Annotated in this window: 111 protein-coding genes, 3 tRNA genes, 1 other RNA gene and 1 pseudogene (2 of these 116 running past the window's edge); 44 read left to right on the forward strand and 72 right to left on the reverse strand. The window is 59.1% G+C overall.

Annotation, left to right across the window (positions count from 1 at the left end):
• The 3 genes in view from D1224_RS09375 to D1224_RS09385 are tightly spaced (at most 43 nt apart) and all read left to right on the forward strand, a layout consistent with a single transcriptional unit that may run on beyond the window.
• Positions 1–736: the 3' portion of an IS1595 family transposase gene (locus tag D1224_RS09375; protein ID WP_119379616.1), read on the forward strand. Its footprint begins 218 nt before the window's first position; only the last 736 of its 954 coding nucleotides appear in the window; its start codon lies off the left edge, out of view; its stop codon occupies positions 734–736.
• Between the two features lie 43 nt (positions 737–779).
• Positions 780–1,055 carry a hypothetical protein gene (locus tag D1224_RS09380; protein WP_119379617.1) on the forward strand — a complete coding sequence of 92 codons (276 nt, stop codon included), beginning with the start codon at positions 780–782 and terminating at the stop codon, positions 1,053–1,055.
• The gene (locus D1224_RS09385; RefSeq protein WP_119379618.1) at positions 1,052–1,615 is read left to right on the forward strand and encodes a hypothetical protein; all 564 of its coding nucleotides are present in this window, start codon (positions 1,052–1,054) and stop codon (positions 1,613–1,615) included. Before D1224_RS09380 ends, D1224_RS09385 begins: the two co-directional genes overlap by 4 nt.
• A gap of 15 nt (positions 1,616–1,630) precedes the next feature.
• On the opposite strand, the gene D1224_RS09390 is transcribed toward D1224_RS09385, so the two are convergent.
• Positions 1,631–1,987: a hypothetical protein gene (locus tag D1224_RS09390; RefSeq protein ID WP_119379619.1), complete on the reverse strand. Its 357-nt coding sequence runs from the start codon at positions 1,985–1,987 to the stop codon at positions 1,631–1,633.
• Positions 1,988–2,150: 163 nt separating this feature from the next.
• Between D1224_RS09390 and D1224_RS09395 the strand changes: the two genes are divergently transcribed.
• The 4 genes and pseudogenes from D1224_RS09395 to D1224_RS09410 all read left to right on the forward strand — a co-directional run bounded on the left by D1224_RS09395 (position 2,151) and on the right by D1224_RS09410 (position 5,175).
• Positions 2,151–2,618 (forward strand): phage tail protein, encoded by a 468-nt coding sequence (locus D1224_RS09395; protein ID WP_119379620.1) that lies wholly within the window; start codon positions 2,151–2,153, stop codon positions 2,616–2,618.
• A gap of 121 nt (positions 2,619–2,739) precedes the next feature.
• Positions 2,740–2,959 (forward strand): annotated as a pseudogene (locus D1224_RS09400) (hypothetical protein).
• A 125-nt stretch (positions 2,960–3,084) separates the two neighbouring features.
• A complete protein-coding gene (locus tag D1224_RS09405; protein ID WP_119379622.1) occupies positions 3,085–4,761 on the forward strand; it encodes a formate--tetrahydrofolate ligase in 1,677 nt (558 codons plus the stop codon).
• A gap of 51 nt (positions 4,762–4,812) precedes the next feature.
• Positions 4,813–5,175, forward strand: a complete 363-nt coding sequence (locus D1224_RS09410) for a hypothetical protein (RefSeq protein WP_119379623.1) — start codon at positions 4,813–4,815, stop codon at positions 5,173–5,175.
• Between the two features lie 3 nt (positions 5,176–5,178).
• Here the strand turns inward: D1224_RS09410 and D1224_RS09415 are convergent, their stop codons facing one another.
• Complete coding sequence (locus D1224_RS09415) at positions 5,179–6,987, reverse strand: ArnT family glycosyltransferase (RefSeq protein ID WP_119379624.1); 1,809 nt, start codon at positions 6,985–6,987, stop codon at positions 5,179–5,181.
• Positions 6,988–7,116: 129 nt separating this feature from the next.
• Between D1224_RS09415 and D1224_RS09420 the strand changes: the two genes are divergently transcribed.
• Positions 7,117–8,487, forward strand: coding sequence for a dicarboxylate/amino acid:cation symporter (locus D1224_RS09420; RefSeq protein ID WP_119379625.1), 1,371 nt, complete (start codon positions 7,117–7,119; stop codon positions 8,485–8,487).
• Here the strand turns inward: D1224_RS09420 and D1224_RS09425 are convergent.
• Positions 8,484–9,407, reverse strand: coding sequence for a hydrogen peroxide-inducible genes activator (locus D1224_RS09425; protein ID WP_119379626.1), 924 nt, complete (start codon positions 9,405–9,407; stop codon positions 8,484–8,486). The genes D1224_RS09420 and D1224_RS09425 overlap by 4 nt on opposite strands.
• Before the next feature lie 219 nt (positions 9,408–9,626).
• On the opposite strand from D1224_RS09425, the gene D1224_RS09430 reads away from it, so the two are divergent.
• From D1224_RS09430 to D1224_RS09450, 5 genes are all read left to right on the forward strand, one after another.
• On the forward strand, positions 9,627–10,226 hold the full coding sequence (locus D1224_RS09430; RefSeq protein WP_119379627.1) for a GNAT family N-acetyltransferase: 600 nt from the start codon (positions 9,627–9,629) through the stop codon (positions 10,224–10,226).
• Between the two features lie 203 nt (positions 10,227–10,429).
• Positions 10,430–11,890 carry a signal recognition particle protein gene (ffh, locus tag D1224_RS09435; RefSeq protein WP_119379628.1) on the forward strand — a complete coding sequence of 487 codons (1,461 nt, stop codon included), beginning with the start codon at positions 10,430–10,432 and terminating at the stop codon, positions 11,888–11,890.
• On the forward strand, positions 11,887–12,177 hold the full coding sequence (locus D1224_RS09440; protein WP_119379629.1) for a chorismate mutase: 291 nt from the start codon (positions 11,887–11,889) through the stop codon (positions 12,175–12,177). Before ffh ends, D1224_RS09440 begins: the two co-directional genes overlap by 4 nt.
• 244 nt (positions 12,178–12,421) lie before the next feature.
• Positions 12,422–12,913, forward strand: coding sequence for a 30S ribosomal protein S16 (gene rpsP, locus D1224_RS16845; protein ID WP_119379630.1), 492 nt, complete (start codon positions 12,422–12,424; stop codon positions 12,911–12,913).
• Positions 12,914–13,146: 233 nt separating this feature from the next.
• Positions 13,147–14,076: a hypothetical protein gene (locus tag D1224_RS09450; RefSeq protein ID WP_119379631.1), complete on the forward strand. Its 930-nt coding sequence runs from the start codon at positions 13,147–13,149 to the stop codon at positions 14,074–14,076.
• 21 nt (positions 14,077–14,097) lie between these two features.
• On the opposite strand, the gene lpdA is transcribed toward D1224_RS09450, so the two are convergent.
• The 3 genes from lpdA to D1224_RS09465 all read right to left on the reverse strand — a co-directional run bounded on the left by lpdA (position 14,098) and on the right by D1224_RS09465 (position 16,690).
• Positions 14,098–15,501 (reverse strand): dihydrolipoyl dehydrogenase, encoded by a 1,404-nt coding sequence (gene lpdA / locus D1224_RS09455; RefSeq protein WP_119379632.1) that lies wholly within the window; start codon positions 15,499–15,501, stop codon positions 14,098–14,100.
• An 89-nt stretch (positions 15,502–15,590) separates the two neighbouring features.
• Positions 15,591–15,956, reverse strand: coding sequence for a hypothetical protein (locus D1224_RS09460; RefSeq protein WP_119379633.1), 366 nt, complete (start codon positions 15,954–15,956; stop codon positions 15,591–15,593).
• A gap of 92 nt (positions 15,957–16,048) precedes the next feature.
• Positions 16,049–16,690 (reverse strand): hypothetical protein, encoded by a 642-nt coding sequence (locus tag D1224_RS09465; protein WP_119379634.1) that lies wholly within the window; start codon positions 16,688–16,690, stop codon positions 16,049–16,051.
• 135 nt (positions 16,691–16,825) lie between these two features.
• Here D1224_RS09465 and D1224_RS09470 point away from each other — a divergent pair, with 135 nt between their 5' ends.
• Positions 16,826–17,284 (forward strand): DUF3429 domain-containing protein, encoded by a 459-nt coding sequence (locus D1224_RS09470; protein ID WP_119379635.1) that lies wholly within the window; start codon positions 16,826–16,828, stop codon positions 17,282–17,284.
• On the opposite strand, the gene D1224_RS09475 is transcribed toward D1224_RS09470, so the two are convergent.
• Both D1224_RS09475 and D1224_RS09480 read right to left on the reverse strand, forming a co-directional pair.
• Positions 17,281–17,817 carry a disulfide bond formation protein B gene (locus tag D1224_RS09475; protein ID WP_119379636.1) on the reverse strand — a complete coding sequence of 179 codons (537 nt, stop codon included), beginning with the start codon at positions 17,815–17,817 and terminating at the stop codon, positions 17,281–17,283. The two genes, D1224_RS09470 and D1224_RS09475, sit on opposite strands and share 4 nt — an antisense overlap.
• A gap of 101 nt (positions 17,818–17,918) precedes the next feature.
• Entirely contained in the window at positions 17,919–18,470 is a 552-nt protein-coding gene (locus D1224_RS09480) for an exopolysaccharide biosynthesis protein (RefSeq protein WP_233350468.1), read from the reverse strand.
• A 138-nt stretch (positions 18,471–18,608) separates the two neighbouring features.
• Between D1224_RS09480 and D1224_RS09485 the strand changes: the two genes are divergently transcribed.
• Both D1224_RS09485 and D1224_RS09490 read left to right on the forward strand, forming a co-directional pair.
• Positions 18,609–18,695, forward strand: a tRNA-Leu gene (locus D1224_RS09485).
• A 279-nt stretch (positions 18,696–18,974) separates the two neighbouring features.
• Positions 18,975–19,691, forward strand: coding sequence for an SDR family NAD(P)-dependent oxidoreductase (locus D1224_RS09490; protein WP_119379637.1), 717 nt, complete (start codon positions 18,975–18,977; stop codon positions 19,689–19,691).
• Positions 19,692–19,706: 15 nt separating this feature from the next.
• Here D1224_RS09490 and D1224_RS09495 read toward each other — a convergent pair whose 3' ends face one another.
• The 3 genes from D1224_RS09495 to hisC all read right to left on the reverse strand — a co-directional run bounded on the left by D1224_RS09495 (position 19,707) and on the right by hisC (position 22,302).
• On the reverse strand, positions 19,707–20,189 hold the full coding sequence (locus tag D1224_RS09495) for a CC0125/CC1285 family lipoprotein (RefSeq protein WP_119379638.1): 483 nt from the start codon (positions 20,187–20,189) through the stop codon (positions 19,707–19,709).
• Between the two features lie 94 nt (positions 20,190–20,283).
• Positions 20,284–21,222: a prephenate/arogenate dehydrogenase family protein gene (locus D1224_RS09500; RefSeq protein ID WP_119379639.1), complete on the reverse strand. Its 939-nt coding sequence runs from the start codon at positions 21,220–21,222 to the stop codon at positions 20,284–20,286.
• A 3-nt stretch (positions 21,223–21,225) separates the two neighbouring features.
• On the reverse strand, positions 21,226–22,302 hold the full coding sequence (gene hisC, locus D1224_RS09505) for a histidinol-phosphate transaminase (RefSeq protein WP_119379640.1): 1,077 nt from the start codon (positions 22,300–22,302) through the stop codon (positions 21,226–21,228).
• Positions 22,303–22,427: 125 nt separating this feature from the next.
• On the opposite strand from hisC, the gene metX reads away from it, so the two are divergent.
• Positions 22,428–23,564 (forward strand): homoserine O-acetyltransferase MetX, encoded by a 1,137-nt coding sequence (gene metX, locus D1224_RS09510; protein ID WP_119379958.1) that lies wholly within the window; start codon positions 22,428–22,430, stop codon positions 23,562–23,564.
• Positions 23,565–23,566: 2 nt separating this feature from the next.
• A complete protein-coding gene (locus D1224_RS09515) occupies positions 23,567–24,169 on the forward strand; it encodes a methionine biosynthesis protein MetW (RefSeq protein WP_119379641.1) in 603 nt (200 codons plus the stop codon).
• A 58-nt stretch (positions 24,170–24,227) separates the two neighbouring features.
• On the opposite strand, the gene D1224_RS09520 is transcribed toward D1224_RS09515, so the two are convergent.
• Both D1224_RS09520 and D1224_RS09525 read right to left on the reverse strand, forming a co-directional pair.
• Positions 24,228–24,572: a P-II family nitrogen regulator gene (locus D1224_RS09520; RefSeq protein ID WP_119379642.1), complete on the reverse strand. Its 345-nt coding sequence runs from the start codon at positions 24,570–24,572 to the stop codon at positions 24,228–24,230.
• 21 nt (positions 24,573–24,593) lie between these two features.
• A complete protein-coding gene (locus tag D1224_RS09525; protein WP_119379643.1) occupies positions 24,594–25,412 on the reverse strand; it encodes a class I SAM-dependent methyltransferase in 819 nt (272 codons plus the stop codon).
• 43 nt (positions 25,413–25,455) lie between these two features.
• Here D1224_RS09525 and gloB point away from each other — a divergent pair, with 43 nt between their 5' ends.
• Entirely contained in the window at positions 25,456–26,217 is a 762-nt protein-coding gene (gene gloB, locus D1224_RS09530) for a hydroxyacylglutathione hydrolase (protein ID WP_119379644.1), read from the forward strand.
• Positions 26,218–26,219: 2 nt separating this feature from the next.
• On the forward strand, positions 26,220–26,660 hold the full coding sequence (locus D1224_RS09535; protein ID WP_119379645.1) for a cupin domain-containing protein: 441 nt from the start codon (positions 26,220–26,222) through the stop codon (positions 26,658–26,660).
• A 3-nt stretch (positions 26,661–26,663) separates the two neighbouring features.
• Here the strand turns inward: D1224_RS09535 and D1224_RS09540 are convergent, their stop codons facing one another.
• The 4 genes from D1224_RS09540 to D1224_RS09555 form a co-directional block, all read right to left on the reverse strand.
• Positions 26,664–27,458 carry an SDR family NAD(P)-dependent oxidoreductase gene (locus D1224_RS09540; protein ID WP_119379646.1) on the reverse strand — a complete coding sequence of 265 codons (795 nt, stop codon included), beginning with the start codon at positions 27,456–27,458 and terminating at the stop codon, positions 26,664–26,666.
• Positions 27,459–27,709: 251 nt separating this feature from the next.
• Positions 27,710–28,606 carry a hydroxymethylglutaryl-CoA lyase gene (locus D1224_RS09545; protein WP_119379647.1) on the reverse strand — a complete coding sequence of 299 codons (897 nt, stop codon included), beginning with the start codon at positions 28,604–28,606 and terminating at the stop codon, positions 27,710–27,712.
• Positions 28,607–28,621: 15 nt separating this feature from the next.
• Complete coding sequence (locus D1224_RS09550) at positions 28,622–29,443, reverse strand: enoyl-CoA hydratase (protein WP_119379648.1); 822 nt, start codon at positions 29,441–29,443, stop codon at positions 28,622–28,624.
• 57 nt (positions 29,444–29,500) lie between these two features.
• Positions 29,501–30,052 (reverse strand): DUF421 domain-containing protein, encoded by a 552-nt coding sequence (locus D1224_RS09555; RefSeq protein ID WP_119379649.1) that lies wholly within the window; start codon positions 30,050–30,052, stop codon positions 29,501–29,503.
• A gap of 38 nt (positions 30,053–30,090) precedes the next feature.
• On the opposite strand from D1224_RS09555, the gene D1224_RS09560 reads away from it, so the two are divergent.
• The 3 genes from D1224_RS09560 to D1224_RS09570 are packed head-to-tail and all read left to right on the forward strand — an operon-like array spanning position 30,091 to position 32,678.
• The gene (locus tag D1224_RS09560) at positions 30,091–31,290 is read left to right on the forward strand and encodes a CaiB/BaiF CoA transferase family protein (protein ID WP_119379650.1); all 1,200 of its coding nucleotides are present in this window, start codon (positions 30,091–30,093) and stop codon (positions 31,288–31,290) included.
• On the forward strand, positions 31,290–31,688 hold the full coding sequence (hisI, locus tag D1224_RS09565; RefSeq protein ID WP_119379651.1) for a phosphoribosyl-AMP cyclohydrolase: 399 nt from the start codon (positions 31,290–31,292) through the stop codon (positions 31,686–31,688). Before D1224_RS09560 ends, hisI begins: the two co-directional genes overlap by 1 nt.
• A 36-nt stretch (positions 31,689–31,724) precedes the next feature.
• Entirely contained in the window at positions 31,725–32,678 is a 954-nt protein-coding gene (locus D1224_RS09570) for an N-acyl homoserine lactonase family protein (RefSeq protein ID WP_119379652.1), read from the forward strand.
• 24 nt (positions 32,679–32,702) lie between these two features.
• Here the strand turns inward: D1224_RS09570 and D1224_RS09575 are convergent, their stop codons facing one another.
• A complete protein-coding gene (locus D1224_RS09575) occupies positions 32,703–33,605 on the reverse strand; it encodes an alpha/beta hydrolase family protein (RefSeq protein WP_233350469.1) in 903 nt (300 codons plus the stop codon).
• 176 nt (positions 33,606–33,781) lie between these two features.
• On the opposite strand from D1224_RS09575, the gene D1224_RS09580 reads away from it, so the two are divergent.
• Positions 33,782–35,017: an aminotransferase class V-fold PLP-dependent enzyme gene (locus tag D1224_RS09580; RefSeq protein WP_119379654.1), complete on the forward strand. Its 1,236-nt coding sequence runs from the start codon at positions 33,782–33,784 to the stop codon at positions 35,015–35,017.
• A gap of 44 nt (positions 35,018–35,061) precedes the next feature.
• Here D1224_RS09580 and D1224_RS09585 read toward each other — a convergent pair.
• Positions 35,062–35,125: transfer RNA gene (locus D1224_RS09585), tRNA-Ser, on the reverse strand.
• A gap of 129 nt (positions 35,126–35,254) precedes the next feature.
• Here D1224_RS09585 and D1224_RS09590 point away from each other — a divergent pair.
• Complete coding sequence (locus D1224_RS09590) at positions 35,255–36,451, forward strand: tyrosine-type recombinase/integrase (protein WP_119379655.1); 1,197 nt, start codon at positions 35,255–35,257, stop codon at positions 36,449–36,451.
• A 410-nt stretch (positions 36,452–36,861) separates the two neighbouring features.
• Here the strand turns inward: D1224_RS09590 and D1224_RS09595 are convergent, their stop codons facing one another.
• The 12 genes from D1224_RS09595 to D1224_RS09645 all read right to left on the reverse strand — a co-directional run bounded on the left by D1224_RS09595 (position 36,862) and on the right by D1224_RS09645 (position 50,707).
• The gene (locus tag D1224_RS09595) at positions 36,862–37,266 is read right to left on the reverse strand and encodes a helix-turn-helix domain-containing protein (RefSeq protein WP_119379656.1); all 405 of its coding nucleotides are present in this window, start codon (positions 37,264–37,266) and stop codon (positions 36,862–36,864) included.
• Positions 37,267–37,575: 309 nt separating this feature from the next.
• Entirely contained in the window at positions 37,576–37,857 is a 282-nt protein-coding gene (locus tag D1224_RS16480; RefSeq protein WP_182482225.1) for a hypothetical protein, read from the reverse strand.
• A 358-nt stretch (positions 37,858–38,215) separates the two neighbouring features.
• Positions 38,216–38,800, reverse strand: a complete 585-nt coding sequence (locus D1224_RS09600) for a hypothetical protein (protein ID WP_119379657.1) — start codon at positions 38,798–38,800, stop codon at positions 38,216–38,218.
• A gap of 231 nt (positions 38,801–39,031) precedes the next feature.
• The gene (locus D1224_RS09605; RefSeq protein ID WP_119379658.1) at positions 39,032–40,105 is read right to left on the reverse strand and encodes a zinc-binding dehydrogenase; all 1,074 of its coding nucleotides are present in this window, start codon (positions 40,103–40,105) and stop codon (positions 39,032–39,034) included.
• Between the two features lie 478 nt (positions 40,106–40,583).
• Positions 40,584–41,099, reverse strand: a complete 516-nt coding sequence (locus D1224_RS09610; protein WP_119379659.1) for a CC0125/CC1285 family lipoprotein — start codon at positions 41,097–41,099, stop codon at positions 40,584–40,586.
• Positions 41,100–41,500: 401 nt separating this feature from the next.
• Positions 41,501–41,860 carry a hypothetical protein gene (locus D1224_RS09615; protein ID WP_119379660.1) on the reverse strand — a complete coding sequence of 120 codons (360 nt, stop codon included), beginning with the start codon at positions 41,858–41,860 and terminating at the stop codon, positions 41,501–41,503.
• 318 nt (positions 41,861–42,178) lie between these two features.
• Positions 42,179–43,105 carry a hypothetical protein gene (locus tag D1224_RS09620; RefSeq protein WP_147372358.1) on the reverse strand — a complete coding sequence of 309 codons (927 nt, stop codon included), beginning with the start codon at positions 43,103–43,105 and terminating at the stop codon, positions 42,179–42,181.
• 136 nt (positions 43,106–43,241) lie between these two features.
• Positions 43,242–44,486 (reverse strand): TadE/TadG family type IV pilus assembly protein, encoded by a 1,245-nt coding sequence (locus tag D1224_RS09625; RefSeq protein WP_119379662.1) that lies wholly within the window; start codon positions 44,484–44,486, stop codon positions 43,242–43,244.
• Between the two features lie 43 nt (positions 44,487–44,529).
• On the reverse strand, positions 44,530–45,777 hold the full coding sequence (locus D1224_RS09630; RefSeq protein WP_119379663.1) for a TadE/TadG family type IV pilus assembly protein: 1,248 nt from the start codon (positions 45,775–45,777) through the stop codon (positions 44,530–44,532).
• Positions 45,778–45,844: 67 nt separating this feature from the next.
• Positions 45,845–47,254 (reverse strand): GGDEF domain-containing protein, encoded by a 1,410-nt coding sequence (locus D1224_RS09635; RefSeq protein ID WP_147372359.1) that lies wholly within the window; start codon positions 47,252–47,254, stop codon positions 45,845–45,847.
• Positions 47,255–48,645: 1,391 nt separating this feature from the next.
• Positions 48,646–49,746 carry a hypothetical protein gene (locus tag D1224_RS09640; RefSeq protein WP_119379665.1) on the reverse strand — a complete coding sequence of 367 codons (1,101 nt, stop codon included), beginning with the start codon at positions 49,744–49,746 and terminating at the stop codon, positions 48,646–48,648.
• A 280-nt stretch (positions 49,747–50,026) separates the two neighbouring features.
• A complete protein-coding gene (locus D1224_RS09645) occupies positions 50,027–50,707 on the reverse strand; it encodes a hypothetical protein (RefSeq protein ID WP_119379666.1) in 681 nt (226 codons plus the stop codon).
• A 124-nt stretch (positions 50,708–50,831) separates the two neighbouring features.
• Here D1224_RS09645 and D1224_RS16850 point away from each other — a divergent pair, with 124 nt between their 5' ends.
• Positions 50,832–51,008, forward strand: coding sequence for a helix-turn-helix transcriptional regulator (locus D1224_RS16850; RefSeq protein ID WP_119379667.1), 177 nt, complete (start codon positions 50,832–50,834; stop codon positions 51,006–51,008).
• Positions 51,009–51,129: 121 nt separating this feature from the next.
• Here D1224_RS16850 and D1224_RS09655 read toward each other — a convergent pair.
• A tRNA-Arg gene (locus D1224_RS09655) sits at positions 51,130–51,206 on the reverse strand.
• Between the two features lie 50 nt (positions 51,207–51,256).
• Here D1224_RS09655 and D1224_RS09660 point away from each other — a divergent pair.
• A complete protein-coding gene (locus tag D1224_RS09660; RefSeq protein ID WP_119379668.1) occupies positions 51,257–52,036 on the forward strand; it encodes a thermonuclease family protein in 780 nt (259 codons plus the stop codon).
• Here the strand turns inward: D1224_RS09660 and phbB are convergent.
• On the reverse strand, positions 52,033–52,758 hold the full coding sequence (phbB, locus tag D1224_RS09665) for an acetoacetyl-CoA reductase (protein WP_119379669.1): 726 nt from the start codon (positions 52,756–52,758) through the stop codon (positions 52,033–52,035). The genes D1224_RS09660 and phbB overlap by 4 nt on opposite strands.
• Before the next feature lie 174 nt (positions 52,759–52,932).
• Between phbB and phaR the strand changes: the two genes are divergently transcribed.
• A complete protein-coding gene (gene phaR / locus D1224_RS09670; protein ID WP_119379670.1) occupies positions 52,933–53,547 on the forward strand; it encodes a polyhydroxyalkanoate synthesis repressor PhaR in 615 nt (204 codons plus the stop codon).
• A gap of 31 nt (positions 53,548–53,578) precedes the next feature.
• Here the strand turns inward: phaR and D1224_RS09675 are convergent, their stop codons facing one another.
• Positions 53,579–54,253, reverse strand: a complete 675-nt coding sequence (locus D1224_RS09675; protein ID WP_119379671.1) for a DUF1223 domain-containing protein — start codon at positions 54,251–54,253, stop codon at positions 53,579–53,581.
• 115 nt (positions 54,254–54,368) lie between these two features.
• Positions 54,369–57,137 (reverse strand): aconitate hydratase AcnA, encoded by a 2,769-nt coding sequence (gene acnA / locus D1224_RS09680; RefSeq protein ID WP_119379672.1) that lies wholly within the window; start codon positions 57,135–57,137, stop codon positions 54,369–54,371.
• A gap of 117 nt (positions 57,138–57,254) precedes the next feature.
• On the opposite strand from acnA, the gene ccmA reads away from it, so the two are divergent.
• The 5 genes from ccmA to D1224_RS09705 are packed head-to-tail and all read left to right on the forward strand — an operon-like array spanning position 57,255 to position 59,941.
• Positions 57,255–57,848 (forward strand): heme ABC exporter ATP-binding protein CcmA, encoded by a 594-nt coding sequence (gene ccmA, locus D1224_RS09685; RefSeq protein WP_233350470.1) that lies wholly within the window; start codon positions 57,255–57,257, stop codon positions 57,846–57,848.
• Entirely contained in the window at positions 57,845–58,507 is a 663-nt protein-coding gene (locus tag D1224_RS09690; RefSeq protein WP_119379673.1) for a heme exporter protein CcmB, read from the forward strand. The genes ccmA and D1224_RS09690 overlap by 4 nt, the downstream gene beginning before the upstream one ends.
• Positions 58,508–58,529: 22 nt before the next feature.
• Positions 58,530–59,261: a heme ABC transporter permease CcmC gene (ccmC, locus tag D1224_RS09695; protein ID WP_119379674.1), complete on the forward strand. Its 732-nt coding sequence runs from the start codon at positions 58,530–58,532 to the stop codon at positions 59,259–59,261.
• Between the two features lie 3 nt (positions 59,262–59,264).
• A complete protein-coding gene (locus tag D1224_RS09700; RefSeq protein ID WP_119379675.1) occupies positions 59,265–59,423 on the forward strand; it encodes a heme exporter protein CcmD in 159 nt (52 codons plus the stop codon).
• Positions 59,420–59,941, forward strand: coding sequence for a redoxin family protein (locus tag D1224_RS09705; protein WP_119379676.1), 522 nt, complete (start codon positions 59,420–59,422; stop codon positions 59,939–59,941). The genes D1224_RS09700 and D1224_RS09705 overlap by 4 nt, the downstream gene beginning before the upstream one ends.
• A 6-nt stretch (positions 59,942–59,947) precedes the next feature.
• Here D1224_RS09705 and D1224_RS09710 read toward each other — a convergent pair whose 3' ends face one another.
• The gene (locus tag D1224_RS09710; protein WP_119379677.1) at positions 59,948–60,544 is read right to left on the reverse strand and encodes a MarR family winged helix-turn-helix transcriptional regulator; all 597 of its coding nucleotides are present in this window, start codon (positions 60,542–60,544) and stop codon (positions 59,948–59,950) included.
• Positions 60,545–60,656: 112 nt separating this feature from the next.
• On the opposite strand from D1224_RS09710, the gene D1224_RS09715 reads away from it, so the two are divergent.
• Positions 60,657–61,193, forward strand: coding sequence for an NUDIX hydrolase (locus D1224_RS09715; RefSeq protein WP_119379678.1), 537 nt, complete (start codon positions 60,657–60,659; stop codon positions 61,191–61,193).
• Here D1224_RS09715 and D1224_RS09720 read toward each other — a convergent pair.
• The 4 genes from D1224_RS09720 to ssrS form a co-directional block, all read right to left on the reverse strand.
• The gene (locus D1224_RS09720; RefSeq protein WP_119379679.1) at positions 61,183–61,956 is read right to left on the reverse strand and encodes an inner membrane-spanning protein YciB; all 774 of its coding nucleotides are present in this window, start codon (positions 61,954–61,956) and stop codon (positions 61,183–61,185) included. The genes D1224_RS09715 and D1224_RS09720 overlap by 11 nt on opposite strands.
• A gap of 8 nt (positions 61,957–61,964) precedes the next feature.
• Positions 61,965–63,425: a lipopolysaccharide biosynthesis protein gene (locus D1224_RS09725; RefSeq protein WP_119379680.1), complete on the reverse strand. Its 1,461-nt coding sequence runs from the start codon at positions 63,423–63,425 to the stop codon at positions 61,965–61,967.
• 35 nt (positions 63,426–63,460) lie between these two features.
• Positions 63,461–64,321, reverse strand: a complete 861-nt coding sequence (locus tag D1224_RS09730; protein ID WP_119379681.1) for a DMT family transporter — start codon at positions 64,319–64,321, stop codon at positions 63,461–63,463.
• A gap of 62 nt (positions 64,322–64,383) precedes the next feature.
• A non-coding RNA gene (gene ssrS / locus D1224_RS09735) (6S RNA) lies at positions 64,384–64,540 on the reverse strand.
• Between the two features lie 207 nt (positions 64,541–64,747).
• Between ssrS and D1224_RS09740 the strand changes: the two genes are divergently transcribed.
• Both D1224_RS09740 and D1224_RS09745 read left to right on the forward strand, forming a co-directional pair.
• Positions 64,748–65,140 (forward strand): DUF4168 domain-containing protein, encoded by a 393-nt coding sequence (locus D1224_RS09740; RefSeq protein ID WP_119379682.1) that lies wholly within the window; start codon positions 64,748–64,750, stop codon positions 65,138–65,140.
• Positions 65,141–65,314: 174 nt separating this feature from the next.
• Positions 65,315–65,839 carry a hypothetical protein gene (locus tag D1224_RS09745; RefSeq protein ID WP_147372360.1) on the forward strand — a complete coding sequence of 175 codons (525 nt, stop codon included), beginning with the start codon at positions 65,315–65,317 and terminating at the stop codon, positions 65,837–65,839.
• Between the two features lie 74 nt (positions 65,840–65,913).
• On the opposite strand, the gene D1224_RS09750 is transcribed toward D1224_RS09745, so the two are convergent.
• The 10 genes from D1224_RS09750 to rpsT all read right to left on the reverse strand — a co-directional run bounded on the left by D1224_RS09750 (position 65,914) and on the right by rpsT (position 77,518).
• Entirely contained in the window at positions 65,914–66,300 is a 387-nt protein-coding gene (locus tag D1224_RS09750; RefSeq protein ID WP_182482226.1) for an RcnB family protein, read from the reverse strand.
• 96 nt (positions 66,301–66,396) lie between these two features.
• Positions 66,397–66,807, reverse strand: a complete 411-nt coding sequence (locus tag D1224_RS09755) for a VOC family protein (protein ID WP_119379685.1) — start codon at positions 66,805–66,807, stop codon at positions 66,397–66,399.
• Between the two features lie 315 nt (positions 66,808–67,122).
• Positions 67,123–67,479 carry an endonuclease domain-containing protein gene (locus D1224_RS09760; RefSeq protein ID WP_119379686.1) on the reverse strand — a complete coding sequence of 119 codons (357 nt, stop codon included), beginning with the start codon at positions 67,477–67,479 and terminating at the stop codon, positions 67,123–67,125.
• Between the two features lie 683 nt (positions 67,480–68,162).
• Positions 68,163–70,586, reverse strand: coding sequence for a DNA topoisomerase (ATP-hydrolyzing) subunit B (gyrB, locus tag D1224_RS09765; protein ID WP_119379687.1), 2,424 nt, complete (start codon positions 70,584–70,586; stop codon positions 68,163–68,165).
• A 195-nt stretch (positions 70,587–70,781) separates the two neighbouring features.
• Positions 70,782–71,546: an enoyl-CoA hydratase-related protein gene (locus tag D1224_RS09770; protein ID WP_119379688.1), complete on the reverse strand. Its 765-nt coding sequence runs from the start codon at positions 71,544–71,546 to the stop codon at positions 70,782–70,784.
• Between the two features lie 102 nt (positions 71,547–71,648).
• Entirely contained in the window at positions 71,649–72,749 is a 1,101-nt protein-coding gene (locus D1224_RS16755; protein WP_119379689.1) for a sensor histidine kinase, read from the reverse strand.
• A gap of 142 nt (positions 72,750–72,891) precedes the next feature.
• Positions 72,892–74,004 (reverse strand): DNA replication/repair protein RecF, encoded by a 1,113-nt coding sequence (recF, locus tag D1224_RS09780; protein WP_119379690.1) that lies wholly within the window; start codon positions 74,002–74,004, stop codon positions 72,892–72,894.
• A gap of 9 nt (positions 74,005–74,013) precedes the next feature.
• Complete coding sequence (gene dnaN, locus D1224_RS09785; protein WP_119379691.1) at positions 74,014–75,132, reverse strand: DNA polymerase III subunit beta; 1,119 nt, start codon at positions 75,130–75,132, stop codon at positions 74,014–74,016.
• Positions 75,133–75,317: 185 nt separating this feature from the next.
• Positions 75,318–76,787, reverse strand: a complete 1,470-nt coding sequence (locus D1224_RS09790; protein WP_119379692.1) for a DnaA ATPase domain-containing protein — start codon at positions 76,785–76,787, stop codon at positions 75,318–75,320.
• A 467-nt stretch (positions 76,788–77,254) separates the two neighbouring features.
• Entirely contained in the window at positions 77,255–77,518 is a 264-nt protein-coding gene (rpsT, locus tag D1224_RS09795) for a 30S ribosomal protein S20 (protein WP_119379693.1), read from the reverse strand.
• 185 nt (positions 77,519–77,703) lie between these two features.
• Here rpsT and D1224_RS09800 point away from each other — a divergent pair, with 185 nt between their 5' ends.
• Entirely contained in the window at positions 77,704–78,813 is a 1,110-nt protein-coding gene (locus tag D1224_RS09800) for an NAD(P)-dependent alcohol dehydrogenase (RefSeq protein ID WP_119379694.1), read from the forward strand.
• A gap of 63 nt (positions 78,814–78,876) precedes the next feature.
• Here the strand turns inward: D1224_RS09800 and D1224_RS09805 are convergent, their stop codons facing one another.
• Complete coding sequence (locus D1224_RS09805) at positions 78,877–79,653, reverse strand: enoyl-CoA hydratase (protein ID WP_119379695.1); 777 nt, start codon at positions 79,651–79,653, stop codon at positions 78,877–78,879.
• 108 nt (positions 79,654–79,761) lie between these two features.
• Here D1224_RS09805 and D1224_RS09810 point away from each other — a divergent pair, with 108 nt between their 5' ends.
• On the forward strand, positions 79,762–81,642 hold the full coding sequence (locus D1224_RS09810; RefSeq protein ID WP_407647458.1) for a gamma-glutamyltransferase family protein: 1,881 nt from the start codon (positions 79,762–79,764) through the stop codon (positions 81,640–81,642).
• 59 nt (positions 81,643–81,701) lie between these two features.
• Here D1224_RS09810 and D1224_RS09815 read toward each other — a convergent pair whose 3' ends face one another.
• The gene (locus D1224_RS09815; protein ID WP_119379696.1) at positions 81,702–83,513 is read right to left on the reverse strand and encodes an SLC13 family permease; all 1,812 of its coding nucleotides are present in this window, start codon (positions 83,511–83,513) and stop codon (positions 81,702–81,704) included.
• Positions 83,514–83,643: 130 nt separating this feature from the next.
• Positions 83,644–86,325, reverse strand: a complete 2,682-nt coding sequence (mutS, locus tag D1224_RS09820) for a DNA mismatch repair protein MutS (RefSeq protein WP_233350472.1) — start codon at positions 86,323–86,325, stop codon at positions 83,644–83,646.
• 129 nt (positions 86,326–86,454) lie between these two features.
• Here mutS and D1224_RS09825 point away from each other — a divergent pair, with 129 nt between their 5' ends.
• The gene (locus tag D1224_RS09825; protein ID WP_119379698.1) at positions 86,455–88,743 is read left to right on the forward strand and encodes an NADP-dependent malic enzyme; all 2,289 of its coding nucleotides are present in this window, start codon (positions 86,455–86,457) and stop codon (positions 88,741–88,743) included.
• A gap of 52 nt (positions 88,744–88,795) precedes the next feature.
• Here the strand turns inward: D1224_RS09825 and D1224_RS09830 are convergent, their stop codons facing one another.
• The 6 genes from D1224_RS09830 to D1224_RS09855 form a co-directional block, all read right to left on the reverse strand.
• Positions 88,796–90,262 (reverse strand): AmpG family muropeptide MFS transporter, encoded by a 1,467-nt coding sequence (locus D1224_RS09830; RefSeq protein ID WP_119379699.1) that lies wholly within the window; start codon positions 90,260–90,262, stop codon positions 88,796–88,798.
• Complete coding sequence (locus tag D1224_RS09835) at positions 90,259–91,731, reverse strand: ATP-binding protein (protein ID WP_119379700.1); 1,473 nt, start codon at positions 91,729–91,731, stop codon at positions 90,259–90,261. The genes D1224_RS09830 and D1224_RS09835 overlap by 4 nt, the downstream gene beginning before the upstream one ends.
• Before the next feature lie 52 nt (positions 91,732–91,783).
• Positions 91,784–93,334, reverse strand: coding sequence for a YifB family Mg chelatase-like AAA ATPase (locus D1224_RS09840; RefSeq protein WP_119379701.1), 1,551 nt, complete (start codon positions 93,332–93,334; stop codon positions 91,784–91,786).
• An 86-nt stretch (positions 93,335–93,420) separates the two neighbouring features.
• Positions 93,421–93,843, reverse strand: coding sequence for a hypothetical protein (locus tag D1224_RS09845; protein WP_119379702.1), 423 nt, complete (start codon positions 93,841–93,843; stop codon positions 93,421–93,423).
• A 21-nt stretch (positions 93,844–93,864) separates the two neighbouring features.
• Positions 93,865–94,815 (reverse strand): glutathione synthase, encoded by a 951-nt coding sequence (gshB, locus tag D1224_RS09850; protein ID WP_182482227.1) that lies wholly within the window; start codon positions 94,813–94,815, stop codon positions 93,865–93,867.
• 157 nt (positions 94,816–94,972) lie between these two features.
• Entirely contained in the window at positions 94,973–95,479 is a 507-nt protein-coding gene (locus tag D1224_RS09855) for a fasciclin domain-containing protein (protein WP_119379703.1), read from the reverse strand.
• Positions 95,480–95,738: 259 nt separating this feature from the next.
• On the opposite strand from D1224_RS09855, the gene D1224_RS09860 reads away from it, so the two are divergent.
• Complete coding sequence (locus tag D1224_RS09860) at positions 95,739–96,542, forward strand: META domain-containing protein (protein ID WP_119379704.1); 804 nt, start codon at positions 95,739–95,741, stop codon at positions 96,540–96,542.
• A 12-nt stretch (positions 96,543–96,554) separates the two neighbouring features.
• On the opposite strand, the gene D1224_RS09865 is transcribed toward D1224_RS09860, so the two are convergent.
• The 3 genes from D1224_RS09865 to rsmI are packed head-to-tail and all read right to left on the reverse strand — an operon-like array spanning position 96,555 to position 98,428.
• The gene (locus tag D1224_RS09865; protein WP_119379705.1) at positions 96,555–97,190 is read right to left on the reverse strand and encodes a BON domain-containing protein; all 636 of its coding nucleotides are present in this window, start codon (positions 97,188–97,190) and stop codon (positions 96,555–96,557) included.
• Between the two features lie 43 nt (positions 97,191–97,233).
• Positions 97,234–97,626, reverse strand: a complete 393-nt coding sequence (locus D1224_RS09870; RefSeq protein ID WP_119379962.1) for a YraN family protein — start codon at positions 97,624–97,626, stop codon at positions 97,234–97,236.
• Positions 97,619–98,428: a 16S rRNA (cytidine(1402)-2'-O)-methyltransferase gene (gene rsmI, locus D1224_RS09875; protein ID WP_233350473.1), complete on the reverse strand. Its 810-nt coding sequence runs from the start codon at positions 98,426–98,428 to the stop codon at positions 97,619–97,621. The genes D1224_RS09870 and rsmI overlap by 8 nt, the downstream gene beginning before the upstream one ends.
• A gap of 107 nt (positions 98,429–98,535) precedes the next feature.
• Here rsmI and D1224_RS09880 point away from each other — a divergent pair, with 107 nt between their 5' ends.
• Entirely contained in the window at positions 98,536–99,867 is a 1,332-nt protein-coding gene (locus tag D1224_RS09880) for a penicillin-binding protein activator (RefSeq protein WP_119379706.1), read from the forward strand.
• A gap of 15 nt (positions 99,868–99,882) precedes the next feature.
• Here the strand turns inward: D1224_RS09880 and D1224_RS09885 are convergent, their stop codons facing one another.
• A complete protein-coding gene (locus D1224_RS09885; protein WP_119379707.1) occupies positions 99,883–100,287 on the reverse strand; it encodes a YkvA family protein in 405 nt (134 codons plus the stop codon).
• A 68-nt stretch (positions 100,288–100,355) separates the two neighbouring features.
• Between D1224_RS09885 and D1224_RS09890 the strand changes: the two genes are divergently transcribed.
• Positions 100,356–101,135, forward strand: a complete 780-nt coding sequence (locus D1224_RS09890) for an SDR family NAD(P)-dependent oxidoreductase (protein ID WP_119379708.1) — start codon at positions 100,356–100,358, stop codon at positions 101,133–101,135.
• A 56-nt stretch (positions 101,136–101,191) separates the two neighbouring features.
• Here D1224_RS09890 and D1224_RS09895 read toward each other — a convergent pair whose 3' ends face one another.
• From D1224_RS09895 to D1224_RS09925, 8 genes are all read right to left on the reverse strand, one after another.
• A complete protein-coding gene (locus D1224_RS09895; RefSeq protein ID WP_119379709.1) occupies positions 101,192–101,734 on the reverse strand; it encodes a DUF4199 domain-containing protein in 543 nt (180 codons plus the stop codon).
• A gap of 101 nt (positions 101,735–101,835) precedes the next feature.
• Entirely contained in the window at positions 101,836–102,282 is a 447-nt protein-coding gene (locus tag D1224_RS09900) for a helix-turn-helix transcriptional regulator (RefSeq protein WP_119379710.1), read from the reverse strand.
• A 68-nt stretch (positions 102,283–102,350) separates the two neighbouring features.
• Positions 102,351–102,902 carry a CC0125/CC1285 family lipoprotein gene (locus D1224_RS09905; RefSeq protein WP_119379711.1) on the reverse strand — a complete coding sequence of 184 codons (552 nt, stop codon included), beginning with the start codon at positions 102,900–102,902 and terminating at the stop codon, positions 102,351–102,353.
• 104 nt (positions 102,903–103,006) lie between these two features.
• Positions 103,007–103,525 (reverse strand): redoxin domain-containing protein, encoded by a 519-nt coding sequence (locus D1224_RS09910; RefSeq protein ID WP_119379712.1) that lies wholly within the window; start codon positions 103,523–103,525, stop codon positions 103,007–103,009.
• A gap of 138 nt (positions 103,526–103,663) precedes the next feature.
• Positions 103,664–105,100 carry an aldehyde dehydrogenase family protein gene (locus D1224_RS09915; protein ID WP_119379713.1) on the reverse strand — a complete coding sequence of 479 codons (1,437 nt, stop codon included), beginning with the start codon at positions 105,098–105,100 and terminating at the stop codon, positions 103,664–103,666.
• Between the two features lie 108 nt (positions 105,101–105,208).
• On the reverse strand, positions 105,209–106,351 hold the full coding sequence (locus D1224_RS09920) for a DUF2891 domain-containing protein (RefSeq protein WP_233350474.1): 1,143 nt from the start codon (positions 106,349–106,351) through the stop codon (positions 105,209–105,211).
• A gap of 120 nt (positions 106,352–106,471) precedes the next feature.
• A complete protein-coding gene (locus tag D1224_RS16485; RefSeq protein WP_182482228.1) occupies positions 106,472–106,621 on the reverse strand; it encodes a hypothetical protein in 150 nt (49 codons plus the stop codon).
• A 92-nt stretch (positions 106,622–106,713) separates the two neighbouring features.
• Positions 106,714–108,219: a helicase HerA-like domain-containing protein gene (locus D1224_RS09925; RefSeq protein WP_119379715.1), complete on the reverse strand. Its 1,506-nt coding sequence runs from the start codon at positions 108,217–108,219 to the stop codon at positions 106,714–106,716.
• A 162-nt stretch (positions 108,220–108,381) separates the two neighbouring features.
• Here D1224_RS09925 and D1224_RS09930 point away from each other — a divergent pair, with 162 nt between their 5' ends.
• Positions 108,382–108,660 carry a YrhK family protein gene (locus D1224_RS09930; protein ID WP_119379716.1) on the forward strand — a complete coding sequence of 93 codons (279 nt, stop codon included), beginning with the start codon at positions 108,382–108,384 and terminating at the stop codon, positions 108,658–108,660.
• A gap of 6 nt (positions 108,661–108,666) precedes the next feature.
• The gene (locus D1224_RS09935) at positions 108,667–109,788 is read left to right on the forward strand and encodes an AI-2E family transporter (protein WP_119379717.1); all 1,122 of its coding nucleotides are present in this window, start codon (positions 108,667–108,669) and stop codon (positions 109,786–109,788) included.
• Positions 109,789–109,966: 178 nt separating this feature from the next.
• On the opposite strand, the gene D1224_RS09940 is transcribed toward D1224_RS09935, so the two are convergent.
• Positions 109,967–111,780 carry the final stretch of an NAD-glutamate dehydrogenase gene (locus D1224_RS09940; RefSeq protein WP_119379718.1) on the reverse strand. It continues 2,941 nt past the right edge of the window, so 1,814 of the gene's 4,755 nt are visible here — the last part of the coding sequence; its start codon lies beyond the right edge, outside the window; its stop codon occupies positions 109,967–109,969.

Consider the following 111,780-nt stretch of genomic DNA (forward strand, 5'->3'; position numbering starts at 1 on the left):
GACCTCCGGCACCATCTTCGCCAGCCGCAAGCTCGCCTTCATGGACGTTCTGGCTGCAATCTTCCTTTTCGTGAATGGCGCTAAGGGCAAGTCAGCGGTTCAAATGAGCCGCGAACTGGACGTGCAGTACAAGACCGCTTGGGTGCTCTGCCACAAGATGCGCGAAGCCATGCAGGACGAGTACGAAACCGCCAAGGTTTCCGGCGACGTTGAAGTCGATGGAGCTTACTTCGGCGGCCATATCCGCCCCGCCAACAAGGCAGAGGATCGCATCGACCGCCGCCGCCTTCGCTACCAGACGGGCACGCGCCGCGTTGTTGTCGCTATCCGCGCCCGCAAGGGCCGCACGCTAACCTTCGTGACCAAGACCGAAGCGCAAGGCGTCGATATTGTCGCGCGCCGCGTCATGCCGGGTTCGATCATTTTCGCTGACGAGGCCCGCCACTGGGACCACCTCGCACGCGGTTACGCCATGGGCCGCATCGACCACAGCGAAGCCTACAGCCTCAACGGCGCGCACACGAATGGCGCTGAGAGCTTCTTTTCACGCCTTCGCAAGATGGTTGCTGGCCAGCATCACTTCGTTTCCCCGAAGTATCTTCACCAGTACGCCAATCACTGCGCATGGCTGGAAGATCATCGCCGCATGGATAACGGTTCGCTGGTTCGCCGGGTTGTGCGGAACGCGATGGCCGCGCCTGTCAGCCGTGAATTTGCCGGGTATTGGCAGCGATAAGATCAGGTTGACTAAAATGGCGGATTAAGATTGCCATTAAGTAATGGACGTCAACTTCACATTCATCACGAAAGCGCTGCGCAACCATCCAGAAAAGCTTCTGCTTTTGGGGTGCGGGATCTTGATCACAATCCTTTTCAAGCTTGGCATTAATCAATGGTTATCTTGTTTGACGCCAATGGGTTTGTATATATTGTATCTGATTTCAAGATATCTGGACGGCAAGAACAAGGTATCGCTTAAAGAGTTAGATATTAAACGCTTAGAAACCCAAGCGAAGTTGGCTCAACAAAAACGAAGAAAACGACGCAAACCATGATCGAAGCAATTCAGTCTATAGGGCCGGTATCGACGCTGTTGATCAGCGGACTTTCGACTGCGGTAGTCGCGATCTTGATGGCCTTTGCGCGCATGCGGAATGAGCTGCGGAGCCGAGAACTTGAAAAAGTCGCCGTTGCTTATGAGAAATTCCTGAGCGCACTAGACCGTCTGCCGGACGATGACACCTACATGTCAGAAGATATGCGAGACTTCATCAATTTGCTTGCCGAGAATATTCAATGCGAGTCTTTTGCTGACACCTACGCAGAGCGTCTCTGCGTCCATCTGGACGCCAAACCAAAGCAGCGATCAGCCTCTATGTTTGCGGAAGAGCTTGATCGCCTAGAAAAGCTGAGGCCCGAGCTGGCGCGTAACTTCGAGGACCTCGTTAGCTCTGCAGGTTTTATTCTGGCGTTTCGATTTGAGGGACCAGCTAAAAAGGTACGCTTGAAGCTCACAGACCTATATTTGAGAGAACAAGAGCAACCTGATTTTCAGGCGCTAACCGACTTTAAAGGTTCCGACTGGCATCATGGTGACAATCACGCCGTGGCATAAATTCCAAAGCCCGCCCTAACCGGCGGGCTTTTTCCATACCCGCTTCGGCTTCCTACAGTCCTTCACGCTATCCCTGACGCGCTGGTATAGCTCTGGCTGCATATCCCGCTCTTTCATGATCCAAGCGGCGACACTGGCGTTGTCTGCGCATCCTGCGCGCTCTGCCTCACCTACCAGCGCCATAAGCTTTCCGGCCTTGAACAGCGGCGGCCTGCGCCGTGTGCGCTTTGGCTGTATCTGCTTCACGTCATGATAACCGAAGGCGATGAGCGCCCCGTCTATAGCGGCCAGGTCTTTCCTGACGCGCTCTAGCTGGCCTGCCAGTTCAGCGCGCTTTTGCTTCAACCCGTTGATGATTGTCTCGTCCTGCATGGACGGTAGAGTCGCAAATTCAGGCGCTATCCGGTAGCCGTGTTGATGGTGCGCTTGCTACATAAGTCCGGTTGATTGACGCGTCGGCAAATCCCCGCCCAGCCCCCTTGCGGCGACTTACAGCCTGCATAAACTCGCCCAGATCAGACCACAGGGGACACACATGCTGAAAACAACCATCGCCGCCGCCGCGCTCACGACGCTCGCCATGACCGCTGCACCCACCGCCCATGCCGGGCCGGACGAGTATCTGGGGGAAATTATCACGGTCGGCTTCAATTTCTGCCCGCGCGGGACGATGGAGGCGGATGGGAGCCTGCTTCCGATCTATGAAAATACCGCGCTCTTCTCTCTCATTGGCACCTACTATGGCGGTGACGGGCGCACCACGTTCGCCCTGCCAGACCTGCGCGGACGCACCATGATCGGGGCGGGCCAGGGCGCCGGGCTCTCGCTTCGCCAGATCGGGCAGACGGGCGGCATGGAAAACCACTCCACCAACAATCCGGTCCCGGTCGATCAGGGCGGCGGCGATGTCATGGGTGACAGCACGACGGGCGAAAACATGCCGCCTTACCTTGCTGTCAAACACTGCGTGGTGACCCAGGGCATCTTTCCCTCGCGTCCATAGGCATGGCGGCCCCTCTGCATGATCGAGGTTAAATTGCGGGCGCTATCAACGGTGGAGGCCGCAACCAAAACGCGCGCTGTTGTGTTGAACCTTGATTGCTGAACGAAAGCGCAAGAGACCCATGTTCACGCAGCTCAATCCCCCCCATCCCCATGACGGTGACCGACAAGGGCGACGGCTTCGCTATCGGCGTCATCGATTATGGTCAGGAGCATAACCTCATCTGGGTGACGATGATCACCGCGACTGGCGAAATCTGGTGCGCCCCGAACCCCAAGGTGCGCGGCCAGTCGAACTGGACGATGGGCCGCGCCCGGCCGAAAATGGAAACGCCTCACTAGAGGCCCGCATCTGCCCTTTCCCTCGGCGAAGCTTCTGATAGGAGAGCAAAAACAGTCCAGCGCATCGCCGCGGCGCCCCTGCGCCCTAATTCCGAGGCGCGAGCCGGGGAGGGCGTTGAAAGCGTATGAGCCACAAGAGCGATATCGAAATTGCGCGCGCCGCAAAGAAGCGGCCCATTCAGGAAATTGGCGAAAAGCTCGCCATCCCGCCGGGTGACCTCATCCCCTATGGCCATGACAAGGCCAAGGTCTCGCGGGAGTTTATCCGCTCTCTCGAGGGCCGCCCGGATGGCAAGCTGATCCTCGTCACCGCGATCAATCCGACCCCCGCAGGCGAAGGCAAGACGACGACGACTGTTGGGCTTGGCGACGGTCTCAATGCGATTGGCAGGAAAGCCGCGATCTGTATCCGTGAAGCCTCGCTCGGCCCGTGTTTCGGGATGAAGGGCGGGGCTGCCGGCGGCGGCTATGCGCAAGTCGTCCCGATGGAGGAAATGAACCTCCACTTTACCGGCGATTTCCACGCCATCACCGCGGCACACAACCTTCTGTCGGCCATGATCGACAACCATATCCACTGGGGCAATGAGCTCGGCATCGACACCCGCCGCATCACCTGGCGCCGGGCCCTCGACGTGAATGACCGGGCGCTTCGCTCGGTCGTGACCTCTCTGGGTGGGCCGGGCAATGGCTTTCCGGCAGAGGCTGGGTTCGACATTACAGCCGCCTCAGAAGTCATGGCGATCCTTTGCCTAGCGGAAGACCTCGCAGACCTCGAAAAGCGCCTCGGCAATATAATCGTCGCCTATCGCCGCGACCGCTCTCCGGTCTTTTGCCGCGACATCAAGGCGGACCGGCCGATGACGGCGCTGCTTCGCGATGCGCTGCAGCCCAATCTCGTCCAGACGCTGGAGAACAACCCCGCCTTCGTCCATGGCGGGCCGTTCGCCAATATCGCCCATGGCTGCAACTCGGTCATCGCAACGAAGACCGCGCTGAAGCTTGCCGACTATGTCGTGACCGAAGCGGGCTTTGGCGCAGACCTCGGCGCGGAGAAATTCCTCAACATCAAGTGCCGCAAGGCCGGACTCTCGCCGTCTGCCATCGTCGTCGTCGCGACCTGCCGCGCGCTGAAGCTGAATGGCGGCGTGACGCTGGCGGACCTGCCGATTGAGAACCCGGACGCTATCGTTGAGGGATGCGCCAACCTTGGCCGCCATATCGACAATATGCGTAAGTTCGGCGTGCCCGTGATTGTCGCCATCAACCATTTCCACGGCGATACAGATGCCGAAATTGATGCGATCCGGGCATACGTGGCGGGCAAAGGCGCCGAAGCTGTCGTCTGCACGCATTGGGCTGACGGCAGCAAGGGCACGCTCGAGCTCGCTGAGAAAGTCGCCGCCCTCGCTGATTCAAGCGAGGCGAATTTCGCGCCGATCTACCGCGACGAGCTAGGCCTGATGGACAAGATCGAAACGATTGCCACAGAGATCTACGGTGCAGGCGCGGTCTCCGCCGATCCGTCGGTTCATGCGCGGCTGAAGCGGTGGGAGGCCGATGGCTATGGCCACCTGCCGGTCTGTATGGCGAAAACGCAGAACAGCTTTTCTGCTGACCCAAACCTGCGCGGCGCACCGAGCAGCTTTGTCCTGCCGGTTCGAGATGTGCGTCTTTCGGCGGGCGCAGGTTTCGTCGTCGCCCTCTGCGGAGAGATAATGACCATGCCCGGCCTGCCGCGCGTGCCGGCTGCGGAATCGATCGGGCTTGATGCGGATGGCAATATTGAAGGGCTGTCCTGACGGCTGAGGCCGCCTTGACGGATCGGCCTCCCGCGCCCAAGTGGCCAATCCATGTCTTCCAAGGATTATCCCCAGACGCCCGATGGGCGCTATTTCGTTGCCGCCGGAAAGCTCTGGCGCCGCTCTGACCCCCGCCTGACGCCTGCGGGCCTGAAAGCGCTCACCGCAAATCTCATGGCGGCCCGCCGCAAGGTGAAGGAAGTCCAGAACAATGAGGCCAAGCTGAAAGCGGCCCGCAGGCAGGTGAACGCCGCCAAGGAAGCCCTTGGTGAGCGCGGCCCGGTCTGGTGGGATGACGGCGCGCCGGACGAGACGATGAAGGCGCCGCAGGAGTCGAGCTATTCCGACTGGTGGGCGAGCTTAAGCGACGATGAGCGCAAGAGAGGCTATGCCGGACCGAAGAAGAAAGGCTGAGCCTCATTCTCCGGCAGGAGCGCCGTCGCAGCTCGCCTCGAACCTCACCGCAATGAACGCCACCGGGTCATTGTTCGAGTAATTGAGCGCGTAATATGGCTCAGACTGCGTCTCGCACCGACCCCTGTCTTCGGCGGATTTCTGTACAGCCTTGAAGTCTGCAGCTGCGCCTTCATCCTCGAAATTGATGAGGTAGACGACCGGATAGGCAGCGTCGTCGGCGGGCAATTCGGTAGGCGTTTCCGGTGGATGCAAATTCTGCGTGCCGAGGGTCAGCACATAAGACGGCTCTGCATAACCAAGCGCCAGTACGCGGTCCGGCGCTTCGGTGTCGCCGCAATCGCTGCGGGGGATGCCGCAGACTTCGGCGAGGGCGAGCTTGCCGGTTTCAGTTGCCTGTATCCAGGTCTGTGTCGGTAGAACAAAAATTCGCGCCTGCCAGCCAAGGAGCAGGGCGGCGAGAACCCCGCCCGCAATCGCAATTCCGACCTTGCGGAAGATCATCGCGCCCGCTGCCAAGAGGACAAGCAATGCGCCCGGTGCCCATAGCCAGAGCGGGAAGTCGCTTGCGCCCTTCCACTGCGCCATGACGGTCTCTTCGCTTACAGTGCGAAAGTCGCCCGCCTTGTCGGCCTGAAGAAGTTCAACTGCCCATGGTGAGGTGAACAGCACGAGCGCGACGCCGCCGATCAGGAAGAGCGCGGTGGAGAGATAGCGCGAGACCGGCGCGCGGGCGTCTTCCATCAGTTTCACCGCTGCCCAGCCGCAAAGAAGGCCAAACGCCGGATAGGCGGGCAGGATGTAATGGCTGAGCTTGGTCAGCAGGAGCTCAAAGAAGAGCCAGGTCGTGAACGCCCAGGCGACGATGAATTTCAGCGCGTCGCGGTCCACGTCGCCAAAGGATTCAAGCGTGCGGTGGCGCAGGTAACGCCAGCAGAGAACGATGGCGGGGACAAAGAGCAGGATGCCCGGGAAGAACCAGGCGGGAAGGTGCATGAGGTGATAGCCCGGCAGGCCGCCATGCCCTTCGGATGCCGAGACGAGCTTGTCCTTCAAATCCTTGCCGACAGCGCCTTCGACATAGGTGCCCTGCGTCGCGATCTGGATCATGATCAGCCATGGCAAAACCATGAGCACGCTGATCAGCGGACCCGGCCACCAGGCCAGCGACTTCATCCACTGATAGTCGCGCCGGTCCCAGAGCCAGAGAACGAGGATGGCCATGCCGGCCACGAGCGAGATGACAGGGCCCTTGATGAGAAAGCCGGCGCCGTGGATGATCCAGAAGGCGAGCGCCAGTCGCTTGTCATTATCCTTGCGCAGGTAAAGCCGGATGAGACATCCCATCGCCAGCGTGATCAGGAAGACAAGGACACCGTCGGTCTTTGAGATGTGCGCTTCAGACGTCAGGAGCAGGCTGGAGCCAAAGAGCGCGGACCCGATAAAGGCCGCTCGCCGTCCGATTGCAGGTATCCCCAACCAGAAACACGCAAGCACCGACAGGCCTGCGCCAATCCAGCTTGGCACGCGGTAGGTCCAGATATCGAGGTTCTCGCCCTCGCCAAAAGCGGCGGTAGAGCCTGCCTGAAGCCAGTGGATGCCAGCCGGTTTCTTGTTGCGGAACTCATCCTGATAGCGGATCGCGATATAGTCGCCGGTCTCAAGATATTGTTTGGAGGCCTGCGCAAAGCGGCTCTCATCGCGGTCGAGTGCGGGCAGGTTAAACACACCCGGCGCAGCCGCCGTCATGGTCAGCGCGAACAGCATAAGCCAGGCTTTCCAGCCGGTCGAAAGGCGATCAATCCAAGTCATGTCGCGTGCTTGTAGCGCCAATTGGACAGGCTTGAAACGGGCAAGTGCTGTCTGCTCGAAAGCGGGCTTTGCTTCCGTATCGGCGCGGTCTAGGGTTGCCGCCTGCTGTTGAGGAAGAGGGGCCTGCCCATGAAAGCCTGGTTTCGGATTGATCTCTGGAAACGCGTAATGATCGGCCTTGCCATTGGCCTCGCGATCGGCGCGGCGGTCCGTTACGGCATGATCTCCTCCATGGGCACCGAAGACGGCATCGCGCAATCGAGAGAAATCGCTGCGATCTTCAAGCCGTTAGGCGATCTGTTCCTCAATCTGATCCGCATGCTGGTCGTTCCGCTTATCTTCCTGACGCTGGTGTCCGGCGTGCTGGCGCTCGGCGATCCGAAGAAGCTTGGCAGCCTCGGTGGGCGCACCATCGGCATTTACATGTTCACGACGCTGGTCGCGGTGACGCTCGGTCTGCTCATGGGCACGATCTTCCAGCCGGGTGTGGGCTATGACCTTTCCTCCATTTCACCAGAGCAGATTGCCCAGACGCAGGAGCGACTTGAGGGTGGCGGCGCGCTTGAAACTGTCGGTGTCTACGAGTCGATCATGCGCACCATCCTGTCCATTGTTCCGACGAATATCGTCGCCTCGATGGCGGCGGGCGATGTGCTGCCGATCATCTTCTTTGCGATCATGTTCGGCATCGGCATCCTGATGGCGGGTGAGGCTGGCCGGCCTGTCGCAAAGGTCTTCGATGCGGGCGCAGAAGCCATCCTGAAGCTGACCCTGATCGTTATGGAGACGGCGCCTTTCGGTGTTGCCGCGCTTATGGCGTGGGTCATGGCGGACCAGGGTTTCAGCGTGGTCTCTTCGCTCGCGCTCATGACGCTCGCGCTCTACATCGCCTGCGCCCTTCACATGCTTCTGACGCATGGCTTCCTGATCAAGGTCGTTGGCAAGCTGCCGCTGATCCCGTTCTTCCGCGGGATCACGGATGCGCAGCTGGTTGCTTTTTCCACTTCATCTTCGAGTGCGACCCTGCCGGTCACGTTGAGTGTCGCCGAGAAGAACCTCGGTGTCGGTAAGCCAGTTGCCTCATCGGTGCTTCCGCTTGGGTCGACCATCAATATGGACGGGACCGCGCTCTATCAGGGCCTGATCGCGCTTTTTGCAGCGCAAGCGCTCGGGATCGATGTATCGATCGGCATGTACTTTACGGTGGCGGTGATGGCGACGCTGGTCTCGATCGGCACGGCGGGCATTCCATCGGTCAGCCTTTTCCTCGCTACGACGACGCTTGGCGTTGTCGGCGCGACGCCGGACCAGATGTTCGTCATTCTCGCGCCGCTCTTTGCCTTCGACCGCCTGCTCGACATGATGCGCACAGTGACCAACATCACGGGCGATCTCGCCGTGTCCACGCTTGTCGCAAAGTGGGAAGGCGAGCTCGATGAAGAGGTCTTCCGCGCTGAGGACAACACGACGGCAGAAATCGATCAGACGATGCTGAATTAGCGGGCTGACGTCTCGCCCTGGCAACCGGCGAGGACACGTCGGGCGACGTCGCCGATCAGCCGGGCATCGACCTCTCGCGAACTGCCAGCGCGCCATGCAATACCGATCTGACGACCGATCACAGGCGTTTCAAATGGCCGGATGGTGACGTCTGCGCCAGCTGCGACACCTGCCTCCGCCGCTATTCTCGGCACGAGCGAGATGCCGAGCCCACCGGCGACCATCTGCACCAGGGTTGCGAGCGATGTGGCACCAATATCGGAGCCCGACCGCGGCGAATTCAGTGCACAGATCGAAACGGCATGGTCGCGCAGGCAATGGCCGTCTTCGAGAAGGAGCAGGTCTTCGCTGGCAAGATCTTCGGGGCGCAGATGCTCGGCCCTGGAAAGCTTGTGATCCTTCGGCCCGATGAAGAGGAATTCGTCCTCGCCCAGTATCTCGGTTTCGATGCCTGGTGTCGGCCAGGGCAGGGCGATCAGCGCCGCGTCCAGCTGGCGTTTGCGAAGGCCATCAAGGAGCCGGTCGGTCTGATCTTCGCGCAGGTAGAGCTTCAATTCGGGATGATCATCGCGCAGCGAAGCGAGGGTGCGCGGCAGCAGATAGGGGGCGAGCGTCGGGATGGCCCCAAGGTGGAAGGGGCCGCTTAGTGGGGCCCCCGCTTGCTGGGCAGCTGTGACGAGGTCGGCCGCACTTGAGATAATGACCCGCGCGCGTTCCACGGCTTCTTCCCCTGCCGGGGTCAGGCTCGCACCTCGTGCCTCACGCTCGACGAGCTGGACGCCGAGCAAAGTCTCGACTTCCTTGATGGCGGACGACAGCGTCGGCTGAGTGACATTGCAGACATCAGCCGCACGCGAGAAGGAGCGCTCATCGGCGAGCGCACAGAGGAACTGAAGTTGTCTCAGCGTCGGTAGCTGCATCTTTCTACACCTCGGCCTGACTGAAATGGATCGAAAAGCGCCGGCGCGCAATCTCGTCTAACCTGCGCAATTCCAGGTCCCCTGTAGTTTCCGGTCGTCGACACAGAGTAGAGACACGGCTCGCTTTCCACTGTACGATAGGGGAAGAAGATAACATGTTCAGTCCTAGGCGTTCTGGCCTGATTGTCCACGTCCGGCGACAAGTACTGAAGGCTTATCATGGAACTTGGTGCACCAGGTTTACACACAGCGACGCTCCGGCTCGAGCCGCTCAATGAGAGCCATCGCGCGGCGCTCAGTCGCAGCAATGCGGTCGAGCATATGTGGAGTTCGATGCCAGTGATTTCGACCGGCACGAACATCGATGCCTATTTCGACCATTCCCTGAAGATGGCGACGCTTGGCACGGGGCAGGTCATGGCAGCGATCCGCCAGGAAGATGATCGCCTTATAGGCCTGTCGGCCTTTCTTAATCCCAACAGGATGAACCGGCGCACGCGTATCGGATATAACTGGGTCGAGCCCGCCCTCCGCGGCAGCGCCGTTGTCGAGCATATTCACTATCTCATGCTGAAGAGGGCGTATCAGTGGCGCGCGCGACGGGTTGCCTGGTGGCTGTCCCTCAAGAATGAGCGGGCGATAGCCGCGGTCGAGAAGATTGGCGCAAAACGCGAAGGTGTCCTGCGCCAGCATACGCGGTTTGCCGATGGAAGCTGGGCAGACCTTGTCGTTCTCTCGCTTGTTAGCGATGAAATCCGCGACTCGATGGCGATGCTTGGCGAGCAGATCGAAAAGCGCGACGCCGACTCTGATACTTGATTTCCACAGCCGGTCGTGGTTTAGCGAGCGCTGAAATTCCAGCGCACAACATGAAGCGCACTTTTCCGGGACCGTACCTGCTTGCAGGTCAGAGCCCGGCGAAGACTCCGCCCGGCGACTTTTCGCTCAGCGGAGAGCTCATGCTTTGCGCGAAATCAATGAGCGCTTACCTGTGAGGTCACAGGCAAGCAGGGAGTGACGCGATGTTTGACGCGCTGACAGATCGCCTAGGCGGTATATTCGACGGACTTACGGGGCGCGGTGCGCTGTCCGAGAAGGACGTGTCCGCTGCGCTGCGGGAAATCCGCGTTGCCTTGCTGGAGGCGGACGTTGCGCTTCCAGTGGTCAAGGACTTCATCAGCAAGGTCAAAGAACGCGCGGTTGGCGAAGAAGTCATCCGTTCGGTGAAGCCGGGCCAGCAGGTCATCAAGATCGTCCATGACGGTCTTGTCGAAATGCTGGGCGGCGAGGATGCCGAAACCCGCCTTCGCGTCGACAATCCACCATCTGTCATCATGATGGCGGGCCTTCAGGGTTCTGGTAAGACGACGACGACCGCGAAGATCGCCAAGCGCCTTTCAGAGCGCGACAAGAAGAAAGTCCTGCTCGCCTCGCTCGACGTTCGCCGTCCGGCAGCCATGGAGCAGCTTGCGGTTCTGGCAGACCAGCTCGGCGCGAATGTCACCTCGCTCCCGATCGTTCAGGGCCAGATGCCGGCAGAGATTGCCCGCCGCGCCCTGCAGGCGGCCAAGCTTGGTGGTCACGACGTTGTCTTCCTCGATACGGCAGGCCGGACCTCCATCGATGAACAGATGATGGCTGAGGCAGCCGAGATTGCAAAGATCGCCGAGCCGAAGGAAACCCTGCTCGTTGCCGACGCGCTGACGGGTCAGGACGCTGTCGAAACCGCTCGCCGCTTCCATGAGCGCCTGCCGCTGACCGGTCTTGTGCTGACGCGTATGGACGGCGATGGCCGCGGCGGCGCCGCGCTCTCCATGCGCGCGGTCACGGGTCTACCGATCAAATTCCTCGGTACGGGTGAGAAGCTCGATGGCCTCGATGCCTTCGATGCCAAGCGCGTCGCGGGTCGCATCCTCGGCCAGGGCGATATCGTCTCCCTCGTTGAGCGCGCCGGCGACCAGCTCGACCAGGAAAAGGCCGAGCGCATGGCCAAGCGCATGCGCAAGGGGGAGTTCGACCTCAATGACCTCGCCGAGCAGCTGAAGCAGATGCAGAAGATGGGCGGCCTTGGCGGCATCATGGGCATGCTGCCGGGCGCCAAGAAGGCCAAACAGGCCATGGCTGCGGCCAATGTCGATGACAATGTCATCAAGCGTCAGGAGGCGATCATCTCCTCCATGACGAGGAAAGAGCGCGAGAAGCCAGCCCTTCTCAACGCATCGCGCCGCAAGCGGGTCGCTGCAGGTGCGGGTGTCGAAGTGTCCGACGTCAACAAGGTGCTGAAGATGCACCGCCAGATGGCCGACATGATGAAGAAGATGTCGAAGGGCGGCATGAAGGGCATGATGAACGCGCTTGGCGGCGCAGGCGTCAGCCCGAAAGACATCGCCAAGATGGGGCAGGGCGCAGGCATGCCGGGCGGCCTTCCCGGCCTTGGCGGCGGCCAGCTGCCTCCGGGCCTCGGTGGGGGTAAGAAAAAGTGACCTCTCCGCTCGACGACCTTGAGCGCCTGCGCGCCAGTATCGACAATATGGACGCGATCCTGCTGCACACGCTGGCGGAACGCTTCAAGCTGACCCAGCAGGTGGGTGTGCTGAAGGCGCAGAACGACATGCCGCCGGCCGACAAGGCCCGCGAGGCGCGTCAGATCGAGCGGCTGCAGAGCCTTGCTGCTGAAAGCGGTCTCGACCCGGCCTTCGCCGAAAAATTCCTCAATTTCATCGTGGCCGAAGTTATTCGCCACCACGAGAAAATCCGGTCCTCGTCATGATGATGACCGCATCCTATCCGCAGACACCTGCGCAGGCAGGTGTCCAAAGACCCCCTTTTCGCCGGGGTGCTGCACGTGATGTTGCACCATGGGTCCCTGCCTTCGCAGGGACTGGCGGAAAAGAGACACGCCCGCGTTTTGCCTCTCACGAGCAAGGCGAAGGCGCAGCGGCTGCTGGCCAAGGCCAGCAAATAGTCGCGAGCACTATCCAGAAGACGCCATAAGATACTTAAGGAGATACACCATGGCTCTGAAAATTCGCCTTTCGCGCGGCGGTTCCAAAAAGCGCCCATTCTACCGGGTCGTTGTCGCTGACGCACGTGCCCCACGTGACGGCCGCTACATCGAGAAGCTGGGCACCTATAACCCACGTCTTCCGAAAGACTCCGAAGAGCGCGTCAACATCGACGGTGAGAAGGCCGCTGACTGGATCCGCAAGGGTGCACAGCCGACCGAGCGCGTCGCTCGCTTCCTGAGCCAGATTGAAGTCGACGGCAAGCCGATCGTCGAGTGGAAGCACGGCAACAACCCGAACAAGGGCGAGCCAGGCACCAAGGCGAAAGAGCGCCTTGAAGAGAAAGCCGAGAAAGAAGCTGCCCGCAAGGAAGCTGAAGAAGAAGCAAAGCGCGCGGCTGAAGAAGCCAAGAACGCACCTGCTGAAGAAGAAGCCCCTGCCGAAGCCGAAGCTGAAGAAGCACCGGCCGAAGAAGCTTCTGAAGAAGAGAAAACCAGCTAGTCTCCCAGACCAGCCAGTTATTCAGGCCGGGCAAAGATGCCCGGCCTTTTTTTTGCAGCCCACGTCAGTAGTTATTCGCCATCCCAAAGCATTGAATTTGCCGACAAGTCTTTACCGGACCTTTGAGACGGAGTGGTACAGAGCGAGGGCGCAGACGCCTTGGCGGGCGCTGTGCCAACGAATTGGTCAGCGACAGCTGCGTCGTCGCATGAGGAAATTTGACGGGGGAAAATATGGCTGCACAGGTCTTCTGCGAAGGTGCGTTTGCCGGTGAGAATGGTGCCAGGTTCGGCCGCGTAACGACGGTCCACCAACACAATGCTCACAAGCTGCAGCTATTTTCGGACGCCGGTCTGGAAGCCCTGCTGACCCGTTATCCTCGAGAGGATATTGGCGTCTACGCGATGGGCGATACGCCAGACACGTGGCGCCGTGGGCGACTTGGAGATCTTCCGGCAGGCGAGCTGCTTTCGATGGTCAAGGAAGGGCGCGTCTGGCTGAATCTCAGAGCCGCCAATTCGAAGGATGATGAAATTGGTCAATTAAGCCAATCCATCCTGTCAGAAATGAAGACGGCCATGCGCGGATTCCGTCCCATCAAGCCCGACCTTGGCCTGATTATCTCTTCGCCTAACGCGCGAGTATTTTACCATCTGGATGTGGCCCAGGTGATGCTCTTCCACGTGCGCGGACACAAGCGCATCTATGTCTATCCTCGAACGGAAAAGTATGTGCGCGCCGTAGATCTTGAAGGGGTCGTCACGCACGAGACCGAAGAAGAGATCCCGTACGCAGCAGACCTTGATGCCGGAGCTTCGGTCGTAGACCTGGAGCCGGGTCAGATGGTGAGCTGGGAGCAGAATGCACCACATCGCGTCGAAAATGGCGACGACATGAACGTTTCCCTCTCGTTTGAATACATGACGCCGGTTGGGATTGCCCGAGCGAATACCATTTTTGCCAACGCCTGGTTGCGAAAGCGTTTCGGATATCAGGCAACACTCGAACCACGGCCAAGCCTCTCATGGCCCGCGAAGGTCGCACTGGCGCGCGTGTTGAAGAAGATCGCCCCCATCGACACCGACGCGCCTTCGGTTTTCCCGCACTGTTTCACGCTGAACAAGAGCGGGATTACCTTCGACACTGCCGAGTACGCTATCTAAGCGGTCAAACCCCGGTTCGCGCTACATCTGCATCGTCCACCCTTCAACGCCCATGGCGGCCTGACGGACGGCTTCGGACATGGTCGGGTGGGCGTGGCAGGTGCGGGCGACGTCTTCGGACGCGGCGCCAAACTCCATGGCGATACAGATTTCATGGATCATTTCACCGACACCGACGCCCATCATGTGCGCACCAAGAATGCGGTCTGTTTTGGCATCGGCGAGGATCTTCACGAAACCGGTCGTCTCATGATTGGTGCGGGCGCGTGAGTTGGCCTGGAAAGGGAATTTGCCCTTCTTGTATTCGATCCCGGCCTCTTTGAGTTGGGCTTCGGTCTTGCCAACCCAGGCGATCTCCGGATTGGTGTAGACGACGCTCGGGACAAGGTCGTAATCGACATGACCGGCCTTGCCAGCGATGAGCTCCGCAACCGCCGCGCCGTCATCTTCGGCCTTGTGGGCCAGCATCGGCCCGTGGATGCAGTCGCCAATCGCCCAGACGCCGTCGGAGACCTTGAAGTGGTCGGTCGTTTCGATGACGCCGCGCTTGTCGGTCTTGCCGCCTACAGCTTCGAGGCCGAGGCCTTCCGTGTAGGGACGGCGCCCGACAGCAACGATGATCGCATTGGCTTCGAGGGTTTCCTGTTCGCCGCCTGAAGCGGGCTCCATGAACAGTTTTACCTGGTCGTCGATACGCTCAACGCCAGTGACCTTCTGGCCGAGGCGGAACTCAAGGCCCTGCTTCTTGAAGACGCGTTGGGCTTCCTTTGCGATCTCATCGTCGGCACCCGGCATGATGCGGTCGAGATATTCAACGACGGTGACGCTCGCCCCGAGACGCGACCAGACCGAGCCAAGCTCCAGCCCGATAATGCCTGCGCCGATCACGATCAGTTTTTCCGGCACTTCTTTCAGCGCAATCGCGCCTTCATTGGTGACGACGCGCTCTTCATCAATCTCGATGTTGGGCAGGGACGACGGCACAGAGCCAGTTGCGATTACGATGTTCTTCGCGTTCAGCGTCTTCTGCTCGCCATCTTCGCCGTCGACCTCGACGACCCCCTTTTCCTTGATGCGGCCAAAGCCTTTGACGTAGTCGACCTTGTTCTTCTTCATCAGGAATTCGACGCCTTGGGTCAGGCCATTCACTGCGTCGGTCTTCTGGCTCATCATCTGGTCGAGATCGAGCTCCAGGCCGGACATCTTGATGCCGAGGCCGGCAAAGTCATTCTTTGCAGCGGCGAAGAGTTCGGAGCCGTGCAGAAGCGCCTTGGAAGGAATGCAGCCGACGTTCAGGCAGGTGCCGCCAAGCACGCCGCGCTTGTCGATAATGGCAGTCTTCAGGCCGAGCTGGCCGCAGCGGATCGCACAGTTATAGCCGCCCGGACCACCGCCGATAATGACTACGTCGTAAGTGTCTGACATGGGAATTTGCCTGTAAGTATGAACAAGGTTTGCCTGCCCGCGAACCTAAGCACTGGTGAGGCGAAATCAATGTGCCCTCAGCGCAAGGCTCACTTGCGCGGGCAGAAAAGAAGAACGCCGCAGATGACGAGCAGGAATGGGGCAAGAATGGCCTCGTCTGCCCAGACGGTATAGTCGGCGCCAAGTCCGATCATTGCGCCTGTCATAAGCGCGAATACCAGGGCGCCAGCCGAAAACACCCACGCTGCACCGCGAACAGCACCGAGGGCGAGCAGACCGCCAATAATGAGGAGGGCTGTCGACACGATGCGCAGCAGGGAAACGGGCGGGTTCAGTAGTTCCGTCGCAAGGTCACTGCCGAGCGATATCTGCCGCATGATCGGGGTAATGGTTTCCCAGAGCATCCAGGCTGAAACAGCCGCACCCGCGAAACCGGCAATCCGTCTGACCAGCATGATCTTCCTCCCCGAAGCCTGCCATCCTGCCTGCCACATAGCGGGCGGGCGGGCCAGCGCCAAGGGCGGTGGCTGATCATCTTGACGGAAGACTAGAGGCGTCCCTGACGGGCGAGCATGCGGCGGCCGTCCGCTGCGAACTGGGCACGCTGGCGCGCAATTGCGGCTGGGACGGGTCCCCGGCGGCGTACTGGTGCGGCGGCTTCGAGCTTTTCAGCGGCACTTCGCTGCGCCACGAGCTGCTCGAATTGTTCACGGGAGAGATGCACACCCTGCTGGCCGTTCTCACCCGCAGCGGCCACGATACGCGGGCCGTTTTGGCGCTCGCTATCCAGCAGGAATACGGCAGCACCGAGCATGAGGAGAATGGCCGCGCCGCCCGCCAAAATGCCTTGCGGTCCGCTTGGGTCCATCCACCATGGGCCGGAGAAGTGTAACATCAGCAGGCTCGGCGAAACCGCCGCGCAGCCCATTCCATACCATAGAAGGCTGCCCTGACGGCGCGCCAGCGAAGCGGCCGACGCATAGAAGCAGAGCGATCCCAGGAAATAGGGCGCACCATAGACAAAACCGAGCTCACGCCAGTTTACGCTTTCCAGCCCCAAGGATGGGTCAGGATGAAAGAACATGATCAGCACCATCATGATGCTGGGCCACCTGATCGCCGTCAGGCAGGCGAAGGCAAAGAAGATTGCTATGAGCGCAATCAGAAAGGAGATGAGGCGGCGTGACATGGGGTTTTGAATAACCCGGGCGCGATTGATGCTGCATGAATTTGGCGTTCGAATTGGCGACAGGTTCGAAAGCTTCTCTTCACAATTTCCGGCGCGCCCCTCGTCACGCGCGCGCGACGTCTCATATTGGCGGGTATGACTGAACAGGCACGCTTTCCGGAAAAGACCGTCTTCCTGCTGACAGCCACGGGCGCTATTCCATTTATAGGCCTGGCAGTCGCCATGGCGCTTCTAGATGCACCGACCAATTCGACCGCAGCGCTTTGGCTGCAGACCTATAGCGCGGTGATCCTGTCGTTCCTTGGCGGCATCAGATGGGGACTGGCGCTCACGAGCCGTGACCCAAAGCCCGGCTCATTCGTGCTGTCTGTCTGCCCGTGTCTTGCAGGTTGGGCCATCCTGCCACCCGCGATTATCTTGGCGCCGGGGCCTATCTGGTTTCTTGCCTATGCCGGGCTGTTCGCGTTGCAGCTGCTCTGGGATTTGCGCTCAGCCGAAGTGCCGTCCAGCTTCAAGCCGTTGCGGCTGGGCGTAAGTCTTGTTGTCATCGCGTCGCTGATCGCTGCGTGGGGCGTCCAGCGCTTCTTGTTCTAGGCAGGCTCCAGCTCGCCATAGCTGCGCGGGAAAGCCAGGCCGGCAGCGACAAAGCTTGTCGCAGCAAGGCCGAGCGAGACGAGGGCGTTCCAGCCGGCCATGGAGAGGCCAAGCATCCGCCAAGGCGCGTCGGTACATGACGCGATGGCTGTCCGATCATTCAGGCCGTCGAGCGAAAGCGCCATGACGTCGACCGCCTCGCCTGTGCAGCCGGATGGGGCGGGCCACCAGCTCCACTCGACGCCAGCATGATAGGCGGCGACGACGGCGCCAGTGGTGAAGACCAGGCCCAGCATAACGTTGAAGGCAACGAGGAAGCGCCGATTGTTGCGGATATTCCAGAGAATGATCCCCGTCACCGCCATGGCGGCGGCAGCCCAGTAAACCTCGCGCTGGCGCAGACAGAGCTGGCACGGCAGCAGGAAAGCAAGACGCTCGAATGCGTGCGCTGTGGCCAGCATGGTGAGCGAGATCACAAGTGCGATGACCGGCCAGCGCCAGGTGCGAAGGAGTGGGGAAAGTGCCGCGTCCATAATCTGTGCCGTTCGCCAGAGGGGTCTTGTGCGAAAACCAGAATGGAGCCCCGTGCACGTGCCCGCAATGCGACATCGCGCGCAGATGCAGTTGAGGTGTCCTAGCCGCTGACCGTTCTGACGCCGAGCGCGACGAGGGCGAACAGCGTTGCGATCCAGGCGGTGCCGATGATCGAGCCCAGAATTACGAGGATTCCGTCACGCGCCATCAGGCCGAAGGCAACGATGGCAACGCCAATGCCAGGCACCGTATTGGTCGAAGGAAGGGGCACGAGGATGGAAGCGCAGAAAAGAACGAGGAAGAAGCCGATGACGCGTTCTCCGACTGGTGCCATCAGGAAAGTGAGGCGAGGGCGGGCAATTTTTTCCAGCCAGCCAAACCATTTGCGACCGCCATTTGCCGTGCGGGTCAGGCCCTTCTTGTCGATCTTCCGGCTCGCGAATTTCTCGGGCAACCAGGGCTCGCGCCGGCCCATCGCCATCTGCGCGGCCAGCACCATCATCGGCAGCGACACGATCTGTGGCACCCCATAGAGAAACGGGATGCAGCAGGGGAGGGCCAGAATGAAGAGCGCAGCCCCGAAAGCGCGCTCATGCAACCGGTCAAAAATCTCACGAAGCGAAAAGCCATCCTCAGGTGCCTCTTGGGACATCGACTCGATCGATTGCAGGAAAGTCCGGGGAGAAAGCGCTTGCGTCATGTGGCGGCTGTTAGCGCGCTTTGTTGCACTGGTCGAGATGATTGACGCCGCGAAGAGCTTGAGGCAGAGCGATGCACGCAATCCAGCCCGGCCCCGGTGGTGGAATTGGTAGACGCGACGGATTCAAAATCCGTTTCTGGCAACAGAGTGCCGGTTCAAGTCCGGCCCGGGGCACCATTCGTAGCCGGTCGCGCCAGCGATCAATCGACCCAGTGGATCGATTTAAGGCGGAGAATGCGGCGGCAGCCGCCGACCCAGTGGACTGATTTTACGTAATGAATGCCCCGGCAGGGGCGTGTTGGTTCTGACCCCGTATCGGTGCTTCGCGCCTTACATGAGCAGGGCTTAAGGCTGCTGGGCTACCCTCAAAGCCGCGTCAGAGGCTGCGACCTCAATTCCCATTTTCTCCCGCGCTGCATGGCCTAGCTCTCCATTTAAATCAGAACGGAGCCGCACATGTCAGCTGTTATCATTGGAGCCACGGGCGGTATCGGCCGCGCGCTCGTCGAGGAGTTGCATGAACGTGGCTGGTTCCAGGCGATCCACGCGCTCTCCCGTTCAGGCGGCGGCGACTGGCCTGACAGTGTCACGCCGGGCAAGATCGACATCCTCGATGAGGAGAGCATCAAGGCGGCGGCTGAGCGCCTGAAGGAAGATGGTCCGGTCGAACTATGCATCATTGCCGCCGGTATCCTGTCGGATGGCGACGCGCTGCAGCCGGAGAAGACCTGGCGCCACCAGTCCATGGAAGCTTATGAGCAGGTCTTCCGGCTCAACACGTTCGGTCCCGGCCTGGTAGCGAAACATTTCCTGCCATTGATGCCGCGCGGGGAACGGGCCGTGTTTGCGGCGCTCTCGGCGCGGGTCGGGTCTATCGGGGACAATGGCTTCGGCGGCTGGCATGCCTATCGGTCATCGAAGGCTGCGCTCAACATGCTGATCCGCAACTTCGCCATTGAGTGGACCCGCAAATCGGAAGAAAGCATTTGCGTTGGCCTGCACCCGGGCACCGTGGACACTGGCCTCTCGAAACCTTTTCAGGGCAATGTGCCCGACAAGCAGCTTTTCACCCCGCAACAGTCTGCGGGGTACTTGCTCGACGTGATCGGCAAGCTCACACCTTCCGACACGGGGAAGGTCTTCGACTGGCAGGGGGAGGCCATCCAGCCCTGACGGGGCTGTCGAGTACTACTGGATAGGCGTGTTTTCCAGAACGGAGCGGGCATTATAGGCCTGCGGTGTGTCTGGGCGCGGCCCCCGCCCAACCAGGATCTCGATGCTTTCAGTTGTTCTGGCGCTTGAGCCACCGAGCGGCACGCCAATGCCAACGCCTACACCGACGCCAGAGCCATAGCGGCCAGATGAGCTGCCGCCGCCAATGGAAAGTGATGAGCGTGAGCGACGGCTCTCATCAGTATCGACATAGCCGCCGACGATGCGGAACCAGTCGGCATTGTTCTCCAGCGTCACTTCTGCGGCCCGGCGCAGCACATAGCTGCGCGCTTCTTGAGGCGACAGGGCGGTGTAGCTGACGCGGTAGCGGTCAGACTCAATCGGCTGGACAGTAAAGCCTTGTGCGCTGGCTGATGTGGCCGGGCCATACGGCTGCGCCGTGGTGCATGCGCCGAGAAAGAGCGCAGCGATACCGGCTGCGACATAAATCGTTTTCATGTGAAATCCTGCCTTTCAGGAGGCCAGTCTAGCTTGGCCCTCTGACAGAATGAACGTCCCGCAAAGCGAAAGTTCCCCGGCGCGTGCTGCAGCGCTAGTGTTTTGGCTTGTCAGACATGTTCCGACCGAAATTGACGTCAGACGTGTCCTGTCCGGCGTCGATGATGGCCTTGCGGATGCCTCGGGCGCGCTCAAACTCCTTCATGAGCGTGTCGCCATCACCCCAACGGATCGCGCGTTGGAGGGCGGCGAGATCCTCACTGAAGCGACCGAGTGTTTCAAGCACCGCCTCACGATTGTTCAGGAAGACGTCACGCCACATGGTTGGGTCCGAGGCGGCAATCCGGGTGAAGTCGCGGAAACCACCTGCGGAATACTTCACGACCTCGCCCTCGCCGACGCTTTCCATGTCATAGGCGGTCGAGACGATATTGTAGGCGATAAGGTGCGGCAGGTGGGAGGTGATAGCCAGGACGCGGTCGTGGCGGCCTGCTTCCATGATTTCCACTTTCGAGCCGAGCATTTCCCAGAACGCGGCGAGGCGGTCGAGCGCGGAGTTGTAGGCTTCTTCCTGCTGCGGCAGCGGGGTCAGGATGTACCAGGCATCCCGGAACAGCGTCGAGAAACCGGCTTCCGGCCCTGATTTTTCCGTACCTGCGATCGGGTGACCAGGAATAAGATGCACGCCTTCGGAACAGTGCGTCTGCATGGCGGCAAGGGCCTTTTCCTTCACAGAGCCGACATCGCTAAGGATGGCACCGGGCTTCATTGACGGGGCGAGCGCCTCACAGGCCGCCTCAATCGCGCCCACCGGTACGCAAAGAATGACGCAGTCAGCGTCGGCGCACGCGTTGGCTGCCGTCTCGCAGACCTCGCCAAGACCGAGCTGGCGCGCACGTCGGCGCACCTCTTCATCCGCGTCGTAGATCGCAATCTTGCCTGCGGCACCGTTCTCGCGGGCAGCCAGAGCGATCGAAGACCCGATCAGTCCGGCCCCGATAATGGCAATCCGGTCGAAGACGGGTCCTATCATTACCTAGCTGGCCTTCGAGAAGTCGTTGAAGGCAGTGAGCACGTCATCATTGGCTTCCTTGGTGCCGATAGAAAGGCGCATGCAGTGCGGCAGGCCGTAAGCCCTCATGTCGCGGATGACGATGCCTTTCGAGCGCAGGAAGATGTCGGCTTCCTCGGCGCGCTTCTCGCTGCCGAAATCGATAAGAAGGAAGTTCGCGACACTCGGGAAAACCCTGAAGCCCAGCTCTTCCAAAGCCGGCTTCAGGCGGTCCAGTTCGCTATTATTGTGCTCGACCGATTTTGCAACGAACGCGTCATCATTGAGCGCGGCAAGACAGGCGGCCTGCGCAACCGACGTCACATTGAATGGCCCACGTACGCGGTGGACCGCATCAATGATGTTTTCCGGGCCATAAGCCCAGCCAAGTCGAAGCCCTGCAAGGCCGTGAATCTTGGAAAAGGTTCGCGTGACCAGCACGTTAGAATAGTCGCGCGCCATCTCCATGCCATCGTCATAGTCGTCCTGCTTGACGTATTCGGCATAGGCGCCGTCCAGCACCAGCAGGATGTCCTCTCGCAGGCCAGCGTGCAGGCGTTTCACTTCGCTATAAGGGATATAGCTGCCCGTCGGATTGTTCGGATTGGCGAGGAAGACGATCTTCGTCTTGTCGGTTACCCGTTCCAGCATGGCGTCGACGTCGGTGCGCAGGTCCTTTTCAGGCGCGCTGACAAGTTTGGCGCCAGCCTGCTGTGCCACGAGGCTGTAGACGAGGAAGCCGTGCGCCGATTGCAGGACCTCATCGCCCGGCTGAAGATAGGCGCGGCCTAGGAGCTGGAAAATCTCATCGGAGCCTGCGCCGCAAACAATGCAGTCCGGGTTGATATCGAATTTCGCACCGATGGCCTGACGAAGCGCAAATGCTGAGCCGTCCGGATAGAGCTCAAGGTGCTGCGCCGCCTTGGTTAGGGCCTCGACAGCCTTATCGCTGCAGCCAAGCGGATTCTCGTTCGAGGACAATTTCCAGCCATGGTCGAGCTTCTGGCCACCCTTGTAAGGCGTAATTGCTAGAATGTTCGAAAGTGGCTTTGGCCCGGTCATGAGAGAGCTCCCTGTTTCAAGCTGAACCTCGTGGCCAAGGATGGGCCGAAAATCAAGTGAAAGCCTGTGAATGACCGCGCCAATCGTGCTTGACAGAGGCGCATCCTGCCGACACCTCAGGCGCCATGCCGGACAACGCCCCGCCACAGACCAGCGCCTTGCGCGTGCTCACTTTGCCAGAGCCCCTGAAGCTCGATTGCGGCGAAACGCTTGATCATGTCGAGATCGCCTATGAAAGCTGGGGGGAGCCGAACGCGAACCGGTCGAATGTCATCCTGATCTGCCACGCGCTGACAGGTGACCAGTTTGCAGCATCGCCCAACCCCCTCACCGGCCGCCCTGCCTGGTGGCCGCGCGTCATCGGGCCAGGTCTGGCTATCGACACAGACCGCTATCATGTCATCGCGACCAATGTGCTGGGTGGCTGCATGGGCACAACAGGGCCTGCTTCAAATGCGCCAGACGGCAAACCTTATGGGACCCGTTTTCCGGTCATCACGATTGGCGACATGGTTCGTGCCCAGCGCGCTTTTATAGCCGCGCTTGGCATCGACAGCCTGTTTTCCGTGATCGGTGGATCGATGGGGGGCATGCAGGCGCTGGAATGGGCCGCGCAGGCGCCCGGCCAGGTCTTTACGTCCGTGCCGATTGCGACCTCGGCCCGCCATTCCGCGCAGAATATTGCCTTCTACGAAGTCGGTCGTCAGGCCATCATGGCCGATCCCGACTGGTGCGAGGGAAACTATCTCGCGCAAGGCAAGCGTCCCTCGCGCGGGCTCGCCATCGCGCGCATGGCAGCGCACATCACCTATGTATCCGAGGGTGCGTTGAAGCGGAAGTTCGACCGCGGCCTGCAGGACCGGGAGAAAACCAGCTTCAGCTTCGACGCCGATTTCCAGGTCGAATCCTATCTGCGTTACCAGGGGCATTCCTTCGTCGACCGGTTCGATGCCAATTCGTACCTCTATGTCACGCGAGCGATGGACTATTTCGACCTGTCATCGCGCAGCGAGGGTCGACTTGCTGATGTCTTCAGGGACACGCCGGTCCGCTTCTGCGTCTTTTCCTTCTCGTCCGACTGGCACTATCCGCCAGAGGCAAACCGCGAGATTACGCGCGCGCTGATCGCGGCGGGTGCTGAGGTCAGCTATCTCGATATCCAGTCCGACAAGGGCCATGACGCCTTCCTGCTCAAGGAGCCGATCTATGAGAGGGCGCTTGCGGGCTTCCTGTCGTCGAGTGCTGAGCTTAGGGGTATCTAGTGGTGGAACAACGAACAGTCCGCCCGGACCATGAGGCGATTGCGCGGCGCGTACGCCAGGGCGCCCGTGTGCTGGACGTCGGCTGCGGTGACGGGGCTCTGCTGGACCTCCTCAAATCAACCCGCAGTGTCGATGCGCGCGGACTGGAGCTTTCCAGCGAGACTGCCGGTATTGCAATGGCGCGCGGCCTGTCCGTCATCCAGGGCGATGCCGACAGTGACCTGGAGCTCTTTCCTGATGACAGTTTCGAGGTGGCGATCCTGTCTCAAGCCGTCCAGCAGATGCGCCGCCCGGCGCGGGTTCTGGGGGAGCTTGCGCGCATTGCCCCGGAGGTCATCGTGTCGTTTCGCAATTACGGATTGTGGAGCCGTCGGCTCACGCTCATTCGTCACGGCCGTATGCCCGCGCCCGGCCTCGCACATGAAGATGGTGTGTTGTTGCCTGTGACAGCTCTGGACATGATCGAGCTGGCCGGTCGCCTCGGTCTCGCCTGCGTGGCGGTGGCGCCTGTGCGGGGCGGGGAAGTTGGTGCGTTCCGCAACAAGGGGCTCAAGCGCCTCAACTGGGGCGCAGACGAGGTCATCCTGCATCTGAGGCGGATGTGAAAAACCGGCAGGCACGTTCTGTGCTGCCGGTCGTTCAACATGGATTGGGAGGTAGACGCTAGCCGCCGAGCGCCTGTTCGTTCTTTTCGCCCGTCCGGATGCGGGTCACGCTGTCCAGGCCGGAGACGAAAATCTTGCCATCACCGATGGTGCCGGTGTTCGCCGCGCTGATTACAGCTTCGACCAGACGGTCGACATCGCCTGTCGCGCAGGCAACTTCGACTTTGACCTTCGGCAGGAGGCGGACTTCGTACTCCGCGCCGCGATAGACTTCGGTCTTGCCTTGTTGGCGTCCGTAGCCACGGACTTCGGAGACTGTCAGACCGGCAACGCCAACTTCGCTCAATGCGTCGATGACGGCATCAAGCCTGCTTGGTTTGAAGATCGCGGTAATAAGTTTCATGGCCCCAGAGCCTCCCATTGTTCAACATTTGTGATGAAAGCGTGACGTGACGGGTCGGTCAACGTGAGAAATTTCGACTTTCTGGCCGTTGGAACGCGCTGCCTCATTTCTAGGCAACTGTGCCACACCTTTGCGCCCGGTTGCCAGTCCTGTGACGGGTGCAGCGGCGCCGCTGCCGGGTTTTGCATAGAGATGCTTGATCGCCTCGACCATGACCGCGCCGCCCAGTCCCGGCACGGCAAGGCCGCCGAAATTCTCAAATCCATCGGCTGCGTGGGTAAGGAAGCGCCAGTCGATTGGCGGCAGGTGAAGCGCCGTCGCACTGGCGGTCACCTGGAACAGATGATCGTTCAGCCACTGTATAAGCTGACGGCGCGTCCAAGGGCGGCCGTGTCCAAAGGGCGTGCCTTCGCTCAACGACCAGAGCCCCTTGCGGTTGGCAACGACGATAAGGGCGCGGCCTTCGGGCGCCAGCACACGCCATGCCTCACGCATGACGGCGCGCGGGCTTTCTGCCTCTTCGACGGCATGCAGCAGGATCACCCTGTCGAAAGACCCATCCGCGAAGGGCAGGCGGTCTTCTTCAGAAATACAGGCTGACACGCCCCGATCCGTCCCGGCCCAGTAGCTTGCCTCGCCGAGGTGTGGGGTTACAGCGACCGTAGATTTTGCCGTAAGCGAAAGTCCTGCCAGCAGGGGATGCGCGTATCCCATGCCGAGAACGGATTGGTTTGCGCAGTCGCCCCACAGGTCATTCAGCCGCCTGAGCAGCAGATAGCAGGCCGTCTCTCCAAGGCTGGAGGCGTAAAAATTCTCAAGGTCGCGCGCGCGCTGTCTCATACAGGCCTTGTTTCACAATCTGCCTTTGGTCTTAAATGGGGGCATGATCGAAATTCACCAGTTTCCATGCCTGAAAGACAATTACGGCTTTCTTGCGCACGACACCAAATCCGGCATGACCGTGGCTATCGACACGCCAGACGGAGAAAAATACCTGGCTGAGGCCGAGACCCTTGGCTGGACGATAAACGAGATCTGGAACACGCACTGGCATCCAGACCACGCTGGCGGCAATGAGCTGATCAAGAAAGCAACGGGCTGCCGCATTCTTGGTCCTGCCGGCGAGGCGGAAAAAATCCCCGGCATCGACCAGCATCTGTCAGGCGGCGACTCGGTCCGCCTCGGTGATATGGAAGTCGATATCGTCGATGTGCCCGGTCACACGCTGGGCCATATCGCCTATCATATCCCTGAGGCGAGAACCGCTTTTGTCGGAGATGCCTTGTTCGCGCTCGGCTGTGGCCGCGTCTTTGAAGGCGATGCGAAGATGATGTGGGCCAGCCTGTCGCGTCTCAAGGAACTTCCGGCTGAAACCGTCATCTATTGCGCGCATGAGTATACGCAGGCCAATGCCCGCTTTGCGCTCAGCGTCGATCCGTCGAACCCGGCGCTCACCTCGTATGCGCAGGAAGTCGAAATGAAGCGCCAGCGCGGCGAGTGGACCGTGCCGACGGTGCTCTCGCGAGAGCTTGAAGCCAATCCATTCCTGCGCGCAGATGATGCTGCATTGCAGGCCGCCATGGGCCATGCGGGTGACCCGGTTGCAACCTTCGCGGAGATTCGAGCCCGCAAGGACAGTTTCTGAGCATGCCTGCAATCTCCGGCGACCTTGGCGCCAATGAAATCATCCGTCTGCTCGGCCTGAAACCGCATCCCGAGGGGGGGCACTATGCGGAGATGTACCGCTCTGAAGGTGATGGCCGCGCCGCCTGCACCACAATCTATTACCTGCTGCAGGCCGACGAAGTTTCAGCCTGGCACCGCGTCGATGCTGATGAGGTGTGGGCATGGCATGCGGGCGGGCCGCTTGCGCTGACGATATCCCCGCCAGATGGCCAAGGCGCCAAAGCCCATATGCTCGGCCCCGATATCCGCACCCGCCAGCGCCCGCAATGCGTCGTCCCAAAGGATCACTGGCAGACGGCCGAAACGCTCGGCGCGTGGACGCTGGTCAGCTGTTTCGTCGCGCCGGGCTTTGATTTTGCAGGCTTCGAAATGGCGCCTGAGAACTGGCGCCCGAAGGTCTAGGGCTTATCCGGCCGTCAGGCCGCCATCAAGGACAAGTTCCGCGCCGTGCATGTAGCTGCTTTCGTCAGAGGCGAGGAACAGCATGCCGTTGACGATTTCCAGGATAGTGCCGGTGCGTCCGAAAGGCACGGCCTCGCCGGTCATGCCAGCCAAGGTCGCATCGCGCGGCATATTGCTGGACGTGCTTTCTTCGGTGCCGATCAGCGTATCCCAGATGGCGGTTGAGATGATGCCGGGATGGATCGAATTGACCCTGATGCCATCCTTGGCTTCGGCGCATTCCAGCGCCACCGATTTGGTGAAGCTCTTCACCGCGGCCTTTGTCGCGCAATAACAGGAGAAGTTTGCTGTCGAGCGAATGCCTGCCACGGAAGAAACATTGATGATGTTGCCGCGGCCAGCATCGCGCATCAGGGGCAGGGCGTGCTTGGTGCCGAGGAAGACCCCATCGACATTCACCGCCATCATCTTGCGCCAGAGGTCATAGTCCATCTCATGGACAAGGCCCGTCATGCCGATCCCTGCATTGTTGATCAGGACGTCGAGTTTGCCGTGCTGGCTGCGGATACTGGCGATGACATCGATCCAGCCGTCTTCGCTGGTCACGTCATGCTCAATGAAGCTCGCCTTGCCGCCAGAGCCTTCCATCTCGGCGACGAGCGCCTTGCCAGCTTCTGCCTCGATATCCGTAGCGACGATAATCGCGCCTTCTTCCGCAAAGCTCAGCGCCGCCTGACGGCCGATCCCCTTGGCGGCTCCGGTCATACAGACCACACGGCCTTCGAACCTGTTTGCCATACTGTTTCTCCCTCGTCTGCCGCTTTGTCCGGCGCGGCTTTGAGGAAAAGTGTGCGACTTCTTTTGCAGCTGAGGCAAGTCTGACGCCGCGACACACACCAGCATTACAGTGGGGCGTCACCCTCGACCGCAAAGCGGTCTTAGGGTCAATCTTCTGGCATTTCGATTGCTGCCACTCAGAGGGCGGGAGATGGGCTCCCAGATCGCCTGACGGCGCTCGGGAGTGACGCACACCTGAGGCCGCGCATGTACTAGGCCGGAAAACCACCCGCCTTGCTCAAGCTGGAACTCACCTCATGGCCGAGCACCGTTTCAAGCCACTTCGCCGTGTCGATCAGTTTGCCGAGGTCGAGACCCGTCTCGAAACCAGCGCGCTCGAGCATGTAGACGACATCCTCGGTGGCAACATTGCCGGTCGCCGCTGGCGCGAATGGACAGCCGCCGATCCCGCCGCAGCTTGCATCGATCACGTCGACCCCGGCATCGACAGCCGCCGCGACGTTGGCAAGTGCAGCGCCGCGCGTGTCATGGAAGTGCATGCGCAGGAAGACGTCCGGGGCTTCCATGCTGACCCGATCAATCAGCGATCTTACCTGCCAGGGTGTCGCCACGCCGATCGTATCGCCAAGCGCGAGCTCACCCACGCCGGCCCGTTGTGCCCGCGCCGCCAGATTGCCGACGACCACGGGGCTGACCTCGCCGTCATACGGGTCACCGAAGGCCACAGAGATGGTCGCCGACAGCGGAATGCCTGCCTCGTGAATGAGTGGCGCGCACTGCATCAGCATGTCTGCGCTCTCGCTCGGGCTCATGCCCTGATTGCGTTTCCCGAAACCTTCACCGGCCACCAGGACGAAGTTTATCTCGTCAGCTTTCGCGTCGATGGCCCGGCGCACGCCTTTCTCATTGAGGGCAAGCGCGATGTGCCGGGTTGGTTTCGACCTGTCGACGCCTGCGAAGACCTCTGTCGAGTCCGCCATCTTGGGCACGGCCTTTGGCGAGACAAAACTACCAGACTCCATCCGGCGCACGCCTGCCTCTTCCAGCCGTGCAATGAATTCCAGTTTTTGCGCCGTCGTCAGATTGCCGGGATCGTTCTGCAGCCCGTCGCGGGGGCCGACCTCCACGATGTCGATACGTCTGCTCATTAAGGGTCCTGTTCCTTATCGCCCCTGAAAGGCGGGGGCGCGCTTTTCAACAAAGCTGGCAACACCTTCCTTGAAGTCAAAGGCCGAGAAGCTGTTCTTCATCTCCTCGTCGGCAATTTCAAGACTGGCAGCGAAGTCCTGAAAATAGGATTCGCGGATCTGGCGCTTCATAATGGCGACCGAGCGGGGCGAGACCTGGGTCGAAAGATGCTGCGCAACGCCGTCGACATGGGCCTTGAGATCACCTGCAGGCAGTGCCGCATTCACCAGCCCCATCTGGGCGGCTTCCCGCCCATCGAACTTGCGCGCGGTGAAAAGAAGGTCCAGCGCGTTGGCCTCACCAATAAGGCGGGGCAATAGCCACGCGATACCATGCTCAGCAATCAGCCCGCGCTGGGCAAAGGCGGTCGTGAATTTTGCGTCCTCATTGGCAAAACGGAGATCGGCATAAAGCGCGAAGATCAAGCCGATGCCCGCGCATGGGCCATTGATTGCGGCGATAATTGGCTTGGGGCAAGCATAGAGATAGCCGAACCGTCCAGGATAGAGCTTCTCGATCTCATCGCTCGGTGCGGGTGCCGCCTCGGCCTCCGGCTCTTGGCCGCCGCCGGACTGTATCCCTTGCAGTCCCTGCATGTCTGCGCCTGCACAGAAGCCGCGCCCTTCGCCTGTGATCACGATAACGCGAACCGCATCATCGTCCCCGGCCTTGCGCACAGCCTGCTCGACCTCGACTGCCATTTTCGGCGTCCAGGCATTCAGCCTGTCTGGCCGGTTCAGCCTGATCGTCAGAACGCCGTTTTCTGTCGTGGACTTGATGTGTTCCTGTGCGCTCATTTCTTGTCTCCCTTATCGTCTTGTTGATGTGATACCGGGCAGACACGAGACCTCAAGTCAATCACCCATCGCGGACTTGAAGCGTTCGGCGCCGATCACCCCGTCCAGAAGGCCAGTCTCAAGCGTCTCATCAGGTGGCCCATGAAGGACAGAAACATCTCCGGTCGTCTCAGCGATTACCGCGTGGATCTGCTCAAAGCGCGTCACATTCGCTTCGCGCAGTTTTGCCAACAGGTCAGCGCGGGTGATCTTCGCTTTCAGCATCTGCTTCTCGTCGATTTCCCCGCCCCACATGATCAGGCGCGGACGATTGTCGACAATCGCTTCGACAAAGCTGAAGCGCTTGCGCAGTTCGGCGACCGCGGCCTGCATGAAGAACAGGATAATCATCGCCAACATGCCTTGTAGCAGGGGCGGATCCTTGGCGATGAAGATCGCTGCGAGGATCGACCCGGTTGCAACCGTGACCGCAAAGTCGAAACCGCTCATTTTCGAAAAGCTGCGCAGCCCGAATACACGCGTCAGCATGATGACTGTCGCATACATGCCAAGGCCGCCCAGAAGCACCATTCCAACCGCCGACCAGCTCGTTGTAATCCAGTCCATCATGGCTTGCGCCCTCCCCATCATTGATCCAAACAGAGCGCATGCCTGACACTTCAGTTCCCGCCCCGCTAGCTGGCCTGCGCGTCATTGAGCTAGGCCAGCTCATTGCCGGGCCTTTCTGTGCGCAGCTGCTTGGCGATTTTGGTGCCGAAATCATCAAGGTCGAGGCCCCCGACGCGCCAGACCCGGCGCGTGGCTGGGGCGCGGCCAAAAAGGATGGCCAGAGCCTTTTCTGGCCGATCATTGCGCGCAACAAGAAGTCCCTGACGCTGAACCTGCGGACCACCGAAGGCCAGGCCATCCTAAAGCAGCTCGTGGAAACCGCAGACGTGCTGGTCGAGAACTTCAGGCCCGGCACGCTGGAACGCTGGGGCCTCGGCCCGGACGTCCTGCATGCGCTCAACCCCCGCCTCGTGATCGCCCGTATCTCCGGCTATGGCCAGACAGGCCCCGAAAGCGCCAAGGCTGGTTATGCCAGCGTCGGTGAGGCCAAGGGCGGCCTGCGCTACATGATCGGCGAGCCGGACCGCCTTCCAGCGCGCGCCGGGGTCTCGCTCGGCGATACGATGACGGGGACGTTTGCGGCGCTCGGCACAATGATGGCGCTCTTTTCCCGTGAGAGAACCGGCAAGGGACAGGTCGTCGATGCCGCCATCTATGAGAGCGTCATGGCCTTCATCGAAAGCATCATTCCTGAATACGCCCTCGCCGGCCATACGCGCGAACGCACAGGGCCGATCCTGCCGCGCGTCGCCCCGTCCGGTGTCTATTCGTGCGCAGACGGTATGGTCATCATCGGGGCCAATCAGGACACGCTTTTCCGGCGGCTCGCAGAGATGATCGGCGCCGACTGGGCCGATGATTCGCGCTACGCCACCCATGATGCACGCGGCGACAATCAGATTGAGCTGGACGAGAAGATCGCCGCCTGGACCGGGGAACGTACCGTGGCGGATGTTTTGAAGCAGTGCCAAACCAATGGTGTCCCCTGCGGCCCGGTCAACACGGCCCGCGACATGCTGGAAGACGCCCACATAAAGGCGCGTGAGGCGATCATCCGCGTTGCCCACCCCATGCTTGGCGAAGTCCCCATGCAGGGTGTCTTCCCGAAGCTTTCTGACACTCCGGGCCGTGTCGATCACGCAGGACCGGTGCTCGGCGCTGACACAACCAGCATCCTCTCTTCCCTCGGCGTTGACGCGTCAGAACAGGCGCGCCTGCGCGACAAAGGAGTCATCTGATGATGGACCTCAAGCCCCCGCTTTCCGGCTCTGATCAGGACGAAGCGAAAGAGCTGCGGCCGAAGTTCAATTCTGACGGCCTGATCCCGGCGGTAGCGCAGGATAGCGCCACCGACGAAGTGCTTATGATGGCCTGGATGAACGAAGACGCGCTTCGCCAGACAATCGAGACAGGCGAAGCGACCTATTTCTCTCGCTCGCGTGGCAAGCTCTGGCGCAAGGGGGAGACGTCCGGCAATACACAGTCCGTCGACGAAATCCTTATCGACTGCGATCAGGACACACTCCTCCTCAAGGTGAGTCAGAAGGGGCCTGCATGTCACACCGACCGGAAATCCTGCTTCTACCGCAAGGTCTCTCCCGATGGGGCGCTATCTTTCGCTGATTTGCCCGTCTAGATTGGCGAAAGGGCTGATCAACGGGGACCTGGATTAATGAAAAACTTGCCACTTATTTCGCTTGGCGTACTCGCTCTGGCCATGAGCGCCTGCTCTCCGGCAGAGCCAAGCGCCGATGAAACCGCGCTGACTCCTCCATCGGAGGGCGAGACGTCCGATGATGCGGGCACTGACGCGGCTACTGGCCAATCGCCTTCCTATGCGATGGCTTCAGAACCTGCCGAAGAGCTTCAGCTCATCAAGCTCGATTGCGGAACGATCTATGTCTCCGATCTCGATATCTTTTCGGTCGAAGGCGACTATGCGGGTCAGACCGACACTTTCACTGACACGTGCTGGCTGGTGCGCCATCCGGACGGCGACCTTCTCTGGGATCTCGGGCTTCCGGGCGAACTGGTCGAGGCCGGTGAGCAGACGCAGGACGTCTTCACCGTATCGCTGGAGAAAACGATTTCCGATCAGCTGATCGAGATGGGCCTCGGCATGTCGGACGTGGAAATGGTTTCCATTTCTCATAGCCATTTTGATCATGTCGGTCAGGCAGGCGATATCGACGCTTCCACCACCTGGCTCGTCAATGAGGCCGAGTTCAACTTCATGTTTCCGGAAGCTGGTGCTGAAAGCCAAGCCGAGGGCCAGTCAGAAAGCCAGTTCCCGGCGTTCGAAAACCTGACGCGCGAGACGATTGGCGAAAATCACGATGTATTCGGCGACGGCGCTGTGATCATCATGGAAACGCCGGGCCACACGCCTGGCCACGCTTCGCTTCTTGTGAACCTGCCGGAGACCGGTCCTGTCTTTCTGACGGGTGATCTCTATCACCGCGAGGAAAGCCGCGAAGGTGAAAGGGTCCCGGCATTCAATACCGATGTCGAAGAGACGCGCGCATCCATCGCAGCGTTCGAAGCGCGGGCAGAAGAGCTTGGCGCCCGTGTCATCATTCAGCATGAGCCGGCAGATACGAACGATCTTCCGGACGTGATGCGCTAGCTTGAAGCCTTCAGCCGGTGGCGCCTATTCGGCGCTTCCGGTATCAAGGCCGAGCAGCCCCTTCAGGATCTGCATCTGACGGTCAAAAGCCGGTGTACCGGGCGCGACAAGTTCGACATGCCCGCCGGGAACTTCAATATATTCCGCATCGTCACCGGCCGCTGTCGCTTTCGCGGCATAATCCTGCCCAAGCTGCGGCGGCGCGATGGGGTCGCGCGCGCTGTTCACAATGATCTGACGTGTACCGAGCGGCAGAAGTGTTGCCGGCGAGGTATCGGAGAAGACATCTGCACGGGCATCGGATGAGGCGCCCGTCAGCAAGTCCATGATGTCGGCAAGGCAGCCAGCCTCTGTGACCGGCGCGGAGGTCTCAAGGTCTGCGAGACCACCGATGTTCATCACCGCCTTCGGTAAAAAGGGCTCGTTTGTGTAAAGGGGGCTTCGCTCAGGAATATTTGGTCGCGCCGCTGCCCAGAGAGCGAGGTGTCCGCCAGCTGAGTGGCCCGTGGCTACAACGTTCGAGGTGTCGAGACCGAGCGCCGGGCCTTGCTCTGCCAGGGCGTCGACGGCCCGCACCACGTCCAGAAATGTCCCCGGATAGCCGCCGCCGTCCTCGTCGACGCCGCGATACTCAATGTTCCAGACCGCCATGCCTTCATCGCGAAGAGCGTTGGCCGCGTAGTTCATAAGTGTCCGGTCCGCGATTTCCTTCTGCCAGCATCCGCCATGGATCATCAGGACCGTCGGGAAGGGTCCCTCGCCAGCTGGCAGCCAGAGATCGATAATGTCTGTTGCGCCGGGGCCCGTCGCGACCGTCGTGTCGGGCTGCGGAAGCGGGCGTCCCAGCAAGTCGCCCCACTTCATGAGCGCTTCTTCGGCCATGGCTTCCTCTGTAACGTCTGCAACGGTGCGTTCAGCAGAAGCCACTTCCTCGCTGTCAGACGGATGAGGGGCGTTAGTGCAAGCAGCGAGCAGGAGCGCAACTGCGCAAAGCTGGGATAGAATACGCAAAGGCTTGCTCCAACAGATGAATCTCCATTGATCTGCCCGCCAAGCCGCGCAATGGCAAGAGAACCGAATGTGCCCACAAGGGTTAATGCCAGATGATCTATAATTGCCCCTCTAGCCGCGATAGCGCGATTGCCAGCGACCGGCACGACATCCTTGCCCATGCGCGCGAAGCTTTCGACGTGGAAGGCGGCCTGATCTATCTGGTGGGGCATTCGCTTGGCCCGGCCACGCACAATGCGCTCGACGCGCTGCACCAGGCGGCCAAGTATGACTGGCGCCGCGGATTGGTGCGGTCATGGAATAGTGCCGGCTGGTTCACGCTCGCCAAGGCGACAGGGGCCCAGCTTGCCCGCCTGGTCGGCGCCCGCCAACAGGAAGTCATGATCGCTGACAGCGTCTCTGCGAATATCTTCAAGCTCGCCTCCGCGGCGCTCTCGGCTGGTCTGCCTGCGTCCAGCACCCTCATCATCGAAGAGGATGAATTCCCGACCGACCAGTATATTACCGAGGCTCTTTCAACGCTTCAGGGCGCTGACTTCCGGCGGGTCGAGGCAGGTCGGGGCATTGCTGCTATGCAGGAAACCGGCGGCATCCTTATCCGCAGTCTCGTCAATTATCGAAACGCTGAGCGCCGTGACATGGCCACAGAGGAAAAGCTCGCTCAGCAAGCAGGCGGTCTCATTATCTGGGACCTCAGCCATGCAACAGGCGTGATTGAAGTCGCGCTGAACAAGGCAAGCGCAAGGCTCGCCACAGGGTGCACCTACAAATATCTGAACGGTGGCCCGGGCGCGCCGTCATTCCTTTATGTCGAAAAAGATCTGATCGAAAAGCTCGAAAGCCCGATGCCAGGCTGGATGGGCCATGCCAGCCCGTTCACCTTCGATCCGGAATACACCCCGGCAGATGATATTACCCGCTTTGCCAACGGGACCCCGCCTATCCTGTCGCTTGCGGCGCTTTCTGGTGCTCTCGAAGCCTTCGAAGCGCTGGATCTATCGCTTGTCGCGGCAAAGGCACGGGCCTTGGGTGACCTTGTGACGACGCGTGCGGGTGATGTCGGCCTCACTGTGGGCTCGCCGGTTCAGGGCAAAGACCGCGGCGGGCATGTCAGCTTCAGTCACCCCCATGCGCACGAAATCGTCCGGGCCCTAGCCGCGCGCAATATTTTCGCGGATTTCCGCGCGCCCGACACCATCCGTTTCGGCCTTTCTCCGCTTTTCCTGCGCTTCATCGATGTCTGGGACGCGATGGACGCGCTGGCAGATATTCTCGAGACCGAAAGCTGGAACAAGGAAGAGTACCGCGAGCGCGCAGCCGTCACCTGAGGCCGCATACCTCGACAGACATTTCAAATAGTAAGCGCTGGAATTGGCGACCCCGACAGGATTCGAACCTGTGACCTACAGATTAGGAATCTGTTTTAGTACATACTCTCACGTACCGGCGCGCACGCTAGTACCCTGAAGACACTGGAAATAATATAAGACGTTTACGAATTTAGCACTCTCACTAACGAGGCGGAGCGAAGTTGCCTGCTTCCATATTGCTTCCATGGAGAGTGTATGCCCAATGCAAAGCGCAGAGAAAAACTTACAAAGACGATGGTTGAGAAACTTCAGCCAGAAGAGAAAGAATTTACGGTTTGGGATATCGAAGTCAAAAGCTTCTTCGTTCGTGTCCTCCCATCCGGCACAAAATCATTCGGAGTGTTTTACCGGGACGAACGCGGACGCCAGCACAAGCGTAGCTTTGGTAGATTCCCGGACATTCGCGTCAGCGATGCTAGGGAAAAGGCTTCATTTGTTCGTTCCGACATCAAGCGCGGTTATGACCAATTTGAAGAACAAAACAAGAAGCGCGGTATTCCTAGCCTGTCGGACTACTGGACTGTCTATTTGAATGATCATGCTAAGCCGAACAAAGCGGCTCGGTCGGTTCAGGAAGACGAGTCGCTTTGGAAGAACAGACTCGCGCCAACCTTTGGCCACCTGTCCCTAGACGAGATATCAAAAGCCAGCGTACGCCGCTGGCACAAAAGCGAACCGAAGCGCTTTACGGCCGCGAACCGTGCTTTGATGTTGCTCTCAAAGATGATGAACATGGCCATTGATGACGAGCTCATAGAAAGGAATCCATGCAAAGGAATCGATCACTTTCCTGAAAAAGCGAGAGAGTACGTTCCTACAAAGGCGGAGCTCCAAAAATTCTATGAGGCGATTGGAGCCGACCAAGACCGCGGTGCAGCGACGATGACCGAGCTGCTTTTCTACACAGGCGGTCGACGTGGCGAAGCGCTAAATGCGACATGGAAAGAATTTGATCTTGATAAGGGTGTCTGGATTGTACCTGCTGAACACATCAAGAACGGGAAGCGCCTCAAGCAAAGGATAAGGAGAAGGCTTCCACCCGCCGCCGTTGAACTACTCCGTGAGTGGCAATACGAAAGTGGATGTTCAAGCGGATACGTATTCCCTAGTCTGACAGATCCAAACAAGCCTCGGTATGATATAAAGGCCTTTTGGAATCGCGTGAGAAAGCGTTCAGGCCTAAGTGAATTCCGAACTCACGATATCCGGCACACATTCGCTTCGCTGGCCTTGGAGCAGGGTTATTCGCTGGCTCAGATTGGTGCGGAACTTGGCCATAGGTCACCCCAAACAACTCTTCGGTATGCCCACCGTGATTTTACTAGCGCCAACAGCCCTGCGTCTGGCGTTGCGGAAGTCTTGGGAATGGCAATCAAAGCTACAGATTCTTAGACTGCTTAATCATGAGAGATTCGAAGCGCTTGTGCTCTGGTAGTTGCTAGGAAGACTCCGGCAATTCGTGCTGTCAGGTCAACGTGTGGTGTATCCAGCCACGATCATCAATTCCGATATCGTCACCCTTATACTTTCCGAACGCACGACGCAGACTGGCAACGGCGTCCACTCGCGCTCGTTCGCTCCGACACAGGTCGCCGTCGGAGTTCTATTTCCGCCGATTTAGACCCAACTAAGTTGCCAGAATATCGACGCGCGAAATCTCCGATCACTATTGGAAAGGACGCTTGACGGTTGTGTAAGGGATCAATTCATCGCCGTGCGTGAGATTTGAAAGAGAAGCTCCCTCATTCGCTTATTCGACGAATTGAGCGAACCTCTCTTACCCCCACCATGTTGCTGGATGATTAGCTAAGGTAATCAGGCTTGTAGTGGTCCCACACCGCCGGGTTGCCATCTATATAGATGCTCCTGGCGATCTCGATCATTGGGTACTCCCATTTAGGCACGGTGTGACTCGCTGCTTCGAAGACTTCTTCCCTGACGTCCGGGTCATCGATCTGCGCATCAACGAACAAGGGGATCAGGACCGCTTGGTCGACGTTTAGGAGTTCCGCTAGCTTCGGAAGGTGTCGCCAGCTGGGTTTGCCTTTCCCGTCGATCCATTGTTGAACCGCATGATGCCGAGTGTAGCCGAGTTCTTTGGCAATTTTCTCGACCGTGAGCTCGCTCTGTTTGTCAATCGTGTGCGCGAACCAGTGACGAAAGCGCTCTCCGGAATACTGTTTGTCCGCGAAATTTAGGTTGGTCATTTTTTACCTCTTCTTTGTGTTGTCGATGAGGTGAGTATGGTCACTGATTACCTGGCGTTCAAATGGCAAATGAAATAAAAACAAGGCATTATTAGTCATCATTGAGCGACGAAACTATAAGGGAGTTTCTATAGATATCGGCAAAATCTGGCGGCAATACCGTCCGCGTTTTCGCTGGATTTCTAAGACTTCGGATAACGGCGCGACGAGGACTTAGCCTGCAGCAAGCCTTTCCCTAGCCATTCAGGTTTTCGCTCGGGTGCAGAGGCGGTAGAGACATGTGTTCTCATCTCCGTCTCCTGGACCGCGTCAGTCGCTGCCAAATTCCTTTAAGATCGCCAGCGCCTGATCGCGAAGGATCTCAAGCTTGCTTTCATGTGTCAGGAAGCGGAGGTTATCGGCAGATGTCGGTTGAGATTGCTGACTGTAAGAGCGCCAGGACACTCTGAGAGAGCGTAGCTCAGAGGTAACGTCCATGATGTAGTGCTCCACCGCTGAACGTGTTGTCAGTCCCGATGGCAGGCCGGAGGCGCTTACAAACTGGCTTCTGATGCGAAAGCCGGGTGTTGTTTTCTGCTTGTTAGGCGTCATGGTTGGAGGCCGTTTTTACTGCTTCGCGTCGTGGCTATTCTTTCAGAGTGCGCAGCCTAGACCTGAGCAATTATCGTCTTCAAGTTGAGATGTGTGTAGTCCGGATTTGGTATCATTTTCCATCGGCGCGAAACGGAAGCGAATGGACGAAACCTGAATACTGGTTCGTGTTGCAGTTGTTGTCGAAGACCAATGAAAAAGGCTGTCAGACCGTAGGGGGTCCGACAGCCTAAGCGTAGGAAGAACCGGGTATCCATCGACGGTTGGTTCTCGCCTACTTTTGCCGACTTATTATGGGTGTATGCTTGGTCAAGTTTTAACGCCGATTTCTGACATCGTGCGCTCGACTGGGAAGCGATCAGACGAAATGAGACGAGCTGCCGGCCCCTTTCCAGAGATGCTGGATCTGCTTTGATGGAAATGACGCCATCTCAGACGAGTAAACCGGATAGAGATGGTTCAGGACCTGTTCAATCGCGCCGTCGTAGCAGCCGAATTCCATGAGATCTTCACAAAGCGCCTCAACTTCAATCAGGTCGGTCGCGAGGTGTTCGAGCTCTTCATCGCTGATGTCGTAGGAGGCGCCGGTCGTCTCAATTCCTAGAGCCTTCGCAAGCCTGCGCCCCAATTGCGTGTTTATCAGCACCTGAACGACCAGGAGATCGTCGTCTGAAATACCGAAGCCGTCATCGGAGAATGTGCCGCCTTCGCAAATCGCATCGGCCTTCCTGAGTATCTTGCGAACAAGTTCGATGACCTGAACGAAACCGACGTTTTGATCACCCTTCCAATCCAAACCCATTACGCACGTCTCAAACGAGGTCTGGTCTTTGAAGAATGTCTTGATGAGTTCATCCTGTTCGCTGACCGTTATGTCGGACCAATTCGTTGATCCCAGATGACGCGTCAGTAGGCTATTCGATGTTGTATACGCCTGAAGCATATCTGTGCTCCCTTGTTCTTGGGGAGCACGATAACTGACAACTCCTAACTATTGGTTCCGGTCGTTGTCAGCTTAGCGGATGCCTTGGAGTTAACGGTGGGTCTCAGCGCAATAAGGGGGTCGAGCAGCAAAAGACTACCAAGATTGCGATGCATTCCAAATTAGTGGCTGGGACGAGATCTCGTTGGCAAGCGCATCAATGACGGATCGATCCCTCGTCTAGGCGCTCTGTCAAAATGATAAGACGACGCGTATCGATTTGCTTTGCCGCATCTCGTCCATGCCTATGTTTATTTCATCGAATGGTCGGATTTTATCGACCATAGGTGCGAGAAGAAGCTGTTTGTTGTCAGCAAGTGACGCGATCTTTTGAAAATCCACGGCTGGGTTCGCCGAGCCATAAATTGAACCGGTCAATGTCTTTTCCTGAAGCAGCATAATCGCTGGGATCTCAAGCATCTCGGTGAAGGCCGGAAGACCAACAACAACGCACCGACCGCCCGATCGAGTTACTCCGAACGCCTCGGCCATGACCGCCGGACTGCCGACGCATTCTATCGCAACATCAACGCCGCCATTAGTTTCACTCATGATCAACTTGCGTGAGTTCTCAGGTGGGATCGCGGCTGTGGCACCCAACTTCAAGGCAGCTGCACGGCGTTCGGCAACAGGATCAATGGCGATGATGTCAGTCGCGCCCGCGACACGAGCGCCTTGAATAGCGGCTAATCCGACGCCGCCGCACCCGTAAACCGCCACCCGCTCTCCCCAGCGGACACTGGCGCTATTTACGGCGGCACCGAACCCGGTCGTTACACCGCACCCGATCAAGCAGCTATGCGTGGCTTCCAGGTCTGACTTGATTGGAACGGCCATATTTTCTGGAACAACAATATGCTCCGCGAAGGCTCCGAGCGCCATGAATCGATCGAGCGAACGGTCGCCTAAGGTCATGGGACCACGGCCTTCGGTTGTCATGGACAAAACCTCGCAAAGGTGCACATCACCACGCCGGCACCCCCGGCAGTTGCCGCAAGCAGGTGTCCAGGACAGAACGACCTTGTCGCCTTCTTTGAGCTTTGTGACGCCAGCGCCGACACCGTCTACATATCCTGCCCCTTCGTGACCGAGTACGACCGGAAACTGAACGGTTTCTTTGCCTTCCAGCGCGCTTAGGTCGCTGCGGCAGATCCCGCACGCCTCCATTTTAATTCGCACTTCACCATGTCCCGGGTCCGACAATCGGACCTCTTCGACGACAAGTGGCTCATTTTCTGAAAATGCGATGGCGGCTCTGGTTTTCATTCAAACAACCTGTTGAGCGAATTAAAGTGCGACTGATGCCCGGATGACTATTCAGGCATTCGCGCCGAGCGGTGTGCTGACCGGGTGGGTCAATAACTGGCCATAGCAAGTGTTCCAGCTTGAGTCTGGCTCGGTCTTATATTTTTTCGACAGTGTGAATTATCTCAAGTTTTCAGATCGCGTGCACGAGCGTATTAGGTCCGAATTCGATTTGATCGGCGAACTCGATATTTGAAAACCGTGCGAAGAGCTGCTCATAGTCGACACACAGCGGCGTCTGCGCAACGCGTGAACTTAGGCGTGTTGAGCCCTTGATAGGTGGTCGCCGATCTCCTTGAGTGCGCAAAGATCGAGCGAAGGTCACAGGTTATCTTCAGCGCGCGTTGCGATGAATTAGCATAATGGTGCCGCTGAGCGAGTGGACTATCAACAGGGTATGCAACTGAGCCTTCAAGGACGCAATGTTGATCGCCGATGCCTACATCCTGGAGCGAATATTGGCGGCAACCTCAGATGCATCGTAATAGGACCCACCTAATGCCGCGTTCCTGTTCGACATCAGTATCTCGATTGTCACCACGGTCTCGTCATCCCTGAGCGTGGTCGACCCAAATCCTGCGCCTACGGTGGTGACAGGCGTTGCACGAGAAGTGCAGCCGAGGAGACCGCAGCTTCTTGAAATGGCATAGTCACGCTCAAACCCTATCCGGGACGCGCGACGTTCGTCAGTGTTTACATCAGCAGTTTGATTTACAACCTCGAAGGTTGTGTAACCTTTTTCCATGGTGAGTTCGGCGGCGCGAAGCAGAGCATAATCTTGTGCTTTGCCGACGTGGTCGTCATCGAGTCGGTACTGAATACGGTAGCGATCTGACTCTAATACCTGCTCACTGTATCCGAAGGATCTTTCACTCGACGCTTCCTTGTAGGGGGTGCTCGATGCGCAGGCCCCGACCATTAGCATGATAGAGGCGATAGCGATCTGTTTCTTCATGGCTTCCTCCTATTGAACGTGTGATAGTCCCGCCAGTAGCTGCACGATTACGAGCGCTGCGAAGCGAGGCATATTTTTATTGATGCTTAAACTCGCAGGCGGTTAGAGGGTTCCTGATTGGTGCGGAAGATTATGCCTCCAAGCGCTCGTCAGCATGCTCCCGAACAGGTCTCCTCGTTTAGATGTATTTCGCCATAATTCAGTTGTCTGCGCGGACCGTGGCAATCTCCGACTGCGATCAAAATGTTCTAGTTATTGGTGCTATTGAGCAGAGCTCACCGCATCCGCAGAAATGCTCATCAACCCGTTTCACGGCTTCTAGTCGACGGCTCCAGTTAGCCGCCACGTAAACATCGATAATAAAAAAGCTGGCGACATATGCCGCCAGCCTGGGTGTCTTTTTAGTTGATGCGGACGGCGTGTAGGTATTCGCTGAATTCCATGTCGCCGTCACTGTCGAGGTCATGGTCGTCGAACCGAATTGCTCGGTTCATGCCACGGCCTTGCCAGTTCGCCCACTCCTGCTTGCTGACCCAACCATCGTTGTTTCCATCGATAGCGGTGAAGACGAATAGAGTGTTCTCTAAACGAACTTGGTTGTCTGCAGTTCGTGACAACTCCACCGAGTGACTTTGAGCCATTTCGGTTTCACTCGAGTAGGCATGATTATTCGTGTTCTGCGTCGCGTGGTTATGCGCTTGCGCCAGGCCAAAAGAAAAGGCCGCAGCCAGCGAAGCGGTTGCAATAAAGCGGTGTGCCATAAAAGCCTCCTTTCTTGTGTACTAGATTAACCCTTAAACAAGGGGAGTCGTTCCCACGGTGACCTCAGACTATACGGTCCAGCATTTGAGTTGAACCTCCGTCGCAATCGAGACAGATAACAAGCACTTCAGGGTGCTTGTAGCCGACGGCATGCTCGCCAACGCAGTCTAGGGATAAGCTGAAAATTCTGAAGACGGCCTTGGTTGAAGCGGGATGCGGCTCTGGAGGTGATCGAAATCCACAACATCTTCTATCGCAGCGCACCGGCCGCCGGCTGACTGGTCAGCGTCGATGCAGAAATCAGCTTCGTGTCGCTTTCAAATGGCGAATTTTTCGGAGTCGAAGACGGGACCGCTTTTGTTCAGGGTGAAGCAGTGTGGGAACACTGAAGGGGTATCCTTATCGATCGGTGCGAGCTTCTTGAGCACGCGCGCAAGTGCAACTTTCGCAGGCCACAAAACTGTTGGCTTCGGCTCTAGGTTTGCGTTGTACTTAAAGGCTTTCCGGAGCCAGGCGTTGGCGTAAACAGCGTTGGCGCGTGCAATAGCCACAGGCGTCATGTATTCGAACGAGAGAGAGACGTTCATGTCATCTGCGTTCTCGACCTTGTGCGGTGCGTTTTGTGCCCAGCTCACCATTTGACCAGGCTGAAGATCTATGATTTGCGCCCCGGCGTCGAAATCCGGTTTATACGGAATTTCCTCTTCCGTCTCATGTGTGACAACACCCTCTAGATCTTTGGCACGGACGAATTCTTCCGTTCGCGGGTAGACGTATATCCGTTTGTTTCCTCGCACGTGAAAGAGCATGACCCGCGCGACATCGAGATGGTAAAAGACGCGCGCATTGGGAGAAGAAATAATCAATCCAAGATCAGGTTTTATGGGACGAAAACTTGGCATTGCAGCGCGCATTTCAGAAAGGATCGACCCTGCAAGATCTCCGACTTCGTTGTCCTTGGTGTTTGCGGCCCGCAAATTGAGCCAGACGCGCCCTTCCTTCACCATGGAGATGAGATCAGAAGGATTGGCGTTACCGAGCCGTCCGCGGCGCCACGTGTCCGGGGTGTCGCCCATGGCATAGACGCCGATATCTTCACGTGGATACCTGTCCAGTAGTGCCTCTAGCCCTTCATCGGTGAATAGCGGCATCTTGTGAGCATTATGCTCATGCACTGTGACTGCGTTTCCAAACTGCTTTGCTTTTTCCCCAGCAAATGCTTGCGCTGTAAACACGTTAGCCATGACTGATCCTCTCGAAATTACGGTGCTCAGGCCGATTGGGTGATTCTCAGGTGCAAAATTGCAAAATCGGTGCCGCTTTAGACCGCCGGAGCAAGTATTGGCTCCGACTTGTGTTCGCACTCGAGCGATCCCATCATCATTCGATTAGTCTAGCGTATCCGACAGCTCGACCGTTTTTGAAAAAGCCATCTGGCACAGGGACCGACGTCGCGTCCTCATCGATGCCAATCGAGAGCGAGCTGCCGCCTGTATATTGAATGATGTCTGCGACGTATGCCGTGAACGGCGAAGGCGTGGTGACCGTGCCACCGCCGGAAATCAGCAACTCCTGTCCGGGAAAATAGAACGCACCTTCGTAGAAGGTGTCACCGCCCCCGGAGATCACCGATTTATCGTCCTTCTCCGCGTCTGGATCGAGATAGACAATAAAGCCAGCGAGAGGCCCTGTCTTCATGGCGGTGAAATTGTACACGCCGCCGCCACTCCAGGTGATTCCAGCTTCTTCGTACCGTCCCGTCAGGTAGAAGGTGACGCCTTCACCTTCCAAGGTTGCCCCGCCAGTAGACTCGAATGTGCCGTCTTTGATGACATAAAGTCCCGGTTCAAAGACGAAGTGATCGTTAGAAACGCGAAGACCGTCACAATAGACCCCGGGACGAAGAACAGTGTCGTCATCCTCATTGAAGCCATAATGGTCACAAGCCCCAACTGATGGTTTTGTGACGGCGGCAAAGGGATCGGGGTAAGGTTCGCAGCTTTCCTCGGCTGCAGGTTTGATACGAGACCTGCCTTGCTTGATGCCGCCAACAAAGCAATTGCCAGAACTCGATAGGGTTGAGCCGCCTGAAAACTCGACAGCTTCTGAGCTGGTTGAGTTTATCTGCGTCGTGCAGCCGTTCAGATCTAGCGAACTCCCACCACTCGCTAGGAAAGCCTTCTTTTCACTGGATGCTAGCGAATGGAGACAAATAGGGGCGCCAGCCTCTTCGCTACCTTTTGGCAAAATCGCCGTTGCGTCTGCGGCAACGTTTAGCGATTCCATTCCGAGCAAGGCGAGGAAGCTCGTCTTGCTTCGGCATGAGGCGCTGCCCCTTACCTCGTTATCTGCGATGACAAATCTCGGTTCATTGTCGCAAGGATTCTGCGCATTCGAATTGAAATGATCTATGCCGAATTGAATGCGATCATTGTGTTTGAGGTCGGTCCGGGTTGCCGTCGCTATAACTGTCGCATCCAGCGCAGATTGAAGACTGTTTTCGAGGTTGGACTGTCGTCTCAGATCGATGGCAGCGCCGACAATTACAAATATCGGCAGAATACATAGTGCGAATATTGGCGCTATGTTGCCGGCTGTGTTTCTGCTAATATTTGCGATGATCATGATCTTGAATTTCCCGAGTTTCACGCTGAGCGAGCAGCCTATCTCACCTGACTAGGCTGACGTTCCCGTGACCGGTTTCCAGCACCGGCGCATAACTTGCCTTCTTGTTGTCATTCTTGACTTCGAGGTATGCTGAACCTCCGATTTTGAGCGCGCGGACAATAATGGTTGTTACGGGAGAGGCGGCTTGCGTATCGGACTCGCCCCAATAGGTAAGGTCGTGCTTCGGCAAGTAGATCACGCCACCAATTTTGAGGTCAGTGCGACCGGACACGATAGAACTCAGCTCTTCATCTGATTCCGGGTCGTGAGCGATCGCGATGCCCGCCATTGGACCAGTTTCCATTGATTGGAGTTCTATTTTGGCCTCGCTCTCAATCGTCACAGAACTGTTTTTTCCCGTCAGGAAAATTCCTACCTTGTCGCCCTCAATCTCTTTCTCGCTCTGGATGGTTAGCGGACCATCACGGATGATATATGTTCCGGAGCGCAGCTTGACTTTGCGCGCTTGAATTTCGAGCCCGCCACAATAAACGCCTGGCGCAAGAACGATGGTACTGTGTCGGTCATGCGTTACATTCTCGAAGTCGCATGCGCCGAACGCGGGACCTGTCCACTGAGTCAGAGGATTATTAACCGGTTGGCAGTTTTCGACGGCTTCAGGTTTAACGTCGTATCTACCGGCACGTCCTGCGCGCCCGACTGTGCAAAGCTGCTCGGTTTCTACCTTTCCATCGCCCTGAAAGCGTATGGATTGAAAGTTGTCCGAGTTGCTCCAGACGACACAATCTTTTGCCTTTACCTTTCCTCTTCCTAGAAACTCGATAGCAACTCTGCTTTCCTCAAGCGCCAGAATGCAAACTGGACGGCTTTCAAGAATTGCCGCGGCAACACTGTTCCTGGCTACCGCAACGTCCGCGTCTCTTGGGAGCACGCGGAAAGTGCCCGATGCCTTAACCGAAGCTTGGCGCTCTTCCTCATCTAATACGACTTCGAAGTGAACATTCTGAAAAAGTTGCGATTCTTTTTGGAAATTTCGCTCTATATCCCTCACGCGTCGCGTAGCTTCTTCCAGCCTTGACTGATCGGTGCCGTCGTAGAGATCTATAAAAACCTGAGCAGCAGAAAGTGCGGCAATGTCTAATTCAGACTGGATCCGCTTTCCAGCAGAAGAAAATTGCTGGACCGCAAAAACACACACAACAACGCCGAATAATGGCGCGATCAAGAGCGCAAAGTTAACTGCGATTGATGCGGTCTGGTTGCTCCAAAACAGCCTAAAATTTGTCATCTGGTCACGCGAGCTGCTTGCTTGTCGCCTAACGCTCAGGGGTTAAAAACACTATAAAGTCTGCCGATCAATTCGACGAGCGAATGCTATCGACTGAGAAAAAGGAATACCTTCCGCGACCACTAGCTTTGGCATCATATAGTGCGATATCGGCCGATTTCGCAATCTGGTCGAATGTTTCGCCATCACGGGGAAATTGAGCCAATCCAAGGCTCGCGCTCGGATGGAGCTCTATATTGTTGTGTGAAAACGGTGCGCTGATTTTGGTTACGACATTGCTCATGAGTTCGCTGATGTCGGACTGTACCTTCTTCGGCGATATGAAAAATGCAAATTCGTCACCACCAAGACGAGCAATTATTCCAGCGTAACCGAGTGTTGATTTCAAACGCTTAGCTGCCTCAATAATGAGCGCATCTCCAACGTCGTGGCCATAAGTATCATTCACTTGCTTAAAGTGGTCGAGATCTAAAAAACCAAAGTAGTAAGTTTGCGGATCCGCCTCTTGCATCATCGCAGAGACCCGCTCGTTGAAATGGCGTCTATTGGCCAATCCCGTCATTCCATCGTGAGAAGCCAGAGTGCGCATCTCAGTTTCTTGCTGTGAGATAGCCGCCGTCAATGATCTCAGCTTCAGCAGACCAAGAATCACAATTGTGATCAGTATTAATGACACCACGAATACGAATGGGAACGCGGCCTCAAACTGTTTCCGGAAGTTGTTGCCAGGACGCCAAGCTGCGTAAATGTGATTGGCCCCAACCCGAGGCCCCGTAATTTTCAGCGTGCTTAATGCGGAATTGCTTTCGGTCGTAAAGCGAACCTCGTCGATACCGTAAAGCTGCTCGAGAACGTTAGAGTACTCCCGGTTCAAGTCAGTCACTGTATAAACGATGTCTAGTTTGCTAGGCGCTGGATTTGGCAAATTAGTTTCAGGTGCCACCACGGCACTCAGGATAAGAAAAACACTATCATCGTACTCCGTGAATAGCTGGTCGAAAGAATACTCAGCGAAGCTAAGACCCGCGTCGACTTGCGCATCGACGAGGTCTTGAAACGTTCCAATCGGGTGAAGCCGCGTGCTAGCTAATATCTCCGCTTGGCTGGCTGGCCGTCCGGCTCTCCCATAATCACAATGAAATATAGGTTCCGCTCCTAGCTGACCGATGCTGAAAGAGCTGGGGAGATTCGAGCGGTTTGTTTGCTCACAGAGTGCTGAAAGTAAACCAAAAGTCCTAGTTTGGACGGCGTTGAAAGTTTCGGTCGATACTGCCAAGTCTTCAAGGCGGCTGATTTCAAGTTGTATTTCCTTCTCCAGAAAAGCGGACATCATCTTGGCAATTTGCAAATCCGTTCGCCGGTCTGATTTTTTTGCGGAGGAATAACCAAACTGCAGAAAGATTATGCAGATGATGACAATGAGTGCCGAAAGAAGGATCGCAATTCGGTCGACGGATCGTTGTCTTAAAGCGGACACGTTTAGCCTGTCTATCGAGAAAAGGTTTGCCTTGGTGGGTCGGATTCCTTTTTTGGTATCCTGTAATTAGGTTACGATTTAATTGTGGGTCTGAAACGGCTACGTTTGACTTGATGGCGGTGCAGTTGTCGCCATCGATGTAGTTTGAGGCTTGGTAGATCAGGACAAGTAAGCTTTTTCTGTCGTTTAGGCCGGACTAATCAGCAACGTAATGCGTTGTGAAATACAGTTTTCGGCTCGCTCAACTCAGAGTGAGCTGAGCTCTATTTTTGTCATTTGTTTTCGTTGAATTTTGCCGCTAGGTAAAAGCTCAGAGAGCATTCCGGGTGCGCCAGATCGATTGGGTCTTGTAGTGAGCGCGCGAGTTCAAAGAATACTGTGGGAAGAGGTTTCTCGAAGTTGATGCGCTGTGCAGTTCGGGTTTTGTTCGGTCGTGGAATTTGACGCAATGGCCGCCTTGGGTGCCGATCCACGTCACGTCGGCCTCATTATCTCTTGTATGGACCAGAGGTGCGCCAGGAGAGCGTGGCTGGAATTTGTGGAGCTACTCCGGCGCAACTGACCCTTCGCGCGCTCAGAGCGCGCTCTGTGTGCTCCTTGTGCGGTTCCTCGCGAGGCTTTGGCGTGCAAGTCGAGCTCTGCTCGGCAACTGTGAGGAAACCCGGTGCAAATGTGCATGATCTTCGCAAGGCCTTCATCAAGGCTATGCCGGTTTTGCTTGCGCCGGTGGAAGAGTTTGATCTGTAGCTCAACAGGAAAAGCGACGATGCTTCAGCTTTACAGGAGCCGGTCGCCGATGACGCGCTTGAGGTTGCTTTCGTGGGTGAGAACCGGGGAGTTCGTGCAAGGCTCAAGGACAGCAGTGCGAATATTTCTAAGCAAGATGAGTCGCCGAAGAGTCGGTCGAGGCTTGGCGCAAAGGTGTAAACATTGCTTAAAAGTAGCAACTGCTAATTGTATTTCACACGTATAAACTGACCACCAATCTAATGGGTAAAGACCGCCGACGGCGTTTCATAAGTTTATCCGACAATGTCAACAAACGGCTTCTCTATTATATTAGTTTATTATCATTATATATTTATCATTATAAAACTTTTAAAAAAAAGGAAGTTCAGAATTTTTTGAGTTCGGATAAACATTTGGTTGGATGTCACGAAAAATTCTGACTTAGCAAATGTAATCTTTATCGATTTTTTCTCCGGCGTAAATTTAGGCATTTTGATATCAGCCTCCGCGGAGACCCAACCCTAATGAAAGAATCCCTCTGTGCGGCTTTCTCGTGCGGCGCCAGACGCCGTAATGCTTCTTTTCTAGGCAGGCCTACCGCAAATAATCTGAAGCGAGCGTGTGGCGCCGAAAATCCCCTATCGTGTCGATCTTGGCTTGCGCTATTCGGAAGGTGTAAAGCTCCATCCGTCTTCCCGGAGTTTTTCGAGCGCTTGTGAACGGCGGCGCAGTTTCGATCTGCTCGCCGTTAGGCTTCCACTCTTCAAGTTGATTGAAGCTTGCGCGGCCTCGATGTCGATACAACCGTAATAACTGAACGACAAAGCAATTTTCTCAATCATTTCCATTCGGCTCTTGTCCGAGCTTACCACTTCGGCGATCTCGGTCTCCATCTCCTCAGCGGCGTCCAGTGCCGAGTTCAGCAGCGCTATCAGACTCAGTTCGTCCACAACCGAGAGTTGTTTGTTCCATTTCCTGCCTGCGCTTTCTGAGCGCATATGCGACTCTATAGACCGAGACACGCGTCGGAATTGGCCAGCATTCACTTTCTCCGCTAGCCTGATCAAGACGTCCTCTTTACCTTGATCAACACGGCGTTCGTGATCTGCTTTGCTTCGTCGCTTTTTCTCAAGCTCCTCAGCAATCCGCGCTTCTCTTTCTCTTCTTCTTTCCGCTCGTTTCTTCGCCTTATGTGCCGCCGTGGCATCTTTCTTCCAATTTCGGTCCGAGAGCCACCAAACGTATGCATAGTGGTGGAACAATTGATCAAGCCGCCTGTCTTTACGCAGTAAAGATGGGATAAGTGGACGTTGCGCAGATTTCAGCTTTTCCTGAACGTCTTTCCGCAAATAGAAGTCTTTGGTTTTCTCGAAGGTGCGTTCTCCTCCCATGAGAACGCGATATAATGATCCTTCGTCGCAATCTGGAGCGTGTTCACATCCTTTGCAGCCGATGCGCACAGCATTCCAAAAAGGAACTGAAAAGCATCCAGGCCGTAGTTCGTCCCCAACGAGGTCGCCTGTATAGTCCATAAATGATGAAACCTGCCTCAGCCGTTCCTTCGCTTCTTGGCTATCCAGCTCAAACCGGACTCTGGGGTCGACGAAACCAGACCAAGCTTTGAGCGATCGAACCGCGGCTGAAAATTTCGACCATTCTATACCTACCTGTACTGTATTGTCCTCCCCTCGATAATCTTCGAGAAGTATATAAGTAAAAGTATCGCTAGACAGCTTTGCAATACGCTTTGGTTCTTCAAACATATTTCCCGCTTCCCTGAGGCCGCCGAAGCTGCAACACCGTGCGTCACACTGGTGTCATAACAATGCACAAAAGTTGCGTCTGACAGAAAAGCGCGTGAGCTTAAACTGGGTAGCTGATATCAACAGATAACAGACTGAAATAAATGGGATTTATTCCGAGTTTTCTTGAGTGGTGATCGCTTTAGTTGAGTCTGGGTAGGTTTTCGCATATCAAGGTCGCCGGTATAGGCGTTAATTCGCTCCGAGCAGTCAGAGCCGTTTCGTTCTTTATTATGGGGTGCTAATGCTTCTCACATTGGAAAAACTCGACACGGCACGGACCACCGGCGATTGCGTCAAGAGCGGTCATTCCAAGACGGCAAAGGTGCACCGTAAGTAAACTATCGGCTCGATCTTGCAGCTTCCGCAAATCAACCTCGATCGGCTTCATCTTGGTCGCCGCTGGGTTCTTACCATCAAGGCCATCGAGTCTCGCGACCGCCATTGCAATGGGTGAGCCGGGACTGACATTGAGTGCGACGTAATAGACAAACGTTCTATTCACGAGCAAAAAGAGTAAGTCGTCGCGGCGCTGAAGTTTCAGGTGAATGCTCTCATCGATCAGGCGCACAGTAGTGCGTCGATATTCTGGCCCCGCTTTCCAATTTAAATCTGGAGCTAAGTGATCCCAAAGGGTTCGCGATGGGATTGTGCGCAATGCTTCGGCGGCTGCTGCAGTGCTTAAGCCAGCAGCATTCGAAAGCTCATTCACGACAGCTACTAGCATCACTTCGCTGGGACCCCATGCCCTGGCCCATGCGCCGGTAAGCTTCTGACAGCGCGACGACTCGATCATCTTCTTTCTTTGCAACAAACGCGCGGTCATTGGCGATCGGCTCTTCGTTGCGACGATCATTTCGTCATCTAGCCAAAAGCGTCTTTCGGCGGGTGGCTCATTCCAATTCGGATTTTCAAATTTCATGTAAGACGTTTTGCCCAATTGTTGATTACCTGTCAATCAGTCAATTGACAGGCGTAAACATGATTGCTAAACAATCAGCCATTGAGCGCAATGTTGTCTGCTCAAAAAATAAAAGGAAACCAACATGAATACCGAACGACTCTTGAGCACCAAAGAACTTGCTCGTAAGCTAAATGTCTCGCATCGGACGCTGGAGAACTATCGACAGTCCGGAAGAGGACCGATTTTTTTTCGACTAGGTCCGAAGGCGGTACGGTATCTTTGGTCCGATGTGATCGATTGGCTTAGGCGGAAAAGTTGACCAGATATTCGAAGAGGGGTCGCATTGGCGGCCCTTTTCTTTTGCGTGTTCTGCTTGCTTCCATATTGCTTCCACGCCGAACGAGCGTTCTTTTCAGAAACACGTAATGCATTGAAAACATTGGCGACCCCGACAGGATTCGAACCTGTGACCTACAGATTAGGAATCTGTTGCTCTATCCTGCTGAGCTACGGGGTCGCGCGAGTTCTGGCGATAACGCGTTTTTGGATGGGTTAGAAGGGGTGGCAATGCGTAAGGGACTGGCACACGCGATAGCTGCGCTTCTCATCGTCACGGCGTGTGGCAGGGCGGGGCCGTTATCGGATATGGAGCCGGGAGAGCGTGGCCGGGTAGTCCGCATTATCGATGGGGATGCTCTGGTCCTCGATACCGGACAAAGCGTGCGTCTCGTTGGTCTTGAAGCGCCCGCCATGAACTGGCGGAACAACGACCCCGATCCTTTCGCAGAAGACGCGTCCCGCATGCTTGAGGACATGGTGATGGGGCGCGAGGTCCGCCTCTTCTATCCGGGCCTGACACGCGACCGGTATGACCGCGCACTGGCGCATGTCGAGACGGCCGATGCCAAAGGGCCGCACGTCTGGGTGAATGAGGAAATGCTGCGTCGGGGTGGCGCCCGCCTTCGTGTCTATCCAGACACCTCTGCAGGCAGCGACACGCTGGTTCAGGCTGAACGCCAGGCGCGCAGCGATCGGTCTGGCCTGTGGAAGGATGCCGCCTACCTGCCTTTGAAGGCGAGCGCGATCAACCTTGATACGCGCGGCTTTCTTATTGTTCTGGCAGAGCTTGGCGGCGAGGAATCCGTCCCGGAAGGAAACTATGGCGCACGCCCGGCCTGCGCCCGATCAACGGCGGATCGAGCGCTTGTCATCGATATTGCCAGAAGTGCTGAAACCCTCTGCAACCTTCCGGTAGGCGTGGTGGGTGAGTTTCGCGGATGGGTGTCGGGTGGACGCCTTGATCTCGTCCACCCGCTGCATTTCAAGTCTCAATCGCCGGAGGATTAGCCTGCGATGTATTGCGCGCCATTTACCGTCATGGTTGCGCCGGTGATGAAGGCGGCTTCGTCCTTGGAAAGGTAGGAGCACATGGACGCGATCTCCTCTGCCTTGCCGAGGCGGCCGACAGGGATGGTTCCGATGATGCTTTCCAGCACTTTTTCTGGCACGGCGCGGACCATGTCAGTGTCGATATAGCCAGGGGCGACGACATTGACGGTAATGCCCTTCTTGGCGCCTTCCTGCGCGAGCGCCTTGGTAAAGCCGATGAGGCCGGCCTTGGCGGCTGAATAGTTCGCCTGACCGAACTGACCCTTCTGGCCATTGATCGACGAAATGTTGATGATGCGGCCCCAATTGCGCTCACGCATGCCATCCCAGACCTGACGGGTCACGTTGAACGCAGAGGTGAGGTCGACACTGATGACCTCATTCCACTGCTCCAGCGTCATCTTGTGAAAGGGTGCGTCGCGCGTGATGCCTGCATTGTTGACGACAACATCCACAGGGCCAAGCTCGCTTTCGATCTGCTTGAGGCCTTCTTGCGTGCTCTCGAAGCTTGCGACGTCGAACTTGTAGCATTTGATGCCGAGCTCTTCCTCGCATTGGCGGGCTGCGTCCACATTGCCAGCAAAGTTTGCTGCAACTGCGAAGCCGTCTGCTTTCAACCGTTCGCTGATCGCGCGTCCGATTCCTCTCGTGCCACCTGTTACCAGTGCGACTTTTGCCATATCTCTCCTCCAGGCGTGTTGCGCAGCAAAAAATTTTGTTGCGTCTGCTCAACTTGTTGTAAGCTGGGCCCTGTATAAGCCGGACGTATGATTTTGAAAGTCTTGCTATTTCATGCCATTCTTGGCTGAAATCACGATAAGAATCGCTCTCGAGGGCGAATTGAAGGGCATGAAATGACCAAGGCAACCGGGACTGACGAAACAGTCATTATCAAGAAGTACGCCAACCGGCGTCTCTATGACACATCAACCTCATCATATGTGACACTTGACCACCTCGCAGATCTTGTGCGGCGCGAAGTGGACTTTGAAGTTCGCGATGCAAAATCGGGAGATGATCTCACCCGATCCGTCCTGACACAGATCATTTTCGAGAAAGAGAACAAGGGTGATGGGGCCCTTCCGCTATCCTTTCTGCGTCAGCTTATTGGCTTCTATGGGGGCGGTGCACAAAATATGCTGCCGGCCTGGCTGGACATGAGCATGAACAGCTTCGCTGAAAGCCAGGAGCGCTGGAAAAAGGCGATCGGCGGCGCTCATCCGATGGCCTTTTTCGAGACCCAGACGCGTCGGAACATGGAAATGTTCGAACAGGCGATGAAGATGTTTGCCGTACCGGGCGCGGGCTCTGCTACAGGCGCGCCGCGTCAGGGCGAGCCGGAAAGGGCACAGCGTTCGAATGCAGGCGCGCAGGGGTCTGCAGAAGCGGGCGACGATGCAATGTCCGCGCTGAAGGCGCAGATGGAGATGATGCAAAAGCAGCTGGATTCGCTGTCTTCCAAATCCTGAGCTGAGGTTGCCGCGAGGGCGGGGGACGGGCCTAGCCCGCATCCTCGTCTAGCGCCTTTGCCGCGTAGACATGTCCGAAATCGGGCGCCTGGACGATCAGGGCGCAATCGCTTTGGCACGAATAGGCGTATGTGACACTCCCCCCTGACCAGAGACCCAGTGAACGCATTTCGATCACCGGGTTGACCATATCGCCGCCACGCGCCTCATCCCGCGCATATTCGACCAGTTGCACCTGCGCCGGCGAAGGAACAGCGCCCGTCAGCGTAAACCTGTTCGTGGAGATTGCCCTGATCTCAATCTCATACGGTGTGTTGCCAGCCTTCTGACTGTCGATATTCGCCTCGACCGTAGATTTGCGTGTCGCCGGACACTCCTTTTCGCCATCGTAGACCGATTGCGGCGTGTAAGGCGCACGCAGGCCAAAACGCTCGGCATAAGCTGTCTGGCGAGCAGCCGCGGCCGGCAGCGCGAGCGGGTCAGGTTCGCCGAGATAGTCCCAATAGTCGACGGCCCAGGTCAGGATAAGGACGTCGTCGCCACGTTCGTTCTCGATCTCGCGCAGCGTATCGTACGCCTTTGGACAAACCTGGCAGTTATGCGAGGCAAACAGCTCCACCAGCACCGGCGTGTCGCCGGAAGCAGTGCCCGCACTGCAGGCGATGACCAGGGCCGGAAGCGCCAGAAGTTTATGGATCGGTCTCATGGAGTGCGCACTTACCGCCAGATGGGATGAAATTGAATTCACTAAGGCGTGAAATGAAGGTGCCGCCCTTCATATGAAGAGCGGCACCTCGTTTTTACTTCGCTTCTAAGTGCCTCTACGCTGCTTCGCGGGCGAGGTTGCGAAGCACATAGTGCAGGATGCCGCCATTGCGGTAGTAGTCGAGCTCGTTCTCGGTATCGATGCGCACCAGTGTGGTAATGGTCTGGGTAGAGCCATCTGCCTTCTTGATGGTGACGTCGATATCCTGACGCGGGCTGACGTCGCCGATAGCGGAAATGCTGACTTCTTCGGACCCGTCAAGGCCCAGCGATTGCCAGGACTGACCGTCCTTGAACTGCAGCGGAAGAACGCCCATGCCGATGAGGTTGGAGCGGTGAATACGCTCGAAGCTCTCTGCGACAACGGCGCGGACACCAAGAAGGATTGTACCCTTGGCAGCCCAGTCACGTGAGGAGCCGGTACCGTATTCCTTGCCGGCGAAAACCACCAGCTGCCTGTCTTCCTTCTGGTACTTCATCGCCGCATCATAGATATCCATCTGCTCGCCAGACGGGTAATGAATGGTCACGCCGCCTTCGACGCCAGGAACCATCTGGTTCTTGATGCGAATGTTGGCGAAAGTGCCGCGCATCATGACTTCGTGGTTACCACGGCGCGAGCCGTAGGAGTTGAAGTCCATAACCTCGACGCCGTGCTCCTGCAGGTAGCGGCCGGCAGGGCTGGACGGCTTGATCGCGCCAGCTGGTGAGATGTGATCGGTCGTGATCGAGTCGGCGAAGAGACCGAGGATACGGGCATCCTTGACGTCTTCTGCCTTATCGAGATCGACCGTCATGCCCTCAAAGTATGGCGGGTTCTGTACATAGGTCGACTCCGGCCAAGTATAGGTCTTGGAGCCCGTAACAGAAATGTTCTGCCAGTGCTCGTCACCCTCGAAAACGTTGCCATAGCGCTCAGCGAACATCTCTGGCGTCACCGATTGGCGCATGACGTCGGCGATCTCTTTCGAGGATGGCCAGATATCTTTCAGAAAGACGTCATTGCCGTCCTTGTCCTTGCCGAGCGGATCCGTGGTCAGGTTGACGTGAAGCGAACCTGCGATCGCATAGGCGACGACCAGTGGCGGCGACGCGAGATAGTTTGCGCGCACATCCTGACTGATACGGCCTTCGAAGTTACGGTTACCCGAAAGGACAGACCCGACAACGAGGTCGTTCTCGTTCACAGCCTTGGAGATGGCTGGCGGCAGAGGACCGGAGTTACCGATACACGTCGTGCAGCCATAGCCAACAAGGTTGAAGCCCATTGCATCAAGGTCGTCCTGCAGGCCGGCGCGCTCGAGATAGTCGGTCACGACTTTTGAGCCCGGTGCGAGCGAAGTCTTCACCCATGGCTTCCGGGTCAGGCCCTTCTCAAGAGCGTTACGGGCCAGCAGGCCAGCGGCGAGCATCACCGATGGGTTGGAGGTGTTCGTACATGAGGTGATGGCCGCGATCACGACAGAGCCGTCATGCACGTGATAATCGGTGCCCTCGACCGAATGCATCGAAACGCCATAGGCTTCCGGGTCGGTATAGACGTTCTGTGCGCCTTCATCGACGAAGCGGGATTCGCCTCTGGAGTCTGGCGTAGTGTCCGGATCCTTCGCGCCGCCACGGATCTCGTTCAGCGCGTCGCGGAACGCGTTGTCGGCTTCAGTCAGCAGGACGCGGTCCTGTGGACGCTTCGGACCAGCCAGCGATGGAACAACGCTGCCAAGGTCAAGCTCGAGCGTCGAGGTATAGACCGGGTCCTTTTGTTCCGGCCGCCAATAGCCCTGCGCCTTTGCATAGGCTTCGACCAGCTTCACGCGCTCCGGGTCGCGGCCCGTGTCGGAGAGGTATTGGATCGTTTCGTCGTCGACCGGGAAGAAGCCACAGGTCGCGCCATATTCTGGCGCCATGTTCGAAATGGTGGCTTCGTCTTCCAGGGTGAGGTTCGCGAGGCCTTCGCCGTAAAACTCGACGAACTTGCCCACAACGCCGTGCTTGCGCAGCATCTGCGTCACGGTCAGCACGAGGTCGGTCGCGGTTGCGCCTTCAGCGAGCTTGCCGGTCAGCTTGAAGCCGACGACTTCCGGGATCAGCATGGAGACCGGCTGGCCGAGCATTGCGGCTTCAGCTTCGATACCGCCAACACCCCAGCCGAGGACGGCGAGGCCGTTGATCATGGTGGTGTGGGAGTCAGTGCCGACGCAGGTGTCGAAATAGGCGACCGTCTCGCCGTCTTCTTCCTTGGTCCAGACCGTCTGGCCGAGATATTCGAGGTTCACCTGGTGGCAGATGCCGGTGCCCGGCGGGACAACGCGAAAGTTGCGGAACGCCTTGGAGCCCCAGCGCAGGAACTCATAACGCTCCAGGTTGCGCTCATATTCGACTTTTACGTTCTTCTCGAAGCTCTCAGGGCCGCCGAAGAAGTCGACCATGACGGAGTGGTCGATGACAAGGTCGACCGGGACGAGCGGGTTGATGGCTTCGGCGTCGGCGCCGAGTTTCTCGGCAGCGTCGCGCATGGCGGCAAGGTCAACCACTGCAGGAACGCCGGTGAAGTCCTGCATCAGGACGCGGGCCGGGCGGTAGGCGATTTCGTGGCTCATGTCGCCTTTGGTTTCGAGCCATTGCTTGAACGCAAGGATGTCGGCTTTGGTGACCGTCTTGCCGTCTTCATTGCGCAGCATGTTTTCAAGCAGCACCTTGAGCGAGGCTGGCAGGCGTGACACATCGCCCAGACCATTTTCGCCGGCGGCGGAAAGCGAGTAGTAGACGTATGACTTGCCGTCGACGTCGAGCGTGCGGCGTGAATTGAAACTGTCGAGGGATGGCATCGTGGGAGTGACCTCTTCTTGCATGTGTCCGGTGGGCGCGCGCCGGTGCGCTGCGCTGGTTTGCCTGTCTCTTATAGTCGATGTGCAGCATACGCAATTGCGCGGGGATGAGACTTCTTGGCAGAAAACGCAGCCATGATGCATGAGTTTCTGATCAAGGCAGCTGGACTTGGCGCGATCAGGGGCGAGCGCGTGCTTTTCTCGGACCTTTCCCTTGAGGTGAAAGCCGGTGAAGCGCTTGTTCTGCGCGGCGCAAATGGCGCGGGCAAGTCCACGCTACTTCGCATGTTAGGGGGCCTGTCGCGCCCCGATGCGGGGGCAGTGGAGCGCCCGGCTCGCCATCACTGGATCGGCCACCGCAACGGGCTCAAGCCGCATGAAACGCCGCGCGCCCACCTTTCACACTGGGGCCGTGTCTGGGGCAGTAACGCTGATGCAAGAGAGATCGCCCGCCAGATGGGGATTGAACGTCCCTTCGATGTGGCCGGACGGCTGCTCTCAGCGGGACAAAAGCGCCGCACTGCGGTTGCACGCCTGTTGCTGGCAGATCGCCCACTCTGGCTGCTGGATGAGCCTTTCTCTGCGCTGGATACGCAAGGCAGGGTGCTTGTGACCGACCTTATAGACGAGCATCGTGCGTCTGGAGGCGCTGTAATTGCGGCACTTCATGGCGATGCGCCTTTCCAAGCGAGCGGCGAGGTTCAGTTGTGAAATCCCCGTCTCCCCTTCGTGCCGCCTTCCGTCAGGCGCTGGGCGAGGCCTGGGCGGGCGGCGCAGGTGTGCTGCTCCCGATTGGTTTCTTTGCAGGCGCGGCGATGCTGGTACCATTCACCGTGGGCAGCGAGGCTAGCCAGCTTTCCTCCATTGGCACGGGCATTCTCTGGGTCGCGCTCGCGCTGGCCTCTCTGGTTTCCATGGAGCGGGTCTTTCAGGCTGACCTTGAAGACGGCGTGCTGGAGCTCTGGGCGCAGGAGGAGACGCCTCTCTTCCTCGTCGCCGCTGCGAAGATCATTGCGCACTGGCTGGTGTCAGGCCTGCCGCTTGTCCTGCTGACCCCGCCTATCGGTATCGCGCTTCAAGTCGACCCGGGCGCGCTCGTGCCTGCCATGCTGGCCTATGGGCTTGGCGGGTTGGCCTTCTTCCTCTGGGGCGGCGTTGCGGGGGCACTGGCGGCCAGTGTCGCGCGTGGCGGGCTACTTATTTCCCTGCTGGCCCTCCCGCTCTTCGTGCCGACCGCGATCTTCGGGGCGCTGGCAACTATTGAGGGGCCGGGCGGGCCAAGCCTACTCTTCCTCTCGGCGACGACACTATTCGCCCTCTCGATTGCACCTTTCGCCGCATCTGCGGCGCTACGCTTGGCGGTCGATTGAGAGACCTTTAACAGGGGACGTGATGATCAGGGCTTTTGCCAATCCACACCGTTTCATGGCGCTGTCGCGCTGGCTAGCGCCGGTATGTCTGGGCGTTGGCGCCTTGCTCATGCTCTGGAGCGTCTGGCAGGGTCTCTGGGTCGTGCCACAGGATGACTATCAGGGCGGCGATATCATGCGCGCCATGTTCATTCACGTCCCGTCCGCCTGGCTTGCCATGGCAAGCTATATGGGCCTCGCTGCAACCAGCCTTGTCTGGTTTGTCTGGCGACACGAGCTCGCCGACATGGCGGCCAAATCCATCGCCCCGCTTGGCGCGGCCTACACGGCCCTGTGCCTTGCGACAGGCTCGATCTGGGGCAAGCCGACCTGGGGCACATGGTGGCTCTGGGATGATGCCCGCATGATGTCAGTGCTGGTGATGTTCTTCCTGTTTCTTGGCTACATGGCGTTGCGGGCCGCCATGGAGACGCGCCAGAAGGCCGCGCGCGCAGGCGCGATCCTCGCCATGGTGGGCGCCGTCAATGTGCCGCTCATCAAGTTCTCGGTCGATATCTGGTCATCCATCCACCAGGATGCGAGCGTGCTGCGGCTCGACGGTCCGGCCATGCCGCCCGTTTATCTGACACCGCTCCTCATTGGCGGGCTGGCGCACATGATCTTCTTTGCAGGCCTTACCATGATGCTGATGCGCGCTGAGGTCTGGGGCCGGCGCGGTGACGTTCTCATCGCGCGCAAGCTGTCGGGGTCCTGAGCCATGCTTCCAGTCTTTGAACAGAACGCCGCTTTCATCTGGGCGATCTATGCCATCGGCGCGGTCGTGCCGGTCGGGCTGTTTGTCTATGCGCTCATCCGCGCGCGGATGGCTAAACGCCGGCTGGACCGCTTGCAGGCCGAACGGGAGCGGGGCGGATGAAACGCTGGCTGCTTGCTATTCCGGTTGCGCTTCTGCTCGGGCTCGGCGTGCTTGGTGCCTACCAGCTGATGCAGCCCGATGATGAGAGCTTTGTCGCCAAGGCAGACCGCAGCGCGCCTGACCGCGCCTTCCCGCTGCTGGACGCGCCAGACCAGCAGATAAGTTTCGCCTCCCCGCCAGGCGATGGGCCAGTGATGGTGAACCTCTTCGCCAGCTGGTGCGCGCCCTGCCGGGCAGAGCATGACGACATCACTGCGCTCGCGGAGAGCTTTCCGGGGCAGGTCTACGGCCTTGCCTATAAGGATGCGCCTGAAGCGACGCGTGCCTTTCTGGAAGAGCTCGGAAACCCGTTCGAACAGATCGGTGTCGACCCCTCAGGGCAGGGCGGTCTGGATTTCGGCCTGACCGGCGTGCCTGAAACCTTCGTGATCAGTGCGGACGGTCAGATCATCCTGCATGTGCGGGGCCCGCTGGACGCCGAACGTAGCCAGCAGGTCGCAGAGGCGCTTGGCGGTTAGGCCCACCTACTTCTTCTTTTTCTTTTTCTTCTTCTTGTCGGACTTCGACTTGTCCGCCTTGGCTGCCTTGTCCTTCTTGGACTTCTTCGGCTTGGCTTTTGCGGATTTCTCGTCGCTGCCGGCGGCGTCTGCAGCTTCTGCTTCCTCGACCTCAACCTTTTCCTCTGGTGCGCCGATGGCGGCGAGTGACAGGATGAAGCCCGCGCGGCGGTTCGCACGGATCATGGCGAGCAGCTCATTGTCTGCAGCTTCCACGCCCGGCAGCGCCGCCTCATAGACGCCGCGCCCCTTTGCGAGCAGTGACACGACCTTGGCGCGGGCGTCTTCCGGCGATGTGGTGCGCTTGATATAGCCAGACGCCTCCATGCGGCGGACCATTTCGGCCAGCGTGGAGCGGTCAATGCCTGTGCGGTCAACAAGGCTGGACTGGCTCTGGCCTTCTTCGGCCGCCAGCGCCGCGAGCACCGCAAACTGGCGAAGTGTCAGCCCCTGGGCCGCCAGCGCTTCGGTCGACAGATTGACCGCGGCCTGCTGGGCCCTGTGCAGCAAATGGCTGGTCGATTTGGACAGATCAAAGGTCTGCGTATCTTGTTGGTCAGCCATCTCGATCTATCCTTGCAGTTCACTTTGCTTAGTCGATTTTCAGACATTATCTGGAAACAAACAGTGTGCGGATCAATGTGGGTTCGCAATAAACCAGCACGTTAACAGGTTGATGACACAGACAGTGGACGAGAAATTCGAGCTTGGCGTTCCGAATGGCGATGACCGTGAACGCCGGATCTGCCAGACCTGCGGCTTCGTCGATTACCGCAATCCCAGAATCGTAGCGGGCTCGGTGGTGACCAAGGACGACCAGATTCTGCTTTGCAAGCGCGCGATCGAACCGCGCAAGGGCTTCTGGACCCTTCCTGCAGGCTATATGGAGCTTGGCGAAACGATCGAGGAAGCCGCGCAGCGTGAAGCCCGCGAGGAAGCCTGCGCCACGATCGAGATCGACCGGATGCTGGCGACCTACTCCATACCGCGCATCGGTCAGGTGCAGGTGATGTTCCGTGCCCGTCTTGCGTCAGACTTCAAAGCAGGACCTGAGAGCCTCGATGTGCAGCTCTTCGACTGGAAAGATATTCCCTGGTCGGAGCTTGCTTTCCCGACAGTGGTCTGGGCGCTGACCCATTTTGCAGAAACACGCGGACAGGCGGACTTTGTGCCGTTCGGCAATCCGGCAAATACCGACAAGGTTACGCGCTAGCTTCGCTTTTGCTGTTGGCGGCGTCGTCATCGCTGTCGCGCAGATGCTTCATCGTATAAGGCACGTTTGCCGCGCCGAAGGCCAGCGTGATGACCCAGGTGCCGAGCTTCCACCAGGTGGCCCAGGCATCCTCGAAATTGCGTGCCCCGAAGGTAATGCCGAGGAAATCGTACTCCCCAGCTGGTGCCCAGAGCACGCCTGCGATGCGAAGCGGCTCTTCCAGTGGTGGTACGAAATACCGCCAGATGAATTCATTGGCTGCCGCCATGAAGACGAAATAGCCGCCCCAGCGGATCGCAAGCTGAGTCCATGCATGGTCTGGCAGGTCGAACACCGTCTTGAACATCACTTTCCAGATATTCGTGCCGAAGGCGAGCGAGCCAAATATGAAGGCGGCCAGGATCAGCTGCTGGATTGTCGGCTTGGCGTAGATGAAGCCCTTGTCCTGCAACACGATGCCGATGATCCCGAAAGACCCGACGATGCCAGCGCTAAGCAGCGTGAAGAGCGGGACGCGCCCCCCTGTCAGTAACCTGCGGGCGATGAAGCCCACAGTCAGAATGATGAGAACGCCGGTTGCCCAGTAAAGTGCGGTATCGGAATTGATCGCGACATCCACGCCGCCAATAGTGGTTTCGACGTCGATACCGAGCAGCCGGATCAGATTGTATATCGCCACAAAGGCGATCACGGGCAGAAGCTCACCCCAAATCTGGTTAGCTTTGTTGGCGGCAGTGTCCAGGTCGGAGCTTTTGTCTGTCATGAAGCCTGTTACGTAGCTGGGGGCTCGGTGGATGCGTTGCGCCTGTCTTGCACGAATGATCTGGCACCTCCAGCATCAATCGCAAGCACGGCTGCCGCATATACAACTGCTCCCGCGAATGCTTTCGCGATGAGCTCCGGCCAGCCGCCAAGCTCCGGGATAATTGCTATGGCTGGCCACATGGCGAGCGAGGCAGCGAGGATCTTGAGGACCGGTACGAAAGGGAACGGGAAGGCGACATAGCGCCGTCCTCGTCCGGCAATCGCCAGTATGCCGATCGCATAGCTCGCAATCGTGGCGGCAACGGCACCGATAATCCCGAATTGCGGGATCAGCACAATATTCGCCGCGATGTTTACGCCTGCGGGGATCAACATCAGCAGCGCCTGCTCCCCTGTCTTCTGGGCGAGCTGAAAGGCTTCTGCATAGTAATGCATCAGAAGGCCGTTCATGAGCCCGGCAAAGGCGATCCATGGGATGATGCGCGCCGCCTGCTCACGAAGGTCTTCGCCGATGAGCGCCTCAGAAAGCGGCTCGGCGACGAGCGCGAGGCCCATGGCGGCAGGAAGCCCGATCAGCAGCATGGTCGATACAAGACCGCGGGCTTCACGCCGCGCGGCGTCGGGGCCTTCTTCTTCATAGGCAGCAAGGACCAGTGGCTGACCAGCCATGGCGGCCCAGGCACAGAGAAGCAGGATCGTCTTGTCCGCAACGCCATAACCTGCTGCGTATGCACCGACGGCAGCCTCTCCGATAAAGAGGGAGATGAGAAAACGGTCGGCGACGGAGAGGAGGAGGTCGAGCGACAAGGCCGCTGCAATGGGCAGGCCATAGGAATAATAGGCGCGGATCTTGGCCGCGTTCGGGGAGGCGCCCTTCGTCTGCCCCTGCAACCAGAGCAGTTGCGGAATAGCGACAATGAGACCGGCGATTACCAGACCGATAAAGGGGGCTGCGGCGCCTGCGTCGGTCAGCCATGCGATGATCGCCCCCAGCCCGAAGCCACCGAGAAGCTTGAACGAATAGACGAGAACATAGCGCTGCACCTGCTGGCTGGCGCGATGGGCCTCCAGCGTGGCCTGTACCAGCGTGCTGATCGGCATGGACAGCGCAATCCATGGCAGGATGTGCAGGTATCGCGGCATGTGGGAGACGGCGGCAGCCAGTATCACCATCGCGAGCGCGGCAAGCAGCAATGAGCGCAACAATAGCGCCCGCACCGTGGCGAAATGCTCGGCAAGCGCAATTTCACCCTCGGCGCGCGCTTTCGCTGTATAGCGATAGGCGGCGGCCTCACCGGGCGCGAGCGTCAGTGTGTGAATGAGCGCCATGACAGACAGCATCAGCGCATAACGGCCATACTCTTCCGGTCCCAGAAGGCGCGTGAAGACATAGACCGCTCCAAAGGAAGCGAGCGCACTGGCGAGGTTGGCTGGCAGGTAGCCTGCAAGATGGCGGGCGAGTTTCATAGGCCCGCCCCTAACAGCTATATCCGAAAGGAGGATTAAAGGCTGGTCTCAAGCAGGAGGAGCCCCCCGGCCAGAACGCAGGCTGCTATGATGCGGCGCGGCCCGAAACCTTCCTTCAGGAAGACCGCGCCAAGAATTGCCCCGAACACGACAGAGGTTTCGCGCATGGCCGTCACTGTGGCAGCGTCGGTCATGGAAAAAGCGAGCAGCGCCGCGCCATAAGAGATGACCGACGAGACCCCGCCGACAGCGCCGCCGACCAGCTGCGGGCGCAGGCGTTTGAGAAGCTGGCCGCGCCGCGTCCAGACGGTCACCGCCGTGGTGCCGAGCCAGTCGAGAAGGAAAAGCCAGACAATGAAAGTGAAACGGTTTTCCGCAAGGCGCACGCCATAGGCATCGGTTACTGAATATAGCCCGATGCCGAGCGCGGTGAGCCCTGCCCACATAAGCGCGATACGGTCCAGCGACGCCTGATCCAGGGATTTGCCTGCCGGCAGGGCGAAGACGATCAAAGCAAGTGTCGCGAGTGTCAGGCCTGCCCAGCCCAATAGGGTCGGCATCTCCTGCAGGGCGAAGACAGCGATGATTGCGGTTGCGAGCGGCGCCAGCCCGCGCATGACCGGAAAGACAAGCGAGAGGTCGCCCCTGTGGAGGGCGCGGATCATGAAGAACTGGTAGACCCAGTGCGCCCCGATCGCCATTGCAATGGCTGGCCAGAGCGCGGCTTCCGGGAAAGGAACGAAAAAGGCAAAGGGCAGCACGCAGAGCGCCGAGGTGATCGACAGCACCATCCGCGCGCTGAGGACATCGCCGCCCCGCTTCACAGCGAAGTTCGCGAGCGCAACTGTCACAGCGGACAGGAGGCAGAGAAGCAGCGGCAGGGTGGTCGATGACATGGCCTGCCCTGTCGGGCTGGAGCGGCCTGATTGTCAAGCTGGATGGGTGGGGAAAGGAATGCACAAGGACCGCATGCGCCGTCTCGGCGCTCGTGTCCCGTCGACCTAGTAACTAGGTGGGTGCCGGTTAGGATAGGCCACGGCCAGTCCCAGCGCCAGCTCCCTTGACGGAACGTAAGGTCGGCGGACAGCTGGCTTCCTCGAACGCCGCAGCCCTTGTGCTCTGCAAGAGATAATGCGCCCGCCAGTGTTTGAACAGGGCCAATGCATGTCGGTTCGCCGCAGACGGGCGCCCGCCATGATCAATGACAGCGTCTTCATGAAAAACCATTAAATTACAAAGCGCTCACATCCGCCCTCGACGGGTTGAACCATGGCTTTCGATCTGTTTGGCTCCTTCGCGCTAACAAGGAAAGGAGACCATCCATGTCTCTCAACAGATTTCGTTTCGGTGCCGGCGCTGCTCTTGCTGCAGCTATGACCCTTGCAGGCGGCACCGCCGTCGCACAGCAAAGCGCCCCGCAGCAGGCCCAGCCGCAGATGCAGCAGCCGCAGATCGACCCGGTCAGCGACGCTGAGATCGAGCAGTTCGTCGCCGCCAATGGCGCCCTGACAGAGATTGCCGAACAAGCGACCCCGAAGCTGCAGGCAGCTGAGGACCAGGAAGCCGCACAGGCCATCGAAGCTGAAGCGCAAGCTGAGATGATCGCTGCCATCAAGGCAGAAGGGCTGACCGCGCAGCGCTTTACCCAGATCGTACAACTGGCGCAGGTCAATGCCGATCTCGCCACCAAGATCCGCGCGGCAATGAACAGCTAGAGCGCTGTCACGACGCGAGTTTTACGGACAGGGCCCTGCCATTACGGTGGGGCCCTGTTTTTTAAGCGCCAGATAATTCCGCCCTCTGTCAGTCCGGTTTAGGACTTGTCTTGGCCATCGGGGGTTGAGACGCTTCCCGAAACTGGACGCATGACGCCTCGGGAGGCCCGGAAGATGAGATATTTGCTGCTTGCTGGCGCGTTGGCGCTTTCCGCCTGCGGGGGCGACGCGCCTGATGAGGAGGCCCAGGCCGTCCAGCCCGAAACAGGCCCGATGGCGGGGGAAGATCTCCCGGTCGAGCAGCAGCCGCTGCCAGAAATTGTCTCGCCGCTCGCAGAGGCAGATCCGCTAACGCCTGGTAATTATTGTTATTTTCGTCATGACGCGAACGTCACTGAAGGCCTTGAAGTCATGGTCAATGATGACGGTACGGTCAGCGGCGATAATTGGGGCATCATCCATCAGGAAGCGGCCGGTTATTACGCGGCTTTCTCGACGACGCTCACAAGTGGCATGATTGATGAGACGGCGGCGGTCATGTTCGACACCCAGACGGAAGTTGATGGTGACAGCCAGCGCGGCAGTGCGGTCTGGTATCTCGCGGCCGAGGGCGCTGTTCCTGACGGGCTCGACATCATGCTGGAGCCTGCCGAGTGCGAAGGCCTCGAAGAGCGGGTTCAGGAGAACGGCGCACCTTAGATCTAGTCTACTCCACACAGAAAAAGCCCCGGCTTTTCAAGGCCGGGGCGTTCTTTTGGCTGGCGGACGGTTGCCTAGTTGAGCAGCTGAGTCACAAGCTGGGTCGCCAGCTGCACCATGACGATATCGCCATCGACTTCAGCATAATAATAGCCGTCGCGCGGCGCGTTCAGACCATAGCGGTCATAGTCACGGATTACGCGATAGTCGTTATAGGTCCGCCCATTATAGCGAATGGCGTCACGCTGGCCGTCTTCATAGCCTTCATTATAGGCACGCTGCTCATCGCGGCGGTCGTCATACCGGTCGCGGTAGTCGCTGCGGTCGCCGCCGGGGGTACACCAGCCTTTTTTGGCGTGGCCTGGCGGACAATGCTGAGGGTCAGCAAAGGCCGGGGTGGCGGTCGCTGCAAAGGCGGCGGCAGCAGCGCCATAAGCGCCGAATTTAATGAGCTTTTTCATGAGCTTTTTGTCCTTTCGATGCGTTCTGCACGGCATTGAAACGGACATGGGGAACAGCCAGTTCCCGTGAGCGACCTTAACTTGAGTTAAGACAAGCTACTTTGCAAAGAGCCGACCCATATCGGCGAACGCCTTGATTTCTATGGCATTACCTGACGGGTCGGTGAAGAACATGGTCGCCTGCTCGCCCGGCTCACTCTTGAAGCGGATATAAGGCTCGATAAGAAAATCCACATTGCCTTCAAGGCGTTGGCGAAGCGCCTCCCAGCTCTCCGTGTCCAGAACCAGCCCGAAATGGCGCACGGGCACGCCTTTCCCGTCTACTTCATTAGTTTGAGCCGTTCCGCATAGTTCTGGCGCGAGATGCGCGACGATCTGGTGCCCGTAGAAGTCAAAATCGACCCATTCCGGGCTCGACCGGCCCTCCGGGCAGCCCAGAAGCTCCCCGTAAAAGCTGCGCGCGGCGGAAAGGTCATGGACCGGAAAGGCAAGATGAAAGGGATGCATAAGTCGGAAACTCGCGTGGAAGCCCCGGCGGGTCAATCTCGATTTTCCGGTCGGAAGGTGTGGGGGAAACGCGGCGGTTCAGACGGTGCAGTGACGGTGCACTGGTGGTGTATGGGCGGTGTTTTTTGGAGGGGGTGAGAAAATTTGGTCGTTTTCAGAAGATTCGACGCCGTTGAACCTATCGCCCCCTTCTCCCGGCTGCGGGAGAAGGGTTGGGGATGAGGGCTGATCCGGTCGCTCTTGGCGCTATGTTGCTGAATGTCACCAACGCCGGGGCCCTAACTCCTGGCCCCTCTCCCGAACTCCAGGGGGAGGTCATTCCCTTATGCGTTTGGCGATTTCATCTCTGACCAGAGTAATAAGATGATCGCCGCTCATCGCTGTCTCAGCCGGAACGCGGATCACATGCCAACCGGCCGAGCGAAGCATTGCGTCGCGCTCAACATCGTTCTTATGGACGGCTTCGAGGCTATGGATCGCGCCATCTATTTCGATCACCAGCCTCAGGGACCGGATCGCGAAATCGACGGTCAGGCCTTTGACGCTGACCTGCCGCCTGACCGCATAGCCTTCCGCACGCAGCTGGCGGAGCGTCTCCCAAGCCTTCTGCTCAGGCGCGTTCGCGCGTCGGCGAAGCGACCTTGCGCGCCGGGTTGATGGGTATTCGCTCATCGAACGACTATCGTTTCGGTTGAGAGAACTCGCAAGCGGTTCGTCTATCGCCCCCTTCTCCCGGCCTCGGGAGAAGGGCCGGGGATGAGGGCTGCAACGTTGCGGCCATATCCAGGTTTGGCGTTTGTCTCGACGGCAGAGCCCTCACCCCTGCCCCTCTCCCGCAGCCGGGAGAGGGGGAGGTCTGATAGCAATTTGTTCGCAAGAATGTTCGCTCTTCGCGAACAAAAAAATGGAGCCTACATTGCTGGCGTGCTACAAAATCAAGAAGGCGGCTCCGAGTTGCTACCTCGAAGCCGCCCCTGTGGTAGGGTCTGCTATTCGGTGTTCCGGGTAGAAACGAGAACAGCCAAATGCAGGCCCTTGATCACGACGCCAATAACGGTGGCGATCGCACTCACCCACACTGCAGCGTCAGTCATTTGACCTGCTCCTATGTGGCGCCCCCTTGCTGAGGGCACGCCCATATTGGCCTAATTTCTTCAAAGATTGCAGGCTTGACGAATCCGAAAACGGCCATCGTCCACAGCGAATATTAGGCTTGTGGACTACTCTGTTTGTGAGGCCGGGCTTTGCCGGTAGCTGCGGGACTTCAAAGCGTTACATGACTGTGCACAAACGTGGGTGATCTGTGGGTAAACCTTTAGCCCAAGTTCCTGCATGTCCGCGCTATGTTCCGCCCACTACACATCCACCTCAGCTTCAAGCGCATTGTCCTGAATGAACTCGCGGCGGGGTTCGACGACGTCGCCCATGAGGCGGGTGAACATGTCGTCGGCGTCGTCGGCGTGGGCGACCTTGACCTTGAGCAGGGTGCGGGCATTGGCGTCGAGCGTGGTTTCCCAGAGCTGGTCGGCATTCATTTCGCCCAGACCCTTATAGCGCTGGATCTTGAGGCCCTTGCGGCCTGAGGCGAGCACGGCTTCGAACAGGCCGACCGGGCCGTGGACGACGACTTCGCCAGACTTGTCATGGCGCAGGATGGCCGGGCTTTCATAGAGGTGGCGCACATGCTGGGCGTGGCTGTTCAGGCGGATCGCGTCCTGGCTGGCGAGCAGCGAGCGGTCCAGAACGGCTTTTTCCTCGACCGAGCGCACTTCACGGCGGAGGGTCAGGTTGCCGTCCTCGAACGTACCTTCCCAGGTGTCTTCGCCTTCCTCTGCGATGAGGTTGAGGCGTTCGGCGGTCTTCTTCGCATTGGTGTCGTCAGCCTCAGGGGCGAGCGCACCGGCAATGGCGGCCTGCTCGACGATATGGCCCGGCGCGCGTAGTGAAAGGCGCCAGAGGGCGGTCTTGAAGGCGGCGGCTTCGCGGACATTGGCGCGCAGGTCTTCGCCTGCGATCTGCGTGCCGTCCTGAAGGATGAGTGCCTCGCCGGTCGTGCCCTCTTCGATGAGGTAATTGTCCATCTCGATATCGTCTTTGAGATAGCGCTCAGAGCGCCCGCGGCTGACTTTGTAGAGCGGCGGCTGGGCGATGTAGAGATAGCCCTTCTCGATGATTTCCGGCATCTGACGATAGAAGAAGGTCAGCAGAAGGGTCCGGATGTGCGCGCCGTCGACGTCGGCGTCAGTCATGATGATGATCTTGTGATAGCGCAGCTTGTTGATGTCGAACTCATCGCGGCCAATGCCGGCGCCAAGCGCCATGATGAGCGTGCCGACCTGGTCAGAGCTCAGCATCTTGTCGAAGCGGGCGCGTTCCACGTTGAGGATCTTGCCGCGCAGGGGAAGAATAGCCTGGTTCGAGCGGTCGCGGCCCTGTTTCGCCGAGCCACCAGCAGAGTCACCCTCGACGATGAAGATTTCGGACTTGGACGGGTCCTTTTCCTGACAGTCGGCCAGCTTGCCGGGCAGGGAGGTGATGTCGAGTGCGGTCTTGCGGCGGGTCAGTTCGCGCGCCTTGCGGGCCGCTTCGCGGGCGGCGGCGGCCTCGACGATCTTCTGCATGATACCGAGCGCTTCTTTCGGGTTCTCCTCGAACCATTCGGAAAGCTTCTCGCCCATCAGGCTCTCGACCACTGGGCGCACTTCGGAGCTGACGAGTTTGTCCTTGGTCTGCGACGAGAATTTCGGGTCAGGCACTTTGACAGAGAGGACGCAGGTCAGGCCTTCACGTGCATCGTCGCCGGAGATGTCGACTTTCTCCTTCTTCGCGATGCCCGTTTCGGACGCATACTTGTTGATGATGCGGGTCAGCGCACCGCGGAAGCCGGCAAGGTGGGTGCCGCCATCGCGCTGCGGGATGTTGTTCGTAAAGCAGAGCACCTGCTCATGATAGCTGTCGGTCCAGGCCAGCGCCGCCTCGACCGTGATGCCGTCCTTCTCGCCGACCGCGTAGATCGTGTCGGGGATGAGGGTCTGGCGCTGGCGGTTGAGGTGCTCGACAAAGGCTTTGACGCCGCCTTCATATTCGAGGATGGCTTCATAGGCTTCTGGCCCGCGTTCGTCGCGGAAGACGATGCGCACGCCGGAATTGAGGAAGGCGAGTTCCCGCAGGCGGTGTTCCAGCGTCTTGCGGTCATATTCGGTCATGGTGAAGGTCGAAGACGACACCATGAAACGCACGGCTGTGCCGGTCAGTACCTTGCCGTTGGGGCGGTTCGGGCTGGTGCCGACTTCTTTCAATGGGGCTTCCACCGCGCCGCCATCGATGAAGCGGACGAAGTGCTCCTTGCCGCCGCGATGAATGCGAAGCTCCAGCCAGTCAGACAGCGCGTTGACGACAGACACGCCAACGCCGTGAAGGCCGCCAGACACCTTGTAGGAGTTCTGGTCGAACTTACCGCCCGCATGCAGCTGGGTCATGATGACCTCGGCGGCAGAGACGCCTTCTTCCTTGTGCATCTCGACCGGAATGCCGCGGCCATTGTCGGTGATTTCGGCAGAGCCATCGGCGTGCAGCGTGACGGTGACTTCGTCCGCATGACCGGCAAGGGCTTCGTCGATCGCGTTGTCGACGACTTCGTAAATCATGTGGTGAAGACCGGACCCATCATCAGTGTCACCGATATACATGCCAGGGCGCTTGCGGACCGCTTCGAGGCCTTTGAGGACCTTGATCGAGTCGGCGCCATATTCGGGCATGTTGTCTGTCGGTTCAGCCATGGGAGCGTGTCGCTTTCTGATTCGTCACAATTGCCTGAAATTATAGAGGATTTGTGTCAGAAAGGGAAATCGCGGCACGGTTTCAGCATCCGGTAATCCGGTGTGTTTTCAGGGGCTTGCAGAGGGGCGTGGCAGGGCCTGCAAAAAGTTTCCGCAGGCCCCGTCGGAATGATGCCGAAAGTGGGCTGAAGCGGCCTAATCCTTGAAGACAGGCGCGCGTTTTTCCCGGAAGGCTGCGGCCGCTTCGGCGAACTCTGCTGACTGCAGCTGTGCGGCAAAAATCTCGCCCTCGGCGCGCATCTGGTTCGAGATCGCTTCGCGCGAATGATTGATCAGTGCCTTGGATTTCAGGACCGCGTTTGGCGGGGATGCCGCGATCTTGCGGGCGGTGTCGATGGCTGTCTTCATCAGGTCGGTATCAGCCGTTACGCGTGAGACGAGCCCGCAGGCCAGCGCCTCATTGGCGCTGAGGATGCGCCCGGCGAGCAGCACTTCATTGGCCATGGAGCGGCCGACAACGGCGGGCAGGGTGAGCGAGGAGCCAGCCTCTGGCACAAGGCCGAGCTGGGTAAAGGGCGCGCGGAGATTTGCGCTCTCAGCGGCAAACGAAATGTCGCAATGCAGCAGCATGGTCAGGCCAACGCCAATCGCGGGCCCGTTCACGGCGGCGATGAGCGGCTTTTCAGCGTCACGGATGGCGTTCAGGAAGCGGGTAACGGGCGGCGTGCCGCTTTCGCGTTCGTCGATGGACGCAAAGTCAGACAGGTCATTGCCAGCGGTGAACATGTCGCCTTCGCCGGTGATGATGATGGCGCGGATGGACTTGTCGCTATTGGCGCCGTTCACCGCATCCGCCATCGCGCCATACATGGCCTGCGTCAGCGCATTTTTGCGCTCCGGGCGCGCAATGGTGAGGGTCAGGATATAATCTTCGAGGTGAGATTTGATATGCTCGCTCATGGCCGGTCGGCTCCTGTCTGTCAGTGGTTCAGGATGCTTGTGGCGCAGGCACCCGGGCCGAAGCAAGCGCTACCATTGTTCGAGGCGGTTCTGACAGGCGGTTCAGGCCTGCTCAGAGGCCAGAATGCGCTCTGGAAGAGCCGAGACAGTGTAGCGATAGCTGCCGGGCTGGATATCGATCTCGGCCTCGCCGCCAAACGTCTTCGGTGCGATCCGCTTCAGGATGACGCTGCCAAAGCCGCCTTTGGCTTTCTTCAGGCTGTTATCGACGCGCGGTGTCTTGAGGCTCTCCTCCCAGGAGAACCGGAGGTGGTCACCGGATGACCAGCCGAAACAGGCCTGCCCGCCTTCACCGCCCAGCGCGCCATGCTTGACCGAGTTGATGCCAAGCTCATGCAGCATGAGGGACATGGCAAAGGCCGCACGGGGGGTAATGTCGAAATCGCTCTCGGCCTCGACTTGCACGACAGGTTCGCCAGCCCCGGCCTCGAAAGCAGCCAGGGTCTTCTGGGCAAGCTCGCGCATCGAAACAGATTCTGTACCGCTAGAGGCAATAAGCGACTGGGTAAGGGCGAGCGCGTTCACTTTCTCGCGCAGACGCGAGACGTATTCTTCATGCTCGAGGTCAGCCTTGTCGAGCAGGGAGATGAGCGAAGAGACGTGGGCATACATATTGCCCATGCGATGTTGCAGCTCACGGTTGATGACCGACAGCTCACTCATTTCGCGGAGCTTTTCATCGCGCTGGATAAGGCCGATCACGCTGTCGGCAATATCGCGCAGGATCTCCCGGTCCGTATCGTCGAAGGTCTCTCGCGGCTCATAGTCTATGACGCATAGCGTGCCGATTGCATGGCCATCGGCCATGATGAGGGGCGCGCCTGCATAGAAGCGAATATGCGGGTCGCCTGTGACGAGCGGATTGGAGGCAAAGCGGGGGTCCTTCGTCGCATCGAGCACGACTGTAATGTCGGACCGCTCGATCGCATGCGTGCAGAAGGAAATGTCGCGGCTTGTCTCTTTGCTGCTGAAGCCGTGACAGGACTTGAACCACTGGCGGTCGCTATCGATGAGCGACACGAGTGCTGTTTCAACTTCCAGAGAATTGGCGGCAAGTCGGGTGAGGCGGTCGAAACGCTCATCCTGTTCACTGTCGAGCAGGTTTGTCTCGACTAGCGCATTCAGACGCTCTGTTTCGCTCATGATCCCCTCGGCGCTCCCCGTGCAATCCTCGCGGGTGAAACTCCCGCTAAACTCACTCCAGAAGTGTTCAGTCTCAGTGTGATTACAAGGCCGCGAAGGCAGGCGAGACATGTCCAAAGTTAAAAAGGGATGGGAGCGACGTCTAGGCTAAAATAGCCGCGCCGCCTGTCTCAATCTCGATATGCTGGGCGCGGTCGCCGAACGCATCGAACAAAAACCGTTCGGTACCGGTCAGCCAGCTTTGGCCCGGCAGGGAGCTTAACTCATCGAACAGCGCTGCGCGCCGGTCCGCATCAAGGTGAGCAGCCGCCTCATCGAGCAGTAGGAGGGGTGCGGGTCCATCCCCATCTCCTGCGAGCGCGGTTGCCGAAGCCAGAATGAGGCCGATGAGAAGCGCCTTTTGCTGCCCGGTTGAGGCATCGCCCGCGACCATACCGGTCGGTCGGTGGATGACCTTGAGATCGCTGCGGTGTGGGCCTGTCAGTGTGCGGCCAGCTGCGGCGTCGCGCCGGCGCATGCTGCGATAGGTTTCGGTCAGGCTTTCGAAAATGGTCTTGAAATCCTCACCGGCGGCGGCGGAGGTTTCAGCCTCACCTTCCAGAGAAAGGTCGCCCTTTGGGAAATAGCCTTCGGGCCGGGCATCGACGGCGGCTTGCAGGCCTTCAAGAACGTTGGCCCGGTTGATGGCGAGCTCTGCGCCCGCCTCGGCCATACGGGTCTCAATCGCGTCGGCCCATGCCGGATCGACATGGCCGCGCTCGAGAAGGGCGTTGCGCTCTCGCATGGCGCGCTCATAGCGGGCTGCCGCCGTACCGTGCGAAGGAATGTGCGCCATGACCTGGCGGTCGAAGAAGCGGCGCCGGTCGGACGCGCCGCCGCGAAAGATGGAGTCCATGGCAGGGGTCAGCCAGACGATGCGGACAAGGTCCGCAAGGTCTCCCGCCTGGGACGGGGCGCCGTCGATGCGGATCACACGCTTGGAAGAGCTTCCATCTGTCTCCAGCCCGACGCCGATGCGTCTGTCATCGAGATTGGCGGACACGGTCCAGCCGCTCTCTGCGCCGTGTCGGGTGAGGTCGGAAAGGGATGCGCTGCGCAGCCCGCGGCCTGGCCCGAGCTGTGAGATCGCTTCCAACAGGTTGGTTTTTCCAGCGCCATTTGCCCCGAACAGGCAGACATGCCGCCCGTCGAGATCGAGCGATAGTGTCTCGTAGTTGCGGAAATCCTTGAGGCGCAGGCGTGTAAGGGCGGTCATCGCCCTCGTTTACACCCGAAGCGGCATCAGCACGTAGCGTGCAGCCGGATCTGCAGGATCGAGGATGAGGGCAGGAGAGGCCGGATCATTCAACATGAACTCGGCGTCTTCGGCTTCAATCTGCGCGGTGACATCGAGGAGGTATTTGGCGTTGAAGCCAATTTCCATCGCGTCCGCGCTATAGTCGCACTCAATCTCTTCATGGCCCTGACCGGTTTCAGCCGAGTTCACGGCGAGGGTGAGGCGGCCATCGTCAAGCGAGAGTTTGACCGAACGTGAGCGCTCCGCCGACACGGTCGAGACGCGGTCGACAGCAGACTCGAACGCCTTGTTGTCAATGACCAGGCGCTTGTCATTGCCCTTCGGGATGACGCGCTGATAGTCGGGGAAGGCCCCGTCGATCAGCTTGGACGTCAGCACGGCGCGACCTGCGCGGAAGACAATCTTGGTTTCCGAGACAGAGACCGACACGTCGCCATCGGCACTGTCGATCAGGCGGCGGACTTCGGCGACGGCCTTGCGCGGAACGATGACGCCATCGAGACCTTCGGCGCCCGACGGGGCTTCGCAATCGGCGAGTGCGAGCCGGTGGCCATCGGTTGCGACAGCGCGAAGCACCTTGCCCTTCTCGCCATCGGCGGTGTGCAGGTAGACGCCGTTGAGATAGTAGCGCGTCTCTTCGGTGGAGATCGCAAAGCGTGTCTTGTCGATCAGGCGGCGGAGGTCGGCAGCCTCGACATCGAACGTCACCGCGCCATCGTCGCCCGTCATGGTCTGGAAGTCGCTGGCCGGAAGCGTAGGCAGTGCAAAGTTGGCCCGGCCAGACCGGATGGTCAGGCGGCGGTTTTCCGGATTGAGTTCCAGCTCGACATCGGCGCCGGAGGGCAGCTTGCGGACAACGTCGAACAGGGTGCCGGCCGGGGCGGTCACAGCGCCTTCGCTGGTAATCGTCGCGTCGGCGCTGTCGACGGCCTCGATGTCGAGATCGGTCGCGACGAAGGTGACCTGGCCACCCTGTGCTTCCATCAGAACGTTGGAAAGGATCGGAATGGTGTTGCGGCGCTCGACCACGTTCTGCACGTGCGACAGCGCGTTGAGCAGGTCACTTCGTTCAATCGTCAGCTTCATGCGTCAGCCCATTACAACGGCCCAGTTCGGACCGCATCCTTTCCTGCCCGTCTGGACGGGCGTTAAACTCGAATCGGCCCGCCTTCTGAGCGAAGACGGGCCGAGTACACTTGTCAAAATCAGTGAAATTGCAAGCCCTGTGCGGCCAATCGCTGCTTAGAAATATGGCCTCAGGGTGCGGGCGTTCAGCCGTTGCCTTCCGACTGGATGTCGAAGACGGCCTCACGGACCTGTTCGACCTGACGTACCATTTCCGGATCGGTCTGAAGCTGGCCCTTCACCTTGCGCCATGCGTGAATGACGGTGGTGTGGTCCTTCTTGCAGAAGGAGCGAGCGATCTGCGGCAGCGATTTGTCAGTCATCTCGCGGCAGAGATACATGGCGACCTGGCGCGGCGCGCAGACATTGCGCGACTTGCTGGAGCTTTCGATCTCCGACTTGGAGAGGTTGTAGCTGCGCATGGCGGCCCGCTTGATATTGTCGAGCGACGGGGCCTGGTATTCGCCCTGCTGGCGGCGAAGAACCGTGCACAGCATCTCGAAGGTCGGCGCGATCTCGCCATAGCGGGTTTCAGACTGCAGGGAGTAGAGCACGCCGCAAAGGTCACGGCCCGGGCCGCGAACTGTGGCGACGATCTTCTCGCGCATTTCCTCGTCAATCTCGAAGTTTGGCTGACCTTGCTGGATGAGGTTCGCGTGAAGGCTGACGATCTGGCGGCGCATGTCCTGATCAGGAAGGCCAACCTCGACAGCGGCGGCGCCCATCAGTTCACCGCGCATGCGGGCAGAGAAGCCTTTGAGGTCGCCTGGTGCCTCATCAGCGGTCAGGATGACCCGGCCACCTTCGGCAGTCACGGCGCGCAGGGACGCAAAGAAGGCCTCATCGGTCTTCTTCTTGTTCGCAATCCACTGCAGGTCGTCGATCAGCAGAAGGTCATTATCGCGGACCTGTGACTTCAGGCGGCGCGTATCGCCATCACGCGCGCCATCAACGAAGGCGGTCATGAATTCTTCGGCCGACATATAGGTGACGCGGCGGCCATCGTCCTGACGGATGACGGCTTTCTCGATCGAGCGCAGGATGTGCGTCTTGCCGGTACCCTGGCGCCCATAGATGAGGGCGACGTCGGCGTGGACCTGCTTGTTCTCGACCGTGACTTCCGCAAGGCGGACAGCGGCGCGGTTGGTGTCACCGACGATCAGCGTTTCAAAGCTCATCGCGCTACCGTGACGCCCCGGGGTAGGTGAGGACGTGGCCGGCGTCTCGGTCTCTGCCTGGCCTGCGGCTTCAGTGTCGCCAGTCCATGGATAGGCGACGAGGTCGCGCGTGTCTGCCGGAATGTCTTTCCAGCAGGCGATCTTGAGCGCACGGCCGCGCGGGTCGGCCTTGCGCCAGGCGCGGCGCAGCATGGGGCGGTGCTGGCTATTGATGCGCTCATAGGCAAGCTGGTCGCGTGCCGCGATCAGGACCGTGCCATTGTCGTCAGCGACGAAGCGGAGATCGGAAATCCACTTGTCGAAATCATGCGGAGACGTTTCCTGTCGAGCGTCTTCGAGAACGGTGCGCCAGAGATCCATGCCCCTGTGATCATCGCCGCGCCGGGTGCCAGTGTTTTTCTCACTCTCGTGCCTGCCAGATTCTTCTTGCAGCCCCATAGGAACTTCCCCTTTTTTCTGTGTTTTGTCCTATTCTCTACGCGTCGACTCAGATCATAGCTCGGGTGCTCGAGCCTGGTGGGGCCCGTCCAAAAAAAACTGCCGTACAGAGATCAAATTCCGTCGATGGCTGAAGTTAACCACAGGGCTTCCAAACCTGTCTACAAGCCTTTTTGGGAATCTTCGGCACTTCTGGAGTTGACTCATTTCTGTCACCGAAAAAGCGGCAGTGAATCAAACACGTAAGCTTGTGTAAAAAAATATAGGTACGATTTGTGCCGTTTTCACAGCTTGATGTTCCGATTTTGTTCTGTCAACTTAATGGGCTTGGAAATGCTGTGAAAAACCCGTTTTTTGGCACCAAAAACCTTCAATTTTTTGCCAATGATTAAGCAACGAAAAAAGGCCTGCATGATCGCTCATGCAGGCCTTGCAAATTTTCAGAGACGGCCCCGAAGGGTGTCGTCTTAGCCCATCGCCTTGATGCGCGCGCTGAGACGCGAAATCTTGCGGGAGGACGTATTCTTGTGCAGCACGCCTTTGCCGGCAGCGCGCATGATTTCCGGCTGGGCAACCTGGAGAGCGGTCTGCGCAGCGGACTTGTCGCCCGACGCAATTGCTTCCTCTACCTTGCGGATAAAGCGGCGCATGCGCGAACGGCGTGCGGTGTTGATTTCCGTGCGGCGCGCGATCTTGCGCACCATCTTCTTGGCTGAGCGTGTATTCGCCATCAAAAACTCCTGAGTGTCCCGTCGGACGCAAGCGGCGGACATACCCAAAGGCCCCTTCTGCGTCAACTGTGATGGGCTGTATCGGCTGAAGAAAGCGCAGCGCCCGTCGCAGGTGCGTCGGTGAGGCGCAGGAACGCGCCCCGGACTGTGCGCTTTGTACCTCAGCAAACACGAGGACTAAAGCCATGACCCAAGCCGCCCGCGCCGCCATTGTCGACAAGGCCGAGGCCGAGTTTCGCCTTGCTGATGTACAGATAGATGATCCGGGCCCGCATGAGGTGCGGATACGTATTATCGCCACCGGTCTCTGCCATACTGACCTCGCTGTGCGCGATGGGATGCTGCCTACCAATTTCCCGGTGGTGCTTGGGCATGAGGGCGCGGGTATCATCGAAGCGGCCGGTAAACATGTAGATGGGCTGAAGACTGGCGACCGCGTCGTTCTCAGCTATGGCTCTTGCGGGTGCTGTCGTCCCTGTATGGAAGGTGATCCTGCCTATTGCGACGACTTCACTGACCTCAACTTCCTTAACAAGCGCCTCGGCAGCGAAGGCAAGGTGTTCAAGGACGATGTGAACGCTGCTTTCTTCCAGCAATCCTCCTTTGCCACCTACGCGATCGCGCATGAGCGCAATGTGGTGAAAGTGCCGGACGAGGCACCGCTCAAACTTCTCGGCCCACTTGGCTGCGGAATCCAGACCGGTGCAGGCGCGGTTCTCAACACCCTCGCCCCGCGCACTGGGACCTCCATCGCAATCAGCGGGGTCGGTAGTGTGGGCCTTTCGGCTGTGATGGCCGCAAAGCTTTCAGGCTGCCAACCGATTATCGCCATCGACATGCAGGAAGATCGTCTGAAGCTCGCACAGGAGCTCGGCGCAACGCACACGATCAAGGCGGATGCAGGCGAGGTGCCAGAAATGGTTCGTGAAATCGCGCCCGAAGGTGTCGATGCCGTTATAGAATGTTCGGGCGCCAAGTCCGCAGCGCGCAAAGGGTGGGCATCGCTTGCGAACCGCGGTGCCCTTTTGATCGTCGGCGCACCACCCGGCGGGACCGCTTACGATTTCGATGCCAATGAGCACATTTTAAGCGGCCGCAAGATCATTGGCTGTGTCGAAGGCGACAGCGTCGTGAAAGTCTTCATCCCGCGACTTATCCAACACTATCTTGATGGCAATTTCCCGTTCGACCGGCTGGTCAGCGAGTACCGCTTCGATGACATCAACAAGGCTGTCCAAGACATGGAGGACGGCAAGGCGATCAAGCCTATCCTGATCATGTCCGAGGATAGCTGATATAAGAGAGGCGCACCTGGTAAATCCGGGTGCGCCTCATTCTTTTCAATTAGATTGCGTCGCCTAGCGGTTCTTGAAGTGCGGCTCGCGCTTCTCGACGAAGGCTTCCATGCCTTCCTTCTGGTCTTCGGTAGCGAAGAGGGAATGGAAGAGGCGGCGCTCGAACAGGACACCCTGGCTGAGCGTGGTTTCATAGGCGGCGTTGACCATTTCCTTGGTCATCATCGCGGTTGCGCGCGGCATGGACGCAATCTTGCGGGCGACAGAGCGGGCTTCGTCCACGAGGTCATCAGTTGGCACGATGCGGGAGACGAGGCCGCAGCGCTCGGCTTCTTCAGCGTCCATCATGCGGCCAGTGAGGCACATTTCCATGGCCTTGGACTTGCCTGCAAAGCGGGTAAGGCGCTGTGTACCGCCTGCGCCGGGTGAAACGCCGATGGTGATCTCCGGCTGGCCAAACTTGGCATTCTCTGCCGCAAGGATGAAGTCACACATCATGGCAAGCTCACAGCCGCCCCCAAGGGCGTAGCCGGAGACAGCCGCGATGACTGGCTTGCGCATGCGGGACGCGCGCTCCCAATTGCGAGTAATGAAGTCAGCATAATACGCGTCGAGATAGGACTGCTCGCGCATTTCCTTGATGTCGGCACCTGCGGCAAACGCCTTCTTGGAGCCGGTGATGACGATGCAACCGATTGAGGCGTCATTGTCGAACCGGTCGAGCGCTTCGGTCAGCTCATCCATGAGCGCATTATTGAATGCGTTAAGCGCGTCGGGACGGTTCAGCGTGATGATGGCAACTGCCTCATCCACCTCAGTCAAAAGCGTTTCATAGGCCATGATACGATCTGGTTCCTGTGCTTGCTTGCCTTTCGCGGTCTTAGCCGCAAGTTGGGGAGGGATAGGGGAAGAAAGACCCCGCGTCGATAGGGAGTGACCAGCATGATGATGACCAACCTGAAGAGTTCTGTGGGTGGAGGGGCTTTCCTCCTGGCGGCGATGGTGGCGGTCTGTCCGACGGCTGCGGCCCAGTCGGCGGACGCGCAGACCGACGAAGCCGGCGACGCGCCTACCCCTTTTGAATATAGCGATCCGGCTGAAGGCGACCGGATGCCATCAGGCCGGGATATCGGCACACGTTCTTCGGTTGTGGCACCACATGCGGCGGCTGCCACGGCCCATCCGCTGGCGACGCGGATCGCCCTCAATGTCATGGAAGATGGCGGTAACGCCGTGGATGCAGCGATTGCGGCGAATGCCATGCTCGGCCTGGTCGAGCCGACGGGCAATGGCATTGGCGGTGATCTCTTCGCCATTGTCTGGGACCCGGAGACCGAAACGCTTTACGGTTATAATGGCTCTGGCCGCTCTGCGATGGGCGCGACACTGGAAGACATGCAGGCGGCAGCTGACGAATTCATGAATGGCGAGGAAATTCCGCCCTATGGCGCAGCCCCCGTCACCGTTCCCGGCACAGTCGATGGCTGGTTCGCCCTGCATGACAGGTTCGGCAGCGTCGGCATGGATGAGTTGCTCGCCCCAACAGTGAGCTATGCCCGCGAAGGCGCGCCGATCCCGGAAGTCATCGCTTATTACTGGGGCCGCAGCGCCGCCAACTTCCCGCAATATGCGACAAGCGGCATGATCGAGGAATTCGACAATGCGCGTGAGACCTTTTTCTCCCCTACGCCGCGCGAAGGGTCTCTCTTTACCAATCCAGACCTTGCCAACACGCTGGAGACTATAGGCGCCGAAGGCCGCTCTGCTTTCTATGAAGGCGAGATTGCGCGCACGATGGGCGCCTATTTCGAGCGGATCGGCGGATATCTTCGCTATGAGGACTTTGCCGCCCATGAGGGCGAATGGACCGAACCGCTCTGCGTCGACTATCGCGAGACTCGCCTCTGTGAGCTGGGGCCGAACACGCAGGGTGTGGCCGCGCTCCAGATGCTTCAGATGCTGGAAGGGTTTGACCTTCGCGGCATGGGCTTTGGCTCGCCGGATTCCATCATGGCGCAGGTTGAGGCCAAGCGCCTTGCCTTTGCCGACCGCGCCAAGGGCTATGCCGACGCGGATTTCAGCGGTGTTGATCCGGAGGTCTTCATCCGTGACGGCTATAATGTCGAGCGCGCGCAGGCGATCAGTCTGACAGAGCCGATGACGCAGGTCGATGCCGGTATGGACTTTCAGGCCATGGCGGCCGACGAGACGCTGGAAGAGGGCGACACGACCTATCTGACAGTCGCTGACCAGAACGGTATGATGGTCTCGCTGATCCAGTCGAACTATCGCGGTATGGGCACGGGGCTAGTTGCAGATGGGCTTGGCTTCATGTTTCAGGATCGCGGCCAGCTCTTCAGCCTCGACCCGGAGCATCCGAATGCATTCGAGCCGGGCAAGCGTCCCTTCCACACCATCATTCCTGCCTTTGCCTACAAGCAGGTCGAGGGTGAGTATGAGCCCTGGATGAGCTTCGGCCTGATGGGCGGCGGCATGCAGCCACAGGGCCATGTCCAGATCATTTTGAACCTAGTTGACTATGATATGGGCCTTCAGGAGGCGGGTGATGCGGCCCGCTGGGAGCATAGGGGCGGCTGTGAGCCGACCGACGACTATTCCGGCGATACCTGCATCAACGAATTGGGTGTAGTGCATCTGGAAAGCGGTATCCCGCCCGAAACCCGCGCCGAACTCGAAGCTCGCGGCTATACGGTCGAGTGCTGCGATGCAAACGGCGGCGGCTATCAGGCGATTATGAAGGATTTCGAGTCTGGTGCCTGGATCGCGGCCACTGAGATGCGCAAGGATGGAACAGCGGGCGGGTTCTAACGCCTGTTCTGATCCTGACCAATTTGCAGAAGCCGTCCCTCATCTGAGGGGCGGCTTTTCTACAGTGGCCAGAACAGGGGGATGACCAGCATGGCGACGGCGAAGAAGGTGAGGTTCAGCGGGAGGCCGATACGGGCGAAGTCGCTGAACTTGTAGCCGCCTGCCGTATAGACCAGCGTGTTCGTTTGATAGCCGATCGGGGTCGCAAAACTGGCGCTGGCTGCAAACATCACGGCGACGACGAAGGCGCGCGGATCAGAGCCAAGGTTCTCGGCAAGACCTATCGCAATTGGGGTCATCAGGATCGCGGTCGCATTGTTTGAGACAATTTCAGTCATGGCCGAGGTCAGAAAGTAGACCGCTGCGAGGGCTGCAAGGGGCCCAAATACGCCTATTGGTGCGGCGATCGAATTGACGAGCAGGGCAGCGGCGCCAGAATTCTCCATCGCCATGCCGAGCGCCAGCATCCCGAATATGAGCATGAGGATGTCCCACTGGATCGCCTTGTAGGCGTCCTGATGGTCAATACAGCCAAGCGCGATCACCAGTGCGGCAGCGATGAGGGCGAGTCCCGCAATCGGCATGAGGCCAAGCGCGGCGAGCGCCATGACAGCGATAACGGCACCGATGGCAATCGGCGCCTTGTCACGGCGCAGCGGGCGCTCGGAGGTTTCTGTCAGATTGCTCAGCATCAGATCGTCAAACATCTGACGCATGCCGGCGGGCGGGCCTTCGACCAGAACCGTGTCGCCGAGATTGAAGCGGATGCCGCGCCCTTCGAGGCTGATATTCTCACCGCGGCGATGAATGGCGAGAGCATAGATACCATAGAGACGCACGAGGCCGGCGCCGACGATGGGGCGGCCGATGAGGCGGGATTCCGGGCCAACTACGCCTTCCATGAGGACGGTTTCACTGGTCTGGACAGGTTCGATGGCGTGGCGCTGGCTTTCGCTGCCGGACCCTATGGCGACATCACCAGCTTCGCGCAGGCTGAGCATCTCGGAAACAGGAGAGCGCACGACGAGCCGGTCGCCCGCCTCCAGGACAAGCGACGCGAGCTCATCACGGCGTGAGCGGTTCGCCCGCATGACGTCGATAACGGTAAAGCCCTTTTCGGGGGTAAAGCCGGTTTCCTTGATCGCCTTTCCGATAAGCACCGAGTCGACAGGGACCAGGACCTGCGCAATGAAGCGGCGGTTCTTCGTGGTCGGTAGAAGGTCCGCCAGTGTGTCGCGGTAGGGCAGCAGCCAGCGGCTTGCGAGCGCCATATAGATAATGCCGGCCACCGCCATGATGATGCCGGCCCCGGTTATCTCGAAGATGCCGAAGGGCGCGAGGCCTGCATTCTGGGCGACACCATCAACCAGCAGGTTCGTCGACGTACCGATCAATGTCGTCATGCCGCCGAAGATGGATGCGAAGGAGAGCGGAATAAGAAGGCGAGACGCGGATGTGCCAATCGTCTGGGCAAGGCGAATGGCCACCGGGATCAGGATCACAACGATCGGCGTGTTGTTCATGAAGGCCGACAGCATCACCACGATGGCCATCAGTGCGATGACGGCGACAAGCGGCGTCCAGTTCTTCGCGATCCGGATGACCCAGTTACCCGCTGCCGCGATCACGCCCGTTCGCTCAAGAGCGGCCGACAGGACGAACATGGCCGCGATGGTAATCGGCGCTGCGTTGGAAAAGACGCCAAGCGCTTCTGGCACCGAAAGAATGCCGGTCAGCAAAAGCGCGGACATGGCGAGCAATGCCACGACATCCGCCGGGATCTTCTCGCGCAGGAAGCTGACAAAGACAGCGACCAGTAGCACGAAGACGAGCGCGATCTGGAATTCCTGCGGCAGGATAATGTCAGGCATGAAAGCGGGGCCCCGGTCGTTTCACTCTAACGATAGACGACTGGAGGCAGGGTCAACGCAACCGTCAATTTAGAAGAACTCCTGACGCGGACTATTCCTGAATGCATGGCTGGCGTAGATGCCTGCAGGTTCAGCGCTCTGATTTCAAGCGGTAAAGCAAGTCGAGTGCCTCGCGCGGTGTGAGGTCATCAGGGCTGACCGCATCAAGCAGCCTCAGGGCCGGGTGATCCTCTGCCGGGCTGAACGTTTCGGGCTCTTCAGCGACGGATGCGAAGAGCGGCAGGGATTCCACGGCGTCTGGCTTGGTTTCCAGCTTTTTGAGGACCTGTTCGGCGCGGCGCACCGCGCGAGCCGGTAGTCCTGCGAGCCGGGCGACCTGAACGCCATATGAGCGGTCAGCCGGGCCGCTCGCGACATCGTGCAGGAAGACCAGCTCATCTTTCCATTCCTTGGCGCGCAGCGACAGATTGGCGGCGTGGGGAAGCTCCTCCGCGAGGCCGGTCAGCTCATGATAGTGGGTGGCGAACAGGGCCCGGCACTTATTGGTATTGTGGAGGTGTTCGACAGCGGACCAGGCAATGGCGAGGCCGTCATAGGTCGACGTCCCCCGGCCTACCTCGTCCAGAATGACAAAACTACGATCTGTGGCCTGGTTCAGGATGGCGGCGGTTTCGACCATCTCCACCATGAAGGTCGAACGCCCGCGTGACAGGTCATCGGACGCACCGACGCGGGAGAAGATACGGTCGGCAATCCCGAGCCGCAGCGACTTTGCTGGCACGAAAAGCCCGGCCTGTGCGAGGATGACGGCAAGGCAGGCCTGACGCAGATAGGTCGATTTACCGGCCATGTTGGGGCCGGTGACAAGCGCGAGGCGCGGTGCAAGCGCGCCTGATGCATCCATGTTGAGGTCGTTGGCTGTAAAGCCCTCGCCTTCGGCCTTGAGGGCTGCTTCCACGACCGGGTGGCGCAGGGCTTCTGCTTCGAAAACCGGCTCATCGGCCAGAACAGGGCGGACGGCGTCGTGCGCATCGGCCCAGCCGGCGGCGGCGGCGGCGACATCTATCTCGGCGAGAGCGTGCGCAGCCTCGGAAATTGCCTCAGTCACGCTCTCGACACGCAGGCAGAGTTCTCTGAACAGCTCAATCTCGCGTGTCTGGGCGGCCTCTTCGGCGCGAGAGATACGGCCGGCAAGATCAGACAGGTCTGCCGTTGAGAAGCGCATATTGGAGGCGAGCGTCTGACGATGAATGAAGGTTTCGGCATGCGGCGGCTTCATTAGTGCATCGCCATGGCGGGCGGGCACATCAATGAAATAGCCAAGGACATTGTTGAATTTGATCTTGAGCGCGCTGATGCCTGTCTCATCACAATAGCGGGCTTGAAGCTCGGCGATGATCTTGCGGCTATCGCGGCGAAGCGAACGGGACTCGTCCAGCGCCGCATCCCATCCATCGGCGATAAAGCCGCCATCTCGCGCAAGCGTGGGCAGGTTTTCAGCCAGCGCGTTTTCGAGGTCGTCCGCAAGATGCGTAAGGTCTGCGTGACTGGCAGGGTCGAGCGCCGACACCGCGCTGGCGACGAGCGCCGGAAGTCCGGTCTGTAACGATGCCAGCATCGAGGCAAGGGACGCGCCTTCCCTGATCGCGACCGCAATCGATTTCAGATCACGCGGGCCGCCGCGCTCCAGCCGGATCCGCGTACGCGCGCGTTCAAGGTCAGGCGTGGCCTTCAGGCAGGCGCGTACATCGCTGCGAATATCGCTCTCCTGAAGGAAGAATGAGACCGCGTCATAGCGCGCTTCAATTGTCTCGCGCCCGCATTCCGGCCTCGATAGCCGGTCAGCAAAAAGGCGCGCGCCGGGCGCCGTCAACGTGCGGTCGACCGTGGCGAGAAGGGTGCCCTTGCGCCCACCCTGCATGGCGGTGTCAATCTCGAGGCTGGCACGCGTGGCGGGGTCAATGGAGAGGCTGGCGGACTGGCCGCGTCGGTTCGGCGGGTCGAGGCGGATGTCGGCGCCTGCCTGGGTCAGGCTGAGATAGTCCAGCAGCAGGCCGCAAGCGCAAAGCTCTGCCTTGGTAAAACTGCCAAATCCGTCCAGCGCGGCGAGCCTGTAAGCTGCTTTCAGCGCACTCTCGCCTGACCCCACACTGGCCGCGCGCGACGGCCGCCGTGTGACAGGCATCCGCAAGGAAGCCAAGGCCTGACGCACCAGAGGGCGGGCCTCGTCATCCTCTGTCACGAGAAGTTCGCTGATCGGCAAGCTGGCAGCTTTCTCGCCGATCGTTTCGGGCGAGACCTCCATAATCTCAAAGGCGCCAGTAGAGACGTCGCAGGCCGCGATCGCCGCCTCGGTACCGCCTGCTGCGAGGGCAATAGCGGCGAGGACCTGCCCTTGTCTGGAGGACAGGATGGTGTCCTCGGTAATTGTGCCGGGGGTCACAACACGCACGACGTCGCGGTTCACAATGGATTTGGAGCCGCGTTTCTTTGCCTCTGCCGGGCTTTCAGTCTGTTCGCAGACAGCGACGCGCTCACCAGACTTGATAAGGCGGGCAAGATAAGCCTCTGCGGCATGATAGGGCACGCCCGCCATGGGGATCGGCTTGCCATCATGCTCGCCGCGCGCGGTCAGCGTGATGTCGAGAATCTCTGCCGCCCGCACGGCATCCTCGAAGAAAAGCTCATAGAAATCGCCCATGCGGAAGAAGAGCAGGGCGTCCTGATGCCTCGCCTTTATCTCAAGATATTGCGCCATGAAGGGCGTCGGTACCTTTTTCTCAGGCGCGGGTCGGGTGGCAGTGTCTGGCATCGAATGAAATCTAACGGATTCGCATGGGAGGTGTGCAAGCCAAATAACCAGTGTAACGCGGGTTGTCGGCAATTCCGCAGCGGCTTAGAGACGAAGTTACATTATAGTCCAAACCTGAAAGCCACTGCCATGACGTCCAAGCGTCCAACCTTTACCGACAAGGAAGCGCTAGACTTCCATAGTCACCCAACGCCAGGCAAACTCTCGGTCACGCCGACCAAGCCGATGGCTACGCAGCGCGACCTGTCGCTTGCCTATAGCCCTGGTGTTGCTGTGCCGGTGAAGGCCATCGCAGCGGACAAGGACCTTGCCTACGAGTACACCTCGAAGGGCAACATGGTCGCTGTTATTTCCAACGGAACGGCCATTCTGGGCCTGGGCGATCTTGGTGCAATGGCGTCCAAGCCGGTCATGGAGGGTAAATCTGTCCTCTTCAAGCGCTTTGCTGACGTCGATTCCGTCGATGTAGAAGTGTTCTCAAACGACACCGAAGAGCTGATCACGACGATCCGCAACATCGGCGAGACGTGGGGCGGCATCAACCTCGAGGACATTGCCAGCCCTGAGTGTTTCATCATTGAAAGCCGTCTTCGCGAAGAGCTCGACATTCCGGTCTTCCACGATGACCAGCATGGCACGGCTATCATTGCCGCAGCTGGCCTGATCAATGCGTGCAATATCACGGGCCGAGAGCTACAAGATGTGAAGGTCGCCATCTCAGGTGCTGGCGCCGCTGGGCTCTCCTGCGCAGGACTGATCCGTCACCTCGGCGTGAGGCCAGAAAATATCCTCATGTGCGACAGCCGCGGCGTCGTCTATGAAGGCCGCACCGAGAAGATGGACCAGTTCAAGTCTGCATTCGCGGTGAAAACCGAGAAGCGTACTCTGACCGAAGCTATGGACGGTGCAGACGTCTTCCTCGGCCTCTCCATCGCAGGCGCCGTCACCAAGGAGATGGTCGCCAGCATGGCGCCGAACCCGATCATCTTCGCCATGGCGAACCCGGACCCGGAAATCACGCCGGAAGAGATCAAGCAGGTGCGCGACGATGCGATCATCGCGACCGGTCGCTCTGACTATCCGAACCAGGTCAATAATGTCCTTGGCTTTCCCTATATCTTCCGCGGCGCGCTCGATGTGCGTGCCCGCTCGATCAACGAAGAGATGAAGGTCGCAGCCGCGCAGGCGCTTGCGGAACTGGCGCGCGAAGACGTGCCGGACGAAGTGGCCGCGGCCTATCATGGCTCGCGCCCGCAATTTGGCCGCGACTATATCATCCCGACGCCGTTCGACCCGCGTCTGATCAGCTTCGTGCCGCCTTTCGTGGCGCAAGCGGCGATCGATACGGGCGTTGCGCGTAAGGAAATTCCAGACATGGACGAGTATCGCCGCTCACTGGCGCGCCGTCTCGATCCAACCGCCTCTTTCGTGCAAAGCGTGCAGGCTGCCGTGCGCGAAAAGAAGGCCCGCATTGTGTTTGCGGAGGGCGAAGAGCCATCCGTCGTTCGCGCCGCCTTCTCGTTCAAGAACCAGGGTCTTGGCGAGCCGGTCCTGATCGGCCGCGAGGAGCAGGTCACCCGCACCATGCAACAGATGGGCGTGCCGGAAGGCTCGCTTGAGATCGTCAATGCGCGCCTGTCGGATCGCAATCCGGAATATACCGATTACCTCTATGACCGTCTGAAGCGCCAGGGCTTCCTGCGCCGCGATGCCCAGCGCCTCGTCAACCAGGACCGCAACGTGTTCGGCTCCTGTATGCTGAAATTTGGCGACGCGGATGGCATGATTACGGGCGTTACGCGTAATTACGACGTCGCTCTGAAAGACGTACAGACCGTGCTTGATCCGATCCCGGGCAGGCAGGTCATCGGCATGTCTATGGTCATCAACCGGGGCAAGACGATCTTCATCGCCGATACCTCGATTACCGAACTGCCAGTGGCAGAAGACCTTGTCGGCATCGCCTGTGAATCGGCCAGCTCGGTCAAGGCGCTCGGCTTTACCCCGCGCGTGGCCTTCGTGTCTTATTCGACCTTTGGCAACCCGATGGGGGAGCGCGCCGAGAAAGTCCGTGAAGCCGTCGCTATGCTGGATGCGCGCGACGATATCGACTTCGAATATGAAGGCGACATCTCGGTGGATGTTGCGATGAACCCCGGCCACAAGCTGGTCTACCCGTTCTCGCGCCTCACTGATGCGGCCAACGTGCTGGTCATGCCGGCCATCCACTCAGCTGCGATCGCAACAAAGATCCTGACCTCAATGAGCCGCGCGACCGTTATCGGCCCGATCCTGCTCGGTTTTGAAAAGCCGGTTCAGATCGCCTCGCTCGGCGCAACCGTGAACGATATCGTGAACCTCGCGACCTTCGCCGCCTTCGACATCGACATGCTCGGTCACATACCTGCGGCGAAGTAGAAGCTGCGGTATCGCCCAGTTCGTCTGGGTGGGAAATATCAAAGGCCCGATATCAGCTCTTGGCTGTTGTCGGGCCTTTTTCATTAGGGACGGTATCGGCTGGCAGGTCTTCGGGTTCGTCGATCCTTATGCCCTTCGCCCTGTCAGGGCCATAGCGCATCACGAACAGGATGAGCAGGACTGGGGGGATCGTGTAGAGCGCAGTTACCGTGAAGAAGCCGGCCCAGCCGATCGCTTCTGACAGTGGTCCCGACGTGGTGGTGGCAGCAAGTTTACAGAAGAAGGAATAGGCAGAGCTGAGCAGTGCATATTGCGTCGCTGCAAACTTCCGGTCTGCGAGCGACGACATATAGGCGATGAAGACGGAGCCGACGAAGCCTGCTGCCAGATTGTCAGCCACGATCACGCCCATCAGCGCCCAGACGGTTGGGGTATGGACTTCAGCGCCCGGGGGTGGGGCGATGCCCTGCGACACGGCGTTCGCGACGATGTCGAGGTCCGGACCAGCAGCGACTGCGAGCGCTGCGAAGGCGCCATTCGTCAGCAGGGTGATCACGCCGCCCGCGATCATGGCGCGCATCAGGCTGTACCGGACGGCAACAAATCCGCCGACAAAGCCGCCGACGATGATGGGCCATGGACCGAGCATGCCCTGTATCCACCCGACCGTTTCGCGGCTGTAACCTAGATCGACATAGAAGGGGCTCGCCATGACGCCCATGGTGAAGTCACTGATCCGGTAGAGCGTGACGATGCCTGCGACGGGGATCGCCCAGAGGCCGAACTTTCTGACCAGCTGCCAGAACGGTTCAATAACGGCGTCCTTGACCTTCCCGGCAAAGGACTTGCTTTCGTCAGCCAGGCGCTCGACGCGCTCTGGCTCGGAAATCACGAAGATGACGATTGCGCCAATGACAAGCATGACGACGGCCATGAGCGAATAGGCGAAATGCCAGCTTGTGGCGCCTGCGATGACCATGCCAAAGCCAGAGAACATGATGGCGAAGCGATAGCCGAGATTGTAGACCGCAGCCATGTTGGCCTGCTCGTCATTTGGCGCAGATTCAATCCGCCACGCATCAACGGCGATATCCAGCGTTGCCCCGGAAAAAGCCAGAACGAGAGCGCCTATAACCACAGGCGTAAGGGCGACCGCCGGGTCGCTTGAGCTGATAAGTAGAAGGCCGAGCGAGGTGCCGCTTATCGCGAGGATCATCCAGCCCCGGCGCTGGCCAAGAAGCCCGGTCAGTACCGGGAGTTTGATCCGGTCAACAGCGGGTGCCCAGAGAAACTTGAGCGAGTATGCGAAAGAAACAGCGTAGAGTCCGCCGATGGATGCCCGGTCGATGCCTGCCTCGCGAAGCCAGAACGAAAGCTTCGAAAACACCATCATGAGCGGCAGGCCCGAGGCAAAGCCAAGGACCAGCATGAAAGCCATGGTAGGTTTCAAGTATTTATGGAAAGCACTCGACAGGGTCTCGCGCCCATCAGTGGCACCGGCTTTCGACGTCCCGCTCATGCGGCCCCTTGCCGCCGTGCGGTCCAGTCTGTGGCGAGGCGGCGGAGAGATTCGGCGTCGAGCGGTTTGGCGGCGACACCATCGGCGCCGCTCTGGCGCGCACGGCGCTCGATTTCTGGATTGATTTCAGCAGAGATCGCAATGATCGGCATGGTCTGTCCGGCCTCTCTCAGGGCTTTCATTGCTTCATAGCCGTCCATGATCGGCATGCGCAAATCCATAAATACCAGAGCAGGTGAAATTGTCTCGGCGATGTCGACCGCTTCGCGCCCGGTCGAGGCAACAGTGACGCTGAAACCAGCCGATTCCAAGGCGCGCCGTGCAATCAGCGCATTCACCGGATTATCGTCGGCGATCAGGACGCGGCCGTCAGCTGAGGCAGCGATATCTTCTTCTCCGCCCTTGCCGCCTTTAGAGACCAGCAGAATGCGTTCGACGAGAGACGAGTCCCTAAGCGGACGCACCAGCCAGCCTGTAACACCCATTTTGTGGAAACGGCTGATCAGGCCGCGATCAGCCGGGCGCACCACAACCAGTACAGGCGCGACGGCGGTGAGTGCTTTCAGGCTACGTTCCGGAAGTTCTGCAGCCGCAATGATCAGCGTTGGACGGGCGCGGCGGGCTTCACCCGCTGAATGAACGAGCGAGACACGGGCGCCGCTTTCTTCGAGCGCGCCCCAGGCTGAGAGCGAAGTTGCGGGCGGAAGACCGGCAAAAGCGATATGGATGCCCGAAAGCTTGTCTGATCGGACGGTGTCCGCCTCTTCCACGATATCGGCGGGCGCGTCAGCTCGAAAACACGTGCCGTCACCCGGCGCGCTTCGCAGCGTGATTGATCCGCCCATCGCTTCGCTGAGCCGTTTGACGATGGCGAGGCCGAGCCCGACGCCACCATCCTTGCGGGCATCATCAGCAGACGTCTGGCGAAAGGCATCGAATAGCCGGATCTGGTCCTCAGCAGCGATGCCGGGCCCGGTGTCGCGCACGTTGAAAATGAGCTTGCCTCGGCGATAGTCCATATCAACCAGAACACCGCCAGTTTCGGTAAATTTGAGTGCGTTGCCGACCAGGTTGAACAGGATCTGGCGCAGCTTGCCAGCGTCAGCTTTCATGCGGGCCGGTACGCCCGGGCGGCACAGAACGCCAAGATCCAGCCCGGCTGCATGGGCGCGGGGCGAAAGAAGCTCGGTCACTTCGCGTGCAAGATCCCGTACGCAAAAGACTTCCGGCTCCAGTTCAGGGGCGGCGGTATCCAGCCGGGCATAGTCGAGAATGTTGTTGAGAAGATCGAGAAGACGCGAACCGGACGCGCGGATCGCTTCGGCATACTCCTTCTGAGCCGGGTCAAGCTCTGTCTCAAGGAGCAATGAGACAGTGCCAAGAATACCGTTGAGGGGTGTGCGGATTTCATGGCTGGTGGTCGCCAGAAAGGCCTGCTCGGTCGACGGGGCGTCATTCTTCTCTGTCATGTCGGCAAGTTCTACCGCGAAACATTGAGCAATGACTTAACTGTCACCCTGCCTAGTGGGCGAGCGAGCGCGCGTGGCTGACGGTTTCCCCTTCAGGTGGGCGGCGGCGATAACTCAATGCTTCGGCAATATGGACACGCCGCACCCCACCCGCACCATCAAGATCTGCAATTGTGCGAGCAACTTTCAGCACGCGATGATAGGCGCGGGCCGACAAGGCGAGCTTGGCTGCGGCATCAGCAAGGAGGGCGTTGGCGGCCTCATCGGGCGAAGCGATATCGGTCAGGTGGCGGGTCGGCGCATCGGCATTGATCGGGCGGCGGCCATCTTCTGCGCCCAGCTTCTCGAACCGGTCCGTCTGAATGTCGCGCGCCTGCTGCACCCGAGTGGCAGCTTCGCTCGTGCCCTCGGTCGGGGCAGGCAGTGCAAGATCAATGGCGGTGACAGGAGGGGTGTCGAAGAAGAGGTCGATCCGGTCGAAGAATGGCCCTGAAATACGCGACTGGTATTGGCGTGCGCAGGCAGGGCCGCGGCGGCAGGCGCCGTCACCCGGCCCGCCGCCGCAGCGGCAGGGGTTCATCGCGGCAACAAGCTGGAAGCGGGCCGGGTATCTGACATGGCGATTGGCGCGCGAGATCACGACCGCGCCATCCTCCAGCGGCTGACGAAGACTATCCAGCACCTGGGCTGGAAACTCCGGCAACTCATCGAGGAAAAGGACGCCGTGATGGGCGAGTGAGACTTCGCCCGGTCTTGCCTTTATGCCGCCGCCAACGAGCGCGGCCATTGAGGCTGAATGGTGCGGCGCGCGGAAAGGGCGCTGGCGCGAAAGCTTGCCGCGCTCCAGCATGCCGGCGACAGACTGGATCTGCGATACTTCCAGAAGCTCAGTTGCGGAAAGGGGCGGTAGCAAGCCAGGCAGGCGTTGGGCCAGCATGGATTTTCCAGACCCGGGCGGGCCGCAGAATAGCAGGTTGTGACCACCAGCCGCGGCAATTTCGAGTACGCGCTTTGCGCCGTCCTGTCCCTTTACATCTGCGAGGTCCGGTACGGCTTGCGGCGGCGCAAGCTCTCCGGCGACAGGGGCCGGCAGGCTGCTACGGCCGGCAAAGTGATTGATCATGGCGATGAGGCTTGGCACGGCCAGCGTGCCTTCACCGGCCCAAGCCGCTTCGGGGCCGCAGACTTCCGGACAGATCAGCCGTAAGTCCATCGCCTGCGCGGCCATGGCGGCAGGGAGGACACCGAGCGTTGGCCCAAGCGCGCCGTCGAGCGACAATTCCCCAACGGCCGCGTGACCATCCAGCGCATCGGGAGCAATCACGCCCATGGCCGCCAGCATGGCGAGCGCGATGGCAAGGTCATAATGGCTGCCCTCCTTGGGGAGGTCGGCTGGCGCGAGATTTACGGTGATCCGCTTTGGCGGCGTGGCAAGACCGATGGCGGAGAAGGCCGCGCGCACGCGTTCCTTGCTTTCGCCGACGGCCTTGTCGGGCAGGCCAACAATCGTGAAAAACGGATTGCCTGAACTGATCTGTACCTGAACGTCGACGGGTTTGGCTTCGATGCCTTCAAAGGCAAATGTCGTGACGCGGCAGACCATGGCGATATCCTTTCGCAATCCGACCTAGCACGAAGACCGGAACAAAGAAAGAACAATATCGCCCGAAGGTTTAAGTTCGTCTAGGCCTAGTCGAGGCGAATGACGTCGTCGTCATCCTCTGTATTCACGTCGGGGGCTTGCGTCCGACTGCGGGTCGCGATGTCTGCGGCAGGATTGTTGAGACCCGGCACTGCGACTTCAGGCACATCGTTCAAGCGCGTTGCCGCAGAGCTTTCCGGCATTGGAATATCATTCGAGGGCGCTGGCGCGCCAGGCGTGCGCAGGTTGAAGCCACCGGAAGCCTGGGGAGCGGCCACTGGTTCACCGCCAGGAATGCGCAGATTGAAACGTGAACTGCTGGATGTGGTCGCAGCAGGCGTCTCAACGGCGGCCGGCGAAGCCGTCTGCGCCGAAACATTTTCCGGTTCAGCAGGGGCCTGCTCAGAACAGGCAGTTCCAGCAAGAGCGACGGCGAGGCCCGCGGCGAGCGATAGAGCTTTCATATTCATTCCTCCAGAGTGTGCCCGACCTCAGGATTTGGCAACTCTGTCTTGCACACAATCCCAGAAAATGCTGGCCGCATCTATGCCCGAGAAGCGTTTCAGCTCCTGTATGCCGGTCGGCGAGGTGACGTTTACTTCGGTGAGCTTATCGCCAATCACATCAATACCAACAAAAAGCTGGTCACGGCGGCGCAGCTCCGGGCCAATGATTTCACATATACGGCGATCGATATCGCTGAGCTCTGTCGGTTCTGCCGTGCCGCCGACATGCATGTTGGAGCGTGTCTCGCCCTTCTTGGGACGGCGGTTGATGGCGCCTATGGCCTCACCATTGATCAGGATGACCCGCTTGTCGCCATTGCTGACTGCGGGCAGGAAGGCCTGTGCAATCAGAGGCTCGCGCGTGCGCTCAAGAAACATCTCCATCAGGGAGGAGAAGTTGCTGTCATCTTCCTTCATGCGGAAAACGCCTGCGCCACCATTGCCGTAGAGCGGCTTGATGATGATGTCGCGGTGGCGCTGCCGGAAGGATTCGATGGCCTTCAGATCGCGTGAAATCAACGTATCAGGGATGATCTCCGGGAACAGGAGCGGGAAGAGCTTTTCCGGGCCGGAACGAACAAATTCCGGATCATTCAGGACCAGCGTCTGCCCCTTTAGTAGTTCCAGCAGGTGGCAAGCTGTGATGTAGGACATATCGAAAGGGGGATCCTGGCGCATCAGAACGACATCAATGTCGCTCGCCAGATCGATCACGGTCTCTTCGCCGAAGATGCCCGGCGTGTCCTTCACGCGTTGAACGGTCGCCGGACGGGCACGCGCCACCAGCCTGCCTGTGTCAAAGCTTAGATGCTCGGGCCCATACACAAAGATCTTGTGTCCGCGGGCTTGTGCTTCTTCTGCAAGGGCAAAGGTGGTGTCTGCGTTTATGTCCACCTTTTCCAGCGGGTCCATCTGGATCGCGATCCGCAAGCTCATGGCGCCTTGCCCTCCATCAAATCTCTTCTGTCTGGCTATATGAAGACGATTGCCCGCTTTGATAAGCGCCTTACGGGCATTGCGCTGGTATCAGACTTAAAAAACGCCCCCTCCATGAAGGAGAGGGCGTTCTCGCAATCCCTGGGAGGAAGGGGATTTATTCTGGCAGGATGACGCTGTCGATGGCGTGGATGACACCATTCGAAGTGTAGACGTCCGCCATGATGACTTCGGCGCCACCAACAGTGATGGAGTGGCCGTCATTGACGACTTCGATGGTTTCGCCGCCGAGAGTTTCGACTTCGGTCGTGCCTTCAGCAATGTCCTTGGACTTGATCTTGCCAGAGACCACGTGGAGCTGCAGGATTGCCTGAAGCTGCTCGATATTCTCGTCCATGAGCAACGTTTCGACCGTGCCGTCTGGCAGGGCAGCAAACGCGTCATTGGTTGGCGCGAACACGGTGAATGGACCTTCCGCAGAGAGGGCGTCGACGAGGCCGGCTTCGGACACGGCGGTCACGAGGGTCGAGAAATTGTCATTGCCCGAAGCGGTTTCGACAATGTTCTTCTTGTCGGACATCTCGGCGTGGTTGTCGGCGAAAGCAACGCTGGCACCGCCAACGAGCAGGGCGGTCGCGGCGACGGATGCAAAGAATTTTTTCATGGGAGGCTCCTTTGGTGTGTTGGAGCCATGTCTACGCGGCGCGTTTAGCGCTGGATCATTAAAAATTATAAACATTACAAGGGTATAATTTCCGCTAAACTACCCCTGTACCATCCTTACGACCCTTGGGCGCCCCCGGATCACTCAACCGTGAATTCATGCCTGAAAGGCAGCGGGTGAATTCTTCCGCCCTTCCCAGAACTTGCTGAACTGCGTCGCCTGACGGTAAAGGTCACCAACGCCAGACAAAGGGTCTCTCATGAAACAACCGTCGATCATTTTTTGCGGCCTGATCCTGATGGCAGGCTGTGCGCAGACCGATCTGGAAACACCTGCGACCGCGCCAGTCGGTGACGTACCAGGTGCTGAAACGGAGGCAGAGGTGCAGGAAAGAAGCATTTTCGGCTCACTGACCTACCGCCAGCGGATCGCGCTGCCTCAAGGCGCTGTTGCAAACCTTGCGGTGCGCCGCGTCGAAGCGACTGGCGAAGAAGTGCTCGCAGAACAGAGCTTCGCCCTGAATGGCCGCCAGGTGCCCATTCCGTTCGAGATCACTGCCTCCGAGGAGAGCGACGGAGCTGCCAACGAAAGCCTGAGTTTCACAGCGACCATTCTCGACAATGCGGGCGAGCTTCTCTGGCAGACAGAAGACGCGGTCAGCTTCGTTGCGGACAATCTTCGAAACGATTTGGGTATGGTGATGCTATCGCCAGCCGGAAATGATGAAGTAATACTGTCCGACGTCGCTGGACGCGACTGGATGATTGCGCGCCTGAACGGTGAGCCAGTGCTGACCTCCGCCCCAATCGTCTTGCGGTTCGATGAGAATGGTCAGATCAGCGGCAATGCGTCCTGCAACGCCTATACGGCCAGCGGAACGATCGAGAACAGCATTCTCTCCATCGGTCCGATCGCCCTGACGCGCAAAGCCTGCATGCCGGAAGTCATGGCGCAGGAGACCTTCTTCCTCGATCTGATGGAAAACGTCTCACAGATTCGGATCGACGAGACCGGTCTGTTGACCATGACATCGGACTGGGGCGAGACGCTGACCGCTCGCTAGTCGGACCAGCAACTAGTAGACAGCGCCGCCAAGCAGTTCGTCGTCCGGGGCGCGCGTTACGGCGCCGGCCCGGCGCGGGGTTTCGCGCACACGGACATAGGATACGACCCGGTTTACACCGCCGACGAGGCTCGCCTTCTCTGCGGCGGCTTCAAGTTCTGCGTCGGAACGGGCAAGGCCCATGAGATAGACGACACCATTATAGGTCTCGATGTTGAAGTTGACGCTCTTGATGTCGCGCGCAGCGATCAGGGATGAACGCACGCGAGCTGTAATCAGCTCATCAGACGCATTAGCGAAAAAGCCGCCGGGCGCCTCAATCTGGATTTCGTTGGCGACGTCGGTCACCCGCGTGGAGCTCCAGGCGATGTTTTCGGCCTTCACGCGCATCTCCGGGCTGGAGACGCGTCCTGAGAGAAGGGCGAGCCCGTTGGACACTTCGACGTCCACCTCGCCATAGCCGCCTTCGCTCAGCAGCTTCGCCTTGATCTCGTTGGACGCTGACGCGTCGTCGACGGCTTCGCCCATTGTGCGGTCCTGAACAGCGGCGACGCCTACAGCGCCTGCGGTGCCAACTGCGGCGGCGACGCAGCCACCCAGCGCAAAACTGCTCAGCAGGAGCGGGGCCATGAGACGTGTGATAGCCATGTGAGCCTCTCGGTTCGGTTCTAACTCTTAGTCTGCCACCGCCCTAGCGTCCGCTTGGGGCGAAATCTGGGCGCCACTGATCAGCCAGGTGTATTGGCCTGCGGCGCGGCTGGATCGCGACAAGGTCGAAGCGCCAGCTGAGCGTGCGCAAATCCGGCCGACGCGCGGTCCAGCTGTCCGCAGCGCGATTGATGCGTTTCCAGGAAGAAGCAGTGACGGCATTCGCCGCGCTTGTGAAGTCAGCGCGTGCCTTCACCTCGACAAAGGCGAGAACATCGCCCTTGCGTGCAATCAGATCGATTTCACCCACTGGAAGGCGCACGCGCCGCGCAAGAATGCGATATCCCTTGAGGCGAAGCCAGAGTGCAGCCAGCGTTTCTGCGCGGCGGCCGCGCGTTTCTGCCGCCTGACGCCGTCCTTTTTGCGCTCTAGCCATTCTTGAGCTGTAGCGCGCGCTGATAAAGGTCTCGCTTGGAGAGGCCGAAGACGTCTGCAACTTCATTTGCCGCGGCCTTCATCGGTAGGCGCTGCATCGCGTCGATCAGTGCGGCATCAATATCGCCCGCCTCAGCAGCCTTTACCTCTGGCGGACCGACAAGAACGACGATCTCGCCCTTCGGCGCGCCATTGGCTTCGTAGTGGGCTGCCAGCTCTTCTAGCGTCCCGCTGCGCACTTCTTCGAACAGCTTGGTAAGCTCGCGCGCCACGACGCAGTCGCGCTGCGGTCCCAGCGTTTCAGCAAGGTCTGCCAGAGAAGCGGCCAGTCTTGATCCGCCTTCATAGAATATCAGCGTCGAGGGCACCGTTTTCAGCTCTTCGGCAGCCCGCTTGCGTGGCCCAGTCTTCGGCGGAAGGAAGCCGCAGAACATGAAACGGTCGCTCGCGAGGCCGGACGCGACAAGGCCTGCCAGCATTGCGGACGCACCTGGCACCGGGACGATGCGGACGCCCGCCTCGCGCGCTTCATGCACCAGCTTCCAGCCTGGATCGGACACAAGCGGGGTGCCAGCATCCGAGATCAGGGCGAGCCGCGCACCGTCTCTCAACCGCTCAATCAGTCCGGGGCGTCGGTCGGCCCCATTATGGTCATGATAGGGGCTCACTTTTGCGTGAAGGCCATGCGCATCAAGGAGCTTGCGCGCGACCCGTGTATCCTCAGCGAGGATCTCATCGACAGCGGCGAGCGTGTCGAGGGCTCGAAGCGTTATGTCTCTGAGGTTGCCGATGGGTGTCGACACAATATAAAGTCCGGGATCAAGACGCGCGACTTCATGTTGCGTGGGCCTTGGCCCGGCACTAGTCTCGCCAGACGTCTGGCCGCTCGATCGAGAAGAAGGAAAACTGGATGACATTTGGTCTACCATCGCGCTTTGCGCGTCTTGCGCCAAGCCTTGCGCTGGCAAGTTTTCTGTTAGTGACCGCATGTGCGACAGATCCGATGCGTCCGCCAGCGCCAATCGAGACCGGGCAAAGCCGCGGTGACCGGGGAGATGACCGTTCCGGCCGCGGCGATCAGGGCATTGAGGAAGAAGGCCTTGATGGTCTCCACGATGATGAAGGCATCACACCTGCCGAGGATGTCTCCGACGCCGACAATGGCTATTTCACGCCAGACTTCATGGGCGAGCGCGATCTTTTCCGCATTGGTGTGCTGCTGCCGTTCTCGCATCCCAATTCCGGTGTACGCGCCGAAGCCGAAGGCATGCTCGCAGGCATAGAAATGGCGATATTCGACCATGCAGGCGAAGGCATGCTGGTCCTTCCGAAAGACACGGCCGGTTCACAGAGCCAGGCCATTTCCAAGGCAGAAGAGGCGCTTGCTCAAGGTGCGGACGTCATCCTTGGCCCGCTTTTCGGTACCAATATCGAAGCGCTCAACCGTGAGGGCATCGCATCCGAGACCCAGGTGATTGGTTTCTCCAATGACAGCAATGTCGCGGGCGGAAACACCTGGCTCGCCTCGATCACGCCAGAGCAGGAAGTCGCCGCGCTGGTCAGCTATGCCGTCTCTCAGGGTTACCGCCAGTTTGCCTATTTCGGTCCGCAAAGCGATCTGGGCCAGCGCATAGAGACCGCGCTCCAACGTGAAGCAAGCCGCGTGGGTGGCCGCGTGGCCGCTAGCGGTTTCTATCCTGAAAGCACCCAGTCACCGGATTCCGAGGCGCGCTATATCGCCAATGCCGTGAACAATGCCCAGCAGGGCGGCGGCAAGGTCGCTATCCTGATCCCCGAGCGAGGGACGCAGCTTCGCCGGGTCGGACCGCTCCTCAGCTATTATGGCATGAGCCGCAATGTGCAGATGATGGGACTGTCCGGCTGGGATGATCGGGCCATCTGGCGAGAGCCATCCCTGCGTGGCGGCTGGTTTGTCGCCCCGTCGCGCGATGACGTTCAGGCCTTCAACACCAAGTTCCAGCGCATCTATGGCCGCGGCCCAAGCTCGCTTGCGTCCACGGCGTATGATGCGGCGGCTCTTGTCAGCCAGCTCGGCGCGGACGGCGAAGTGACGCGCGACGAGATCGCCTCGCGCGATGGATATCTTGGGGTTAATGGTGTCTTCCGCTTTGCCCCGTCCGGCACAACGGAGCGCCGTCTCTCGATCTATGAGGTCGCAGGCTCGCAAGGTGCGGTCGAAATCAACAAGGCAGTTCAGACGTTTGATGCGGGCACCAGCTAGGCTGGTGTACCGCTTCTAGGCGTCGTCAGTTTCGGGTTCGGGCAGGTCCAGCAGACGCCGGGCAGCCTTGCGATGGCGTTCACGCACTTGCGCACCAACAATCGACAGGGCCGTCGCCAGCACGGTGGCATCATCAGCGAAGCCAAAACCAATGACAAAGTCCGGCACCCAGTCTGTGGGAAGGACGAAATAGCCAAGCGCGGCAAACAGCACGGCCTTGGCTTTTCGCGGTGTCGCTGGATCCAAGGCTGCATAATAGGCGGCTGCAAGATCATCCGCAAACGGGACGCGCCCTGCGACCCTGAAAAGCTTCGGCATAAAGCCTTTCCGGGTACGCTGGCGGTCACGTTCCAGAGACAGCGGCAGGGCGCGCGGCCCATCCTCTCCGTTCTCGATCACAATTTCCGTTGGGTGACGCATTGGCACAGCCTTTCTTGCCTCTATAGATCGCTCGCATCAGCCGAACGTTCAAGGGAGACCTATCAGACATGAAACTCAGCTCAGACATCAGTGCCGTAATCACTGGCGGCGCATCGGGCCTCGGCGCGGCCACGGCAAGACAACTTGCCTCTCACGGCGTGAAGGTCGCCCTCTTCGACCTCAATGAGGAAAAAGGCGAAGCGCTGGCCAAGGAACTCGGCGGCGTCTTCTGCAAGGTCAACGTGACCGATGAAGCTTCTGTCGACGCTGGCTTCGAGAAAGCCCGCGCTGCGATTGGACAAGAGCGGATCCTCGTCAACTGCGCCGGTACCGGCAATGCCGTCAAAACCGCCTCGCGCGACAAGGAAAGCGGCGCTATCAAGCACTTCCCGCTCGATGCCTTCAACATGATCATCCAGATCAACCTGGTCGGCACCTTCCGCTGCATCGCGAAATCGGCAGCTGGCATGATGACGCTCGACCCGATCGACGGGGAACGGGGCGCCATGGTCAACACCGCATCGGTCGCCGCTGAAGACGGCCAGATCGGCCAGGCAGCTTACTCAGCCTCCAAAGGCGGCGTTGTCGGCATGACGCTTCCGATTGCACGTGACCTGTCGCGCGAACTGATCCGCGTCAACACGATCCTGCCAGGCATCTTCAACACCCCGCTCCTGCAGGGTGCCCCGGAGAATGTGAAGCAGGCCCTTGGTGCTCAGGTGCCGAACCCGGCCCGCCTCGGAAACCCGGAAGAGTATGCATCGCTCGCAGAGCAGATGATCACCAACGCCTACTTCAACGGCGAAGACGTCCGCCTCGACGGCGCGATCCGGATGGCACCGCGCTAAGCGCCCGCCACATCAAACTCGCTGGAGCCCGCTCAGAAATGAGCGGGCTTTTTCATTCAGGCCTGCCGGGCTGGCAGGAACCTGCTGTTGCGCAGGACTAGCGCACTCACCAGGGAAACAAGGACGCCGATCGGAAGGATTTCGGTGATCGTAATCGGGATCCGGAATAGCGGGTTTGCGTACATCTCGGCGAAACCGCGCATTTTCTCAGAATAGGCTTCAAGCTCTGCGCCCGACATACCGTCTGCCTGCGCCTGCTCGATCCCGGCCTGCGCGTAGTCGGTACCGAAATCGAGGCCGGTGACAGCCAGCGTAATCTCCCAGCCGAGGGCGTATATGATCCCGGCAACCGCGCTGATCGCCAGACCCATACCGAAGGCTGGCAGGAATTTGATCACGCCGCCTTGGGCAATATCGCGCTGTCGCTTGATGGCAAAAAAGATCAGGCTCAGCGCGACCAGCATGGATGCATAGCCATAGATATGGCTGCTACTTCCACTTTCGAGAAAATCGTCACCTGCGCTGACCACAGCGGTGAACATGAACCCGCCCGTAATCAGCCCTGCCACGAGTCCGGCGATCAATATCCGTTTCAGCATCTTATCGTCTCCTTTTCGAGGATTTCTTCTGGGACCAAGACGGCGTGGTCGCCTATCGCCCAAAAGGGTGATTTTCGTAAAATCACCCGGTTTTCCTCCCGTTAGTCGACGATGCGCAGCGCTCGTGCCTTGCTCACCGCTTCAGTCCGGCGGCGCGCATCGAGTTTTTCGAGAAGACGCGAGACATGCGTCTTGACCGTATTCGGCGAGACACCGAGTGTGCGCGCAATCTCCTTGTTCGACTGACCTGCGGCCAGAAGCTCAAGCACTTCATACTCGCGGTCACTGATGCCGAGTGTTGACCGCGCCTCCGGGTTGCCCGGCGATACAGTCAGCGCGGCCTTGCGAAAAAGCTGCGCCCCGACCCAGATGCCAAGAACGAGGAAGACGAGAGCCAGTAGCGAGATGAGGAGTCCGCCGGACTGGAAGCGCGCCAGATGCGCATATTCGATCCATTGCAAGAACAGTGCGCCGGCAGCAAGCAGTACTCCGTAGGCGATCAGGCTAAGGACTGACACTGCAGGTTTTCCCGTCTTGCGCGCGGTCATGAAAAATCCCCCGGCCTTCAGTAAAGACCGGGGGATTTTGTTTGGCTAGCGCTGTCTTATGCGTGGTCCTAGCGCACTTTCGGCCGCATGATCGTGCCGGAAAGGTTGGCCAGCACATCACGCGCGTCGAAATATGCCGGGTCATCCGGAGAAGGCCCGCGGCCCATCAGTATCTCAGCCGACGCTTCGAAGCGCGTGACCTCACGGTAATCGGGGGCGCGCGAAAAGAATGGATCATTGAAGCCGCCCCAATGGTGCGGATAATAGGCGATCGCACGGCCCCGAGGCCCATAGAACCGGTAATGCGGGCTGAAATGGCTGTAAGTGCCGCCAACTGGCACAAAGCTTCGGTCCGCATCCGTGGTACGGCGGACCATCCGGAAATTGTCGTAACCCGACTGCACGGTCAATTCTGCTGCGCGATAGAGAAGATAGGTCTCGACCGTCTGGCGATCCGTCAGGCTATTGCCCGAGAAGTTCACAACCCAACGGTTCTGTTCAATCTGTTGTTCGGTGTAACCGCGATCCGATGGGGTCGCCGCCTGATAGGGTGTCGCCGTTGCACAGGCGCCAAGCAGCGCAAGCGACGCAATTGCCGGAATTAAATATGCTTTGGCCATGCCGTTACCCTCGTGCTGTTTCGATTGAAACTATATCGGGTCGAACTGAACGCCACACAACAGACAGATCAAACTGCCGTGATCATTGAAGACGCAACCGCCCCCTAACGCGTCCCGCGGGGTGGGTAGTCCTTCTTCTCGACGAACGCGATTGTCTCGACAACGTCATCCAGTGCCGGCCGGGCAAATGGGACAGATTGTACCCAGCCCATGTGGTAGTCTGTGCCCTTGAAAACGAGCAGTGCCGGTTCGGCGAAAACGTCTGGCTCGTCATCATTGATGGCGCTGGACGTATAGAGGCCGAACTTCTCGATGAAGTCCTCACCAATTTCATAGGCAATAGGCAGCTGATCGAGTTCCCATTCCTCATGGGCTTTATCGGCGCGGGACTTCTCTTCCATTGTGGCCGCAACAACACTGATGCCCTTGTCGGCAATTTCCTTCAGCTTCCCGCTCAGCTCTTTCAGCTGCTTTTTGCAGAGTGGGCAGTGCAGCCCGCGATACACCACAACCATGCGCCAAGGGTGCGCGTTATCATCTTGTTCGCTGAGCGACCACTTGGTTCCGTTGATGAGACTCAGGGAAAGTGGGGCTGCGTTCTGGCCGGGTTTAATCTCAGTCATGTAGGCTCCTGTTGCTTCAATACGCAAAGCTAACAGGTGAAGTTCTCCGGCGTTCCGGCGTGCTGCCGGAGCCGCGACAAAAAAGCCCGCGGGTTTGACGCCGCGGGCTTTCTCAAATCTTGTCGACAGGTGCAGCGATTACGCTGACGCGTTACCAAAGACGGTTTTCACTTCGAGGAATTCTTCGAAGCCGTAGTCGCCCCATTCGCGGCCAATGCCGGACTGCTTGTAGCCGCCAAATGCGCCGGTGGCGAAGTCCGGGCCTGCGCCATTGATGTGGACGTTACCGGCGCGGATCTGGTTGCCGACCTTGCGGGCATGGTCGAGGTCAGACGATTGCACATAGGATGACAGGCCGTAAACCGTGTCGTTCGCAATCCGGATGGCGTCTTCTTCAGTGTCGTAAGGCAGGATGCAGAGAACCGGGCCAAAGATCTCTTCGCGCGCAATCGTCATGTCATTAGTGACGTTCGCAAAGACGGTCGGTTTGGTGAAGTAACCCTTGTTGAAGCCTTCCGGGCGACCGGTGCCACCGGCGACAAGGGTTGCACCTTCGTCGATGCCCTTCTGGATCAAGTCCTGGACCTTGTTCCACTGGTTGCCATTGGAAATCGGGCCCATGGCACCGCGTGGGGCTTCGTCGCCTGCGCCAACCTTGACCTGCTCTGCGGTTGCCTTGGCAATCGCGATGGCCTCCTCCTGCTGGTCCTTCTGGACGAGCATACGCGACGGGGCGTTACAGGACTGACCGGTATTGGTCATCATCTGCATGACGCCGCCAGAAACGGCTTTCTTCAGGTCTGCATCCGGCAGCACGATGTTCGGTGACTTGCCGCCGAGTTCCAGCGCGACGCGCTTGACGGTCGGGGCAGCAGCCTGGCTGACGAGTACGCCCGCGCGGGTGGAACCGGTGAAGCTCATCATGTCGATGCCAGGGTGCTGGGACATGTAAGCACCAACGCCCGGGCCATCGCCGTTGACGAGGTTGAAGACGCCTGGTGGCACACCTGCATCGTGGAAGATTTCTGCCACGAGCATCGCGTCGAGCGGCGCAATCTCGGACGGCTTCAACACCATGGTGCAGCCCGTTGCGATTGCAGGGGCAACTTTACAGGCGATCTGGTTCTGCGGCCAGTTCCAGGGGGTGATGAAACCGCAGACGCCGATTGGCTCCTTGCGGATCAGGGTTGCGCCGCGCTCTTCTTCCCACTGGTATTCACGCAGGATTTTGGCAGCCGCCATATAGTGCCCCATGCCGGCTGGCACCTGGGCAGCGCTGGCAAGCCACATCGGCGCGCCCATCTCGTCTGAGATGGCTTTCGCCATGTCGCTTGCGCGTTCCTGAATGCCAGCAGCGATCTTTTCCAGGAGCTCTGCGCGGAACTCGACAGAGGTCTGCGAGAAGGATTCGAACGCGGCTTTCGCGGCCGCGACGGCCTTGTCCACATCGGCTTCAGAGCCGAGCGAGATGCGGGCAAACGGTTCTTCGGTTGCCGGATTTTCAACTTCGAGCGTGCGTGGTGTTTCCGGGTCGACCCATTCGCCGTTGATATAAAACTTGAGATAGTCCTGCATGGTCCCGTTCCTCTCACTTGGTTCTTGTCTGTTGCCACGTATCTAAGCGCCGCGGCGCGCAATTAAAAGCGCTATCGCCCCGTCACCCTTGTGAATTCGAATTAAGTCTCAGTCGGCCTTGCCCGTGCCCGTCAGGCCGCGGCGGCTTTCAAGATAGGTCGCAAAGCTCGCCAGCCAGTGACTGCCTGAATAATGCTCGTCGGAGACCGCGGCGATGCCTGCCTCCTTGTGGACCTCGGCAGCGGCCAACAGGCCGGCACGTCTCGGGTCACCTTCGGGCAGTCCTGCAGCCATGCCTTCAAGCGCCCAGGCACGTGAAAGGTTTACGCCGTCCAAGTGCACAAGCTTACCGTCTGACGGGTCCAGCACGATGCCGGGCGCAAGCCAGTCGGCGCGGCCATCCTCCGGCAGGTCAGGCAGGAAGGCCGAAAGCCATGCAGCGAATTCCTGCGGCTCTAGGATGCGGCGCATCAGGTCAGCTTCCATGAGGCAGGGCGACAGGAAGTCTTCACCTGACGGCTCATAACCGATGGGGCAGTTTACATCCTCAAGGTGGAAGCCGCGGATCTTATCGGTCAGCGTTTCCTCCAGCGCCTCATCGCCGACGGTGCGCGCATAATCCAGCATCAGGCCGAACGCGAAAGCCGTCTGGTTATGCGTACCCAGCCGGATCGGGTAGGAGAGCTTGGGTAGCCAGTCCATCGTATTGGCGACGATCTGGTCTTCCAGTGGCCGCAGCGTCTGGCGCCATTCGGAAAGTTGCGGATCGTCGCTCTCTTCCAGTTCGGCAATGAGCTGCAGAAACCAGGCAATACCATAGGGACGCTCGAATGAGGCTCTGTCTTCGCGCTGATAATAGGCAAGCTCGCCTTCAATATTCTCCGGTGTGAAGCTCTGGGCGAGCTTGGCCCGGATCTCGTCTTCGAGTGTGCTGTCCGGTGCGGTGTTCAGCGTGCGCACGAGCAGCCAGTGGCCATGTACCGAGGAGTGCCAGTCAAAACAGCCATAGAAGGCAGGCGTCAGTTCGCGCGGCGCGCGGGCATCATCATCGGACTGCATGACGTGGCTGATCTTGTTCGGATATTCGCGATGCACGCAGTCCAGCGCGAGGCGGGCGAACCTGTCAGACAGGGAAAGTGCAGGTTCGTTGGACTCGCTCATTCCGGTCTCGTTTCTATCTGGCCCGGCATGGGCGGGCAGGGTGCATAGCGCTGCAGCGGCGAGCGCGAACTTGAGAGAAGCGTTGAGCACGACGTCGGATATCCTCCTGCTGACGAGAGGGGTGAGGCTAGTGATGGACGTCGCGCGGCGCAAGAAGAAGGGCCGACCTTGCGGCCAGCCCTCTCACTTCTATGCGAGGACGCAGAAGGATCAGTCATTCACGCCAAGGGCGGCTTCGACGTCAGCCCAGTCGGCGAAGGCGATACCTGCGTGGTCATCGACAACGCAGCCTTCAAGCTGCATCGGGCCAAACTGGCCGACTTGCACCGCGCGCTGGAGCGTCACGGCATCTTCAGTCATCAAGGGCCCCTGCCGTAGCCGAGGGCGACGGTTTCGTATCAGAACGATAACGCTGTCGCGACGCTGCTGTGACGGCGCGTGGTGGCCGTCGATCAGCGCCGTTTCATACCTCCGAGAATTCCGCGCAGGATATAGCGCGCGACATCGCGCGCAATGGTACGTGTCGCTGTTTTCATGGCCGCTTCGCCAACGGACTGGCGGCGGGAAGAGCGACTGCGGCTCTTTTTCTTTTCCAGCTCGCGCTTGGCCTTTTCCTCCTGCTCGGCAAGGCGCTCTGCCTCGCGTGCAGCGGCTTCCTCCTTGGCGCTGAGGATTTCATAGGCGGACTGACGATCAGCTACTTCGTCATACTGGCGGGCGACAGGGCTCGCCGACATGATGTCGGCGCGTTCGTCATCGCTGATCGGACCCAGCTGCGAAGAGGGCGGCCGGATCAGTGTGCGTTGAACCACACCCGGTGTCGACTTGGCGTCCAGCGTCGAGACGAGCGCCTCGCCGGTGCCGAGTGCGGTGATGACTTCCTCGGTGTCGAAATCGGGGTTTGGCCGGAAGCTTTCTGCTGCTGCACGCACGCCTTTTCGCTCAGTCGGCGTATAGGCGCGCAGGGCATGCTGGATACGATTACCGAGCTGGGCGAGGACGCTGTCGGGCAGGTCGCGCGGGTTCTGCGTCACGAAATAGATACCGACCCCCTTGGAGCGGATAAGGCGCACCACCTGCTCGATCTTCTCGACCAGCGCCTTTGGCGCATCCTTGAAGAGCAGGTGCGCCTCGTCAAAGAAGAAGACGAGCTTTGGTTTGTCCGGGTCGCCCACCTCGGGGAGTTGCTCAAACAGCTCAGACAGGAGCCAGAGCAGGAAAGTCGAATAGAGCTTTGGTGAGTTAATAAGGCGCGTTGCATCCAGCACGTTCACGATGCCACGCCCGTCATCCGCATTTCGTATGATGTGCGAGAGGTCGAGTGCCGGCTCTCCGAAGAAAAGCTCTGCACCCTCGCGCTCAAGCCGCAGGAGGTTGCGTTGAATGGCGCTCAGCGAGGAGGTTGCCACATTGCCATAGCGAAGTGACACCTCTTCGCGCACTTCCTTGTCGCCAAGGTGGATGAGCAGCTTCTGAAGGTCCTTGAGGTCCAGCAGGAGAAGGCCCTCATCATCGGCATATTCGAAAGCGACCGTCAGGACGCCTTCTTGTGTCTCGCTGAGGTCCATCAGGCGCGACAGCAGCGTCGGGCCCATTTCCGCTATGGTCGCGCGGACAGCGTGTCCCTTCGTGGCAAACACATCCCAGAAGACGGCAGGTACGTCATGATAGCTGTAGTCCTCAAAGCCGATCTTCGTGGCGCGCGACATGAAGGCGTCGTGCAGCTTGAATGTCTCGGTGCCGGATTTGGCGATACCGGACAGATCACCTTTCACATCGGCACAGAAAACAGGCACGCCTTCGCTCGAAAAGCCCTCTGCCATGATCTGCAGGGTCACCGTCTTGCCCGTGCCTGTCGCGCCCGCAATAATACCATGGCGATTGGCCTGTTTCAGGAGCAGCCGCTGTGCCTCGTTCTGAGCTTCACCGCCCCCGCCGATATAGATGCTGTCGCCCATGTGCCTGTTCCTTCGTCTCGCGGGGGCGGAAGCTAGCCGTAAACGCAGCAGCCGCAAAGGCCCGGCGGATGGCAAATGAGCGCGGCACGTGTTTTGACGTCGCCTGACGCGAGAGCCATTCTGAAGACGACACATTCAGACACCAGAACAAGGAGGCTGACCTTGAGCAAGAAATCCCACCACTGGATGAATTTCGACACCAGCAAGCACGGCGAGGTCTTCGGCAATTATCAGAAGCTTTATGATGCCGTGGACGCGGCGGCAGCGGCCGCATTTGTTATCGGCTCTGCGCTTTTCTTCAGCGAGGCAACCCAGACGCCAGCGACCTGGCTCTTCCTGATTGGCTCGCTCTTTTTTGCAATCAGGCCTTGCGTCCACCTCGCCCGTGATTTCCACATGTCGCGTCTACCAAACAACGGTGACAAAGCGCAGGGAGAATAGAACGGAATGAGCATGCGGTCGGGCATCGTTGCCCTCTGGATCATGGCGATTGGGGTCATCATCGCCCTGCTTTATTTCGGCCGAGCCATTCTCGCGCCGTTCGCGCTGGCGGTGTTCCTGTTTCTCATCATGGAAGGCTTCACACGCCTTATCCGCGAACGCGTTGGATTCATGTCCGAAAATACGAGCCGCGCCGTTTCAATACTCGGCACGCTTCTCGGCTTCGGTCTCTTCATTGGTCTGCTTGCGCAGGGGATTGCCCAATTCAGCGATCAGGCAGGCGAGTATGAGGAAAAGATCAATACGCTCATTGCTGATGTATATCAGACGGTGAATATGGGGCAGGCCCCCACGCTTACGGAGATCCTCTTCGATGAGCGCGGCCAGCGTTTCTTCGCCACCATTGCGGGCGCGATGGGAGACCTCTCAGGAGACCTTGTCATCATCCTGATCTACGTCGCCTTTCTGTTTCTTGCGCAGAGTGCATGGGCACCGAAGCTGGACCGCATCTTCCATGACGACGCGACGCGCGCGCAGGTCAGCAAGATCGGTCACGCGGCTCGCCGGGGGATCGAAACCTATCTCTGGACCCAGACAGTCATCTCCGTGATGATCACCGTATTTACCTACATTACGCTGGTTGCAGTCGGGGTGGAGAATGCGATCTTCCTCTCAGGTCTCATTTTCATCCTTAATTATATCCCGACCGTCGGTTCTATCGTTGCCGCCTTCGTACCCATGCTGTTCGCACTGGTGCAGCCGGAAGTTCCCAGCTGGATCCCCGGTGGTGCGCAGGATGGCTATGTCTTTGCGGCGATCGTTTTTGCGGCTGTCAGCTTCTGGCAGTTCATGATCGGCAATTTCGTTCAGCCGCGTATCATGGGCGAGTCATTGAACATATCTGCACTGGTCGTGCTGCTTTCGCTCGCAATCTGGGGGGCGATCTGGGGCATACCGGGCATGTTCCTTTCCGCGCCGCTCACCGTCCTGATCATGATCCTTTGTGCGCAATCAGAAACGACGCGCTGGATCGCGGTACTTCTATCTGCGGATGGTGACCCCGGAGGCACACTGACGGGAGAGCCAGACAGTATCGCGCAGAATTCTGCAGAGACGACTGCCAACTGACCTTGGCAGAAATGTCCGGCACTCACATATATCGCGTGTGCCAGGTGACGGCTACGAACTTATAGCTCGTGCCAGATAATCGGGCCTCCGCGTGCGTCCCCCCACCCAGCCTGCGGAGTTGCCCGTAGGGCCCGCCGGACACGTCCCCGTCTGGCGGGTCCGCTTGGGCCTTACCTCCTCAATCCTGTCTTGCTGCGCCCGACATGAAGCCGCGGACAGCGTCGGCTGCCAGCGTGAACTGCGCGAAATTCGCATTTGCCGATGACAGTGTGGATAGCTGGCTCGTCAGGGCCCGTTTCTCGCTGTCATGTGCGCGAAGCCAGTCTTCCAGGCTGCCTTCTTCTAGCGCCATGGCAGTCGCCTGCGCCTGATGACGGCGAATGTCCTCGATCAGGCGGCGCGTTGCGAGCCTCTCCCAGTAATTCGCGCCTTCCATGCCGCTCAGTGCGTCATGGCGCAGCCTGTCGAGGCGCAGTGCTTCGCCCAGTTTGAGATAGGTCTTGAGGGCTTCGTCGACCGAGACATTCGGCCCATGTGCGAGAGCGTGAAGCTCTACCGCTGCCGGACGAAGTGGCATCAGCGCTGCCCTGCTGGCGAAAGCTTTCTCCAGGCCTGCATTCGTAAGGGCTGTGGCGCGCTTGCGGGCCTGCTGTGCCTCGAACCCTTCAAGAGAGCTTTCAAGGGTCTCGTCGAGTGATTTGAATGCGCCGTGATAGCGCTCCACAGTTTCTTCGACCGGGGCGCCCGGTTCGAGCCGGATGAGGGCTGCGGCGGTATCGGCAACTGCTTCGGCGCCGATCTGCATAAGCTCCGTCTGGAGGCTAGCGCGCACTTCATTGTCGAGGCGGTGAACGTCCTGTTGGAAGCCCGGCAGGCCGATCAGGCTGGCGGCGGTCTCAAACGCGCGGCAAATTTCGGCATTTTCAGCGCCGGTACGTTCACGCAGCCGCAGCAGCATGAGCGGGCCGCCCGCATCGATCAGCCGGTTGGCGAGCACGGTGGCGATGATCTCCCGGCGCAGCCTGTGGGCTGCCATTGCATCATCGAACTGGTGCAGCTCGCTCGGAAAATAGCCTTCCAGCGTCTTTGTAAAGTATGGGTCATCCGGAACATCGGATGCGACGATATCGTCGAACAGCGTTATCTTGGACCAGGCCAGCAACACGGCCAGTTCGGGCCGGGTCAGCCACTGCTTGTTCTGCGCGCGCTCCGTCATCTCCGATGTTGGGGGCAGGCTCTCCACCTTGCGGTCGAGCACGCTGCGGCCCTCAAGATAGCACATCAGCCGTTCATTCGCTTCGTGGTCACGCCCGGCGGTCGCTTCAGCCAGGGTGAGCGCGCCGGTCTGCGAGTAGTTATGAGCCAGCACATGGGCTGCCACGTCGTCTGTCATCGTCGCCAGCAGATGGTTACGGCTTCCGCGCGGCAGGGCGCCCCCGCGCATCGCTTCAGAGCAGAGGATCTTGATGTTGACCTCATGGTCAGAGCTGTCGACGCCGGCCGAATTGTCGATGGCGTCGGTATTTACCCGCCCGCCGCGTAGCGCAAACTCGATGCGCCCGGCCTGCGTCAGGCCAAGGTTTGCGCCTTCGCCGATGACTTTCGCCTTCAGGTCGCGGCCATTGACACGGATCGCGTCATTTGCCCGGTCGCCAGCATCGCCCTGCGTTTCCTGCGATGCTTTCACATAGGTGCCGATCCCGCCAAACCAGAGCAGCTCACATTCGCTCTTCAGCAAGGCATGCAGCAGTTCATCCGGCGTCGCCTCATCGGTCTTGAGGCCGGTCATCTTTTTTATCTGGGCGCTCAGCGGAATGGACTTTGCGCTGCGCTCGAAAATGCCGCCGCCTTCTGAGATCAGCGACTGATCATAATCCATCCAGGATGAGCGCGGCAGGTCGAACATCCGCTTACGCTCCTCCCACAGGCGCTCTGGCTCCTGCGGGTCCGGATCGATGAAGATGTGCATGTGATTGAAGGCCGCTTTCAGCC

Origin of the sequence: Henriciella barbarensis (assembly GCF_003576345.1) — a bacterium.
Lineage (GTDB): Bacteria > Pseudomonadota > Alphaproteobacteria > Caulobacterales > Hyphomonadaceae > Henriciella > Henriciella barbarensis.

Bases quoted from the DNA above. Each gene is read 5' to 3' on its own strand.
- D1224_RS09380 (WP_119379617.1), top strand. From the start codon at position 780: ATGGACGTCAACTTCACATTCATCACGAAAGCGCTGCGCAACCATCCA.
- D1224_RS09385 (WP_119379618.1), top strand. From the start codon at position 1,052: ATGATCGAAGCAATTCAGTCTATAGGGCCGGTATCGACGCTGTTGATC.
- D1224_RS09390 (WP_119379619.1), bottom strand. From the start codon at position 1,987: ATGCAGGACGAGACAATCATCAACGGGTTGAAGCAAAAGCGCGCTGAA.
- D1224_RS09395 (WP_119379620.1), top strand. From the start codon at position 2,151: ATGCTGAAAACAACCATCGCCGCCGCCGCGCTCACGACGCTCGCCATG.
- D1224_RS09405 (WP_119379622.1), top strand. From the start codon at position 3,085: ATGAGCCACAAGAGCGATATCGAAATTGCGCGCGCCGCAAAGAAGCGG.
- D1224_RS09410 (WP_119379623.1), top strand. From the start codon at position 4,813: ATGTCTTCCAAGGATTATCCCCAGACGCCCGATGGGCGCTATTTCGTT.
- D1224_RS09415 (WP_119379624.1), bottom strand. From the start codon at position 6,987: ATGACTTGGATTGATCGCCTTTCGACCGGCTGGAAAGCCTGGCTTATG.
- D1224_RS09420 (WP_119379625.1), top strand. From the start codon at position 7,117: ATGAAAGCCTGGTTTCGGATTGATCTCTGGAAACGCGTAATGATCGGC.
- D1224_RS09425 (WP_119379626.1), bottom strand. From the start codon at position 9,407: ATGCAGCTACCGACGCTGAGACAACTTCAGTTCCTCTGTGCGCTCGCC.
- D1224_RS09430 (WP_119379627.1), top strand. From the start codon at position 9,627: ATGGAACTTGGTGCACCAGGTTTACACACAGCGACGCTCCGGCTCGAG.
- ffh (WP_119379628.1), top strand. From the start codon at position 10,430: ATGTTTGACGCGCTGACAGATCGCCTAGGCGGTATATTCGACGGACTT.
- rpsP (WP_119379630.1), top strand. From the start codon at position 12,422: ATGGCTCTGAAAATTCGCCTTTCGCGCGGCGGTTCCAAAAAGCGCCCA.
- D1224_RS09450 (WP_119379631.1), top strand. From the start codon at position 13,147: ATGGCTGCACAGGTCTTCTGCGAAGGTGCGTTTGCCGGTGAGAATGGT.
- lpdA (WP_119379632.1), bottom strand. From the start codon at position 15,501: ATGTCAGACACTTACGACGTAGTCATTATCGGCGGTGGTCCGGGCGGC.
- D1224_RS09460 (WP_119379633.1), bottom strand. From the start codon at position 15,956: ATGCTGGTCAGACGGATTGCCGGTTTCGCGGGTGCGGCTGTTTCAGCC.
- D1224_RS09465 (WP_119379634.1), bottom strand. From the start codon at position 16,690: ATGTCACGCCGCCTCATCTCCTTTCTGATTGCGCTCATAGCAATCTTC.
- D1224_RS09470 (WP_119379635.1), top strand. From the start codon at position 16,826: ATGACTGAACAGGCACGCTTTCCGGAAAAGACCGTCTTCCTGCTGACA.
- D1224_RS09475 (WP_119379636.1), bottom strand. From the start codon at position 17,817: ATGGACGCGGCACTTTCCCCACTCCTTCGCACCTGGCGCTGGCCGGTC.
- D1224_RS09480 (WP_233350468.1), bottom strand. From the start codon at position 18,470: ATGTCCCAAGAGGCACCTGAGGATGGCTTTTCGCTTCGTGAGATTTTT.
- D1224_RS09490 (WP_119379637.1), top strand. From the start codon at position 18,975: ATGTCAGCTGTTATCATTGGAGCCACGGGCGGTATCGGCCGCGCGCTC.
- D1224_RS09495 (WP_119379638.1), bottom strand. From the start codon at position 20,189: ATGAAAACGATTTATGTCGCAGCCGGTATCGCTGCGCTCTTTCTCGGC.
- D1224_RS09500 (WP_119379639.1), bottom strand. From the start codon at position 21,222: ATGATAGGACCCGTCTTCGACCGGATTGCCATTATCGGGGCCGGACTG.
- hisC (WP_119379640.1), bottom strand. From the start codon at position 22,302: ATGACCGGGCCAAAGCCACTTTCGAACATTCTAGCAATTACGCCTTAC.
- metX (WP_119379958.1), top strand. From the start codon at position 22,428: ATGCCGGACAACGCCCCGCCACAGACCAGCGCCTTGCGCGTGCTCACT.
- D1224_RS09520 (WP_119379642.1), bottom strand. From the start codon at position 24,572: ATGAAACTTATTACCGCGATCTTCAAACCAAGCAGGCTTGATGCCGTC.
- D1224_RS09525 (WP_119379643.1), bottom strand. From the start codon at position 25,412: ATGAGACAGCGCGCGCGCGACCTTGAGAATTTTTACGCCTCCAGCCTT.
- gloB (WP_119379644.1), top strand. From the start codon at position 25,456: ATGATCGAAATTCACCAGTTTCCATGCCTGAAAGACAATTACGGCTTT.
- D1224_RS09535 (WP_119379645.1), top strand. From the start codon at position 26,220: ATGCCTGCAATCTCCGGCGACCTTGGCGCCAATGAAATCATCCGTCTG.
- D1224_RS09540 (WP_119379646.1), bottom strand. From the start codon at position 27,458: ATGGCAAACAGGTTCGAAGGCCGTGTGGTCTGTATGACCGGAGCCGCC.
- D1224_RS09545 (WP_119379647.1), bottom strand. From the start codon at position 28,606: ATGAGCAGACGTATCGACATCGTGGAGGTCGGCCCCCGCGACGGGCTG.
- D1224_RS09550 (WP_119379648.1), bottom strand. From the start codon at position 29,443: ATGAGCGCACAGGAACACATCAAGTCCACGACAGAAAACGGCGTTCTG.
- D1224_RS09555 (WP_119379649.1), bottom strand. From the start codon at position 30,052: ATGATGGACTGGATTACAACGAGCTGGTCGGCGGTTGGAATGGTGCTT.
- D1224_RS09560 (WP_119379650.1), top strand. From the start codon at position 30,091: ATGCCTGACACTTCAGTTCCCGCCCCGCTAGCTGGCCTGCGCGTCATT.
- hisI (WP_119379651.1), top strand. From the start codon at position 31,290: ATGATGGACCTCAAGCCCCCGCTTTCCGGCTCTGATCAGGACGAAGCG.
- D1224_RS09570 (WP_119379652.1), top strand. From the start codon at position 31,725: ATGAAAAACTTGCCACTTATTTCGCTTGGCGTACTCGCTCTGGCCATG.
- D1224_RS09580 (WP_119379654.1), top strand. From the start codon at position 33,782: ATGATCTATAATTGCCCCTCTAGCCGCGATAGCGCGATTGCCAGCGAC.
- D1224_RS09590 (WP_119379655.1), top strand. From the start codon at position 35,255: ATGCCCAATGCAAAGCGCAGAGAAAAACTTACAAAGACGATGGTTGAG.
- D1224_RS09595 (WP_119379656.1), bottom strand. From the start codon at position 37,266: ATGACCAACCTAAATTTCGCGGACAAACAGTATTCCGGAGAGCGCTTT.
- D1224_RS16480 (WP_182482225.1), bottom strand. From the start codon at position 37,857: ATGACGCCTAACAAGCAGAAAACAACACCCGGCTTTCGCATCAGAAGC.
- D1224_RS09600 (WP_119379657.1), bottom strand. From the start codon at position 38,800: ATGCTTCAGGCGTATACAACATCGAATAGCCTACTGACGCGTCATCTG.
- D1224_RS09605 (WP_119379658.1), bottom strand. From the start codon at position 40,105: ATGAAAACCAGAGCCGCCATCGCATTTTCAGAAAATGAGCCACTTGTC.
- D1224_RS09610 (WP_119379659.1), bottom strand. From the start codon at position 41,099: ATGAAGAAACAGATCGCTATCGCCTCTATCATGCTAATGGTCGGGGCC.
- D1224_RS09615 (WP_119379660.1), bottom strand. From the start codon at position 41,860: ATGGCACACCGCTTTATTGCAACCGCTTCGCTGGCTGCGGCCTTTTCT.
- D1224_RS09620 (WP_147372358.1), bottom strand. From the start codon at position 43,105: ATGGCTAACGTGTTTACAGCGCAAGCATTTGCTGGGGAAAAAGCAAAG.
- D1224_RS09625 (WP_119379662.1), bottom strand. From the start codon at position 44,486: ATGATCATCGCAAATATTAGCAGAAACACAGCCGGCAACATAGCGCCA.
- D1224_RS09630 (WP_119379663.1), bottom strand. From the start codon at position 45,777: ATGACAAATTTTAGGCTGTTTTGGAGCAACCAGACCGCATCAATCGCA.
- D1224_RS09640 (WP_119379665.1), bottom strand. From the start codon at position 49,746: ATGTTTGAAGAACCAAAGCGTATTGCAAAGCTGTCTAGCGATACTTTT.
- D1224_RS09645 (WP_119379666.1), bottom strand. From the start codon at position 50,707: ATGAAATTTGAAAATCCGAATTGGAATGAGCCACCCGCCGAAAGACGC.
- D1224_RS16850 (WP_119379667.1), top strand. From the start codon at position 50,832: ATGAATACCGAACGACTCTTGAGCACCAAAGAACTTGCTCGTAAGCTA.
- D1224_RS09660 (WP_119379668.1), top strand. From the start codon at position 51,257: ATGCGTAAGGGACTGGCACACGCGATAGCTGCGCTTCTCATCGTCACG.
- phbB (WP_119379669.1), bottom strand. From the start codon at position 52,758: ATGGCAAAAGTCGCACTGGTAACAGGTGGCACGAGAGGAATCGGACGC.
- phaR (WP_119379670.1), top strand. From the start codon at position 52,933: ATGACCAAGGCAACCGGGACTGACGAAACAGTCATTATCAAGAAGTAC.
- D1224_RS09675 (WP_119379671.1), bottom strand. From the start codon at position 54,253: ATGAGACCGATCCATAAACTTCTGGCGCTTCCGGCCCTGGTCATCGCC.
- acnA (WP_119379672.1), bottom strand. From the start codon at position 57,137: ATGCCATCCCTCGACAGTTTCAATTCACGCCGCACGCTCGACGTCGAC.
- ccmC (WP_119379674.1), top strand. From the start codon at position 58,530: ATGATCAGGGCTTTTGCCAATCCACACCGTTTCATGGCGCTGTCGCGC.
- D1224_RS09700 (WP_119379675.1), top strand. From the start codon at position 59,265: ATGCTTCCAGTCTTTGAACAGAACGCCGCTTTCATCTGGGCGATCTAT.
- D1224_RS09705 (WP_119379676.1), top strand. From the start codon at position 59,420: ATGAAACGCTGGCTGCTTGCTATTCCGGTTGCGCTTCTGCTCGGGCTC.
- D1224_RS09710 (WP_119379677.1), bottom strand. From the start codon at position 60,544: ATGGCTGACCAACAAGATACGCAGACCTTTGATCTGTCCAAATCGACC.
- D1224_RS09715 (WP_119379678.1), top strand. From the start codon at position 60,657: ATGACACAGACAGTGGACGAGAAATTCGAGCTTGGCGTTCCGAATGGC.
- D1224_RS09720 (WP_119379679.1), bottom strand. From the start codon at position 61,956: ATGACAGACAAAAGCTCCGACCTGGACACTGCCGCCAACAAAGCTAAC.
- D1224_RS09725 (WP_119379680.1), bottom strand. From the start codon at position 63,425: ATGAAACTCGCCCGCCATCTTGCAGGCTACCTGCCAGCCAACCTCGCC.
- D1224_RS09730 (WP_119379681.1), bottom strand. From the start codon at position 64,321: ATGTCATCGACCACCCTGCCGCTGCTTCTCTGCCTCCTGTCCGCTGTG.
- D1224_RS09740 (WP_119379682.1), top strand. From the start codon at position 64,748: ATGTCTCTCAACAGATTTCGTTTCGGTGCCGGCGCTGCTCTTGCTGCA.
- D1224_RS09745 (WP_147372360.1), top strand. From the start codon at position 65,315: ATGAGATATTTGCTGCTTGCTGGCGCGTTGGCGCTTTCCGCCTGCGGG.
- D1224_RS09750 (WP_182482226.1), bottom strand. From the start codon at position 66,300: ATGAAAAAGCTCATTAAATTCGGCGCTTATGGCGCTGCTGCCGCCGCC.
- D1224_RS09755 (WP_119379685.1), bottom strand. From the start codon at position 66,807: ATGCATCCCTTTCATCTTGCCTTTCCGGTCCATGACCTTTCCGCCGCG.
- D1224_RS09760 (WP_119379686.1), bottom strand. From the start codon at position 67,479: ATGAGCGAATACCCATCAACCCGGCGCGCAAGGTCGCTTCGCCGACGC.
- gyrB (WP_119379687.1), bottom strand. From the start codon at position 70,586: ATGGCTGAACCGACAGACAACATGCCCGAATATGGCGCCGACTCGATC.
- D1224_RS09770 (WP_119379688.1), bottom strand. From the start codon at position 71,546: ATGAGCGAGCATATCAAATCTCACCTCGAAGATTATATCCTGACCCTC.
- D1224_RS16755 (WP_119379689.1), bottom strand. From the start codon at position 72,749: ATGAGCGAAACAGAGCGTCTGAATGCGCTAGTCGAGACAAACCTGCTC.
- recF (WP_119379690.1), bottom strand. From the start codon at position 74,004: ATGACCGCCCTTACACGCCTGCGCCTCAAGGATTTCCGCAACTACGAG.
- dnaN (WP_119379691.1), bottom strand. From the start codon at position 75,132: ATGAAGCTGACGATTGAACGAAGTGACCTGCTCAACGCGCTGTCGCAC.
- D1224_RS09790 (WP_119379692.1), bottom strand. From the start codon at position 76,787: ATGGGGCTGCAAGAAGAATCTGGCAGGCACGAGAGTGAGAAAAACACT.
- rpsT (WP_119379693.1), bottom strand. From the start codon at position 77,518: ATGGCGAATACACGCTCAGCCAAGAAGATGGTGCGCAAGATCGCGCGC.
- D1224_RS09800 (WP_119379694.1), top strand. From the start codon at position 77,704: ATGACCCAAGCCGCCCGCGCCGCCATTGTCGACAAGGCCGAGGCCGAG.
- D1224_RS09805 (WP_119379695.1), bottom strand. From the start codon at position 79,653: ATGGCCTATGAAACGCTTTTGACTGAGGTGGATGAGGCAGTTGCCATC.
- D1224_RS09810 (WP_407647458.1), top strand. From the start codon at position 79,762: ATGACCAACCTGAAGAGTTCTGTGGGTGGAGGGGCTTTCCTCCTGGCG.
- D1224_RS09815 (WP_119379696.1), bottom strand. From the start codon at position 83,513: ATGCCTGACATTATCCTGCCGCAGGAATTCCAGATCGCGCTCGTCTTC.
- mutS (WP_233350472.1), bottom strand. From the start codon at position 86,325: ATGCCAGACACTGCCACCCGACCCGCGCCTGAGAAAAAGGTACCGACG.
- D1224_RS09825 (WP_119379698.1), top strand. From the start codon at position 86,455: ATGACGTCCAAGCGTCCAACCTTTACCGACAAGGAAGCGCTAGACTTC.
- D1224_RS09830 (WP_119379699.1), bottom strand. From the start codon at position 90,262: ATGAGCGGGACGTCGAAAGCCGGTGCCACTGATGGGCGCGAGACCCTG.
- D1224_RS09835 (WP_119379700.1), bottom strand. From the start codon at position 91,731: ATGACAGAGAAGAATGACGCCCCGTCGACCGAGCAGGCCTTTCTGGCG.
- D1224_RS09840 (WP_119379701.1), bottom strand. From the start codon at position 93,334: ATGGTCTGCCGCGTCACGACATTTGCCTTTGAAGGCATCGAAGCCAAA.
- D1224_RS09845 (WP_119379702.1), bottom strand. From the start codon at position 93,843: ATGAATATGAAAGCTCTATCGCTCGCCGCGGGCCTCGCCGTCGCTCTT.
- gshB (WP_182482227.1), bottom strand. From the start codon at position 94,815: ATGAGCTTGCGGATCGCGATCCAGATGGACCCGCTGGAAAAGGTGGAC.
- D1224_RS09855 (WP_119379703.1), bottom strand. From the start codon at position 95,479: ATGAAAAAATTCTTTGCATCCGTCGCCGCGACCGCCCTGCTCGTTGGC.
- D1224_RS09860 (WP_119379704.1), top strand. From the start codon at position 95,739: ATGAAACAACCGTCGATCATTTTTTGCGGCCTGATCCTGATGGCAGGC.
- D1224_RS09865 (WP_119379705.1), bottom strand. From the start codon at position 97,190: ATGGCTATCACACGTCTCATGGCCCCGCTCCTGCTGAGCAGTTTTGCG.
- D1224_RS09870 (WP_119379962.1), bottom strand. From the start codon at position 97,626: ATGGCTAGAGCGCAAAAAGGACGGCGTCAGGCGGCAGAAACGCGCGGC.
- D1224_RS09880 (WP_119379706.1), top strand. From the start codon at position 98,536: ATGACATTTGGTCTACCATCGCGCTTTGCGCGTCTTGCGCCAAGCCTT.
- D1224_RS09885 (WP_119379707.1), bottom strand. From the start codon at position 100,287: ATGCGTCACCCAACGGAAATTGTGATCGAGAACGGAGAGGATGGGCCG.
- D1224_RS09890 (WP_119379708.1), top strand. From the start codon at position 100,356: ATGAAACTCAGCTCAGACATCAGTGCCGTAATCACTGGCGGCGCATCG.
- D1224_RS09895 (WP_119379709.1), bottom strand. From the start codon at position 101,734: ATGCTGAAACGGATATTGATCGCCGGACTCGTGGCAGGGCTGATTACG.
- D1224_RS09900 (WP_119379710.1), bottom strand. From the start codon at position 102,282: ATGACCGCGCGCAAGACGGGAAAACCTGCAGTGTCAGTCCTTAGCCTG.
- D1224_RS09905 (WP_119379711.1), bottom strand. From the start codon at position 102,902: ATGGCCAAAGCATATTTAATTCCGGCAATTGCGTCGCTTGCGCTGCTT.
- D1224_RS09910 (WP_119379712.1), bottom strand. From the start codon at position 103,525: ATGACTGAGATTAAACCCGGCCAGAACGCAGCCCCACTTTCCCTGAGT.
- D1224_RS09915 (WP_119379713.1), bottom strand. From the start codon at position 105,100: ATGCAGGACTATCTCAAGTTTTATATCAACGGCGAATGGGTCGACCCG.
- D1224_RS16485 (WP_182482228.1), bottom strand. From the start codon at position 106,621: ATGACTGAAGATGCCGTGACGCTCCAGCGCGCGGTGCAAGTCGGCCAG.
- D1224_RS09925 (WP_119379715.1), bottom strand. From the start codon at position 108,219: ATGGGCGACAGCATCTATATCGGCGGGGGCGGTGAAGCTCAGAACGAG.
- D1224_RS09935 (WP_119379717.1), top strand. From the start codon at position 108,667: ATGAGCATGCGGTCGGGCATCGTTGCCCTCTGGATCATGGCGATTGGG.